Origin of the sequence: Qipengyuania vesicularis (assembly GCF_019711415.1) — a bacterium.
Lineage (GTDB): Bacteria > Pseudomonadota > Alphaproteobacteria > Sphingomonadales > Sphingomonadaceae > Qipengyuania > Qipengyuania vesicularis.
Window position 1 is genome coordinate 280,061 of record NZ_JAIGNJ010000003.1, and the last position, 113,480, is coordinate 393,540.

104 protein-coding genes and 1 tRNA gene (1 of these 105 cut by a window edge) are annotated in these 113,480 nt (G+C 63.4%); 52 read left to right on the plus strand and 53 right to left on the minus strand.

Features of this window, described 5'->3' with window-relative positions:
* Window positions 1-35 precede the first annotated feature (35 nt).
* Window positions 36-674 carry a hypothetical protein gene (locus tag K3146_RS10215; protein WP_221546182.1) on the plus strand — a complete coding sequence of 213 codons (639 nt, stop codon included), beginning with the start codon at window positions 36-38 and terminating at the stop codon, window positions 672-674.
* A gap of 1 nt (window position 675) precedes the next feature.
* Here the strand turns inward: K3146_RS10215 and K3146_RS10220 are convergent, their stop codons facing one another.
* Together K3146_RS10220 and K3146_RS10225 are read right to left on the minus strand one after the other, a co-directional pair.
* Window positions 676-1,218 carry a DUF4440 domain-containing protein gene (locus tag K3146_RS10220; RefSeq protein WP_221546183.1) on the minus strand — a complete coding sequence of 181 codons (543 nt, stop codon included), beginning with the start codon at window positions 1,216-1,218 and terminating at the stop codon, window positions 676-678.
* A gap of 55 nt (window positions 1,219-1,273) precedes the next feature.
* Window positions 1,274-2,200, minus strand: coding sequence for a sulfotransferase domain-containing protein (locus K3146_RS10225; RefSeq protein ID WP_221546184.1), 927 nt, complete (start codon window positions 2,198-2,200; stop codon window positions 1,274-1,276).
* A gap of 197 nt (window positions 2,201-2,397) precedes the next feature.
* Here K3146_RS10225 and K3146_RS10230 point away from each other — a divergent pair, with 197 nt between their 5' ends.
* On the plus strand, window positions 2,398-2,832 hold the full coding sequence (locus tag K3146_RS10230) for a DUF4870 family protein (protein ID WP_247711195.1): 435 nt from the start codon (window positions 2,398-2,400) through the stop codon (window positions 2,830-2,832).
* Here the strand turns inward: K3146_RS10230 and K3146_RS10235 are convergent.
* Entirely contained in the window at window positions 2,829-3,077 is a 249-nt protein-coding gene (locus tag K3146_RS10235; RefSeq protein ID WP_221546185.1) for an HP1242/YdcH family protein, read from the minus strand. The genes K3146_RS10230 and K3146_RS10235 overlap by 4 nt on opposite strands.
* Window positions 3,078-3,258: 181 nt before the next feature.
* Here K3146_RS10235 and K3146_RS10240 point away from each other — a divergent pair, with 181 nt between their 5' ends.
* Window positions 3,259-3,768 (plus strand): hypothetical protein, encoded by a 510-nt coding sequence (locus K3146_RS10240; protein WP_221546186.1) that lies wholly within the window; start codon window positions 3,259-3,261, stop codon window positions 3,766-3,768.
* A gap of 3 nt (window positions 3,769-3,771) precedes the next feature.
* Here K3146_RS10240 and K3146_RS10245 read toward each other — a convergent pair whose 3' ends face one another.
* Entirely contained in the window at window positions 3,772-4,476 is a 705-nt protein-coding gene (locus tag K3146_RS10245; RefSeq protein WP_221546187.1) for a DUF6891 domain-containing protein, read from the minus strand.
* A 105-nt stretch (window positions 4,477-4,581) separates the two neighbouring features.
* Between K3146_RS10245 and K3146_RS10250 the strand changes: the two genes are divergently transcribed.
* From K3146_RS10250 to K3146_RS13650, 3 genes are all read left to right on the plus strand, one after another.
* Entirely contained in the window at window positions 4,582-5,082 is a 501-nt protein-coding gene (locus K3146_RS10250; protein ID WP_221546188.1) for a thermonuclease family protein, read from the plus strand.
* Window positions 5,083-5,130: 48 nt separating this feature from the next.
* On the plus strand, window positions 5,131-5,532 hold the full coding sequence (locus K3146_RS10255; protein WP_221546189.1) for a hypothetical protein: 402 nt from the start codon (window positions 5,131-5,133) through the stop codon (window positions 5,530-5,532).
* A 152-nt stretch (window positions 5,533-5,684) separates the two neighbouring features.
* Window positions 5,685-5,780, plus strand: a complete 96-nt coding sequence (locus K3146_RS13650; RefSeq protein WP_425594598.1) for an SEC-C metal-binding domain-containing protein — start codon at window positions 5,685-5,687, stop codon at window positions 5,778-5,780.
* Between the two features lie 61 nt (window positions 5,781-5,841).
* Here the strand turns inward: K3146_RS13650 and K3146_RS10265 are convergent, their stop codons facing one another.
* On the minus strand, window positions 5,842-7,284 hold the full coding sequence (locus K3146_RS10265) for a P-loop ATPase, Sll1717 family (protein WP_221546191.1): 1,443 nt from the start codon (window positions 7,282-7,284) through the stop codon (window positions 5,842-5,844).
* Entirely contained in the window at window positions 7,284-8,342 is a 1,059-nt protein-coding gene (locus K3146_RS10270; protein ID WP_221546192.1) for a ribonucleotide-diphosphate reductase subunit beta, read from the minus strand. Before K3146_RS10270 ends, K3146_RS10265 begins: the two co-directional genes overlap by 1 nt.
* Before the next feature lie 244 nt (window positions 8,343-8,586).
* Here K3146_RS10270 and K3146_RS10275 point away from each other — a divergent pair, with 244 nt between their 5' ends.
* Both K3146_RS10275 and K3146_RS10280 read left to right on the plus strand, forming a co-directional pair.
* Window positions 8,587-11,184, plus strand: coding sequence for an AMP-binding protein (locus K3146_RS10275; RefSeq protein ID WP_221546193.1), 2,598 nt, complete (start codon window positions 8,587-8,589; stop codon window positions 11,182-11,184).
* Between the two features lie 117 nt (window positions 11,185-11,301).
* The gene (locus K3146_RS10280) at window positions 11,302-11,592 is read left to right on the plus strand and encodes a hypothetical protein (RefSeq protein ID WP_221546194.1); all 291 of its coding nucleotides are present in this window, start codon (window positions 11,302-11,304) and stop codon (window positions 11,590-11,592) included.
* Window positions 11,593-11,735: 143 nt separating this feature from the next.
* On the opposite strand, the gene K3146_RS10285 is transcribed toward K3146_RS10280, so the two are convergent.
* Window positions 11,736-12,239 (minus strand): hypothetical protein, encoded by a 504-nt coding sequence (locus K3146_RS10285; RefSeq protein ID WP_221546195.1) that lies wholly within the window; start codon window positions 12,237-12,239, stop codon window positions 11,736-11,738.
* A 143-nt stretch (window positions 12,240-12,382) separates the two neighbouring features.
* Here K3146_RS10285 and K3146_RS10290 point away from each other — a divergent pair, with 143 nt between their 5' ends.
* Both K3146_RS10290 and K3146_RS10295 read left to right on the plus strand, forming a co-directional pair.
* Entirely contained in the window at window positions 12,383-12,628 is a 246-nt protein-coding gene (locus K3146_RS10290; protein WP_221546196.1) for a DUF2171 domain-containing protein, read from the plus strand.
* A 136-nt stretch (window positions 12,629-12,764) separates the two neighbouring features.
* Entirely contained in the window at window positions 12,765-13,961 is a 1,197-nt protein-coding gene (locus K3146_RS10295; RefSeq protein WP_221546197.1) for a GGDEF domain-containing protein, read from the plus strand.
* 18 nt (window positions 13,962-13,979) lie between these two features.
* Here K3146_RS10295 and K3146_RS10300 read toward each other — a convergent pair whose 3' ends face one another.
* From K3146_RS10300 to K3146_RS10310, 3 genes are all read right to left on the minus strand, one after another.
* Window positions 13,980-15,002, minus strand: a complete 1,023-nt coding sequence (locus K3146_RS10300) for a glycosyltransferase family 2 protein (RefSeq protein WP_221546198.1) — start codon at window positions 15,000-15,002, stop codon at window positions 13,980-13,982.
* Between the two features lie 162 nt (window positions 15,003-15,164).
* Complete coding sequence (locus K3146_RS10305) at window positions 15,165-15,446, minus strand: hypothetical protein (RefSeq protein ID WP_221546199.1); 282 nt, start codon at window positions 15,444-15,446, stop codon at window positions 15,165-15,167.
* A 56-nt stretch (window positions 15,447-15,502) separates the two neighbouring features.
* Window positions 15,503-17,536 carry a ribonucleoside-diphosphate reductase subunit alpha gene (locus tag K3146_RS10310; protein ID WP_221546200.1) on the minus strand — a complete coding sequence of 678 codons (2,034 nt, stop codon included), beginning with the start codon at window positions 17,534-17,536 and terminating at the stop codon, window positions 15,503-15,505.
* Window positions 17,537-18,023: 487 nt separating this feature from the next.
* On the opposite strand from K3146_RS10310, the gene K3146_RS10315 reads away from it, so the two are divergent.
* Window positions 18,024-18,614, plus strand: a complete 591-nt coding sequence (locus K3146_RS10315) for an HD domain-containing protein (protein WP_221546201.1) — start codon at window positions 18,024-18,026, stop codon at window positions 18,612-18,614.
* Here the strand turns inward: K3146_RS10315 and K3146_RS10320 are convergent.
* The gene (locus tag K3146_RS10320) at window positions 18,611-19,501 is read right to left on the minus strand and encodes an alpha/beta fold hydrolase (protein ID WP_345724213.1); all 891 of its coding nucleotides are present in this window, start codon (window positions 19,499-19,501) and stop codon (window positions 18,611-18,613) included. The genes K3146_RS10315 and K3146_RS10320 overlap by 4 nt on opposite strands.
* 188 nt (window positions 19,502-19,689) lie before the next feature.
* Here K3146_RS10320 and K3146_RS10325 point away from each other — a divergent pair, with 188 nt between their 5' ends.
* Window positions 19,690-20,004 (plus strand): PilZ domain-containing protein, encoded by a 315-nt coding sequence (locus K3146_RS10325; protein WP_221546202.1) that lies wholly within the window; start codon window positions 19,690-19,692, stop codon window positions 20,002-20,004.
* A gap of 120 nt (window positions 20,005-20,124) precedes the next feature.
* The gene (locus tag K3146_RS10330; RefSeq protein WP_221546203.1) at window positions 20,125-20,499 is read left to right on the plus strand and encodes a PilZ domain-containing protein; all 375 of its coding nucleotides are present in this window, start codon (window positions 20,125-20,127) and stop codon (window positions 20,497-20,499) included.
* Window positions 20,500-20,511: 12 nt separating this feature from the next.
* On the opposite strand, the gene nadB is transcribed toward K3146_RS10330, so the two are convergent.
* The gene (gene nadB, locus K3146_RS10335; RefSeq protein WP_221546204.1) at window positions 20,512-22,098 is read right to left on the minus strand and encodes an L-aspartate oxidase; all 1,587 of its coding nucleotides are present in this window, start codon (window positions 22,096-22,098) and stop codon (window positions 20,512-20,514) included.
* A 133-nt stretch (window positions 22,099-22,231) separates the two neighbouring features.
* On the opposite strand from nadB, the gene K3146_RS10340 reads away from it, so the two are divergent.
* Window positions 22,232-22,420 carry a hypothetical protein gene (locus K3146_RS10340; protein ID WP_221546205.1) on the plus strand — a complete coding sequence of 63 codons (189 nt, stop codon included), beginning with the start codon at window positions 22,232-22,234 and terminating at the stop codon, window positions 22,418-22,420.
* A 23-nt stretch (window positions 22,421-22,443) separates the two neighbouring features.
* Here K3146_RS10340 and K3146_RS10345 read toward each other — a convergent pair whose 3' ends face one another.
* Window positions 22,444-23,382 (minus strand): ABC transporter ATP-binding protein, encoded by a 939-nt coding sequence (locus K3146_RS10345; RefSeq protein ID WP_221546206.1) that lies wholly within the window; start codon window positions 23,380-23,382, stop codon window positions 22,444-22,446.
* Window positions 23,383-23,436: 54 nt separating this feature from the next.
* Between K3146_RS10345 and K3146_RS10350 the strand changes: the two genes are divergently transcribed.
* The 5 genes from K3146_RS10350 (at window position 23,437) to K3146_RS10370 (ending at window position 26,822) form a co-directional block, all read left to right on the plus strand.
* Entirely contained in the window at window positions 23,437-23,697 is a 261-nt protein-coding gene (locus K3146_RS10350) for a zinc-finger domain-containing protein (RefSeq protein WP_221546207.1), read from the plus strand.
* A 160-nt stretch (window positions 23,698-23,857) separates the two neighbouring features.
* A complete protein-coding gene (tldD, locus tag K3146_RS10355; protein ID WP_221546208.1) occupies window positions 23,858-25,285 on the plus strand; it encodes a metalloprotease TldD in 1,428 nt (475 codons plus the stop codon).
* Window positions 25,286-25,442: 157 nt separating this feature from the next.
* Window positions 25,443-25,787 (plus strand): CPBP family glutamic-type intramembrane protease, encoded by a 345-nt coding sequence (locus K3146_RS10360; protein WP_221546209.1) that lies wholly within the window; start codon window positions 25,443-25,445, stop codon window positions 25,785-25,787.
* Between the two features lie 59 nt (window positions 25,788-25,846).
* Window positions 25,847-26,260 (plus strand): hypothetical protein, encoded by a 414-nt coding sequence (locus K3146_RS10365; RefSeq protein WP_247711196.1) that lies wholly within the window; start codon window positions 25,847-25,849, stop codon window positions 26,258-26,260.
* A gap of 10 nt (window positions 26,261-26,270) precedes the next feature.
* The gene (locus tag K3146_RS10370) at window positions 26,271-26,822 is read left to right on the plus strand and encodes a DUF924 family protein (protein ID WP_345724218.1); all 552 of its coding nucleotides are present in this window, start codon (window positions 26,271-26,273) and stop codon (window positions 26,820-26,822) included.
* Here the strand turns inward: K3146_RS10370 and K3146_RS10375 are convergent.
* From K3146_RS10375 to K3146_RS10435, 13 genes are all read right to left on the minus strand, one after another.
* Window positions 26,812-27,462, minus strand: a complete 651-nt coding sequence (locus K3146_RS10375; protein ID WP_221546210.1) for an endonuclease III domain-containing protein — start codon at window positions 27,460-27,462, stop codon at window positions 26,812-26,814. The two genes, K3146_RS10370 and K3146_RS10375, sit on opposite strands and share 11 nt — an antisense overlap.
* A gap of 6 nt (window positions 27,463-27,468) precedes the next feature.
* A complete protein-coding gene (locus K3146_RS10380) occupies window positions 27,469-28,182 on the minus strand; it encodes an endonuclease III domain-containing protein (RefSeq protein WP_221546211.1) in 714 nt (237 codons plus the stop codon).
* A gap of 8 nt (window positions 28,183-28,190) precedes the next feature.
* Window positions 28,191-29,069 carry a hypothetical protein gene (locus K3146_RS10385; protein ID WP_221546212.1) on the minus strand — a complete coding sequence of 293 codons (879 nt, stop codon included), beginning with the start codon at window positions 29,067-29,069 and terminating at the stop codon, window positions 28,191-28,193.
* Between the two features lie 56 nt (window positions 29,070-29,125).
* Entirely contained in the window at window positions 29,126-30,064 is a 939-nt protein-coding gene (locus K3146_RS10390; protein ID WP_221546213.1) for a serine hydrolase domain-containing protein, read from the minus strand.
* An 8-nt stretch (window positions 30,065-30,072) separates the two neighbouring features.
* Window positions 30,073-31,647 carry a glutamine-hydrolyzing GMP synthase gene (gene guaA, locus K3146_RS10395; protein WP_221546214.1) on the minus strand — a complete coding sequence of 525 codons (1,575 nt, stop codon included), beginning with the start codon at window positions 31,645-31,647 and terminating at the stop codon, window positions 30,073-30,075.
* A gap of 107 nt (window positions 31,648-31,754) precedes the next feature.
* Entirely contained in the window at window positions 31,755-32,090 is a 336-nt protein-coding gene (locus tag K3146_RS10400; RefSeq protein WP_221546215.1) for a hypothetical protein, read from the minus strand.
* A gap of 111 nt (window positions 32,091-32,201) precedes the next feature.
* Window positions 32,202-34,247, minus strand: coding sequence for a toll/interleukin-1 receptor domain-containing protein (locus K3146_RS10405; RefSeq protein ID WP_221546216.1), 2,046 nt, complete (start codon window positions 34,245-34,247; stop codon window positions 32,202-32,204).
* A 132-nt stretch (window positions 34,248-34,379) separates the two neighbouring features.
* On the minus strand, window positions 34,380-34,934 hold the full coding sequence (locus K3146_RS10410; RefSeq protein WP_221546217.1) for a hypothetical protein: 555 nt from the start codon (window positions 34,932-34,934) through the stop codon (window positions 34,380-34,382).
* Between the two features lie 29 nt (window positions 34,935-34,963).
* Window positions 34,964-36,991, minus strand: a complete 2,028-nt coding sequence (locus K3146_RS10415; RefSeq protein ID WP_221546218.1) for a toll/interleukin-1 receptor domain-containing protein — start codon at window positions 36,989-36,991, stop codon at window positions 34,964-34,966.
* 626 nt (window positions 36,992-37,617) lie between these two features.
* Entirely contained in the window at window positions 37,618-39,159 is a 1,542-nt protein-coding gene (locus K3146_RS10420) for a class I adenylate-forming enzyme family protein (protein ID WP_221546219.1), read from the minus strand.
* 27 nt (window positions 39,160-39,186) lie between these two features.
* The gene (locus K3146_RS10425) at window positions 39,187-39,633 is read right to left on the minus strand and encodes a MarR family winged helix-turn-helix transcriptional regulator (protein WP_221546220.1); all 447 of its coding nucleotides are present in this window, start codon (window positions 39,631-39,633) and stop codon (window positions 39,187-39,189) included.
* Complete coding sequence (locus tag K3146_RS10430) at window positions 39,630-40,757, minus strand: Acg family FMN-binding oxidoreductase (protein WP_221546221.1); 1,128 nt, start codon at window positions 40,755-40,757, stop codon at window positions 39,630-39,632. The genes K3146_RS10425 and K3146_RS10430 overlap by 4 nt, the downstream gene beginning before the upstream one ends.
* 81 nt (window positions 40,758-40,838) lie before the next feature.
* Window positions 40,839-42,224 carry an L-serine ammonia-lyase gene (locus K3146_RS10435; RefSeq protein WP_221546222.1) on the minus strand — a complete coding sequence of 462 codons (1,386 nt, stop codon included), beginning with the start codon at window positions 42,222-42,224 and terminating at the stop codon, window positions 40,839-40,841.
* Between the two features lie 95 nt (window positions 42,225-42,319).
* Between K3146_RS10435 and K3146_RS10440 the strand changes: the two genes are divergently transcribed.
* From K3146_RS10440 to K3146_RS10450, 3 genes are read left to right on the plus strand one after another with little or no spacing between them, the layout of a single operon-like run.
* On the plus strand, window positions 42,320-43,108 hold the full coding sequence (locus tag K3146_RS10440) for a PIG-L deacetylase family protein (protein ID WP_221546223.1): 789 nt from the start codon (window positions 42,320-42,322) through the stop codon (window positions 43,106-43,108).
* 56 nt (window positions 43,109-43,164) lie between these two features.
* Window positions 43,165-45,696: a DNA topoisomerase (ATP-hydrolyzing) subunit B gene (gene gyrB / locus K3146_RS10445; protein WP_221546224.1), complete on the plus strand. Its 2,532-nt coding sequence runs from the start codon at window positions 43,165-43,167 to the stop codon at window positions 45,694-45,696.
* A gap of 22 nt (window positions 45,697-45,718) precedes the next feature.
* Window positions 45,719-46,786 (plus strand): AI-2E family transporter, encoded by a 1,068-nt coding sequence (locus tag K3146_RS10450; protein WP_221546225.1) that lies wholly within the window; start codon window positions 45,719-45,721, stop codon window positions 46,784-46,786.
* Here the strand turns inward: K3146_RS10450 and putA are convergent.
* The 3 genes from putA to mtnP all read right to left on the minus strand — a co-directional run bounded on the left by putA (window position 46,783) and on the right by mtnP (window position 52,374).
* Window positions 46,783-49,920: a bifunctional proline dehydrogenase/L-glutamate gamma-semialdehyde dehydrogenase PutA gene (gene putA, locus K3146_RS10455; RefSeq protein ID WP_221546226.1), complete on the minus strand. Its 3,138-nt coding sequence runs from the start codon at window positions 49,918-49,920 to the stop codon at window positions 46,783-46,785. The genes K3146_RS10450 and putA overlap by 4 nt on opposite strands.
* Before the next feature lie 97 nt (window positions 49,921-50,017).
* The gene (gene glpD / locus K3146_RS10460) at window positions 50,018-51,505 is read right to left on the minus strand and encodes a glycerol-3-phosphate dehydrogenase (RefSeq protein WP_221546227.1); all 1,488 of its coding nucleotides are present in this window, start codon (window positions 51,503-51,505) and stop codon (window positions 50,018-50,020) included.
* Window positions 51,502-52,374, minus strand: coding sequence for an S-methyl-5'-thioadenosine phosphorylase (gene mtnP, locus K3146_RS10465; protein WP_221546228.1), 873 nt, complete (start codon window positions 52,372-52,374; stop codon window positions 51,502-51,504). Before mtnP ends, glpD begins: the two co-directional genes overlap by 4 nt.
* Before the next feature lie 223 nt (window positions 52,375-52,597).
* Between mtnP and K3146_RS10470 the strand changes: the two genes are divergently transcribed.
* A complete protein-coding gene (locus tag K3146_RS10470; RefSeq protein ID WP_221546229.1) occupies window positions 52,598-55,372 on the plus strand; it encodes a phosphoenolpyruvate carboxylase in 2,775 nt (924 codons plus the stop codon).
* Window positions 55,373-55,375: 3 nt separating this feature from the next.
* Here K3146_RS10470 and K3146_RS10475 read toward each other — a convergent pair whose 3' ends face one another.
* Window positions 55,376-56,983 carry a hypothetical protein gene (locus K3146_RS10475; protein WP_221546230.1) on the minus strand — a complete coding sequence of 536 codons (1,608 nt, stop codon included), beginning with the start codon at window positions 56,981-56,983 and terminating at the stop codon, window positions 55,376-55,378.
* A gap of 104 nt (window positions 56,984-57,087) precedes the next feature.
* Here K3146_RS10475 and K3146_RS10480 point away from each other — a divergent pair, with 104 nt between their 5' ends.
* A complete protein-coding gene (locus K3146_RS10480; RefSeq protein ID WP_221546231.1) occupies window positions 57,088-58,449 on the plus strand; it encodes a patatin-like phospholipase family protein in 1,362 nt (453 codons plus the stop codon).
* Between the two features lie 3 nt (window positions 58,450-58,452).
* Here K3146_RS10480 and K3146_RS10485 read toward each other — a convergent pair whose 3' ends face one another.
* The 3 genes from K3146_RS10485 to K3146_RS10495 all read right to left on the minus strand — a co-directional run bounded on the left by K3146_RS10485 (window position 58,453) and on the right by K3146_RS10495 (window position 61,060).
* Window positions 58,453-59,793, minus strand: a complete 1,341-nt coding sequence (locus tag K3146_RS10485; protein ID WP_221546232.1) for a bacteriophage N4 adsorption protein A — start codon at window positions 59,791-59,793, stop codon at window positions 58,453-58,455.
* A 103-nt stretch (window positions 59,794-59,896) separates the two neighbouring features.
* Window positions 59,897-59,983 (minus strand) — tRNA-Leu (locus K3146_RS10490).
* Window positions 59,984-60,100: 117 nt separating this feature from the next.
* Entirely contained in the window at window positions 60,101-61,060 is a 960-nt protein-coding gene (locus K3146_RS10495) for a zinc-ribbon domain-containing protein (RefSeq protein ID WP_247711197.1), read from the minus strand.
* Between the two features lie 119 nt (window positions 61,061-61,179).
* On the opposite strand from K3146_RS10495, the gene ftsE reads away from it, so the two are divergent.
* Genes ftsE through K3146_RS10515 form a run of 4 tightly spaced genes read left to right on the plus strand, consistent with a single transcriptional unit; the run spans window position 61,180 to window position 64,103 of the window.
* On the plus strand, window positions 61,180-61,914 hold the full coding sequence (gene ftsE / locus K3146_RS10500; protein WP_221546233.1) for a cell division ATP-binding protein FtsE: 735 nt from the start codon (window positions 61,180-61,182) through the stop codon (window positions 61,912-61,914).
* On the plus strand, window positions 61,911-62,843 hold the full coding sequence (locus tag K3146_RS10505; protein ID WP_221546234.1) for a cell division protein FtsX: 933 nt from the start codon (window positions 61,911-61,913) through the stop codon (window positions 62,841-62,843). The genes ftsE and K3146_RS10505 overlap by 4 nt, the downstream gene beginning before the upstream one ends.
* Window positions 62,840-63,439, plus strand: a complete 600-nt coding sequence (locus K3146_RS10510; RefSeq protein WP_221546235.1) for a YdcF family protein — start codon at window positions 62,840-62,842, stop codon at window positions 63,437-63,439. The genes K3146_RS10505 and K3146_RS10510 overlap by 4 nt, the downstream gene beginning before the upstream one ends.
* Window positions 63,423-64,103 carry a lysophospholipid acyltransferase family protein gene (locus tag K3146_RS10515; protein ID WP_221546236.1) on the plus strand — a complete coding sequence of 227 codons (681 nt, stop codon included), beginning with the start codon at window positions 63,423-63,425 and terminating at the stop codon, window positions 64,101-64,103. The genes K3146_RS10510 and K3146_RS10515 overlap by 17 nt, the downstream gene beginning before the upstream one ends.
* A 2-nt stretch (window positions 64,104-64,105) precedes the next feature.
* On the opposite strand, the gene K3146_RS10520 is transcribed toward K3146_RS10515, so the two are convergent.
* Window positions 64,106-65,011, minus strand: a complete 906-nt coding sequence (locus K3146_RS10520) for a prephenate/arogenate dehydrogenase family protein (RefSeq protein ID WP_221546237.1) — start codon at window positions 65,009-65,011, stop codon at window positions 64,106-64,108.
* A complete protein-coding gene (gene hisC / locus K3146_RS10525; protein WP_221546238.1) occupies window positions 65,008-66,111 on the minus strand; it encodes a histidinol-phosphate transaminase in 1,104 nt (367 codons plus the stop codon). The genes K3146_RS10520 and hisC overlap by 4 nt, the downstream gene beginning before the upstream one ends.
* 130 nt (window positions 66,112-66,241) lie before the next feature.
* Here hisC and metX point away from each other — a divergent pair, with 130 nt between their 5' ends.
* Together metX and metW are read left to right on the plus strand one after the other, a co-directional pair.
* Window positions 66,242-67,333, plus strand: coding sequence for a homoserine O-acetyltransferase MetX (gene metX, locus K3146_RS10530; protein ID WP_221546239.1), 1,092 nt, complete (start codon window positions 66,242-66,244; stop codon window positions 67,331-67,333).
* A complete protein-coding gene (gene metW, locus K3146_RS10535) occupies window positions 67,333-67,944 on the plus strand; it encodes a methionine biosynthesis protein MetW (RefSeq protein WP_221546240.1) in 612 nt (203 codons plus the stop codon). Before metX ends, metW begins: the two co-directional genes overlap by 1 nt.
* On the opposite strand, the gene K3146_RS10540 is transcribed toward metW, so the two are convergent.
* From K3146_RS10540 to K3146_RS10555, 4 genes are read right to left on the minus strand one after another with little or no spacing between them, the layout of a single operon-like run.
* On the minus strand, window positions 67,934-68,545 hold the full coding sequence (locus tag K3146_RS10540; RefSeq protein WP_221546241.1) for a DUF4126 domain-containing protein: 612 nt from the start codon (window positions 68,543-68,545) through the stop codon (window positions 67,934-67,936). The two genes, metW and K3146_RS10540, sit on opposite strands and share 11 nt — an antisense overlap.
* Before the next feature lie 36 nt (window positions 68,546-68,581).
* Window positions 68,582-69,535, minus strand: a complete 954-nt coding sequence (locus K3146_RS10545) for a DUF5996 family protein (RefSeq protein WP_221546242.1) — start codon at window positions 69,533-69,535, stop codon at window positions 68,582-68,584.
* A 17-nt stretch (window positions 69,536-69,552) separates the two neighbouring features.
* Window positions 69,553-70,731 carry an acetyl-CoA C-acyltransferase gene (locus tag K3146_RS10550; RefSeq protein ID WP_221546243.1) on the minus strand — a complete coding sequence of 393 codons (1,179 nt, stop codon included), beginning with the start codon at window positions 70,729-70,731 and terminating at the stop codon, window positions 69,553-69,555.
* A gap of 56 nt (window positions 70,732-70,787) precedes the next feature.
* Window positions 70,788-71,237, minus strand: coding sequence for a MaoC family dehydratase (locus K3146_RS10555; protein WP_221546244.1), 450 nt, complete (start codon window positions 71,235-71,237; stop codon window positions 70,788-70,790).
* 240 nt (window positions 71,238-71,477) lie between these two features.
* Between K3146_RS10555 and K3146_RS10560 the strand changes: the two genes are divergently transcribed.
* The 3 genes from K3146_RS10560 to K3146_RS10570 all read left to right on the plus strand — a co-directional run bounded on the left by K3146_RS10560 (window position 71,478) and on the right by K3146_RS10570 (window position 78,964).
* Window positions 71,478-72,608 carry a hypothetical protein gene (locus K3146_RS10560; protein ID WP_221546245.1) on the plus strand — a complete coding sequence of 377 codons (1,131 nt, stop codon included), beginning with the start codon at window positions 71,478-71,480 and terminating at the stop codon, window positions 72,606-72,608.
* Window positions 72,609-72,854: 246 nt separating this feature from the next.
* The gene (gltB, locus tag K3146_RS10565; RefSeq protein ID WP_221546246.1) at window positions 72,855-77,516 is read left to right on the plus strand and encodes a glutamate synthase large subunit; all 4,662 of its coding nucleotides are present in this window, start codon (window positions 72,855-72,857) and stop codon (window positions 77,514-77,516) included.
* Window positions 77,517-77,527: 11 nt separating this feature from the next.
* The gene (locus tag K3146_RS10570; RefSeq protein WP_221546247.1) at window positions 77,528-78,964 is read left to right on the plus strand and encodes a glutamate synthase subunit beta; all 1,437 of its coding nucleotides are present in this window, start codon (window positions 77,528-77,530) and stop codon (window positions 78,962-78,964) included.
* A 10-nt stretch (window positions 78,965-78,974) separates the two neighbouring features.
* On the opposite strand, the gene K3146_RS10575 is transcribed toward K3146_RS10570, so the two are convergent.
* From K3146_RS10575 to K3146_RS10585, 3 genes are all read right to left on the minus strand, one after another.
* Window positions 78,975-80,468 (minus strand): serine hydrolase domain-containing protein, encoded by a 1,494-nt coding sequence (locus tag K3146_RS10575; protein ID WP_221546248.1) that lies wholly within the window; start codon window positions 80,466-80,468, stop codon window positions 78,975-78,977.
* A gap of 76 nt (window positions 80,469-80,544) precedes the next feature.
* Window positions 80,545-80,871 carry a TraR/DksA family transcriptional regulator gene (locus tag K3146_RS10580; protein WP_221546249.1) on the minus strand — a complete coding sequence of 109 codons (327 nt, stop codon included), beginning with the start codon at window positions 80,869-80,871 and terminating at the stop codon, window positions 80,545-80,547.
* Window positions 80,872-80,889: 18 nt separating this feature from the next.
* Window positions 80,890-81,621, minus strand: coding sequence for a hypothetical protein (locus K3146_RS10585; RefSeq protein WP_221546250.1), 732 nt, complete (start codon window positions 81,619-81,621; stop codon window positions 80,890-80,892).
* 167 nt (window positions 81,622-81,788) lie between these two features.
* Here K3146_RS10585 and K3146_RS10590 point away from each other — a divergent pair, with 167 nt between their 5' ends.
* The gene (locus K3146_RS10590) at window positions 81,789-82,472 is read left to right on the plus strand and encodes a class I SAM-dependent methyltransferase (protein ID WP_221546251.1); all 684 of its coding nucleotides are present in this window, start codon (window positions 81,789-81,791) and stop codon (window positions 82,470-82,472) included.
* Here K3146_RS10590 and ung read toward each other — a convergent pair.
* Window positions 82,469-83,149 carry a uracil-DNA glycosylase gene (gene ung, locus K3146_RS10595; RefSeq protein ID WP_221546252.1) on the minus strand — a complete coding sequence of 227 codons (681 nt, stop codon included), beginning with the start codon at window positions 83,147-83,149 and terminating at the stop codon, window positions 82,469-82,471. The two genes, K3146_RS10590 and ung, sit on opposite strands and share 4 nt — an antisense overlap.
* Window positions 83,150-83,230: 81 nt before the next feature.
* Between ung and K3146_RS10600 the strand changes: the two genes are divergently transcribed.
* The 4 genes from K3146_RS10600 to K3146_RS10615 are packed head-to-tail and all read left to right on the plus strand — an operon-like array spanning window position 83,231 to window position 86,246.
* The gene (locus K3146_RS10600; protein ID WP_221546253.1) at window positions 83,231-83,854 is read left to right on the plus strand and encodes a ribonuclease D; all 624 of its coding nucleotides are present in this window, start codon (window positions 83,231-83,233) and stop codon (window positions 83,852-83,854) included.
* Window positions 83,855-83,872: 18 nt separating this feature from the next.
* The gene (lptC, locus tag K3146_RS10605; RefSeq protein WP_221546254.1) at window positions 83,873-84,541 is read left to right on the plus strand and encodes an LPS export ABC transporter periplasmic protein LptC; all 669 of its coding nucleotides are present in this window, start codon (window positions 83,873-83,875) and stop codon (window positions 84,539-84,541) included.
* Window positions 84,541-85,092, plus strand: a complete 552-nt coding sequence (locus K3146_RS10610) for an LptA/OstA family protein (RefSeq protein WP_221546255.1) — start codon at window positions 84,541-84,543, stop codon at window positions 85,090-85,092. The genes lptC and K3146_RS10610 overlap by 1 nt, the downstream gene beginning before the upstream one ends.
* Complete coding sequence (locus K3146_RS10615; RefSeq protein WP_221546256.1) at window positions 85,092-86,246, plus strand: nucleotidyltransferase family protein; 1,155 nt, start codon at window positions 85,092-85,094, stop codon at window positions 86,244-86,246. The genes K3146_RS10610 and K3146_RS10615 overlap by 1 nt, the downstream gene beginning before the upstream one ends.
* On the opposite strand, the gene holA is transcribed toward K3146_RS10615, so the two are convergent.
* The 4 genes from holA to K3146_RS10635 are packed head-to-tail and all read right to left on the minus strand — an operon-like array spanning window position 86,243 to window position 90,789.
* Window positions 86,243-87,286: a DNA polymerase III subunit delta gene (gene holA / locus K3146_RS10620; protein WP_221546257.1), complete on the minus strand. Its 1,044-nt coding sequence runs from the start codon at window positions 87,284-87,286 to the stop codon at window positions 86,243-86,245. The genes K3146_RS10615 and holA overlap by 4 nt on opposite strands.
* Window positions 87,283-87,768 carry an LPS assembly lipoprotein LptE gene (lptE, locus tag K3146_RS10625; RefSeq protein WP_221546258.1) on the minus strand — a complete coding sequence of 162 codons (486 nt, stop codon included), beginning with the start codon at window positions 87,766-87,768 and terminating at the stop codon, window positions 87,283-87,285. The genes holA and lptE overlap by 4 nt, the downstream gene beginning before the upstream one ends.
* Complete coding sequence (gene leuS, locus K3146_RS10630; protein WP_221546259.1) at window positions 87,768-90,281, minus strand: leucine--tRNA ligase; 2,514 nt, start codon at window positions 90,279-90,281, stop codon at window positions 87,768-87,770. The genes lptE and leuS overlap by 1 nt, the downstream gene beginning before the upstream one ends.
* A gap of 58 nt (window positions 90,282-90,339) precedes the next feature.
* Window positions 90,340-90,789 (minus strand): DUF3576 domain-containing protein, encoded by a 450-nt coding sequence (locus K3146_RS10635; protein ID WP_221546260.1) that lies wholly within the window; start codon window positions 90,787-90,789, stop codon window positions 90,340-90,342.
* Between the two features lie 332 nt (window positions 90,790-91,121).
* Here K3146_RS10635 and K3146_RS10640 point away from each other — a divergent pair, with 332 nt between their 5' ends.
* From K3146_RS10640 to K3146_RS10650, 3 genes are all read left to right on the plus strand, one after another.
* Complete coding sequence (locus K3146_RS10640) at window positions 91,122-91,889, plus strand: hypothetical protein (RefSeq protein ID WP_221546261.1); 768 nt, start codon at window positions 91,122-91,124, stop codon at window positions 91,887-91,889.
* Between the two features lie 133 nt (window positions 91,890-92,022).
* A complete protein-coding gene (phbB, locus tag K3146_RS10645; RefSeq protein WP_221546262.1) occupies window positions 92,023-92,748 on the plus strand; it encodes an acetoacetyl-CoA reductase in 726 nt (241 codons plus the stop codon).
* A 37-nt stretch (window positions 92,749-92,785) separates the two neighbouring features.
* Window positions 92,786-93,073, plus strand: a complete 288-nt coding sequence (locus tag K3146_RS10650; RefSeq protein ID WP_221546263.1) for a ribbon-helix-helix domain-containing protein — start codon at window positions 92,786-92,788, stop codon at window positions 93,071-93,073.
* A gap of 9 nt (window positions 93,074-93,082) precedes the next feature.
* On the opposite strand, the gene K3146_RS10655 is transcribed toward K3146_RS10650, so the two are convergent.
* The gene (locus K3146_RS10655; RefSeq protein ID WP_221546264.1) at window positions 93,083-93,307 is read right to left on the minus strand and encodes a hypothetical protein; all 225 of its coding nucleotides are present in this window, start codon (window positions 93,305-93,307) and stop codon (window positions 93,083-93,085) included.
* A 74-nt stretch (window positions 93,308-93,381) separates the two neighbouring features.
* Entirely contained in the window at window positions 93,382-94,665 is a 1,284-nt protein-coding gene (gene murA / locus K3146_RS10660; protein ID WP_221546265.1) for a UDP-N-acetylglucosamine 1-carboxyvinyltransferase, read from the minus strand.
* A gap of 127 nt (window positions 94,666-94,792) precedes the next feature.
* Here murA and galU point away from each other — a divergent pair, with 127 nt between their 5' ends.
* Window positions 94,793-95,680: a UTP--glucose-1-phosphate uridylyltransferase GalU gene (gene galU / locus K3146_RS10665; protein WP_221546266.1), complete on the plus strand. Its 888-nt coding sequence runs from the start codon at window positions 94,793-94,795 to the stop codon at window positions 95,678-95,680.
* A gap of 72 nt (window positions 95,681-95,752) precedes the next feature.
* Here the strand turns inward: galU and K3146_RS10670 are convergent, their stop codons facing one another.
* Window positions 95,753-97,444, minus strand: coding sequence for a M28 family metallopeptidase (locus tag K3146_RS10670; protein ID WP_221546267.1), 1,692 nt, complete (start codon window positions 97,442-97,444; stop codon window positions 95,753-95,755).
* A gap of 105 nt (window positions 97,445-97,549) precedes the next feature.
* Here K3146_RS10670 and K3146_RS10675 point away from each other — a divergent pair, with 105 nt between their 5' ends.
* From K3146_RS10675 to K3146_RS13575, 10 genes are all read left to right on the plus strand, one after another.
* On the plus strand, window positions 97,550-100,219 hold the full coding sequence (locus K3146_RS10675) for a bifunctional [glutamine synthetase] adenylyltransferase/[glutamine synthetase]-adenylyl-L-tyrosine phosphorylase (RefSeq protein ID WP_221546513.1): 2,670 nt from the start codon (window positions 97,550-97,552) through the stop codon (window positions 100,217-100,219).
* Window positions 100,219-100,689, plus strand: a complete 471-nt coding sequence (locus tag K3146_RS10680; RefSeq protein WP_221546268.1) for a peroxiredoxin — start codon at window positions 100,219-100,221, stop codon at window positions 100,687-100,689. Before K3146_RS10675 ends, K3146_RS10680 begins: the two co-directional genes overlap by 1 nt.
* Window positions 100,686-101,474: a ferritin-like domain-containing protein gene (locus K3146_RS10685; protein WP_221546269.1), complete on the plus strand. Its 789-nt coding sequence runs from the start codon at window positions 100,686-100,688 to the stop codon at window positions 101,472-101,474. The genes K3146_RS10680 and K3146_RS10685 overlap by 4 nt, the downstream gene beginning before the upstream one ends.
* Window positions 101,475-101,615: 141 nt before the next feature.
* On the plus strand, window positions 101,616-102,323 hold the full coding sequence (locus K3146_RS10690) for a M23 family metallopeptidase (RefSeq protein ID WP_221546270.1): 708 nt from the start codon (window positions 101,616-101,618) through the stop codon (window positions 102,321-102,323).
* Window positions 102,324-102,480: 157 nt separating this feature from the next.
* Window positions 102,481-104,028: an acyl-CoA synthetase gene (locus tag K3146_RS10695; protein WP_221546271.1), complete on the plus strand. Its 1,548-nt coding sequence runs from the start codon at window positions 102,481-102,483 to the stop codon at window positions 104,026-104,028.
* Complete coding sequence (locus K3146_RS10700; protein ID WP_221546272.1) at window positions 104,028-105,326, plus strand: cytochrome P450; 1,299 nt, start codon at window positions 104,028-104,030, stop codon at window positions 105,324-105,326. The genes K3146_RS10695 and K3146_RS10700 overlap by 1 nt, the downstream gene beginning before the upstream one ends.
* A 187-nt stretch (window positions 105,327-105,513) precedes the next feature.
* Entirely contained in the window at window positions 105,514-106,155 is a 642-nt protein-coding gene (locus K3146_RS10705; RefSeq protein WP_221546273.1) for a YqiJ family protein, read from the plus strand.
* Between the two features lie 9 nt (window positions 106,156-106,164).
* Window positions 106,165-107,913: a flotillin family protein gene (locus tag K3146_RS10710; RefSeq protein ID WP_221546274.1), complete on the plus strand. Its 1,749-nt coding sequence runs from the start codon at window positions 106,165-106,167 to the stop codon at window positions 107,911-107,913.
* A gap of 86 nt (window positions 107,914-107,999) precedes the next feature.
* Window positions 108,000-109,004 (plus strand): agmatine deiminase family protein, encoded by a 1,005-nt coding sequence (locus K3146_RS10715; RefSeq protein ID WP_221546275.1) that lies wholly within the window; start codon window positions 108,000-108,002, stop codon window positions 109,002-109,004.
* A gap of 35 nt (window positions 109,005-109,039) precedes the next feature.
* Window positions 109,040-109,168 carry a hypothetical protein gene (locus tag K3146_RS13575; protein ID WP_282098494.1) on the plus strand — a complete coding sequence of 43 codons (129 nt, stop codon included), beginning with the start codon at window positions 109,040-109,042 and terminating at the stop codon, window positions 109,166-109,168.
* Between the two features lie 4 nt (window positions 109,169-109,172).
* Here the strand turns inward: K3146_RS13575 and K3146_RS10720 are convergent, their stop codons facing one another.
* From K3146_RS10720 to K3146_RS10730, 3 genes are all read right to left on the minus strand, one after another.
* On the minus strand, window positions 109,173-109,919 hold the full coding sequence (locus tag K3146_RS10720) for a sulfite exporter TauE/SafE family protein (protein ID WP_221546276.1): 747 nt from the start codon (window positions 109,917-109,919) through the stop codon (window positions 109,173-109,175).
* A 9-nt stretch (window positions 109,920-109,928) separates the two neighbouring features.
* The gene (thrS, locus tag K3146_RS10725; protein ID WP_221546277.1) at window positions 109,929-111,947 is read right to left on the minus strand and encodes a threonine--tRNA ligase; all 2,019 of its coding nucleotides are present in this window, start codon (window positions 111,945-111,947) and stop codon (window positions 109,929-109,931) included.
* A 240-nt stretch (window positions 111,948-112,187) separates the two neighbouring features.
* Window positions 112,188-113,480, minus strand: the 3' portion of a protein-coding gene (locus K3146_RS10730) for an alkaline phosphatase D family protein (protein WP_221546278.1). The gene runs 381 nt beyond the window's last position; the window shows 1,293 of its 1,674 coding nt (coding positions 382-1,674); its start codon lies off the right edge, out of view; it ends in the stop codon at window positions 112,188-112,190.

The following is a 113,480-nucleotide window of genomic DNA, read 5'->3' on the forward strand; positions in this document are numbered from 1 at the left end:
TCCCGCAGCTACTTTAATGACTACAGTGCGCGGCCATGAGACAGTCTCTCTTGCTCGCTCCGCTTGCCCTCGCAGGCTGCGCCTCCACTCCCGATGTGGCCCAGCTCCCGCCCAGCCAGGAGGCTTTCTGGGACGCGCTCCAAAGCCATTGCGGCAAGGCCTACCAAGGCTCTCTGGCGAGCAGCGACGCGCGCGATGCGGACTGGCAAGGCCGCGCAATGATCGCGCATTGGGCCGAGTGCAGCGAGACGCGCGTCGCGATTGCCTTCCATGTAGAGACGGAGATGGAGTATGCGGTCGGTGAAGCCGTCTGGGACCGCAGCCGCACCTGGCTCGTCACCCGCACCGCCGAGGGCCTGCGCCTCAAGCACGATCACCGCCACGAGGATGGCGAGGAAGATGCGGTCACGCAGTATGGCGGCGACACGCTCTCAGCCGGCACGGCACGGGTTCAGGACTTCCCGGTCGATGCCTTTTCTATCGCCATGTTCGAGCGTGAGGGGCTCGATGCGTCGCTGACAAATGTCTGGCGGGTAGAGGTGGATCCGGCAGGTTCGAGCGGCGCGCCCTTTGCCTACCAGCTCACCCGGCGCAACGACCCCACCCGCCTGTTCCGTGTCGAATTCGATGCAAGCGAGCCGGTTCCGGCACCGCCACCTGCCTGGGGTTGGTAGGCTAGTCCTTCTCAAGACCTTCTGGCGGATAGGCGGGCGCAGGACCGTGATCGATACTCAGGCTTTCCAATAGCCGGAAGCGCTCCTCGTCCGGCATCCATTGCCAGATGTGGAGATAGCGACCGCCGCCGGTCTGGACCCAGCCGATGTCCTGTCCGCGCCATTCCAGGAAGGTGTGATGCGCCTCTTCCAGCGCGCCCCAGCTGCCCAGCTTCTTGATTGTCCGGCTTCCCGGGACGAGCAGGCGACGGTTCTTGTAACCTTCCGCATCGCCGCCCGGTGCGCGACGCGCGCATTGCTTGCGGGCGCTTTGAATCATCTGATCGGCACTGCTTGCGGGCAGGCCCCCAAGATCGTGGATCATCCGGTAATCCGGGTGCAACAGATCGGCGACCGCATCTGGATCGCAGCCTTCGAAGAAGCCCCAGAACAACTGCGCATCGTTGGCTTCGATCCGCTCGACCATCTCTTCCCCGGTCGGCATGGCGGCAGATCCGGCAAGAGGGGCAGCTTGCGCAAGGATTAAGGCAGCCAGTGTTTTCATGATCTTATCTCTCGTCCTACGGTGTATTGCCTACATAGGACACGACGAGATCGCGTCAACCTCCCCGACTCATTCGCGCGTCGATCTCCTCCGCCAGCGAAGCGTAATCCTTGTGACCGGTGACTGGCTCGACCCGCTCGGCCCACATGTGGTCTATCGCCTCGACGACCGACGATGGCAGGACCTTGCTGTCGCTGCCCTTGGCCTGGACCTTGGAAGAATCGCTGGCCGCCGGAATGCCGAGATGCTCCTCCATCGCGTTGCATACCATCGCATCATCGAAGCGATCCTTGTGCGCGACCATAAACTCGCGCGAGGCGCAGTGCGCCACCATGGCCACCTGTTTCTCGTCGACATCGATGCCCAGGAAGCCGGCCACCTTGCGGATCATCGCCGGCTGGTTCTTCGCTGCCCAGCGATAGGTGACGAGCAGTGTGTCCGGTTCTTCGCGACGCGCATACCAGCTCAGCAAATGCGTAAAGTAGTCGCAGCCGCCCGGACCGCCGCCCAGCCAGAAAGGCATGAAGTCCTCGAGCGAGATCGACCCATGTTCCATGTGCCAGCCGTCGAAGAACCGATAGAGCGAGACATAGGTCTCATGCGGATCGCGCAGGGTCACGATGTAGCGCGAGCCCGACGGCAGGCGCTCATATTCGCGATGGCTCTTGAAACCGCGAGGCTGTGCCCGCTGCGGCACATTGACGTGGAAGTCGAGCAGGGTTGCCGTATCCTCCCACGGGGTCATCCGGCTGATGTCGTCGAAATCCATGTCGGTTTCGCCGGTCGCCGCCACCATGCGCAGCTGGTGGAACATCTGCTGGGTCATGGTCGTGCCGCTCTTGGCCCAGCTGGTGATGAAGACATCATCCGGTTCGGAGTCGATCCCGTGATGTGGCTGAAGCTCGGTCACTTCCGCCATCGCGCCGAAGTTTATCCCGGCTTCCTCCACGGTCCGCGCGCGGCGGCCAAGCCCAAGCACCATGTTCCCCTCCCCCGAAATGAGGCGACCCGGCGCATGCGAGAATAGCAAGCCTACGTCGAACAGGGAAGCGGCGCTCCGTGCACGCACGAAACCGACAGGTGACTACATCCCGGCGATAGCGCAGGCGCTTGTAAGATTTGGCTTTCCGTCGCGGAGAAGGTATCGTCACGGGCGGTATTCCTAGGGGAGGGCACAGAATGAGCGACGACACCCGCAATCTCGAAGGCGACCGCGTGCGGATGGGCAGCGAACCTGCGCGCTTCGGTGACCGCCCGCCGCCGCAGCGAGGCGGTGACAATGGCTTCGACCTCAATCGCCCGACGATCGTCAACCTACTCTATCTCGCCAGCTTCCTCACCGGCATCACCGGCCTCGTCGGCATCGTGCTCGCCCATGTCTGGCAGGACGATCGCGAGAACGAGGCGTGGATGGAATCGCACCTGACCTATCTCATCCGCACCTTCTGGATCGGCTTTCTCGCCAGCATCGTGGCCTTCGTCCTCAGCGTGATCCTGATCGGCTTGCTGCTGTTCCCGGTGATCGCCATTTGGTTCGGCGCGCGCAGCGTGGTGAGCCTGATGAAGGCCCAAAAACGCGAGCCGATGCCCGACCCCAAGACGCTGCTGATCTAGGCGCGCGCCTGCGCCACGATGGCGGTGATCTCGTCGAGCAGGGCGAGGCGCTGCTTCTTGAGCGTCTCGAACCGCTCGTCGCTGGCCGCCTCGGTCTCGGCCTCGATCCGGTGCACCTGGCGGTTCACCTCGTGATATTCGTCGGCTAGCCGCGCGTAATGCGCATCCTCCTGCTTGAGACGCGTCACCAGGTCGCGATCGCGCGCGAAGATGGTCGTCAGTTCATTGGGCGTATGCTGCGACATGAGGCTGGTCCTTTTGCTGTCTGTTGCTGAACGGGATAGCGCGACTGGTCCGGCCCGGCTTTGCGCCAGATCAAAAACCGAGCACGCCAGATCGCGGAGTTCGGCGAGGCTTTCCCCGGGCGCACGGGGGGTTGCGCGCTTTGCGCTAGGCTCAAGGCGCGGAGGCGGATAGCCTGATTGCATGAGCCGGATCACCGCCCCGCCCCTGCCGGATGACAGCCTGCTTGCCCGCCACCGCGGGCCTGAATGCTATCGCGACGCCTTCCGCGTGGAGGTGCAGGGCGATGTCTCGCTGGCCCAGTTCATCACCGCATTCTTCGGCAGCGGTGCATTCCGGCCCGAGCGCACGGCGCTTCGCCTGATCGGGCGTGGGGCAGGACAGGCGGAGATCGCCGCGCTCGCCGATGGCCACGCGAATCGCTTCGCCGCGTGGGAGCTCGAGGCGCGCGAAGAGAACGAGCTGCTGATGCACGACTTTCTCGACAAGACCTGCTGCTGGCTGGCCGTGTCCCCCGGTGGAGAGGCACCCGATCTTGCGGCAGGCCTTCCCCGCCCGGGAGCCGGACGAACCTATCTCTGGTTCGGCACAGGCGTGCGCGATTTCGAGGGGCCGATCATCAGCCGGCTGCGCGAGGCGCACCGCTGGTATGCATGCTGGCTGCTGGCGGGCGCGGCGAGGCGCCTCGGCTGAGCCTCAGGCCGCGTAGGCGCTGCGGCGTTTCCAGTCGAGCGGGACGCCGATCTTCATGCCCCAGCTGCCGTTCCAGTCGGTCGGCAGGTCGTGTGCCTTGAGCTCCGCGACGATCTCGCGCGCAATGCCGAGCGCTGGACCCTCGCCTTCCTCGCAGGCACCGTAGCTGAGATAGACCCCGCCGCCTTCGACCGCGCTTTCGGTGTCCTGCCAGTGGAAGAAGGTGTAGCCGCGCGCGGCGCCGCCCGCTTCGGTCACTGCCTCGATCTCGTCCCAGATCTCGGCTGAACCGCAGGTGCTGCAGCAGGTGAAGTGTTCGCGCGAGACGATGCCCTTCGCTTCCAGCGCGGTGAAGGCGGCGTGGAGTCGGTCGTAATCGGTGACCTCGGGCCAGTCGGCCTGCAGCGCGCGGTGTTCGGCGACGAGATCGGGCCACAGGTTGAGCGCAAGCGCGCGCAGGGCCGCCTCGTCCTCATGCTCGTCCAGGAAAATGTCGACCGCACCGTCGATGATATAGTCCTCGTCCTCGTAACCTGCCGCGATCTCCCGCCGCAGGTGCCCGCGGATCTCGTCTGCCAGTTCGGGTGCGACCGGTCCGGGAGATGCCTTTTCCTCCCCCTCGCGGACGAAGGGCCCGGGGGCATCGATCCGGGGCGTCCCCTCTTCCCTGTCCGAACCGCCGAACAGCCAGTTCCAGATCGACGACATGCGACACTCTCCTTGCGACAACCATGGTCGACCCTAGCGCTTGCGGAGGGGATTTCCAGCAGCGCAAGCTCGACCATCCGCAGCAATCGCGCCAAAGGTTTGAGCATGGGTAAACGAGCAAGCTTCGGCCGGCGGCGCGCGAACTGGCGCAGGAGGGCGGCGAAGGTCGCGCTGCCGCTGCTGGTCCTTGCGCTCGCGCTGGCATGGTGGGCCTATGGCGACCGGCTGGGCCCCGCACCCGAGCTCGCCCAGGTCGACATGCGCTTCGGGATTTGCGGAGAGCGTGGCGGCGCGGCCTGCGTGATCGACGGCGACACCGTGGCGATCGGCCAGCGCCGCGTACGCCTGACCGGCTATGACGCGCCCGAACTCGACGGCGCCTGCGAGGCCGAGCGCACAAAGGCCCGCGAGGCACAGCGCGCCCTCCACCGCTGGATCGCCCGCGGAAGTTTCAGCTGGACCGGCGGCGAAGAGCCCCCACGCGACCGCTACGGCCGCGAGCTACGCGAAGCACGGCGGGACGATGAGATGCTGGCGGACTATATGATTGGTTTAGGGCTGGCCGAGGGCAGCGGTTGGGGCACGGTGCGGCGGGAGTGGTGTTGATGCATCGGGTGCGAGACAGGCTGGCGCGATTGCGATAGCCTTGCACCCATGAACAGCCTGCGCGCCGGTACGGCCTATTGGGCCATGGTCTTTGCCCTTGGCTTCGTGCTCGGGACTGTGCGCGTGCTGTGGGGTGCGGAGGCAATCGGCGAGACCGCGTTCATCCTGATCGAGCTGCCGGTGATGCTCGCTGCCAGCACCCTTGCTGCGCGCTGGCTGCTGCGTCGGTTCGCCATCGACACCGCGGGCGAGGCGCTCGCCATGGGCGCTCTCGCTTTCGCGCTGCTGATCCTGGCCGAACTGGCGCTGGCGACAGGACTGTCCGGCATGACCGCCCGCGAATGGCTGATGGAGGCGTGGCAGGTGCCGGGGATTTACGGGACGCTGGGGCAGATCCTCTTCGGGTTGATCCCATCGCTGCTGATTGTCGCAAGGCGAGCGACGCGCTAACGGGCCCGCCCCCACACAAGAGGAGGCGACAATGACCCAATATCGTGACTACGACGCGCTCCCGTCCTTTCGAGCGGACCTCGAAACGGCGTAAGGGCTTCCCGAGCGAGACGCGCGTGAAGCGCGGACATCGGACCATCAAGAATGGCGAAGTGGAACTGCTCGAGAAACTCGGGCGGAACGACCCGTGCCCCTGCGGTTCGGGGAAGAGATTTCAAACGCTGCTGCCTGAAGTCGGGCCGCTATGACGGCGCCGAACGGCGGGACTATTGGCGGTGATGATGGCGGGCGGGGATGGTTGGCGATACTCTAGGACTGACGCTCTTCTCGGAGCTTTGCAAATTCCTTCAGGCCAGGATGGACCTTCAACCGACTAGCGCCGTTGTCCCAGCCCGCCTGTGGATCCGTATACTGAAAGACCCAGCCGCTACCACCCTTACCAATGCCTCGACGATAACCGATCACGGAAAAACGATACAAGATTTCCAACGCTTCTTCGCCGTCGTAGTCATTTTTCTTTGACCGCCGTTGCTCGTAAGCTTCCAAGAAATCGTTCTTCGGGAAGGTGATTGTCACCAATTCAGAGAACACTCTGATTGCATCCGTCCACTTTTCCCAGTGGGGCCCGAGCTCATCGTCGAGCTCCTGCTTCAAATAACGGGAATATGGCTCTCGGGCCAATTGGATGTCGTCATTGTCGAACGTGTCAGCCTCGGCCTCTCGATCAAGGCTTATTGCCAAGGCACAGTTGAGAAACTGGATTACATCTCGCGGTCGCAAGAAAGTTCGAGCGATGATGTGATTCCATTTGGGTTGCGAGCCCCTCATCACATCGCCATTATCCAGATCTTTCCAACTAAATTTTGCACCCAGCTTCGCCTTGATGCGCTCGTTGACGAGGGCCAGCAGGGAGTCACTGTCCCATTCGAGATCCACGGCGGCAGTTTGAGAGATTTTATTTTTATCTGAGAAGCGAAATTCATCCCAGATATCCGTTCTAAGGTAGGCGACTGGAATTATTTTCGTCTCGAAACCAGCCATTCGTCTTATAGAACGACAGGCAAGCACCAAACCGATTATCATTCGTTCGTGTGTTTCGTTTATTTCGGAGAGGCCTTGATCCAGCTCATCAAAGTGGATCAAAATCTTGGAGTGCCCGATTTGGCTGCCTATCGTGAATGCTGCATCCAGCAAGATATCGGTCAGGGCATCTACCTCATGTGCAAGATCTCCCTTCTCCGTCTCTAATTCCACACCACCAAGGGCATTACCCATTATGCTTGGCTGAAATGAAGCTTTTGAAAGCTTTAATCGTGGCGGACGAAGGATGTTGGGCAGAGTGGGTCTCGTGCCGCCGTAATTGTCTTGAAGAAAAGTATTAGCAGCCCGCTGGCTGTCCGTAATAATGCGCTTTGACGCCTCTAGGAGCATCGATAGAGCTTTGACCGCTATTAGATAGCGCCACGACGAAACATACGATTCAATCTCAGAAGCACCAGAATTTCGACGCCGCTCATGCAGCGCCCACGGATAATCGCGCAGGCTCAGCGATGCCGAAAGATAATCACCCTTCGGTTCTTCAAAATACTTAGCGATCGCCGTTTTGCCAGATCCTTTCCGGCCCAGTACGATCAAGGCATCGCCCGCCTCTACACGGCCCACCGCTTCGGTTTTTAAGAAGTAGCTTAGGACTGCATCGTCATCCTCGGCTGCTACATCACCGAATGTCCCTATCTCGGCGTGAAGTCCCATTACTCCGCCGCCACAGCCCCTTCGCCCTCGCCGAACAGGCCCGGGCCGTCGGTCTCGGCCTCTTCCTCGTTCGCGGCCTTGGCTTTCTGGCGCTTGTCGAAGCTCGACCACACGTCGTTCCAATTGCCCTTGGTCGCGCCCTTGGAATATTCGGTCGCGCGGGTTTCGAAGAAGTTGGCGTGCTCCACACCGTTGAGCAGCGGGGCGAGCCAGGGGAGCGGGTGGTCGTCGACCATGTAGATCGGGTCGAGATTCAGCTGACCCAGGCGCCAGTCAGCGATGTAGCGGATGTACTTCTTGATATCCTTCGCCGTCATGCCGGACACGGGGCCCATTTCGAAGGCGAGGTCGATGAAGTTGTCTTCCAGACGCACCGTCTTCTGGCAGATGTCGATGATGTCTTCCTTGACCGCCTTGGTCAGGCAGTCGCGCTCGCGCACGAACTCGTGGAACATGCGGATGATGCCTTCGCAGTGCAGGCTTTCGTCGCGCACCGACCAGCTGACGATTTGCCCCATGCCCTTCATCTTGTTGAAGCGCGGGAAGTTCATCAGCATGGCGAAACTGGCGAAGAGCTGCATGCCTTCGGTGAAGGCGCCGAACATGGCGAGCGTCCGGGCAATGTCTTCATCGTTGTCGACGCCGAACTGCTGCATGTAATTGTGCTTGTCGGCCATCTCCTCGTAATCGAGGAAGGCGCTGTACTCGCTTTCGGGCATGCCGATGGTGTCGAGCAGGTGCGAGTACGCCGCGATGTGCACCGTCTCCATGTTGGAGAAGGCGGTGAGCATCATCTTGACCTCGGTCGGCTTGAACACGCGGCCGTATTTGTCGTGGTAGCAATCCTGCACCTCGACATCGGCCTGGGTGAAGAAACGGAAGATCTGCGTGAGCAGGTTGCGCTCGTGCTCGGTCAGCTTCTGCGCCCAGTCGCGGCAGTCTTCGCCCAGCGGAACTTCTTCCGGCATCCAGTGGATCTGCTGCTGACGCTTCCAGAATTCATAGGCCCAGGGGTATTCGAAGGGCTTGTAGGTCTTGCGGGCTTCGAGCAACGACATCTTGTGTTCTCCGGCGAGTCAGCGTGAGCAGACTATATAGGGAATCACAGCGGCGATTCGAAGGCAAGGGGGAATGATTCGGCGGGGATAAGCTGCGGGTAAGTCGGGATTGCCGTGGCTCGCCGGCATCAGTTTGGGACAGATTGCGCAAGGCGATTGGTCAAGCCCATGCCAAACGTCTAGGAAATCGGTCCGTGGCCCTTGCTGGCCGCAGTGTGCATGCACGGATAGGACGACGCTGACCTTGCCTGATCGTATCGTATCGAGCGCTGCCGGTGGAAGCCTCGCGCTCCGCGACAACACTTGGATCGGTGCCGACAAGGTGAGCGGGCTGGAATTCCTCCGGCTGGCACAGCTAGCGTGGGACGAACGCGCGGTGCTGATGATCGGCAAGGCACCCTCTGCCGGGATCGAGCCCGAGGAATGGCACACGCCCGCGCCCGGTGGCGGCTGGTGGGATGCCGGCTTCACCCCGGACGATGCAGAGGCGCTGGCGCAGGTCTCTACCACATCGGGCACGACCGGAGAGCCAAAGGCGATCGCTATTTCCCGCCGCGCGGTGAGCGACACGGTCGCCCGGCTGGTCGAGCATATGGAGCTCGACAGTTCCCTGCGCGAATATGTCGGCGTGCCGGTGACCTTCAGTTTCGGCCTTGCGCGCACCCGCGCAGCAGGCGCCGTGGGCGGCTCTGTCTATCTCCCTGAAAACGGGTTCCGTCCGGACGAGATCGCGCGGATGCTGGCAGCGGGCGAGATCAATGCGCTGAGCGCGGTGCCGACCATGCTGCGCACGCTGATCGCCAATCCCGAACTGGTAGCGAGCGCGGGCGACAAGCTGCGCTGGCTCGAGATCGGCAGCCAGTACATGTCTGGCGAGGAGAAGCGGGCCATCCGCGATCTCTTCCCCAATGCGGTGATCCTCCAGCACTATGGCCTCACCGAAGCCTCGCGTTCCACATTCCTGCGTATCGACAAGGTGAGCGATGCCGAGCTCGAGAGCGTCGGCAGAGCGGTGGGCGATGGCGAGGTACGGATCGACGGCGAAGGGCACATCGCCGTGCGCGGGTCACACCTCGCCAGCGGCATCCTCCGCGACGGCGCGCTGCAGCCGCTTGTCGGAGAAGATGGCTGGCTGACCACTTCCGACCTCGGCGAAATCCGCGATGGTGCGGTCTTCTATTCGGGCCGCAGCGACGATGTCGCCAATATCGGCGGTATCAAGGTTTCTGCCGAACATTTCGAACGCGGCGTGGCGCGACGGCTCGGTACACCACTCTTCGGCGCGGCCTGCGTGATGGAGGACAGCCAGCGCGGTCAGAAGCTGGGCGTTGCCATCCTGCCCGCGGCGCCCGAGATCTGGCGCGAGGCGCTGGCGGCAGAGGCGGCGGAAGCGGGCCTCGCGATGGCGGACCTCGCCGCAGTCGAATTGGATGAACTACCCCGCACAGGCACAGGCAAGGTCCAGCGCAATGTGCTCGCAGAGATCATCGCCGAGCAGGCCACTGCCCGACGCGAGATCCGCGCGGATGGCCCCGAAGAAGAACTGAGCGAGGAAGAAGAGCGCATCGCGGCCATCTGGCGCGATGTCCTCAACGTCCCCTCCGTCCGGCGGCACGATACCTTCTTCGACCTCGGCGGGGATTCGCTCTCGGCCATCTCGGTGATGCTACGGATGGAACAGGCGGGGATTCCCGAGGGCCTGAGCCAGCAGATTTTCGAGGGCCGCAGCATTGCAGAGATCGCCGCCGGCACGGGCGAACCCGGCGCAGTGCGTCCGCCGTCGCTCCAGTCGATCTCGGCCAATGCGATCAACTTTACCCGCGGCATCCTCGTCCTGATCGTGATCGGGGCGCACTGGGGCCCGTTTCTCTGGACCAAGGCTGGCCGGGCAGGCGAGATTTTCGCCGAATGGAGCTGGCCGCTCTTCCGCTTCGGCACCCCGGGTTTTGCGATGGTCTTTGGCCTCGGTCTCGGCTTCTTCTGGTCCCAGACCGCGCGCGACGATCCGGCGCGGCTGAAGCAGCGGATCCGGATCAGCCTTCTGGTCGTGGGATTGGGTTTCGCGCTGATCGCCTCGATCAAGGCCTTGCAGGTGACGCTCGCGGGCGAGGCGCTCGGCCCGGACTGGCCCGACAGGTTCTTTTACGACGTTCTGCTATTCTACGTCCTTGCGGTGGCGTCGCTCTATCCCCTGTTGCGCCTGGTCGTGAAATCCCGCCAGCCGGTGGTTGCTGCGCTGGTCGGAATGGCGCTGGCGTTCCTCGCGTTCGAACTGCTCAACCCGCTCGCCGACATCGATGTGCACGGCTTTGCCAAGCTTGCCATCACCATGCTCACCGCCGGATATGGCTATCCGCGCATGATGGGTTTCGTGCTCGCCGGCCTTGCTGCCGGGCTCTGGATCAAGGCGCATAGCGACGATCCGCGTTTGGGCGTGACGACGGCTCTTGCAGGTCTCGCCCTTGTCCTTGGCGGAATTGTCCTTTCCTTCCTGCTCGGCATCGAGGAACGCTGGTTCATCGGACCGCCGAGCGGTGCCGCGATCGTCTCTTACGTCGGAGCGATGCTGTTGCTGTTCGCTGCTGCCCATGGCTGGCAGCGGCGACTGGGCGGCCACCTCAACCTTGCATTTCGGGTAACTGTGCTGCTGGGCATGCTCTCGCTCCCGGCATACGTCCTCCATGGTGCCGCCTTCCCCATGCGCGAACTCCTTGGGAATGCGGGCCTGCCGACTGCCCTGGGGGTTGGAATCCCGGTATTCCTCGTCATGGGACTGCTCGCGATTGCGCTGCGCAAGGCCTATCTCACCTACTACGGGACGCGAGCTGCGCGGTCTGCCTAGGCGGGCAGTTGCGAAACCCAGTGAGCGCCCAGGCTGAGGGCAGTGCCCTCTTGCATGCGACGAGCCGCGGAACATGCGTGCGGTCTGATCCGTTGATTGTGTAAAGGAGATTTTCACATGGGTGACTACGCACCGGAAGACCAACGCGCCGTCCACAATGACAATGATGCCACCTGGCGCGAGCAGGAAGAGGGCGCTCAGGACGACAGCGCGAGAGCGCAGCCCGGCTATGGCAACGCACGAAACGCCGAAGGCCAGATGGACCAGGATGTCGCCACCAGCTCGCTGGGCGACCGACCTCTCGCACAGGGCAGCAAGGCTTCCGCCATTGCGCAGCCCGGCGAGATTTCCAGCCGCCCCGACGAGCGCGCTGCCGCCGATGCCGACCGGCCTCTGGGCGAAAGCTAAGACCAGTTTCACAGTACGGGGCTAAGCGGATTTGTCCGGTTTTCCCCTTTTGCGGGCAAGTCTCGCAACCCCGGCGCCCCGCCCCTCAAAAGGCGGGGCGTCATACGTCTGGCGTCCTGCATTCGGGCGTTCCGCAGGAGTCTCTAAGGCTGCATTACCTGCGTGATGTAAAATATGAGCCCGATCGAAACCACGAGGGCAAATGCGAGCCCGATCTTCGCTTCGCGCGGATAGACAGTCGGCCCGGGAGCTTCACCCTCCTGTTCTTCCTCCCCGATGCGCCCCCTGTTCTGGGCAAAGAGGACCGCCGCAGCGACTGCCGCAGGGGCCAGTGCGAGATCTTCGGCGCTCACGACATCGACCAGCACCACGGGCAGCGCGAGCTGGAGCGTCATCTGTAAGGATACGGACAGAACCCGCAGGATATCGAAGCGGTCCGGCTCTTCGTTCTGGTGCCATTGCAGGTCGCGAAGTTCCTCCGGATGGGCACCTCCTTCGCAGCGAAGCAACCGATCGATGCGCCACTGCCAATAGGAATACCGGATGTGCGGCCAGCTCTCGAGGGTCAGCGCGAAGATGAACGCCGCGAGCAGCCAGCCCCAGCTCCAGCCGCTGATCCCGTCGAAAAGTGTGAGAAATTCCCCCATGGCAATTCGTCTATCCGGCCCATTTCATTCTGGCCATTCCTCACTGAATCCCCAACCCGTGCACCAGCCTCGACGAAGCGTGGACCGATAACCGATGCCGCCCGTTGGTAAGGTATAAGCAACGCAAAACAAAAGGGTTTTACATGTTTGAGAAGCTACGCATCAAGGAACACATGGAAGTCACCAATTGTAACGGAGAACATGTCGGCACGGTCGACGCCGTACAGGATGACGCCATCAAGCTGACCAAGTCGGACAGCGCAGACGACATGCACCATTTCCTCTCGCTCGACGATGTCGAGAAGATCGATGACAATCGTGTCTATCTGAAGGAAGGCGCACGCATCCCCGAAGGCCTCGGCAACAAGGCCGTCATGGAAGACGCCTAAGATTTCCGACCGGATTTGATCCGGTATCGAACAGCCCCGCTGCCCCATCTCGGGCGGCGGGGCTTTTCTTGTGTGCCCTGCACCGCGGAAAAGCGAGATTGATAAACCCTCGCATTGTCATAAAGTGGTCGCGATAATGGAGCGGGCGCGAAACAGGACCGTTCCCGGTCATGCCGGGATCATGGACTGGTGGCGGTGGAAACCGACCCCCTGCCCTGTGCACCTGCGCGACAAGCTGAAAGCTGTCATCGAGGATCGCCAGTATCGCGAGGCGCGGTTCCTTACCCGGCTTGGAATGGCGGCCGCGGTCCTCTCACTGATGGTCGATGTCATCACTATGCCGGACCTTGTCGGCCAGATCGCACTGGTTCGGCTGGGGAGCGTCATCCCGGTGCAGATTGCCGCGCTTGCAATGCCGCGGAGCCAGCTGGGCTGGCAGAAATTCCTCATGGGCCTTTCGCTCAGCCTGTTCTGCCTCAGCCTCGTCTACGCGAGTTCGCTGGCCCCTGCTCCTGCAGACGCGTTCCTCGCCATGGGTCTTGTCATGATGCTCGGCATTGCGGTTCCGCTCCTGCCCCTGAAGGCATGGGAGCTTGCGCTGTTCGTGATCGGGACGCTGCTGATGGCCGGCCTGCTGATGCTGTTACTGAATGCGCAACCCGCTTTCCTGCAGATCTACTTCGTCATCCTTTGCCTTTCTTCCGGCGGAGCGATGGTGCTCGCCCGGCGAGTCCGATGGCTCGACCGGAACACGGCTCTCATGGCGATCCAGGCCCAGGAGCACGCGGCCGATCTCGAAAGCAGCAATGCACGGCTGACCCAATTGTCGATGCAGGATCCGCTTACCAATCTGGCCAACCGTCGTTGGGCCGAAGTCGCCTTTGCCAGCAACTATGCGGTCACGCCGGAGGAGGCGCCCGGCTACACTGCATTGCTGCTCCTCGATCTCGACCATTTCAAGGCGTTCAATGACAGCTGGGGCCATGACATCGGCGATCGCTGCCTCGTCGCCGTCGCCGAAGTCATGCGCCATACGACTAGCACCCATGGAGGCCTGGCCGCCCGGTTCGGCGGCGAGGAGTTCGTTGTCCTCATGCGGGTCGGATCGATCTCGGATGCCCTGCGCATCGCCGAGGACCTGCGCGTAGGGGTGGAACGGATCGAGATTGAAAGCGAAGCGATGGGCCGGACGGTCAGCTGCACGACCAGCATCGGCGTAGCCGTCCACGAGGCTGCCAGCCCGCCGTCGCTATCTGACATGCTCAAGCGAGCGGACGCGGCGCTCTACGAAGCCAAGGATGCGGGACGTAATCGTTTCAAGCTGGCTGCCTGACTCGCAATGTAGTGACAGTTACCAGTAGGTGCTGGCAGATCGGCTTCGGATGACCTGGTTTGCCCGCAAGACCGAGGGCAGGGATGCGGCAAATGCCAGCACGCGGATCGGGAGGGTCGTTGCCCACGTCCAGCGCGACTGGTTCCTCCTGCGCACAAGGCGCGAGAACACGAGTTCATTCGGCACGACCCAGCCCTTGTCGCCGACGCGGCTGGTAACGACATCGTCGACCCATTGGGGATCGGTCTCGTTCTTTTGGCGAATCCACTCGCCGGCATGCGTTCCCAATCCGAGCGCCTGGAAGTGCTCGATAAGCCAGCGGTTGATGAGGGTACCAACCATCATGCGTTGTTCGTGATGGAAGAAGCCCCGGATCGATTCCGCGGCATAGAAATGGGTCGGTATCTCGGGCTGCCGGACGTTCTCGATCGGACCGGGCAGCGTGAATCCCTCGGTGGTTACAATGGCGTTGAGGAAACCGTCCTCCCCGGGAAGGTCGTTCGGCAACCATATCTCCCGCAGCACCTCCGCCCGCGCGACGTAGCATGAGCCGTTGATGACATTGGTATAGCCCGTCTGCTGCGATGCTGCGAGCGACAGCCGTTCGACGACGTTCTGCTGCTTTTTGCGCACGGTGTCCTTGATGGGCTTTCCGCTGACGACCGAGACGTCGGGGTCGGCAAGAAGGATGGCCAACAGGTCTTCGAGGACATGGTCGTGCGCCAGTTCGATATCGCCATCGAGGAATACGAGGAGTTCGTTGGACGGATCGCTGAGCTCGTGCACCGCCGTATTCCAGCTCCGGCTCTTGCCGCCTTGCTTCAGCTCCTCGACCCGGAATGTAATGCCGTCCATGGCCCTGAAGATCGGGCGCGATTGCTGGGCGACCTCTGCGGTGTTGTCGGTGCAGCCGTTCGGGACGACGAGGATCTCTATCGCATGGTCGCGGCCAAGGAGGCTTTGGCGCGAGAGCGAGGTAAGGCACTGCGTGATCCGCGCTGCCTCATCCTTGCACAGGATTATTACCCCTATTCGCGACACTGATTCGAAGACCCCTGCCCTGTTTGGTCAACGGCTATCCTATCCATGAATGCCTAATGCTTTACAACCACGAAGCAAATTCGGGCGCGTCGCCTCGCTCGATTTGTTGGGAAATAGAAAAGCCGGCCGCCTAACATATTCGGTCGGCATCGAATTTCGGGCTTATTGACCATCGCTGTTTCGGGCACTCCGGCCCCGGACCAGCACCGCCTTCCGCAAAGCCCGCTCCAGCCAGATTGCAGTGAACAGGGGAAGATATGCCATCCAGCCTAGAAGGAGCCAGCCGCGCGGACCTTCTGCAAGCGAACAGCTGACCATCTCGGCAAAGCGCGCACGGCGACCGATGCTTGGCTCTGCATGGCACGTGACATCGACCGCCAGCCATTGCTGGAGCTGGCCAATTCCGAAGTACCAGACCAGCGCTAACCCCGCGAAAACAGCCAACGCCGCCCAGCTGACCCTCAGGGTGAGCGGAGCGGCGCCGGAAGCTTTGTCAGGATTTACTGGCAGGCGAGGCATTCCTCGTAATCGGTCTGCTCTGCAGCCAGTTCATACTTCGCCGCATCGGCCGTGTTGTCGGCTTCCACGCCGCCGGCGAAACCGGCGCGCTGCACCGACTTCGAGCGGAGGTAGTAGAGCGACTTGATGCCCTTCTCCCAGGCCTGGAAGTGCAGCATCATCAGGTCCCACTTGTCGACGTCTGCCGGGATGAACAGGTTCAGCGACTGCGCCTGATCGATATAAGGTGCGCGGTCGGCCGCGAATTCGAGCAGCCAGCGCTGGTCGATCTCGAAGCTGGTCTTGAAGGTCGCCTTTTCTTCCGGCGTCAGGAAGTCGAGGTGCTGGACGCTGCCGCCCTTCTCGAGGATCGAATTCCAGATCGCGGTCGAATTCTTGCTCTTCTTGTCGAGCAGCTTTTCCAGATACGGGTTCTTCACGATGAAGCTGCCCGAGAGGGTCTTGTGCGTGTAGATGTTCGCCGGGATCGGCTCGATGCACGCACTGGTGCCGCCGCAGATGATGCTGATCGAGGCAGTCGGTGCGATCGCCATCTTGCAGCTGAAACGCTCCATCGCGCCCATCTCTTCGGCATCGGGGCATGCGCCCCGTTCTTTCGCGAGCATCATGGATGCTTCCGAAGCCTTGCCCTGGATGTGCTTGAACATCTTCAGGTTCCAGACCTTGGCCATCGGGCTTTCGAAACCGATGCCCTTCTGCTGGAGGAAGGAGTGGAAGCCCATCACGCCGAGGCCGACCGAGCGTTCGCGCATCGCAGAATACTTCGCGCGGGCCATCTCGTCGGGTGCGCGGTCGATATAGTCCTGCAGCACGTTGTCGAGGAAGCGCATGATGTCTTCGATGAACTGCTTTTCCGTGTTCCACTCGTCCCACTTCTCGATGTTGAGCGAGGACAGGCAGCACACGGCCGTGCGGTCGTTGCCGAGGTGGTCGATGCCGGTCGGCAGGGTGATTTCGGCGCACAGGTTCGAGGTCGATACCTTGAGGCCGAGTTCGCGGTGATGCTTGGGCATCATGCGGTTCACCGTGTCGGAGAACACGATATAGGGTTCGCCCGTGGCGAGGCGGGTTTCGACCAGCTTCTGGAACAGCGAGCGTGCATCGACCGTCTTGCGGACCGATCCGTCCTTCGGGCTGACGAGATCGAACTCCTCGCCATTGCGCACCGCTTCCATGAAGGCATCGGTGACGAGCACGCCGTGATGCAGGTTCAATGCCTTGCGGTTGAAGTCGCCCGAAGGCTTACGGATCTCGAGGAACTCCTCGATCTCCGGGTGTGTGACGTCGATGTAGCAGGCGGCCGAACCGCGGCGCAGCGAACCCTGCGAGATCGCGAGGGTCAGCGAGTCCATCACGCGCACGAAAGGAATGATGCCGCTGGTCTTGCCGTTGAGGCCGACCGGCTCGCCGATACCGCGGACATTGCCCCAATAGGTGCCGATGCCGCCGCCCTTTGACGCGAGCCACACGTTCTCGTTCCAGGTGCCCACGATACCATCGAGGCTGTCGGAAACCGAATTGAGGTAGCAGCTGATCGGCAGGCCGCGCGTCGTGCCGCCGTTCGAGAGAACGGGCGTCGCCGGCATGAACCACAGCTTCGAGATATAGTCGTAGAGACGCTGCGCATGGTCGGCATCGTCGGCGAAATAATCGGCGACGCGCGCGAACAGGTCCTGATAGGTTTCGCCGGGCAGTAGGTAACGGTCTTCGAGCGTTTCCTTGCCGAATTCGGTCAGCAGGTCGTTGCGGCTGTCGTCCGTCTTCACGTCGAAGCGGCGATCGAGCACCTTCTTGCTGTCGTCGGCCTTGGCGGCAGCCTTGGCGACTTCGGCCATGGCACCGGCCATGGCTTCGCCGGCCTTCGCAGCGACCAGGTCTTCGCTACCCTTGTCCTCGCTTTCCATGCTCACCGCCTTCTTGGCCTTCTTCGGTTCTGCGGGTGCGGTGTCTTCGACAGTGTCCTGAGTGTCCAGATCCAGTCCCATCGCCGCTTCGTCTCCGCTCTTGAAATCCATCGCTACCCCGCCGTTCTGTGTGTGCCCGCGGCGGGTCCTGCGCTCCCCGCCTGTTCGCATTGTGTTCGAGTCGGCGAGTTCCCGTCCCGCCTAGCATCGAAAGCCGTGGGAAGAGTACGAAAACTTATCCAGTTTTCTCCACAGACCGGGGCCGAAAACCTCCGCACTCCCATATGGGGAGTCGAAGCAAAATCGCTAGGTCTTGTAGGTACCCCCAGGCAACCGACCACTAGATACTGAATCAGACACGATTCCGGCGCAAGAGGGATAACGCAATTTTAACCGCCGATTTGGCTGTGGCGGCGGGTGTATGGGATTGGTGCAACGCAGCGACGCGTGGACAAAGCTGGCTTTGCGGAATCGCAAGCCCAAAAATGCATTCGGTGAAAAAATTTTGCGGGCAAAAATTGTGCTGCCGACTTGTGAATCAATCGAATCGGGGGCTGCAATTTTGTTGCCCGTTGGCGCCGGGCGCAGCTAACATCGCATGATGTTCGAGACGGTCCCGACCGATGTATTGGGCGATCTGAAGCATCGCCACGGCGAGCCCCAGCGCTACTATCACGACTGGTCGCATGTAGAGGCACTATGCAGTCACCTGGAGGCTGCGGGCGCGCGCGTCCGCAACCGGGAGGCAGTGCTCTACGCAATCCTGTTTCACGATGCGGTCTATGACCCCCGCGCCAAGGACAACGAGCGGCAGAGCGCAGCGCTGTTCCGCGCTGCCGACCTCCCGATCGACCCGGCCACGCGCAAACTCGCGGAGGCCATGATCCTCGCGACGGAAGGGCACATCATGCCGGACATCGCTGGCGACGATGGCTCGGACATCGCGCATTTTCTCGACATGGACCTTGGCATCCTCGGCGCAAGCGAAGAGCGCTTCGACATTTACGAGGACCAGATCCGCCGCGAATACAGCCATGTTCCGGACGAAGCCTTCCGCAAGGGCCGCGCAGCCGTGCTCGAAAGCTTCGCCGGCCGCGAAAGACTCTATTTCAGCGAATGGGGACGAGACCGGTTCGAAGAGCGAGCCCGCCGAAATCTTGCACGCTCGCTGGAACGGCTGCGCGCCTAGCCTGCCGACGCGCTGGCATGGCCCGCAATTTCGCCGGCCAGCTCGTCTACCAGATCCAGCGGCAAGTCATGGCCCCATCCCGGGATCGTCTTGAGTTTCGCTCCGGCGATGCAATCCGCCGTGTCGTGACCGCCTTCGCAGGGCACCAGCGGATCGTCCTCTCCGTGCAGGACGAGGGTTGGAACCTGGATACCGCGGAGCATGTCGCGGCGGTCACCGTCGGCAACGATCGCCGAGAGGTGCCGCGTGGGCCCTTCGGGATAAAAGCTGCGGCGCACGTTGACCCGCGTCCTTTCTCGCAGGCGCTCTTCGGGTGAGGGATAGCCCGGCGAACCGATCGTGCGTGCAAGCATGATGCCATGATCGACCAACACTTCCTCATCCGCGCTCTTGGGACGCTTGACGAGCGCCTGCAGCGCCTCCTTGCGCGCAGGGGGTAGCTTCGGATTGCCCGTGGTCGAGAAGATCTGCGTGAAGCTGAGGCACCGCTCGGGATATTTCGCGGCGACGTGCTGGGCGATCATCCCGCCCATGCTGGCACCGACGATATGTGCCCTGTCGATCTCCAGAGCATCGAGCAGCCCGATTCCGTCGGCCGCCATGTCCGCCAGCGTGTAGGGTACGCTGGGTGTGAGGCCGATCTTGGAAAGCAGCGTCATCTTGATCAGGCCGGGCGCCTTCACGCCATGGAACTTGTGGCTGAGCCCGATGTCGCGATTGTCGTAGCGAATGACGCGAAAGCCGCGCCCGGCGAGTTCCTCCACCAGCTCTTCGGGCCACAAGGTCAGCTGCGCACCGAAGCCCATGATCAGCAGCATCGCAGGATGCGAAGGATCGCCATGTTCCTCGTAATGGATGTCGATCCCGTTTGCTGTCACCTTCGGCACGCGCCTCTCCTCTCATCCGATGATTGGAGGTGTAACTGGCACCAATACCCTGCCCTTGTCCATCGGATCGCTCTCGCAACTGAATTTATAGTAAACGAAAAGTAAATATCCACACTGTATTGTCGCCCGTATACAATTCATCGTGGAGAAGGGTTTGTAATATATAGAGGTGGGTGAAAGGGGTCGCCGTGTACACCGAACGTCGAAATGAAGACCGCCGGGATTCCAAGGAGAGCGTGCGCTTCGAATTGTGCGGGCAGCTACACTTTGGGACCATGCGCAACCTCTCGCAGGCCGGATGCATGATCGAATCCCCGGGGATCGAGGCGGAAATCGGCGCACGATGCGAAATCCGGCTTATTCCCGGCTACGTCGCGAGCGGGCGGATTGCCTGGCAATTGGGAGAAGCGATCGGGATTTCGTTCCACCTGCCGATCCCCATCGGCCTTGTGCGAGAATATTCCCTCGATGACTGGCCGATGCGCGCGGAAAACATCCAGTAGAGCGCGGCAGCCTGGCATCGGCGATGAATAAGTAATTGTTCCGCTTCGCAAATATTCAGATGTAATAGTTGTTAAACTGTTTTCGCTATTGTCTGAGATGCGAACTGGTCGGAGGTCGATATGGACCAAAGAAAATCGGAACGGCTTGATGTCGAAGGCACGATCCTGTGCCTCGTCGGCGGCCGCATTTCTGAGGACCGACTGGCCGATCTTTCACTCTCGGGATGCCGCCTGCTTGGGGTCGACCACAAGATTTCAGAGGGAACCGAGCTCGACCTGACGCTTCTTGCCGGTGTCACCGCCAAAGGCGTGGTCCGCTGGTCGCGCAATGGCAGCGTCGGTATCGAGTTCGGCGAGGAACTCAGCACGGCTACACTGCGGTATTTCACGCTGGACCGGTCCGGCCAGCTCGTCATCGACAACACGCTAGATACGTTCGGCCGCAAATTGCCGCCGCTGCAGAAACTCGATCCCGAGGACGAATTGCTGCCCTGAGTAAGCTCAGCCTTAGGGAACCAGCAGCGTATCGCGCGCCACCGGATCGGTTTCCGGATAGTCGAGGATGAAATGAAGCCCACGACTTTCGTGACGCTTCAACGCACTCTTCACGATCAGGTCGGCGCATTCGATCAGGTTTCTCAGTTCGATCAGGTCGGTGGTCACGCGGAAGTGGCCGTAGTAATCCTCCACCTCGCCGCGCAGCATGCGGATCCGGTGCGCGGCGCGCTCAAGTCGCTTGGTGGTGCGCACGATGCCGACGTAATTCCACATGAAGCGGCGAATCTCGGTCCAGTTCTGCTTGATGACGACCTCTTCATCGGAATCGGTCACACGGCTTTCGTCCCACGGAAGGATCGCGGGCGGATCGTCGAGCTTGTCCCAGCATTCGAGAATGTCCCTCGCCGCAGCCTCTCCGAAAACGAAGCATTCGAGCAGTGAATTGGACGCAAGGCGGTTGGCGCCGTGGAGGCCGCTTTCAGTCACCTCGCCCGCGGCCCATAGTCCCGGCAGGTCGGTCTTCGCATCGAGCCCGATCTTCACCCCGCCGCAGGTGTAATGCTGCGCCGGCACGACCGGGATCGGCCCCTTGGTCATGTCGATCCCGAGGCCCATCAGCTTCTCATGGATGGTTGGGAAATGCTGCTTCACGAATTCGGGTGGCTCGTGGCTGATGTCGAGATGGACATAGTCGAGGCCGTAGCGCTTGATCTGGTCGTCATTCGCACGCGCCACAATATCGCGCGGGGCAAGCTCCATCCGCTCGGCATCGTATTGCGCCATGTAGCGTTCGCCGGTGACGGGGTTGAACAAGCGCCCGCCTTCGCCGCGCACCGCCTCCGTGATGAGGAAGTTCTTGACCTCGAGATTGTAGAGGCAGGTTGGGTGGAACTGCATCATCTCCATGTTCGAGACTCGCGCGCCAGCACGCCAGGCCATGGCGATCCCATCACCGGTTGCACCGCGAGGGGCGGTGGAGAAGAGATAGACGCGGCCCGCACCGCCCGCCGCGAGCACGGTGGCCCGCGCAACATGGCTCACCACCTTCCCGCTGTCTTCGTCCAGAGCGTAAGCGCCCCAGACCCTGCCTGAACCCGAATACTCTTCCTGGTTGCGACCCGTAATAAGGTCGATGCAGCTCTGGTGCGGCAGCAGGGTGATGTTCGGATTTTCTTCCGCCGCCTTGAGCAGCGCAGCCTGCACCGCCCATCCGGTCGCATCGTTCACATGGACGATCCGGCGATGCGAATGGCCGCCCTCCCGCGTGAGGTGGAGGTCACCTTCCTCACGGTTGAAGGGCACACCCAGTTCGCACAGCCGGTCGATCGCTTCCGGAGCACGCTCGATGACGAATTCGACCGTCTCCAGATCGTTGAGCCCGCCGCCAGCCACCATCGTGTCGCGAATGTGATTCTCGAAAGTGTCGCCAGCATCTAGAACAGCCGCGATCCCGCCCTGTGCCCAGGCAGTGGAGCCGCTCGTCAGCTTGCCCTTGGCGAGCACGAGCACCTTCTTGCTCTGCGCGAGTTCGAGCGCCGCGGTCAGCCCGGCGGCACCCGATCCGATGACGAGAACGTCGTAGGTCTGGTCAGTCATGCGGGCGTCATGGCGCGCCAAACGACACGCGGCAAGCGGAGAACGATTCGCCGAAAACACGGTTAACGTGTAATAATCTCGGAAATAGGGACGCGAATCGACAGGGACTCGGGGCTTTGGAGGGTCGATAACAATGAAAATGGGTCTGCTTGCTTGCGCCTTCGGGCGTCACTCGGTCGACTACGCGAACATGCGCAAGGCCGGTGGCTCGCACGTCTGTAAATGTCGCAATTGCAAGACACCGATGGAAGAAGTCGAGCCGCATGTCTGGGACGTGCTGCGCGTGAAGGATGCAGGCCTAGGCCCGCGCCATTTCAGCTGACTTCTTGACAGAGCCGGCGCGGCTCAGCCCGCGCCGGTCAACTGCACGAACACGTCTTCCAGATCTGCCTCGCGGGTGGTGACGTCGTCGATCCCGTAGCCATGTGACTGCACCAGCGCGAGGACCTGTCCCGCGCTCGCCTTGTCGCGGTCATAGGTAATGTCGAGGCGGCGCGTATCGACCACCTCGGCCTTGAGGAAGGCCTCCTCCATGATCGGTCCGCCAAGGTCCTTGTCGACGCTGACCGAGACGATCTTCTCGCGCGCCATGCCGACCAGTTCGCCGGTCGGCTTGTTGGCGATAAGTTCGCCATGGTTGATGATCGCGATGCGGTCGCACAGCTGCTCCGCCTCTTCGAGGTAATGTGTGGTAAGCACCACGGTCACGCCCTCGCTGTTCAGCTCCTGCACCAGTTCCCATAGCTGGCGGCGCAGCTCCACATCCACGCCCGCGGTCGGCTCGTCGAGCACGAGGATGGGCGGCGAGTGCACCATGGCCTTGGCGATCAGCAACCGCCGCTTCATCCCGCCTGAGAGCGTGCGGGCATAGGCATTGCGCTTGTCCGAAAGGTGGACGGCGGCAAGCAGTTCCTCGCTCCGGCGATCCCCCTTGCCGATGCCGTAGAAGCCGCCCTGGTTTTCCAGCACCTCGAAGGGCGTGAAGAAGGGATCGAAGACAATTTCTTGCGGCACGATGCCGATCGAGCGCTTGGCGTTGCGCGGCTGCTCGTCGATGTCGAAGCCCCAGATTTCGGCATTGCCCGAGGTCTTGCGCACGAGGCCTGCGAGGATGTTGATGATCGTCGACTTGCCCGCACCATTGGGCCCGAGGAGGCCGAATACACCGCCCTGCGGCACATCGAAGCTAACGCCTTTGAGCGCCAGCTTGCCCTCGTCGCCCGGCCCGCTGGGGGCATAGCGTTTGACGAGATTGTCGATCCGGATCGCAGGAGGCGTGGTCATGCCGGTCACCTATCCTCTTGAGCGCCGTGGTCAAACCCATTATCGGCGTGCCCCATGAGTCTGCCTCCTCCCGAAGTGTCCAAGGTCACCACTCCTCGCGTGTGGTGCGATGGCGCGACCGATATCCGCACCGGCAAGAACTATCGCGCCGCCGCGCTCGGCCACCCCAAGGTCTATCTGCAGATCGACGAGCATGGCTATGTCGATTGCGGCTATTGCGACCGGCGTTTCGTGCTGGAAGGCGGCCCTGCGGACGGCGTGGACCAGTCGACCCTGATGGATATTTCCGAAGGCGGCGATCCCGGTCATCGCTAACTCCGCCCAGTATTTCGTCATCGCGAGCGGCGCAGCCGCGCGGCGATCCATCACGCATCGCCTGCTGAGGCACATGATCGATGGATTGCCGCGTCGCCTTAGGCTCCTCGCAATGACGAGATAGGGTGACGTTGCCCCATTTCGTGCCTATCTCAGGCGCATGACCGCACCGACCACCGATCCGCTTTCGCTCGTTTACGGCAACAATCTCTCGCCCGAAGAAGCGCAGTCGCTCACCCGCAAGCTGCTGACCCGCTGCGACGATGGCGAGCTCTACCTCCAGTTCATCGCCTCCGAAGCTTTCGGTTTCGACGACGGCCGATTGAAGACGGCCGACTATTCGCGCGACTCCGGTTTCGGCCTGCGCGGCGTTTCGGGCGAAACCACCGGCTTTGCCCATGCGAACGAGATCAGTGCTGCAGCGATCAGCCGCGCGGGCGAAACGCTGAAGCTGCTCGATGCGACACAAAGCCCGCTCGCAGCACCTCCCGAGCGGACCAATCGCCATCTCTATACCGACGCTTGCCCGCTCGACCTCGTGCCCTTCGAGGAGAAGGTCGCGCTGCTGGAAAAGATCGATGCAGTGGCCCGCGCGAAAGATCCCCGCGTGGCGCAGGTTTCGGCCAGCCTCCTGGCCAATTGGAGCGTGGTCGAGATCGTCCGGCCCGATGGCTATACCGCGCGCGACATTCGCCCGCTTGTGCGTCTCAACATCCAGGTCGTCGCCGAACAGAACGGGCGGCGCGAGACCGGCTTTTTCGGCATGGGTGGCCGCTATCTCTACGACCGCCTGTTCGACGAGGGCGCCTGGATGCGGGCGATCGACGAGGCGGTGCGCCAGGCGCTGGTCAATCTCGACAGCGTGGCCGCACCCGCGGGCGAGCAGACCGTACTGCTGGGTCCCGGCTGGCCGGGCGTGCTGCTGCACGAGGCAGTCGGCCACGGGCTGGAAGGCGATTTCAACCGCAAGGGCACGAGCGTCTTTTCGGGCCGGATCGGCGAACGCGTCGCCGCGCCCGGTGTCACCGTAGTGGACGATGGCAACATGGCCGAACGCCGCGGCTCGCTCAGCATCGACGACGAAGGCACGCCGACGCGCGAGACGGTCCTCATCGAAGACGGTATCCTCAAGGGCTACATGCAGGATCGCCTCAATGCCCGCCTCATGGGTGTCGAGCCGACCGGCAATGGTCGGCGCGAAAGCTACCAGCACGCCCCCATGCCGCGCATGACCAACACCTTCATGCGCAGCGGCGAGGACGATCCCGAGGAACTGCTGAGCCGCATGGACGACGGCATCTACGCCACCAGCTTCGGCGGCGGACAGGTCGACATCACCAGCGGCAAGTTCGTCTTCGCCTGTACCGAGGCCTATAAGGTCGAGAAGGGCAAGATCGTGCATCCCATTAAGGGCGCGACGCTGATCGGGGATGGCCCGAGCGTGCTCACAAGGGTGAAGGGTATCGGCAACGACATGGCGCTGGACGAGGGCGTCGGCATTTGCGGCAAGGGCGGCCAAAGCGTGCCCGCCGGCGTGGGCCAGCCAACCCTTCTGATCGACGGGATCACGGTCGGCGGCACGGGCTAAGAACGTGTTTCCAAGCGGACCGGTCGGACCTCTCCTGAGGTGGCCCGCACGAAAGCAGTGGCGCAACTGCAAGTGGATCGCCGCCCTAGGAGCTGTCGGCATTTCGGTTGTTGTCTGGCAGAGCCGGATCGTCGGCTTCGATCCTGAAGCCATAGACGTGACAGAGTTGACAATCCTCGCCACAATATTTGTCGTCCCGGCACTCGGCGAAGAGCTTCTCTTCAGATGGGCGCTCTTTCCGCGCCAGGGTGTCAGGCACCGCTGGCTGCTCGTAACGCTTTCAGTCGCGCTGTTCGTGTTGTGGCACCCGCTCCAAGCATGGACCGGTCTTGGCCCGGTATGGAGCGAGCTGTTCCTCCACCCCGCCTTCCTCGCATGCGTCGCTATCTTGGGAGTCACGCTGGCAGCGCTCAGGGATGCGAGCAGTTCCCTATGGCCTCCGATCTTTTTTCACTGGGCAGTAGTAGCGGCATGGAAGCTGCTGTTCGGCGGCCCATTCTGAGCGTCAGCGTGCATTCAGATCGTGTTTGATATATATTCTCCTTCAATAGGAGACTCGCCATGATCAAACGCATTGCCTTGTCGGCCGCTGCTATCGGCCTCCTCGCCGCCCCTGCCGTGCAGGCCGACGAGACCACCGAGATGACCAAGGGCGAGAAAAAGCTGGCCAAGATGCTCGAGGGGCGCGTGGCGGGCGAGCCGGAAAGCTGCATTACAACCTTCGGGTCGCGCGCGATCACGCGGATCGAAGATACAGCGCTGGTTTACAAGAGCGGCGACACGCTCTGGGTGAATTACACCAAGACGCCAGATGCGATCGACGATGACGACTACATGCTGATCCGGCGCTTCAGCGGCTCGCAATTGTGCAAGACCGACCAGATCGAGTTGCGCGACCGCTTCGGCAACTTCTTCAGCGGTGTGATCTTCCTCGACGATTTCGTGCCCTATCGCCTTGCAGAGGCCGAAGGCTGACCGACACAAGGTGAGCGCCGCAACACGCCCATGTGCGCGGGAAATCCTGCGCACATGGTTCCATGAACTCGACAGCAGCGACTGGTACGGTGGCGGCGAAGCCGTCGACAAGCTGCTGCGCGATCGATACGCGGCGCTCCTCCCCATGCTCGGCCAGCGCCCGGCCAGCGATTTCCTCGGCGATCGCAAGACAGCCCTCGCGGCCATACTCCTGTTCGACCAGTTCACTCGCAATATCCATCGCGGCAGCGCGCGAACCTTCGCCTACGACCCGCTCGCGCGGGCGATCACCCGTGGCGTGATCGGCAGGCTATGGCTGCCCTTGTACGACCGGCGCGAGCGTCAGTTCGCCCTGATGCCGCTGATGCATAGCGAAAAAGTCGGCGATCAGCGGCTCTCACTCGACCTATTCGCCGAACACGCTCCGGACGCCCTCTCCTTCGCCCGGTCGCATTGGCGGATGGTAGCCCGTTTCGGCCGCTTTCCTCATCGTAACCGTCTGCTTGGCCGCACAACGACCGACGCCGAACAACGCGCGATCGATGCCGGTTTCAGCTGGTGATGGCAGGATAGGCCTCGCAAAGCTGCGAGACGGGACAAGTATCGCATCTCGGGCCGCGCGAGATGCACACGCGCTTGCCGAACTGGATAAGCCAGAAATGGCCATCGGCGAGCGCCCATTCCGGTGAGCGTTCCTCCAGCTGCTGCGCGGTCCTGTCCGCGGTCTTGGCATCGGTCAGCCCGATCCGGTTGCAGACGCGGTGGACATGCGTATCGACCGCAATCACATCCTTCCCGAAGGTGAAGCTCAGGACGATATCGGCGCATTTGCGGCCTATCCCGGGCAGCCTCATCAGCCCCTCGCGGGTATCGGGCACCACGCCGTCATGCTCCGCCAGCAGCGCCTCGCAAAACCGGCGGATGGACCGCGTCTTGATATTGTAAAGGCCGCAGGGCTTGATCGCAGCAGCGATATCCCGGTCGACGAGCGCCAGCATGTCTTCGGGCGTCGTGGCGAGCGCGAAGAGGGCACGCGCGGCTTTCGCGGTGTTGCGATCGAGCGATTGCGCGGAGAGCATGCAGGAGATGCACGACCGGAACGCGTCGGGCTGGCCTTTCGGCCCCTTCGCATCCGACGTGCGGCCCGGCATTGCGCGCGAGAGGATACGGAAGACGTCTTCGACCTGGTGCTCGTCAAGCATGGCGGGTCAGCGCTTGCCGACGCGCTCGGTTCCGGTCTTGCACAGCGAGAGTGCCAAGCACTCCACACAAGCGGGCGCGGCAGGCCGGCAGGAAGTCTGGCCCAGTTTTTTCATCAGCAGGTGGTGCTCGTCGAAGTCCGCCCCGCCCCATTCCTCGGGCATGACCGGCATGATCGCTTCGAAGGCGCGGTCGGTGCTGGCCTTGGACGGAACCAGACCCATTCGCTGGAGTATCCGCGTGTGATGCCCGTCCAGCACGATGGCGCGGCGATCGAGAGTGCTCGCATTCATCACCCCGGCGGCAATCTTGCGTCCTATCCCGGGCAATTGCTCGAGCCAGCGCATGGCCTCGAGCGTCTCCATCCCTGCAAGGTGAGAAAGGTCCACCGAACCACGACGCTCGACCAGCGCGGTGAGGCTGGATTTAAGGCGCTCGGCAGCGATGTTTGGATAGGTCTGCGTCGCGAGTTCGGCCTGCAATTCCGTCAGCGGCGCCTCCGCCACCGCTTCCCACGATCCATAGCGTCTCAGCAACCGGTCGGTAGCGGCATTGGATACTTCGGACCTGGTCCGGGCCCCGATCACACCCTGGACCAACACCCATTCCGGCCGCCGCCATTCCGCCGCCGCCCGCTCGATCCGTCCGAAACGCTGGACGAGCAGGGCCTGTAGCCGCCGCAGCGTCTCAGAGCGCGGATCAGGGCCGAGGGGAAGCTGCATGCGGAAAGCTAGTTGTTCGCAAACCGCTCTACGAAATCGCCCACCCCTTCCATGTCGTCGAAGCCGAAGATGTAGGCGATCTCGACCGTATCCGAGAAGTCGAGCCCGCCGGCCGCGACTGCGGGATTCACATAGGCGGCCTTGGGATTGTGATGATCGGACAGGCGCTTCGCCTCTGCCCAGATCGGCCCGACGAGCGGGTCGGCGAGCAGCGCCGCCCAGTGCGAGCCGTCCTCCGTATTGAAGGCGGGCGAGCCATTGTCAGGGAAATTCCCGTCCTGCACCCGATGATAGCGGGTGTTGTAGACGACGGTCTGCATGGCCTCCTTGCTGGACATGCTCTCGTTCCAATAGCTGTGCTGGACGACATGGACGCTCATCCACATCGCGCGCGGCAGCTTTTCTACCGCGGCGGCCGTGACATCGGATTGGCCAGCCTCAGCGACCCACACGCGGCCACCTGCGGCAATGGTATCCTCCATCCGCTCGGCTAGCGTGGCGATGGTCTGCGCGCGCGCTCCGTGTGCGTCGAGCCACTGGTCGCCGAATGCGAGGTCGAAGAGCCTCGGCGCGACGAGGAACTCGCCACCCTGCGATCCATAAGCCCCGGAGGTGGCGATATAGTCCACGCAGGCAAAGTCGGGATGCTTTAGAACCGAGCCAAGCCCAGCGACAGCCTGGAGATCGTCGACATCGGGCTTGCTGTCATAATTCGCGACGAGCAGGTCGAGCGAGGTGTCGAAGAGGCCGATTGTCCCGGTATTCGTGCATTCGCGACCGGACTTGGAGAAGGCCAGCGGCGTGCCAACCTCCCAGCTCGCGCAGCCTGCCAACCCTATTGAAGCGCTGATCGCAAGGGATTTGATGAGAACTGATATTCTGGGCATTCTTCCTCCGCTTCGAGGAAGATACGTCCGAGGCGGGGCAAGAGTGCCCGAGAAATTCACTCGCTCGGATACCTCGCCAGCCATTCCGAACGGGCTTGTTGGATCGGCTCGTTTTCGCCACTAGCCGTCATGGCTGCAAATCCGGCGTCGTGAACGGGATCGTAGACCACCAGCGATTTGTAAGCGCCATTGCTGCCGGTTTGCCAGCTGAGAACTGGCGAGTTGCGGATCGCTCGGAAACGTCCCCCCAAGCTATAGGACTCCTCGCTGGTGGTAATGGCGGTCAGCGCACTCACGCTGCGCGGCGATAATCCGCCTTGATGCGGAAAGCGGGCCAGCGCCAGCAGGTCGACCGGAGTAGTCGCCAGTCCCCCGGCACACCGCAAGAAGCTGGGCAAAGGTCTCCCTGCCTCGCTGGGGGTAACCAGAATGCGATCGTCCGAAGCTCCGATTACCCAGCTCGATCCCATCCCCGCCGGAAGCAGGACCAGCTCCGGCAGTGCTTGAGTGAGGGGACGCCCGCTGACTTTTTCCAGGATGGCCTGCACGATAATCCAATTTACGAGATCATAGGACCATCTCGAACCCGGCTCGACAGGCGAAAGCTCGCTCGCAAAAGCCAGCACTCCATCTTCGGCGCTATCGACTCTTGATACCTCTTCGGGGGCGCTCCGCAGACGTGGCAAGAGGCCGTCGGCAATGCCACTCCTGTTCGCCAGCACATCGCGCAAGCGAACTGAAGCGACAGCGCTTTCCCTGAGCTGGGGGAGTATGCTCCCGATCGGGTCGTCGAGATCGAGCAGGCCCTTGTCGGTCAGGCGCAGGATGGCAATCGTGCAGGCAAATTTCGAGATCGAGCCCGCCTCATAGGCGGCACCGGGAAGTTCGGAACTGAGAGATACCCTCCCCGAAGTGAGCTCCGCAAATGAGAATTCGGAAGCGGTCGCGGGGACCGCGCTTGCGGCCAATGCAAGCGCGAACAGAGAACGAAACATCCGGGGACCTATTCCCACTCGATCGTGCCGGGCGGCTTCGAGGTATAGTCGTAAACCACACGGTTGATGCCCTTCACCTCGTTGATGATTCGCGTGGCCACGCGGCTGAGGAAGGCGGCGTCGAAGGGGTAGATGTCGGCGGTCATGCCGTCGGTGCTGGTAACGGCGCGCAGGGCGCAGACGCTGTCATAGGTGCGCCCGTCGCCCATCACGCCGACGGTCTTGACCGGCAGCAGGACGGCGAAGGCCTGCCAGATCGCGTCGTAGAGGCCGGCGTTGCGGATTTCCTCGAGATAGATGGCGTCGGCCTTGCGCAGGATGTCGCAGCGTTCCTTGGTGACCTCGCCCGGGATGCGAATTGCTAGGCCGGGTCCGGGGAAGGGATGGCGGCCGACGAAGACGTCGGGGAGGCCGAGTTCGCGGCCGAGATCGCGCACTTCGTCCTTGAACAGTTCGCGCAGCGGCTCGACCAGCTCCATGTTCATGCGCTCGGGCAGGCCGCCCACATTGTGGTGGCTCTTGATCGTGACCGAGGGCCCGCCGGTGAAGCTGACGCTTTCGATGACGTCGGGATAGAGCGTGCCTTGCGCGAGGAAATCCGCGCCGCCGATCTTCTTCGCCTCGGCTTCGAACAAATCGATGAAGGCGCCACCGATGAACTTGCGCTTCTTTTCGGGGTCGGTCTGACCTTCGAGGCCGCCGAGGAACATGTCCTCCGCATTCACATGGACGAGCGGGATATTGTAATGGTCGCGAAACAGGGTGACGACCTGTTCGGCCTCGTTCATCCGCATGAGGCCGTGATCGACGAAGACGCAGGTCAGCTGGTCGCCGATGGCCTCGTGGATGAGGACCGCGGCAACCGCGCTGTCGACGCCGCCCGACAGGCCGCAGATGACCTTACCGTCACCCACCTGCGCGCGGATTTCCTCGATCTTGGTCTTGCGGAACTCGGCCATCGTCCAGTCGCCCTTGAGGCCGCAGACATGGCGTACGAAATTGGCGAGCAGCTTGCCGCCGTCGGGCGTATGGACCACTTCGGGGTGGAACTGCGTGCCGTAATAGCGGCGCTCGTCGTCGGCGATCAGCGCGAAGGGCGCGCCGGGGCTGGTGGCGACGATGCGGAAGCCTTCCGCGATGCGGGTGACCTTGTCGCCATGGCTCATCCACACCTGGTGCGTCTCACCCGGCTTCCAGAGGCCGTCGAACAGCACGCATTCCTCGGTCACTTCGCAAAAAGCGCGGCCGAACTCTCCGCCTTCACCGGTTTCGTGACCGGGACGAACCTCGCCGCCCAATTGCTCGGTCATGACCTGCTGGCCATAACAGATGCCGAGGATCGGGACCTTGCTTTCGAAGATCACCTCGGGCGCGCGCGGACTGTCGCGGTCGGGCACGCTGGCCGGGCTGCCGGACAAGATCACGCCCTTTGGCCTGAGGCGATGAAATGCCTCTTCCGCCTGGGTGAAAGGGGCGATCTCCGAGTAGACACCGGCTTCGCGCACGCGGCGTGCGATGAGCTGGGTTACCTGGCTGCCGAAATCGACGATGAGGATGGAATCGGGGAGGTGCGCGCTGTCCATGCGGGCGGCGTTAGAATTGCCGGGCCACACTGTCCAGCCACGCGCACATGCTCCCAACACCCACGCGCCGACGCATCACCGGCGCGCGGGTATTTGGTCATTGCATCTCAGCCGTTGACGCGGTCGCGGATGACGGGATCCCAGACCATGGGATTCTGCTGGCCGGCCCTGGTGAACCGCAGCTGGTACTTGTGCTCGGGGATCCGGCCGCGGTCTTGCTCACTATCGTACACCTGGAGTTCGGAGCCCGAAGTGCGGGTGATGGTGAAGTCGGTGGGGTTCGTTATGATAATCGGCCGATCCTCGTCGAACACCCATCCATGCCCGCTATTGTCCTGCAGCGTGAAGACGATGTTGTTGCTTGTGTCGGGCGTCACCGGGTCCGGCGATGCCGAGACATCGTCATTGGCATCGATCGTTATCGTGCAAGCTCCATCTGTCATTTCGAATTCCTTCCTTCACATTTCAATGCGCGGCGGAATGCCACTTCGGCCCGTCCCCTGATTGCTTCAGGTGTTGCTCCTTTGGTCTGCTCTTGCTGTTATTCCTTGGTTTCAGCTCCTCGTGCCGAGCATGTCATCGATAATGGGATCGATCCCGAGCTTCCTCAGACGCTGGCGGATCGCTTCTGCATCCCCAGTCCGACCCATTCGCTCTGCCGCTGCAGCCCGCAGTGCAAGCGAGCGCACGTCGACCCTCTCGCCCTCGGCATCTGGATAGGAAAATGCCTTGGAGAAGGATTCCCGCGCCGCTTGTCGATCGCCTTCGCGTTGCGCTGCCAGCCCGGCGAGGAGGTAAGAAGCCACATGGAGCCATTCGTGTTCGGGGTTCGCGCGGTCCAAGCGCGAGAGCCATCGGTTGGACAAGGCGCGCAGGGCAGCGGGGCGGGAATCGAGCTGGTCGGTGAGCGCGCGGTACATGGCGAGCTCGCCCGGACTGGTCACATTCCAGTCGTGATTCTTAGGATCTCGTTCCTGCAGCGACGCCTGCAGTTCCTCCGCCCTTGAATACAGGTCTCTTGCAAGTTTCGCATTGCCATCGGACCAGGCGATCAGCGCGCGATCGCGCAATGCGCCGCGAGCCAGTTCCTTGACCAGAGTGTCTTCGGGATCGGCAGCGATCTGCTCCTCGGATTCGCGGATCGCCTCCTCCAGGATCCGGTCGGCATCCCGCTTGCGGCCTTTCAGGGCGAGGATCCTTCCCAGGCTGCTTATCGCATACATCCGCGCGCGGCGCGCTTCGTTGTGCCCTGGTTCCTCGGCGATGATCCGATCGTAGATCTCGATCTCTGCCCTTCGGGTTTCCTCGGCTTTCTCGACTTCTCCAAGAAGCACCTGGGTGGTCGATATCCAGGAATGTGCCTCGCCGAACTCCTTGCGTCTGGCGCTCGGATTGCCTTCGGCGCGAGCGACGGCGCCGGTCATGTCCTTGCTCCGTTCAAAGAGATCCAGAGCGCTGCGCAGCTTGCCTTCCTCGAAATCCATCGTTCCGAGATTGCTCAGCGAATAGGCTTCTTCCATCTGCCATTCGAGATTGTTGCGGTCCATCGCAGCCAGCCTGGAGGAGATGTCGGCATAGCGCTCCATCGCCGAACGCGCCTCTTCCATCTTGCCGTGTTGCCAGGCGACGTAGCCGACCCAGAACAGGCTTTGACCGTGATTGAACAGGCGTTCGGGATCGTCCGGCTTGCGCGCCAGCAATTCTTCCGTCGTACGCGCGGCCTGCTGGAAAGCGGGGAGCGCGCCTTCGTTGTCGCCGCGCAGGTTCTGGACCTCGGCGACCAGCTGCACGGCTCTCACACGCCGCCCCAGTTCGCTCGCCGACAGGTCTTCCAGCTTCTGCCGGGCATAATAGTCCATCGCCCGGTTCCCGACCCCGTCGAGGAGGTCGAGCCGCCCGACCGGCTCCAGCTGCTGGCGCAGGTCGGTGAGCATGTATTCGATCAGCCCGTCGGCCTCTGCCCGCTGCTCGCGCGCATCGTTGCGCTGATCGATGGCGAAGAGGGCAAGTCCTGATGTGCCGACCATGCCCACCACCGAGGCGGCAGCCACGAGTGCGAGGCGTCGCTGCCTTCGCGCCGCATCGCGCTGGACCAGCCCGTCGAGGTCGACGCCGGCAAGGCCGGCAACGAGCTTGAGCTTGCCGAGCTTGCGGCCGTCCGCATGTCGCCGGAGGTCTGCCGCAATCGGCTCTGCCGCTTCGTCGGTCGGTTCGCCATTCTCGTAGCGCTGGAGGAGAGGGGCGGGGAAATTGCCCGGGGGATCACCCTCGACGATGACCGGGAAGACCGCATGATCGCCGTTGATCCGCTTGTAGAGGTCGACCTCGCGCGCGATCCAGGGTGACTGTGCTGCGGCAGGCGAGCACAGGACGATCAGCGCGTCGCTGCATCGGATCGCCTGCTCGATGGCCTCACCGAGGCTGTCCGCCGCGGGGAGTTCTTCCCGGTCCTTGAATATCGGGTGCAGCCGGGCGGGCTTGCCCTCGGCCACGGCCTTGGGCGGCAGCCTGTAGGTTTCCAGCGCAGAATGCAGCCAGTTCGCGATCCGCTTGTCACGGTGCGAATAACTGATGAATGCCCTGTATCGCCGATCGGCCAAGCTTGTCTCTCCGAATGCGACCTCGGAAAACGACTCGGCAACCCCTTCTCGTTGCGAAAGAATGTCGCAAACTCGCCTTTGCCGCAACTTTGTTCGCCAGGACGGCCCTAGGCGAAGTCGTTCGCGGGCCCGTCAGCTGTTGGCGTTGGTGCCGGGAGGTGGGGCGCCAATCGGCTTGTGGCGAGGCTTGCCGGGAGCCATGCGCGGCTTGATGGTCTTGTTGATGATCTTCGGATCTTCGATCAGCAAGGCGCCGCCCCCGATCTCGAGATGGACCACGAAAGAGTATTTGTATCTCTTGTCGAGGTCGTTCCTGTCCTTGAGGGTCAGCGAGCGCTTCGCAGGCCCGTCGGGCACGGTGATGTCGTGGTCTCCGTCGGGCGGGGCCTTGTCGCCCTCGCCAGGCTCGCTGTCTTCTCCGGGCAAGACCCAGATGCTGTCGTTGTGAGGCGTGCAGTAATACGCTTCATAAAGCGCATCATCGATCTCCACCGCGTCGGAGACCCAGTTGAATGTTATCGCAAGATCATCGGGCGCCTTGAACGCGTCGATGTTCCCGTTCTTCTTCACATAGATCTCCTCCAGCGGCTCGACCTGCTGGAAGTGGAATTTGCCCTTGTAGGTAGGATGGTTCTTCCTCTTCTTCACCTTCGTCACCGAGACGTTCACTGTGACATTGGTCGTCATTTTCCTCTCCTCTATTAGCGGTTTCGCGATCAGCTGAGGGGCAGCCGATCATCGTACGAGGGGTCGATCTTCAGCTCTGCCAGCCTGCCCCTCAGCTGGCTTGCAAGCGCGGTCTGGCCAATGCGCTGGGCGGCAACCGCCCTGAGCGAAGTGGCCCCGATACTGTCGGTCTCGATGGAAATGGCGCGGGCGTAGGCGGCCGCCGACCCTGCCCGGTCGCTTTCCCGCGCAAGGGCTGTCCCGTGGAGGAAATGGGCCGCCACGATCAGCAGCTGATGCCTTTCACGATTGGGGTCGAGCAGGCCGAGCCACTTGGCAGCCAGCCGCTTCATTCGCGCCGGCGCCATGGCATTCCTGTCGGTGAGCGCACGGGTCAGTTCGAGCGAGGCACGTGTGTCGATTGCCCAATCCTGGTTTTCCGGGTCCCGTGCCGTGAGGTCGGCGAGCAATTGCTCGACCCGTTCGAAATCCTCGGTGGCGCGACGGTCGAGACCCCGCCTCCAGTAATGGCGCGCCCTTTCGGCGTAGACCGTGATGGCCATTTCGGTGGTGACCGTATCGTTCGGGTCCCGTTCGCGCAGGAGGCGGGCGAGCCGGGCGGCATCATCGAATGCCATGCGCGCTTCACGGTCTCGCCCGAACAGAGACATCAGCCAGCCCAGACGACCCTTGGCAAACAGGGCGGCCTGCTGCGCCTCGCTATTGCCGGGGTCTTCCGCGAGCACCTCGTCGTAGAGAGCGATCTCCTCGCGGCGCGTCTTGGCCGAGCCCTCGAAGTCGAACAGTTCCTGGCGCGTTGTGGCGACCCAGCTGAGGCCCAGCCCGAGCTCGACCAGCAGGTTCGCCGGACGGCCCTCTTCTTCCGCCACGCGGCGGGCGATCGCGACGCTCTTCTCGAACAGCGGCAGGGCGTCCTCGTGCCTTCCCTCATCTCCTGCCAACGTGCCGAGGTTGGAAAGGGCATAGGATTCCTCCAGCTGCCAATCGAGATTGGTCGGATCCATCGCCGTGAGCCGCGATGAAATGCGTGCATATTCCTCCAGCGCGGTCCGGGCGGTTTCGTTCTCGCCGCGCTGCCAGGCGATGTAGCCGACCCAGAATTCGCTCTGGCCATGCGCGAAGAGGGCATCGGGATCGTCGGGATTGCGGGCGAGGAGTTCGCCGGTCGTGCGCGCCGCTTCGCGGAATGCAGGGAGCGCCTGCTCGTTGTCGCCGCGGCGATTGTGCATTTCGGCGACCAGTTGGACCGCGCGGGAGCGGCGCGCGAGTTCGTCGGTCGTGAGGTCTTCGAGGCGCTGGCCTGCGTAATAGTCCATGGCCCGTTCGCCGACTGTGTCGAGCAGGTCCAGCCGGCCGACCGGTTCCAGCTCCTCGCGCAGGTCGGTGAGCATGAATTCAATGAGGCCGTTGGCCTCACCGCGCTCGGCCCGTGCGGTGTCGCGCTGCTGGATCGCATAGAGAGCAAGGCCGAGCGCAAAGACCATGCCGATGAAGAAGACCCCGGCAATGATCGCCATCCGGCGATGGCGTTCCTGTCCGTGGCGGTCGACCAGCTCGTCGAGCGGGACGCCGGTGAGGCCCGCGACCAGCTTCTGCACGCCCAGCTTGCGCCCGTCTTCATCGGGCCTGAGATCGGCCGCGATCGGTTCGGCGAGTTCCTCCGTCGGCGTGCCGTCCTCATAGTGGACCAGCAGCGGCGGCGGCATGTTGTAGGGTGGATCGCCATCGACCACTGCGGGATAGACGCGCGCATCGCCGTTGAGGCGCTTGAACAGGTCGATCTCCTTCGCGATCCAGGGCGAGATCGCCGCATTGGGCGAACACAGGACTATGAGCGCGTCGCTGTTTGCCAGCGCCGCCTCCAGCTCGGCGCCGAGATTATCGGAGGCAGGCAACTCCTCGCGGTCCTTGAAGATCGGGCGGATCCCACTGCGGAAATCTGGCAGGTCGATCCCTGCCGGCAGCCTGTAATTCTCAAGCTGGCGGTGCAGCCACTCCGCGATCCGCTTGTCGCGATGCGAATAGCTGAGGAATGCCTTGTAGCGCCGTGCAGCCAAGCTCCTTCTCCGTTTGCGACCACGGAAACGACTCGGCAACCCACTGTTTTTCGGCAAGGTTGTAGCACAGATGCATAGCGCGCAACCGCCTCCCCCGGAGAGAGAGCGCCAAGAGGCCATGCCTCACTTGCGCAGAACGCAACAAAGCCTGACCTTTTCTCACTTTAGTTCAGTGATTGGCAACATTATTACAAGCCTCACAGCCGACGCGGGATGTCCCTCCCAATCTACTCCCCGCCGGCAACGAGATGGCGACAGTCCCTCCTCCAAGCGAGCCTGTCGTCGCCTTCCTCCGGGCCAGCGGCCCAGCAATGCTGATCCTGCGACTCTCCTGACGCAGGTGGCGGCTCCCCCGGAGGCGATATGGCAGCGAGTAGAGACGCGGCCGCCGACACCTCCTCTCCCCTCCCCCTAGTGTCGGGGTCGCGTCTCGAACCGCCGCCGAGCGCGTGTAACCTTCGCAAAGCTACGCGCGTATCTTCTTGCGCAAACACGTAAGGAACCTCTCATGAGCACACTCTTTGGCCGGATGGCCGTTCTCATCTTCGCGACTGGCCTTTCGGGCATGATGCTGTCGCCGGCATTCGTCTGATCCCATTCGCGATCGATACCCGGCAGGCCGAGGCCTAGCCGGGCATCCCAAGCCGCGCAGCCTCTTCGCGGAGCTCGCTCTTGAGCAGCTTCCCGATATGGCTGCGCGGCATTTCCATTATGGGCGCAAGCGCAGCTAGCCGCTGGGTCTTGCCGAGCCGCGCATTGACCGCATCGCGCACCTCTTCCGCTTCGCGCCCGCCTTCGGCCAGCCGCACGAAGCCGACCGGCGTCTCGCCCCACTGGCGCGACGGCATTCCGATCACGGCAGCTTCGAGTACATCCTCCTCTTCGAGCAAGGCATTTTCCAGGTCGACCGGATAGATGTTGAATCCGCCCGAGATGATCATGTCCTTGGCGCGGCCGACCAGTTCGACGAAGCCCTCTTCGTCCACCCGCCCGATATCGCCCATGCGCTGCCACACGTCGCCCGTTGCGGGATCGGTCCAGTACCCCTCGCGGGTCTGTTCGGGCCGGTTCTTGTAGCCGCTCATCATCGTATGGCTGCGGCCGATGAGGTTGCCCGGTGTACCGGGTTCGACCGGGCGATCCTCGTCGTCGAGCACCCTCAGTTCGCTACCCGGCGCAGGCCTGCCCACCGTGTGGAGCTTGTCGGGGAATTTATGCGCTTCGAGCAGACAGACGACGCCCCCCTCGGTCATCGAATAGATCTCGATCAGCGCGCCCGGCATGCGGGCAAGAACCTCGCGCTTGAGCTCGGCCGAGAAAGGTGCGGAAGTGCAATATTTGAGCACCAGCGAAGAGAGGTCGAACTCCTCGAAGCGCGGCTCGTCCATCAGGCGCTGGTATTGGACCGGGACCAGCATGGTGATGGTGCTGCGGTCGGATTGCGCGTGGTCGAGCCAGCGCATGCAATCGAACTTGCCCATCACCCGCACCGTGCCGCCCGCAAGCAGCGCGGGCAGGAAGGCGACCATCGTGGTGTTCGAATAGAGCGGGGTCGAGGCAAGGGTGCGCACCTCCAGCCGAGCCTCGAGCCAGCTCGCCGCCGTAACCGCGAATTGCCGCCAGCGCATCTGATGAGAATGAACGATGCCCTTGGGCGTACCGGTCGTGCCCGAGGAGTAGATGATATTGAACGGGTCGGAGGGCTGGTGCTCGACCGCGGGAGCCGTGGTTCCCTCAGGCGCCATCCACTCATCCAGTTCCTCGTCGAGCACGATGCGGGTCAGGCCGGGGAAGCAATCCTCGCCCAGTTCGGCAAGCTTCGCCCGGTCGATGAAGATATGCGCCGCCCCCGAATCCTGTGCCATGCCCGCGAGCTGGTCGGCGCTGGCGCTGGTCGTGAGCGGAGCAGCCACGCCGCCCGCCCGCACGGCTGCGAGGAACACCAAGGCGTAGGCCACGCTGGAATAGCCAAGGATTGCGACCGACTGGCCGCGCTCCAGCCCATCTTCGAGCAGGCGGGCAGCGACGCGCTCCACCCGGTCACCGAGCTCGGCCCAGCTGATCTCACCACCGTCATCGCGCATCGCGATCCGGTCGGGCTGGCTCTCAGCCCAATTCGCCAGAATCTGCGGGAACGAGCCGAATGCGGCCTGCAAATTCTCAAGCATGCGCGTGCTCTCCCCTTGCGCGATAATTCAGTCGCGCATGTGGTCGAGGATTTCACGCAGCCGCGTCAAGCGCGGAAGCAATTCTTCGAGCAGATCCTCGGGCACCTGCGACTGGAGTTCGGCCAGCGGCTCGCCAAGCCGGGCGATACATTCTTCGCGCATGGCGCGGCCCTTCGAGGTGATCGAGACCCGCTTGCCGCGCCCATCCTCGGGATCGGGCTTGATCGACACGAAGCCGCCGCGTTCGAGCCGTGCGAGCGTGTTGCTCATGGTCGGGCGGCTGACCTGGAAGGCACTCGCGAGCTGGGCGGGCGTCCGCCACTCGTGGCCCAACCGCACAAAGTGGTTGAGGATACCGAATTGCGCATTGGTCATTGCGCCGGGCAGCGCCTGCGTTGCCGCGTGGGTGGCAAGCTGGTCGATGATCCCGATTTCGTTGAACACGCGAAAGGCAAGCGGGTCTTCCGATGTCATGCAATATGGCTCTCAAGCGGCCAACGCGGCGTCGGCCCGGTCTCGGGGCCATAACCCACTCGCGCGAGCATTTGCACCCGTTCGCCTGCCCCGACCCCCAATAGCTCGTGGACGCGGGCGAACATCGGCTGGACCGCACGATATTCCTGCAGGCTCTGGCTCATCGGATGCATGCCGAGGCCAAGCGCGGTTGCCTGGAGATTTGCCCGAACATACTGGCGCCCGGCCTCCAGCTGGTCCTCGCGCGAGTTGCTCAATGTAGCGATCCAGATCAGCGCGGGGATCGAACCATAGGTTGCGCGCATCATTTCAAGCCCCTGCTGGAAGCCCGTGCTGTCCGTATCGGCGAGAGCCTCGCGATTGACCATGCCGGCAAGCTTGCCCGCTTCGATGATCGGCCCGTAGAGCTCGATCCCGTCGGGATTGGCATCGACTTCCCGATGCCCGATCCGCATCAGTTCGACGCTTTCCATATTCGCGGCATGAGTGGTCATCTCGGTCTCGATGGCTGTGACGATTTCGTCGCGGAGGACCGACACTCGTTCCGGGTCGTTCGTGTAACCACCCCCTGCCGCAACGATCTGCGACAGGTCGGTATCGGCGACTGCACGCGACAGGTCGTATTCTTCCTTGTTCGAACGTCGCCTGACAATCTGTCCGAACAGCGGATCGCGCGCGGCCCCATTCTCGACGAATCGCAGCGCCGCGACCGGCCGGGCATCGAGCACGGCATCGTCGGACCCGTGGGGGAAGGGATCGATCTCCATCGCCACGCCGCGTTCTTCGGCAGCGATCCGGGCAGTCTCCAGAAAGGTGCCGAAACCAATCGTCGTCTGCCGATCGAAGGGGTCGGTAACGGGCAGACGGCGGTCGAGATCGCAGGTGATAATCGCTTCGTCCTCTCCGACCAGCCGGATAACCCACGGCTGGCGATTATGCGGATTGGGAGCGAGGATTGCGTGCCGGAAGGCGTCGAGACGAATATCGGTTGGCGGAGTGGGGTCCAGATCCCACGGTTCGAATGCCGTAGTCGGCAGCCGGGTGACCCGCCAGGCCCCACCCGCGGCGACAAGCGCCAACCCGCCAAAACCTGCCGCCAGCACCGTCCTGCGCGAAACACCCACACTCGCTCTCCTTTTAGTTAGTTATCTAACTATATACAGAGATCCCTATCGTCAAGATCGCATAGAGGGAGGGTCAGCCAGTCAGCATTCGATGACGTTGACCGCCAGTCCGCCCTGCGAGGTTTCCTTGTACTTGCTGCTCATGTCGAGCCCGGTCTGGCGCATGGTCTCGATCACCTGGTCGAGGCTGACTGTGCTCTCCGCCCCTGTGCGGTGGAGCGCGAGCCGTGCGGCATTGACCGCCTTTACCGCACCGATGGCATTGCGCTCGATACACGGCACCTGCACCAGACCGCCAACCGGATCGCAGGTCAGGCCAAGATTGTGCTCCATCCCGATCTCCGCCGCGCTGGCGACCTGTGCCGGGGTCGCGCCCCAAAGCGCGGCGAGCCCGCCCGCCGCCATCGAACAGGCCACACCGACTTCGCCCTGGCATCCCATTTCCGCGCCCGAAATGCTCGCGCGCTGCTTGTAGAGAAGGCCGATCGCGCCCGCCGTCAGCAGGAACGTCCTGCGGCTGTCGCGGCAAGGCTGCTCGTCATTGGTAACGCAGTAGAAGCGGATGACCGCAGGGATGATCCCCGCCGCCCCATTGGTGGGGGCGGTGACCACCCGGCCGCCCGCAGCATTCTCCTCATTCACCGCCATGGCATAGCAATTGAGCCAGTCGAACAATTGCTCGCGCTCGTTCGATTGCGGGTTGGCGGAAAGCTTGTCCCACAAGTCGGGCGCGCGTCGTTCGACCTTAAGGCCGCCGGGAAGGATACCGCGCTGCGTGAGCCCGCGCTCGATGCACTGGTCCATCGCCTGCGCCACGCGGTCGATCCCGGCGAGTGTCTTCTCGCGCGGGCGGAAGGCATCCTCATTGGCGAGTACCAGCTCTGCAATCGACATGCCGGTCGCCTCACAGCTGGCGAGCAACTCCCCGGCTGAACCGAAATCGAACGGAGCAAGCGCGCCGGTGTTGATCCGGTCGCCCTTGGGCTTGCGCTTCAGCTGCGCTTCCGATGCCACGAAACCGCCGCCGGTCGAATAATAGGTCCGCTCAGCAAGCTTCACCCCTTCGCCATCGAAGGCGGCAAGCGTCATTCCATTGGGGTGGAGGTCGGGAATGATGTGTCCGGCAAGCTCGATGTCCGAGGCAGGGTCGAAGGCAAGCGGACGCTTGCCGCATAGCTGCAGATGCTTCTCTTTGCGCACGGCTTCGAGGGCCCGTGCCGCCTCATCCGGGCAGCTCGTGTCGGGCGCGAAGCCCATCAGGCCTAGGATCGTCGCGTCGACGGTGCCGTGTCCGATGCCCGTCAGCGCCAGCGACCCCTGCAGTTCGACCGCAAGACGGCAGACCTGATCCAGCTTTCCTGACTTCGCCAAGGATCGCACGAATGTCCGCGCTATTCGCATCGGCCCCACCGTATGCGAGGAAGAGGGACCGATCCCGATCCGGAAGATGTCGAGCACCGAAAGCATAGCCTCCTCATTGCCATATCTGGTTGCAATTGTAATCGGAAATTGCTGTTGATTTGCCCCCGCCCGGCCCTAGGGTCATGCCAAGGGAGATCGCCATGAAGCGAATGATGGCCGTGGCTTTGGCATGCGTTGCGGCGAGCGCATTGGCGCAGGAGGCTCCGCAAGAGCAGCCGCGCAGGGTGCTCGCAATCTTCGCCCATCCCGATGACGAGATTTTCATAGCTCCCGCCCTGGCCAATGCGGCGCGGCAGGGGGACGAGATCATGCTCGTTCTGGCCACGAGCGGTGACAGGGGGCCCGGCGTCTCCGCTTTTGAGCCGGGAGAAGAGCTGGCCGAAGCGCGCCGCGAGGAGGCCCGCTGCTCTGCCACGGCGCTCGGGCTCGCAGGCACGACCTTCCTCGATTACGGCGATGGCACGCTGGGCGAGATGCCGCGCGCTGCGGAAAGTCCGGCGCGCCTGCTCACTGCCGATCTGACCGAACTCATCAAAGACTGGCAGCCCGACCTCGTCGTCACCTGGGGTCCCGACGGCGGCTATGGCCATGGCGATCACCGGATGGTGCACGCGCTTGTCACGCAGGTGGTACAGTCCATGGCAGAAGGCCGGCCCGCGCTGGTCTATCCCGGTATACCCAAGGGTACCTTGCCGCCAATCCCGCAGATGCAGGACTGGGCGGAAACCGATCCTGCGCTGCTGCCGATCCGTCACGAATATGGCGACGCGGACCTGGCCGCCTCACGAGCGGCAATCGACTGTCACGCAACACAATTCGACGAGGCATCGCGCGCGCAGATCGCAGACCTTTTCCACGCGACGATCTGGCAAGGCGCAGTGCATTTCCGTGCCGCATTTCCGGCCTCGCCCCGGGCAGTGGAAAAATAGCGCGCGAACTGGCCTGAAAGCTTGGGATTCCCCCCTTCAGAGCCTATATGCTTGGCATGGACGAGAACACCCCAGAACAGGGCGCAGAAGCGCCGAAGAAGAACGCTTACGACTCCGATTCCATCAAGGTCCTGAAGGGCCTCGATGCAGTCAGAAAACGCCCCGGCATGTATATCGGCGATACCGACGATGGGTCGGGCCTCCACCACATGGTGTTCGAGGTGTCGGACAACGCCATCGACGAAGCTTTGGCCGGTCACTGCGACCTCGTACTGATCGAACTCAACGCCGATGGCTCGGTCAGCGTCGAGGACAATGGCCGCGGCATCCCCGTCGACATGCACAAGGAAGAAGGCGTGTCTGCCGCAGAGGTCATCATGACCCAGCTGCACGCGGGCGGTAAGTTCGAGAACACCAGCGACGACAACGCCTACAAGGTGTCCGGCGGCCTGCACGGCGTGGGTGTCTCGGTCGTCAATGCGCTCTCCGAATGGCTCGAACTCACCATCTGGCGCGACGGCAAGGAGCACTGGATGCGCTTCGAGCATGGCGATGCGGTCGAAAGCCTGCGCGTCTTGGGCGATGCTCCGCCGGTTGCCTCCAACGGAGACGAAAACGGCCTCAAGAAGGGCACGCGCGTTACCTTCATGGCGAGCGACGAGACCTTCAAGAACGTCACCGAGTTCGATTTCGACCGCCTCGAGCACCGCTACCGCGAGCTGGCCTTCCTCAATTCGGGCGTGCGCATCCTGCTGCGCGACAACCGCCCGGAAGAGCCGCTCGAACACGATCTCTATTACGAGGGCGGCATCGCGGCCTTCGTGAAATATCTCGACCGCAACAAGCAGGCGCTGGTGTCCGACCCGATCGCCGTGTCTGCGGAGAAGGACGGCATCGGGATCGATGTCGCCCTCGAATGGAACGACAGCTATTACGAGAACGTCCTCACCTTCACCAACAACATCCCCCAGCGCGACGGCGGCACGCATTTGGCCGCTTTCCGAGCCGCGCTGACGCGTACGCTCAATAACTATGCGACCAATTCGGGGCTGATGAAGAAAGAGAAGGTCTCGCTTTCGGGTGAAGACATGCGCGAAGGCCTCACCGCCATCGTCTCGGTCAAGCTGCCCGATCCCAAGTTCTCTTCGCAGACCAAGGACAAGCTGGTCAGCTCCGAAGTCCGCCAGCCCTTGGAAAGCCTGATGGGCGAGAAGATGGGCGAATGGCTGGAAGAAAACCCCAACGAAGCCAAGGCGATCATCCAGAAGATCATCGACGCCGCCGCCGCCCGCGAAGCTGCGCGCCGCGCGCGCGAGATGAGCCGCAAGGGCGCGATGAGCATTGCCTCGCTCCCCGGCAAGCTCAGCGACTGCCGCGAGCGCGATGCGTCCAAGGCCGAACTCTTCCTGGTCGAGGGTGATTCTGCAGGCGGCTCGGCGAAGAACGGCCGCGACAGCCAGTATCAGGCAATCCTTCCGCTGAAGGGCAAGATCCTCAATGTCGAGCGTGCGCGTTTCGACCGGATCATCTCTTCCAAGGAAGTCGGCACCCTGATCCAGGCGATGGGCACGGGTCTGCGCGACGAATTCGACCTTGAGAAGCTGCGTTATCACAAGGTCGTGATCATGACCGACGCCGACGTCGACGGTGCGCATATCCGCACGCTTCTGCTGACCTTCTTCCACCGCCAGATGCCGGAAATCGTTAAGGCCGGGCACCTCTACATCGCGCAGCCGCCGCTTTATAAGGTCGTGCGCGGTAAGTCGGAGGTCTATCTCAAGGACCAGGCCGCGTTTGATCGTTACCTGATCGATGCCGGCCTTCAGGGCCGCATCCTCGAAACCGCCGGCGGTGCGCGCGCATCGGGCGAGCTCGAGGCGCTGGTCCAGCACGCGCTCAGCGTACACAACCACATGAACTACGTGCCGCGCAAATATAACGCGCAGATCATCGAAGCGATGGCGCTGGCAGGTGCACTCGATCCGGCGGGCGGCGACCGTTCAGCAGCACTTTCCAAGGCTGCAGCACAGCTCCAGATGGGCGATCCGGAAGCCCAGTGGTCCGCCGAAATGGGCGAGGATGGCCATGTCCGCTTCCACCGCGTCTGGCGCGGCGTTACCGACGTGCATGAGATCGAAGGCCGCTTCCTCGAAAGCGCCGAGGCGCGCAAGCTGCACCGTGTCACGCAAGAAAATGCCGAAGTCTACGCTTCGCCTGTTCGCCTCATCCGCGGCAGCGAGGAAGACGCCGAAGAGCAAGTCGAAAGCGACGATGTAGAAGAGGCGGAAGACAACACGCCGGTCGTCGGCGACGATGCGCTGATCCTGCCGACCCAATTGGTCGATGCGGTGATGGCCGCGGGCCGCAAGGGGCTGAAGGTCAGCCGCTTCAAGGGCCTGGGCGAAATGGACGCAGAGCAGCTGTGGGAGACCACGCTCGATCCGGAAAACCGCGCCCTGCTTCAGGTGAAGGTCGAAGATGCCGACGTAACCGACGAGATCTTCACCCGCCTGATGGGCGACGTGGTCGAACCGCGCCGCGAATTCATCCAGGAGAACGCGCTCAACGTCGCCAATCTCGACGTCTGATCACACTGCAAGGGGGCAAGCGATGGATGACACCGGCAAGCTGCGTATCGAGCACGGCGGGTTTCTGCTCTTCCTTGCGCTGGTCAGCATTGCGGCCTTGCTTGTGGTGCTGCCCTTTTGGGGGCCACTACTGTGGGCGACGCTCGCCGCGATCCTGTTCCAGCCGCTATACGGCTGGTTCCTCAAGCGGCGCCCGGGCAAGGAATCGCAAGCGGCAGGCCTGACCCTGCTCGTCATCTTCATCGCGGTGATCATCCCGGCCATGTGGATCGGCAGCCGCGTAGTTGCCGAGGCGGCGCGGCTGGTGCTCGCCTTCCGCGAAGGGCGGATCGACGTCGCCATGTATTTCGAGCAGGTCTTTTCCGCATTGCCGGCGGGTCTTCAGGCCAACCTCGACGAAAGCGGGTTCGGCAATTTCGGCGAGCTGCTCCAGCGCGCACAGGAATTTCTGCAGGCCAGCCTCGGCCTGATTGCGCAGCAGGCGATCGCCATTGGCGGCAGCGTGTTCGGCTTCGTGCTGGCCTTCGCCATCGGGCTTTACGTCAGTTTCTTCCTGATCCGCGACGGCCGCGCGATCGGGGAAACGGTGCTCAAGGCTCTGCCGATGGACCGCAGCGTGGCGGATCGCCTCGCCGAACGGTTCCTCGGTATCGTGCGCGCGACGATCAAGGGATCGGTGGTCGTGGGCCTCGTCCAAGGCGCATTGGGCGCGGTCACCTTCTGGATTGTCGGCATTCCTTCCGTGCTGCTGCTCGGGGTCATCATGGCGATCGCCTCGCTCCTGCCCGCGCTTGGCCCCGCCATCGTCTGGGGGCCCGCAGCCATCTACCTGCTCGCTACCGGAGCGATCTGGGAGGGCGTGGTGGTGCTCGTTTCCGGCGTGGCGCTGATCGGCATGGCAGACAATGTCCTGCGCCCGATCCTCGTCGGCCGTGACACGGGCATCCCCGACTGGCTCATTCTCGTGACAACGCTGGGCGGCATCGCGCTGATGGGCCTGTCCGGCATCGTCGTCGGCCCGCTGGTGGCAGGCTTGTTCCTTGCCGGTTGGGGCATCCTCGCCGAGCAGCGCGAGAAAGCTGCCGCCTAACTTGCCAGCAGGCTCGCGTTGCCGCCCGCAGCCGTCGTGTCGATACAGACGACGCGCTCGGTCGCGAAGCGCGCGACATAATGCGGACCGCCCGCTTTCGGGCCCGTCCCTGATAGCCCCTCGCCGCCGAAGGGCTGGCTTTCGACCACGGCACCGATCTGGTTGCGATTGACATAGAAATTGCCGACCCGCGCCCGCGCCTCGACGAATTCGCGCATGTCGTCATTGCGACTATGGAGGCCGAGCGTGAGGCCATAACCGGTGGCGTTGATCTCATCGACCACTCGCCCGATTTCGGATGCCTTGTACTTCACGACGTGGAGCACCGGCCCGAAGTTCTCACGCTTGAGGTCGAGGATTGAATCAAGCTCGATGATCGTCGGGGCAACATAACAGCCCTTCGACGAGCCGCGATGGAGCTTGCGACGCCACACCTGCGCTCCACCCGTCTTGCGGCGCGCAACATGGCGTTCGAGTGCGGCCTTGGCATCAGGATCGATGACAGGGCCGACGTCGGTCGGAAGCTGTTCCGGGTCGCCGATCGTCAGCGCCTCGAATGCGCCGCGGATCATGCGCATCATCTCGTCATAGACATCTTCCTGGATGTGCAGGACGCGCAGCGCCGAACAGCGCTGGCCCGCGCTCTGGAATGCGCTGGCGACGACATCGCGCGTGACCTGTTCGGGCAGAGCAGTGCTATCGACGATCATGGCGTTCTGGCCGCCGGTCTCTGCAATGAAGGTCGCGATCGGGCCATCGCGCATGGCGAGGCTGCGGTTGATCGCCTGCGCCGTCTGGGTCGAGCCGGTGAAAGCCACCCCCGCGATGCGCGGATCGGAAGTGATCATCTCGCCCACATCGCCCGCGCCGGGGAGTAGCTGGAACACCTCTTCGGGAATACCTGCCTTGTGACACAGCTCGACCGCGAGGGCTGCGATCAGCGGCGTCTGCTCGGCGGGCTTGGCCACGACCGTATTGCCCGCGGCGAGTGCAGCAGCGGGTGGGCCGATGAAGATGGCGAGCGGGAAGTTCCACGGACTGATGCAGGCGAACACGCCCCGCCCGTTCAGGCTCAGGCGGTTTTCTTCCCCGGTAGGTCCGGGAAGCGCGAACGATCCTTCGCACAGGCGCCGGGCCTCGCCCGCGTAGAAGCGCAGGAAATCGACCGCCTCGCGCAGTTCGAGAACCGCGTCCTGAAGCGTCTTTCCGGCCTCGCGCTGGCACAGCGAGAGGAATTCGTCGGTGTGCTCTTCGAACAAATCGGCCGCCGCTTCGAGCAGGAGCGCGCGCTTGGCGCCTCCGAGCGCATTCCAGCCAGGCTGGATCTCTTCGGCACGCGAGATCGCTTCCTCGACCTCGAAATCGAGGCTGTCGCGGCGCGTTCCGACCTGCGCCGTCAAATCGTGCGGCTTGTTGATCGGAGCCGTCTCGCCTTCCGCGCCCGACATGAACGACGGCTCGGCGCGCCACTGCTTCGCTTCCAGAGCTTCGAGGCGCTCGAGCAGGGGTTCGCGCACGAGCGGATCGCTGAGATCGATGCCTGCAGAGTTCACCCTGTCGGGGAAGATATCGGTCGGCAGCGGGATCGCCGGATTGCGATGGGGTTCGAGCGCGCGCATGTCGGCGATGGGGCAAGTAACCAGCTCTTCCACCGGGACCTCGGCATCGGCCATGCGATTGACGAAGCTGGAGTTGGCCCCGTTTTCAAGCAGGCGGCGCACGAGATAGGCGAGCAGGTCCTTATGCGTGCCGGTGGGCGCGTAGATGCGCACATTGGTCCGCGAATTTCCCTCGGCCTGCGCGAGCGCGTCGTACACGTCCTCGCCCATGCCGTGGAGGCGCTGGAACTCGAAAGGTTTTGAACCAGCCAGCACCTTCACCGCGCCGATCGTATAGGCATTGTGCGTGGCGAAGGCGGGGTAGATCGCATCGTCGCAGGCGAAGAGCTTTTCCGCGCAGGCGAGGTAGCTGACATCGGTGCCGAGCTTGCGCGTGAAAACGGGATAATCGGTAAAGCCGCCAACCTGGCTGAGCTTGATCTCGGTGTCCCAATAGGCGCCCTTCACCAGCCGGACGAAGAACTTGCGATCGTATTTGCGGGCCAGCCGTGCGATCCAGTCGCACATCGGCAGGCCGCGTTTCTGATAGGCCTGGATCGCAAGGCCGAAGCCTTCCCACTGGCTGCCATCTTCGCGGGTGAAGAGGCTGTCGTCACGCGCCAGTGCCTCGATGATGTCCATCGACAGCTCGAGCCGGTCGGCTTCCTCGGCATCGATGGTGAAATGGATATTCGCATCGCGCGCCTTGGCGGCGAGATCGCGCAGCACGGGCAGCAGGTCGGTGACTGCCTTGTCGGCGTGGAAGAAGGTGTATTTCGGATGGAGCGCGGAGAGTTTCACCGAAATGCCGGGGCTGGTCGAAACCTTGCCCGAGGCCTCTCGCGCCAGCCGGTCGATCGCGCGCTCATAGGCCTGCCGATAGCGTTCGGCATCCTCATAGGTCATCGCCGCTTCGCCAAGCATGTCGAAGCTATGCGTCAGCCCCTTCGCGCGCTCGGGCGCGGCACGCTTGACCGATTCATTGATCGTGCGGCCATAGACGAACTGCCCACCGAGGATGCGCATGGCCTGCAAGGTCGCCTTGCGGATCACGGGTTCGCCAAGGCGGTTGACCGTGCGCTTCAGCGTCTTGCCCATGCCGCGCTGTGCTTCTTCGGGCCGTTCGAGCACTTCGCCGGTCAGCATCAGCGAAAAGGTGGCGGCATTGACGAAGGTGGAGGAGCTTTCGCCCATATGCTCCGCCCAGTCGATATCGCCGATCTTGTCGCGGATCAGCGCATCGGCGGTCGGCGCATCGGGTACGCGCAGCAAGGCTTCGGCAAGGCACATCAGCGCCACGCCTTCTTCGGTCGCGAGGCCATATTGCTGCAAGAAAGCATCGATCCCGCTCGCCTTCTGGCGGCGCGCGCCTTCGATCAGCCGCGTGGCCAGTTTCGCCGCCTCGCCGTGCAGTTTTTCCGCCCCCGATGCCTGCGCCATGCGATGGGCGACGCAGGCGTTTTCCTCCGCGCGATAGGCTTCGCGCAGGTTCTGGCGGGAGATAGGGGTGAGACGGACTGGATCGTGCAGGGCCATGCGACTCCGGATAATTGGCGTTACCAAGGCTGCGCACTTGGACCCGACGCACTGCCCTTTCAAGCTTTGTGAATTCCGCGCCGGGGCGCAGCGTTCGTCAGGCGCGATCGGCGAACCAACGCTCGAGCACCTGATGCGCTTCCTGCGGCAGGTGGAGCCCGAGCTTGCTGCGCCTCCACAGCACGTCATCGGCGCTGCGGGCGAATTCCTCTGTCACGAGATACTCGACTTCCGCCTCGTAAAGATCGCCGCCGAAGCACCGCCCCATGTCGCCAAGCGAGCGCGCAGTACCCAGCACATCGTCCACACGCGTTCCATAGGCGCGGCAGAGCCGGAGCAGGAGCTCGGGGGGTAGCCAGTCGAACCGGTTGGAGGCTTCCCACAGGAAGCGCGCAAAATCGGCGTCCTCGATGTCGCCGCCGGGCAGCGGAGCCGCGGCAGTCCAGGCCTCGCCCGGAATGTCCATGTGCCGCGAAAGCTTGGCGAGCGCGTGCTCTGCCAGCTTGCGATAGGTGGTGATCTTGCCGCCATAGATCGACAGGATTGGCGCACCGCCTTCGCTGTCGATCTCGAACACATAGTCGCGCGTGACGGTGGAATTGCTTGCCGCCTTGTCCTCGTAGAGCGGGCGCACGCCGGCATAGGTGTGGACGATATCCTCTTCGGTCACGCCGCTCTTCAGATATTGGGTGACTGCCTTGCGCAAGTAGCTGCGCTCCTCCGCCGTGATCTCCACCCGGTCGAGATCGCCTTCATAGAGCAGGTCGGTCGTGCCGATCAGCGTGAAATCGCGTTCATAGGGGATGGCGAAGACAATCCGGTTGTCGGCCTGCTGGAAGATATAAGCGTGGTCGCCGGCATAGGCGCGCGGCACGATAATATGGCTGCCCTTGACCAGCCGCAGGTGCGCAGGCGTTCCCTGCCCCAGCGCCGTACTGGCAACGCGGTCGACCCATGGGCCGGCGGCGTTGACGACTGCCCTTGCCGCAACGACGCGCTCGCCCTGCCCGTCGCGCAGGGTCGCGAGCCAGTGATCGCCGTGCCGCGCAAGCCCGATGCATTCGGTGCGCGTGGAGATCGTTGCCCCGCGCAGTTTCGCATCCATCGCGGTGAGGACCACCAGGCGCGAATCCTCCACCCAGCAATCGGAATATTCGAAGCCCGCAGTCAAATGGTCCTGCAGGATCGCGCGATGCGGCGCGACCTGGAGGCTGACCTTCTTCGAGCCGGGCAGCGTCTTGCGTCCGCCCAGCCGGTCGTAGATCGCGAGCCCCACGCGCAGCATCCATTTCGGCCGCATGCTTGGTTCATGGGGCAGGACGAAGCGCAGCGGCCAGATGATATGCGGCGCATTGGCGAGCAGCACCTCGCGCTCGCGCAGGGACTCGCCCACCAGCCGGAACTCGAATTGCTCGAGATAGCGCAGCCCCCCATGGACCAGCTTGGTGCTGGCCGAGGAGGTGTGCGAGGCAAGATCGTCCTTTTCGACCAGCTGCACGCTCAGGCCGCGCCCGGCCGCGTCGCGAGCGATCCCGGCGCCATTGATGCCGCCACCAATGACGAGAAGGTCGAGAGTATCGGTCATTCGACGCGGAACAGGCGCCCAGCCACCGCGTCGAGCTTGGACATCAATTCGCGGTCATGCTTGTCAGGCGCTGTCAGCACGCTGTCGTCCAGGGCCCGGTCGATCGGCGATGGGGTGCGCTTCTTGGGTAGGCCCTTACAGAATTTCTCGACCGTCTTGACCGCCAGCTCCGAGTTCTTGCCCATCTGTTCGATGATTTCGGCCACGTCTACGGCAGCCTCCTGCTCGCGCCAGCTGTCCCAATCGGTGACCATTGCGAGCAACGCGTAGGGCAGTTCCGCCTCGCGCGCGAGCTTGGCTTCGGGCATGCCGGTCATGCCGATCACCTCCGCGCCCCAATGCCGGTAGAGCTTGCTTTCTGCCCGGGTCGAAAACTGCGGGCCTTCCATGGCGAGATAGGTCGCGCCCTGCGTCACTTCTCCGCCAGCACGTTCGACGGACTTGGCCGCAAACTTCGACAACCGCTCGCACACCGGATCGCCCATCGACACATGCGCCACGAAGCCATTGTCGAAGAAGGTGGAGGGACGTCCCTTGGTATTGTCGATGAACTGGTCGACGCAAACGAAGCGGCCCGGCGGCAGGTCTTCCGAAAGCGAACCAACCGCGCTGATCGCCAGGATATCGGTGCAGCCAGCACGCTTGAGGGCATCGATATTGGCGCGCGCATTCACCTTTGACGGAATGACGGAATGCCCGCGCCCATGCCGCGGCAGGAATCGCACGCGTACATGGCCGATCGTCCCGCACAGGATCTTGTCCGAGGGCTTGCCCCAGGGCGAAGTGACCTCGATCCACTGGCGATCCTCTAGGGCATCCATCGCATAGAGGCCCGAGCCCCCGATAATGCCGATGGTCCATTCGCTCATATCTATGCCCCTTGATGCCCCACGCCTGCCTTGGCCCCAAGGCTGTCACCGCAGGGTTGGCGCTTTGGGTTAACGATATGGCAGGGTTGGAGAAATGCCGCCGACAAGTAAAGCACCAGCTTCGGCGCAATCCTATTCATGCTGCAATGCAGCGCGCCTGCTTGACTCCGCTGGCACTTTCCCGCGCAATTGGCCTATTGGAGAGGACAGGAGGATTTCCGACGTGCCAGAGCTGCAACCGCTTACTTTCGCAACGCTCACGCACCGGCTGCGCGAGCTGCACAAGCGGACCCAGGAAACGCCGCTCTTCAATCCGGTCTTCCAGCTCGCGCACGACCTTTCGCGCGAATTGGAAGCGGGCGAGCACACTTTGGAAGATTTCTCTGCCCTGATCGGCGAACTCGAGACACGTTCGCTCGAAGCGCGCGCGGACCGGATGTGCAACCTCGTCACCCCGCAGGACACGCAGAAGCGCATGACCGCGTTCTGCCAGGATACCGGCGGTTTCGAGGCCTTTCGCGAGCATTGGTCGCACCCGCAGCTACACGTCGTTTTCACTGCGCACCCGACATTCCTGCTGGCCCCTGCACAGACCGAGATCGTCGCCGAGGCAGCTGCCGGAGGCAAGGCGGTTGCGCCGGTCGACCCGCAACGGCCCGAGATCACGCTGCAATTCGAGCACGAACGCGCGATGGCGGCGATGGCCAATGCGCAGGATGCGCGCGACGCGATCAATGCCAGCCTGTTCGGCTGCGCGGCTGGCAACTGGCCCGATCGCTGGCGCGAGCTCGAGCCTTTGCCTTTCCGCTTCGCCAGCTGGGTCGGATACGACATGGACGGGCGGACCGACATCAAGTGGTACACATCGATCGCCTTCCGCCTGTCGGAAAAGGCGCAGCGGCTCGGTCGCTATGCCGACCAGCTCGAAGCCATCGATCCGGCGCACAGCCTCCTCGCCACACTGCGCAAGGCGCAGAAGCGCACCGCAGCGAGTGCCGAGGAGTTTGCGGGCGACCTGTCCGACCATGCCGATCTTTCCGCCGCCGCCAATCGGCTGACGGCTAATGGCGACGACAAGCTGCTCAGCCTGGCGCCCGTCATCTCGCAGCTCGAGGAAGAGGCGCTTTCGGCTGACCAGGACAAGGCCGTCGCACTCAAGACGCTGGCTGCCGCCATGCGCGCCGACGGGCTGGGCATGGGCCTCATCCATTTCCGCGTGAACGCCAAGCAGCTGCACAACGCCATCCGCAGCCGCATCGAGGGCGGGGCCGATATCGATCTAGGCAGCCAGGGCGCGCTCGGTGCACTGCGCGATCTGGTCAAGAATGCCGATCCGCTGTCTGCCAATTTCGCCTCGCTTGCAGTCGAGAGCAGCACGGCCGTTCGCCAGTTCCTCGCCATGGCGCAGATCCTCAAACACGTGGATGCCGATGCGCCGATCCGCATGCTGGTGGCCGAATGCGAACAGCCCGCCACCGTGCTGTCCGCCCTCTATTTCGCCAAGCTGTTCGGGATCGAGGACAAGGTCGATGTCTCGCCGCTGTTCGAGACCGAGACCGCGCTCGAACACGGCGGGCGCTTCCTCGATGCCCTGCTGCGCGAGGACGCCTATCAGGACTATGCGCGCAAGCGCGGACGTATCGCGATCCAGACCGGCTTCTCGGACGCGGGCCGCTTCGTCGGGCAAATCCCGGCCAGCCTCGCGATCGAGCGCCTCCAGGGCCGCCTTGCAGGCGCGATGGTTGCGAACGGCCTGACCGATGTCGCGGCGCTCGTGTTCAACACCCACGGTGAAGGCATGGGTCGCGGTGCCCACCCCGCGAGCTTCAAGGACCGTCTTGAATGGCCGATGAGTCCCTGGGCGCGCCGCCGCTTCGCACGCGCCGGCATCCAGCTCGAACCCGAAGCCAGCTTCCAGGGCGGCGACGGCTATTTGTTCTTTGCAACGCCCGAGCTCGCACGCGCTACGCTCTCGACCATCGCCGAACTTGCTCCAGCGGATACCGACCCGGACGCACCGACTGATCCCTTCTACCGGCGCACCGATCTCAGCCTCGATTTCTACCGTGCGATCAAGGATCACCAGCAGGATCATCTCGCAAGCCGGACATACAGCCGCGCGGTGACGGCCTTCGGTCTCGGGCTGCTGAACACCACCGGCAGCCGGGTCTCGCGTCGCCAGTCCGATCTCAGCGCCGAGCGCGAGATGAGCCTGCGCCAGATCCGCGCCATTCCGCACAATGCCATCCTCCAGCAGCTCGGCTATCCGGTGAACATCATCGCGGGCGTCGGCAGCGCGGCGGAGAGCAATTACGAGGACATCGCCGAACTGCTGCGCGAGAGTCCGCGCGGGCGGCAGATCATGCGGCTCGTTCGCGCCTCCAATGCGCTCGCCAGCATCAAGACGGTCGCCGCCTATGGCGAGCTGTTCAATTCGGCCTATTGGGCCAGCCGCCCCTATCGCGGGACCGAAGAACATCTGGCGCGCGCCTGCGAAAACCTCGCCGAATATCTCATTACCGACGATCGCAACGGCGTATTCCGCCGCCTTGCCTCGCGCCTGCGGGTCGATGCGCTCAAGCTGCACCGCCTGTTCGAACTGGTCCCCAACGAGGACCCGCATCCCGATCGCGAGCAGCTCCGTCGCACCATCGGCGTGCTGCAATCGCTACGCCTCGCATTGTTGCAGCACATGTTCCTCAAGGCAGTGTCGGTCCCCGCCTTCAGCCGCGCCAACGACATCAGCCGGCGCGACGTGCTGGAGATGGTGTTCACCCTGCGCGTCGACGAGGCGCTGGCGCAGATGCGCCGTGCCTTCCCGGCGAGCTATCCGGTCACCGGCGATTTCGCGATGGACGAAAGCGCGCAGTATCCGCGGCAGGGCGGCGAGGGCTACGACGCGATCCGCCGCGACTTCATCGATCCCATCGAGGAAGCGCATGCCTTGAACCTCAGGATCAGCACGGCCATCGCCAATCTCTTCGGCGCGCACGGATAGGGCTTACTCGCTCTGCAGTCCCCATTGTTCGAGGGCCGGTGAGATAAAGACCCCCGCCCTATTGCCGAGCAGTGCCTTGCGCGTCGCGCGATAGGCATCCACTGCCGCATCGCCATACTGCTTGCGGATGGCCTTCGCGCCCATCTGCGCATCCTTGCCCCAATGCATGGCGAAGGGAATACCGGCCTTGTCGAGCAGGTGCTGGAGCCGCTCGGCGGCCAGATGCGCGTCGGTGCCGAGGATGAAGTTCTTCGGCAGTCCGTCGATATTGATGATCGCATTGTCGTCGAAACGCAGGAAACCCATGGTCGCCGGGCTCTTCTTGGCAAAGCGCACCGTGTAGACGAAGTCCTTGCTGAACTGGCGCACGTTATTCTCGCCCTCGGCCATTTCGCGCGCGATCCGCATGACTTCGCCAAGCCGCTCGCGCGGGACGGCGAATGCCGCGTTGTAGACGTCCACGCGGATGCCCATCAGCTTGTGCGGGTGCCATTCGGCGGTCAGCTGCGCCAGCGTGCGCGGCACCTCCGCCTCGTCGCAGGCGTCGTTCTCCTTGAAGTCGTCGAAGATCATTTGCGGCACGTCGATCAAATCGCGCAGCCGCGCCTCGATCATCTCCGCGGCCAGCGGATTGCGCGTGACGTCGATGAAGCCCTGCGCGCCCCGCTCGCGGATTGCCTCGAGCGAGGTGTGGCGTACCTGTTCGCCCAGATTGTCGGGCTTGCCGCTGCTGTCGAGATCGAACCAGATCGTCTCGAGCACCTCGTTCGCAGCGCCGTCGAAGGGATCGAAAGTGAGTTCGTAATAGCGCGGGCTGCGACCCTGGGCGACATCGCCCATGGCCTCGGCGATCCTCCCCTGCTCGACAAGCTCGAACCAGTCGCCGGGCAAGACGCGCGCACGCTTGACCAGGCCGCAGTAGAACTCGTCGACCGCCTCGATCAGATAGGCGGAAACATAGCCCATGCCGCCAAGGTGTACGCGAGCATCGGCAAAGTGTACCGGATCGCCGATATCGGCGAAGTGCTCTACCCACTCGTCCCGCAGCACCTGCTTGGCTGGATCGCTAAGCCAGACCGACTTTTCGTTCCCGGTCGAAAGCTGGATGCCGTGTACATGTGTTTCGCAGCCGCTCTCCTCCCAGGTGGAACCATGCGAGCCGGTCCCTACAAGGCCGGCGACACTCTGCCCCTTGTGCGATCCCGCTGTCCGCAGCGAGAGGTCACGGCCTGCCCTGCCGAGCCATTCCATCAGCGTGTGGATCTTGGTCCCGCCGGTGACCATGACATAGCGGTGTCGGCCCTCGACACCGTCGCGGAATGCCTCCTCCGGTACAGGCCAGATGCCCGTATCGCCTTCGCTATCCAGGTGGGTCGACAGATTATGGTAGAGATCGCTCTGCGACCAGCCCGATCCGGTCACGCAGAGCTCGCGATCCTTGCCCGCCTCATCGGTGATGAAGGCGCCCAATGCCTTGCCACGTTCGGCAAGGATGCCCGCGAGATCGCCCGTCCCATCCTCGAGAATTTGCGCCCGGCGGCGATGGAATTTCATCACCGAGCGATGCTCGTTCATCCACGGTCCGCCGAACTCGCGTTCGATCTTCGTCATCGGCCAAATCCCCCAAGCCCCGGAAATGTCGTCGGTCTCCAATAGGCGAAAAGCGGCAAATGCTATAGGCCGGAAACGACGGATGGGAATTCTGGGGGGAAGCCATGCTGCAAGTCATCCTGATCGCGCTGGCCACGATCATAGTCATTGCCGCGATAGTCTGGTTCCTGCGCAAGCGGCTCAACTGGGGCCCGCAGAAGATCCATGCTCCGCATTTTTCCGACCATATCCATGTCGCGCCGGCGAGCCGCTTCATCGCCGATATTCAGCGCGATGCGAAGGTCGACCACTTTGGCCCGCGCCGGGACCCGATGGCCTGGGAGTTGCGCCGCATGGTCAAGCGCGCGGCTGCCCCGGGCGGCAAGACCGTCCTCAAGACGAGCGCGCTCGAGGCCGCGAGATCGGACAATGAGAAGGTCCTGATGCTTTCGGGCGGTGGGCAATGGGGGGCCTATGGCGCTGGGCTGTTCAGGGCGCTCCACGACGCCAGTCCCGATGCGCTTGCGATGACCAACGTCAAGGTCATCACCGGGATCTCCACCGGATCGCTGCAAACCCTGCTGCTTATGGTGGCGCTCGACGGGAACGCCAATCCGCAGACGCGGCGCTATGCGATGGAGCGGCTCGAATGGGGCTATTCTCCCAAGCGGGAAAGCGACGTGGTGGACAACCGGGGCATGATCCAGATGCTGCTGCGCGGTGCGCAGGCAGGCACGGCCCCGCTGCGCAGGCGCATCCGCGACGCGATCTACGAGAACGGCAGCGCGCAGATCCTTGATGCCATCCGCAACAGCTCGATCGAAGGCTACATCGGCTTCGTCGAGGCCAATTGCGGGCACTTCCACTATGCCGACGTGCGCGAGCTCGCACGCACCGCACCCGACAATGAGGCCGCGGTGGAGGCGCTGACCGCCGCGGCCATGGCATCTTCCGCCATGCCGGTCTTCCACCAGCAATTGCGCGTCACCGGGCTCAAGCAGGGTGACCGTTCACTTTATGATGGTGGCGTACGGCGCTCGGTATTCTTCGAGCGCGCGATGGAAGAGATGCAGGAGGAGATCAAAAAGCAGGCGGGCGATCCCGCCGATGCCAATCCTCCGGGGAATGAGCAGGCCAAGGTCGCGCCCGACTTCTTCGTGGTGCGCAACGGCCCGACCGTGCGCGACCTGGCCCCCCAACTCGATGCGAGCGACGGTCCGCTCGGCAATGGCAAGCGCGGCTACGACTTGCTGGTCAATGAAAGCGAGATCGGCGCGATCGCAAACCTGCGCCTGCTCAATCCGCATGGCACGATCTGGGTGACGACCGCCGATGGCTGGGACGATTTCGACTGCCAGTGCGAGGATGGCGACTGCAGCAAGGATGACGAGATGTTCAAGCCGGGCTTCATGGCCTGCCTGCGCGATCTTGGCCGTCACAAGGTCCAGCGCAACGGCGGTCCCTGGTGGGAGATGAGCAAGCTTTAGAAATCAGCGGCTGAGGGATATGCTGGCCAGCACGCCGCCCGCGCTGACGTCGCCCGCGATCCGCTCGCGCAGCTGGACATCGAAATCGACCCAGCCGCGATGGGCAACCGTATCCGTCTCATCGAAATGGAAGCGGATCGACAGGCCAGCACCCGCGCCGAGTGATCCTTCCTCGATCCGGCCCGTATCTATGTCAGCTCTCGCTACGGCATAAGGGGTCAGCGACATGCCGTCTCCGATGGAGAATGCCCGACCATAGCGGGCCTCGGCGATCCCGTAGGTTACCTCGTTCTCGAACAGATATGAGACGTCGGAATAGACATGGAGATAGCTCCAGTTGCTGCGACCCAGTTCCGGCTCGACACCCTCGCTCGCTGAGAATGCGCCGCGCAGTGACCAGTCTTCGAGGCCCTGCGCGTCGAGACCGACCAGCCGGCTACCCTCGATGTTGAGATTGACCTTCGAGAAGGGCTTGTAGCGCGCCCCGACCCAGCCCTGCATTGCATTCCCGATAATAGCGTCGTCGCCGAGAAACTCGGAATGAAACGCGCGCACGAACAGGTTGAACGGCCGTCCATTGCGCCAGCCGCCGATCCGGCGCGAGAATTCGAGGCCCGACTGGAGCACCTCCTGATCGCCCAGTGGCGCGATCCCGTCAGGTCGCCCCGAGGAGCTGTAACTGGCCTGCCCGGCGATGGCCCAGCGCCGCCGCAACTCGCGAACCTCGCGACGGATATGTTCGCGCTGCGCTTCATCGAGGGGCTCCGGCTCGGATTCATCGAGCGCAAGGCCTGTTGCGAACAGGGTTGTCGCGCGATCATCCATACCGCGCCGCTTCGCGCTATAGGCCGCGTCCAGCGCCGGTTGCCGCGTGAAGCTAGCGTGCAGGTTCTTGTCATCGAGAATACGCTGGGCCGTTGCATCGTCCCCTGTGGCAATCGCGACCATCGCCCAGTCGAGCGAGTGGTCGATATCGAGACCTGGGTCCGCATCCGCCTGCGCAAGCACCGCTCGCGCCTCTTCGACCAGGCCTGCACCGACGAGGGACAGCGTCTGAGCCCGCAAGTAGTAGCCTCGCTTTTCCGGATCTGTTTCGAACTTCGCTGCATGGGAAAACGCGTCGGCTGCATCGCGATTCTGTCCGAGCCTCGCCCGCGCCTCGGCGGCGAGCGCCCACCAGTTGGGATTCTCGGGATCACTCGCCAATGCAGCTTCCGCGCCCCGCGCCGCCTCGACATAGCGACCATCTTCGTAAGCCCCAAACGCGTCGTCCTGCACTTCTCGCGCCCACACAGACGTACTCGTGGCCATCGCCAGCGCGAGACCCCACGCAACCTTGCGCATCTATTGCGACCCCTCCCGTTTGCACAGGAGCGTGGCCCAAGCATGCGCGATGCGCAAGTGGTTGATTCGATGATGTTTGATGCAGTTTCCGGTAGGGGACTGTTGGTGCGGTCGAGAAGACTCGAACTTCCACGGCCTTGCGGCCACAACGACCTCAACGTTGCGCGTCTACCAGTTCCGCCACGACCGCACACAGTCTGCATCGGAAGCGAATCTCGATAAGGAGATCGGCTGCTCCCGCCGGTAGGAGCGCGCCCCTAGCAGCGAGCCATGAACGCGGCAAGCACCAATTTTTTAGGCACGCGGATTAGAGCGGGGCCCAGCCCACATCGGCATAGACCGCATTGCGCGGCACATCGGTGCGGACCTCGTCGATCGGCACGGTTTCGCCCGGGGCGATCGTCGGCTGCGGCGGCTGGACCACCCAGCTGTAGACCTGGTCCTCGCGCTCGTTGAGCATGACGATAAGCACCGGGGGAAGCCGCCGCGTCTCGCGCGAATTATTCGTCACCTCGACCCTTGCGGTGAACATCCAGGTGTCGTTTTCGAGCTGGCGCCAGCGCTGCGTATCCTGCGGGAAGGCGAGAGAGAGGTCAGGCGGCACGGCGCCAAAGAGCGGCTTTTCGACCGGCCACCAATTGGGCGTTCCGTAACGCTGGATTGCAAAGATGCCGCCCACGGCCAGGAGCGCGAAGATCGCCGCAGCCCAGGTCCAGATCTTGAGCCAGTTGCGACGAGGCCGGAACGGCGGGGAATGGTCGAAGCTGGATACGAGGTCGTCCTCGTGTACCTCGCCGTCGAAATTGGGTTCCGCCTGCGGGACTGGCTGCTCATCGAAGGACGGCGGACGCGTCTCGTCGAAGTCCGGTGCCCGCTCGCGTGGCGTCTCATCCCCATCCGCGGAAGGCGGGACGATCGAGCGACGACGTCCGGGGATGGCCGGGGCCTCCGGCGCGTTTTCCTCAGGAGCCCCTGCAAATCCTTCGGCTGCCTGCGGCTCAGCGTAGTCCTGCTCGACGGGAGGAGGCGGTGGTGGCGGAGGAGGAGGAGGTGGCGCTGGCGGCGGCGGAGAGGCAGCGGCTTCGCTCGCGACGACGCCCTCTGCGCTTGCCCCGTCCTGGAACCACGAGTGCTTGCACTTGGCGCAGCGTACCGTCCGCCCATCGACACCGATGGCGTTGTCGGGGACGACATAGCGCGTGCTGCAGGCCGGACAGGCGATAATCATGGTGAAAGCTGGCTTACCCAGCCACACGAATCTCGACAAGCGGCGTAGCTGTGCGCGAAAGGCTGGGACCACTTTTTTCCCCAGCGAAGGCCCGTTATAGGCGCAAATCGTACGATGGCGTCAGCATTTCCCTTCGAAACCACCCCGGTCCGGGCCAAATGAGCGCGCCCGAACAGGAGATCGTGCAGTTCGACAATGTCGGCCTGCGCTATGGAACCGAGCGCGAAGTGCTGTCGAACGTCTCCTTCTCGCTGTTCTCCAGCCGCTTCTACTTTCTCACCGGTGCGAGCGGTGCGGGCAAGACCTCGCTGCTCAAGCTGCTCTACCTCGCCCAGCGCCCTTCGCGTGGTGCGATCCGCATGTTCGGTCGCGACGTCATCACGCTGCCGCGCGACAAGCTGCCCGCCTATCGCCGCCGGATGGGTGTGGTGTTCCAGGATTTCCGCCTCGTCGATCACCTTTCTGCGTTCGACAATATCGCATTGCCACTGCGCGTCTCGGGAGTGCGGGAAGCGGATCTGCGCGAACCCGTATCCGACATGCTCGAATGGGTCGGCCTCGCCCATCGCGCCGAGGCTCGCCCAGCAACGCTTTCGGGCGGCGAGCAGCAGCGTGTTGCCATTGCCCGGGCCGTGATCGGGCGGCCGGAAATTCTCATCGCCGACGAACCGACCGGAAACGTCGACCCCGAAATGGCGGTCAAACTTCTGCGGCTGTTCGAGGCGCTCAACCGTCTCGGCACGACGGTGGTGGTGGCAACGCACGACATCCAGCTGCTACGCAAGGTGCCCGACAGCATGATCATGCGGTTGTCGAAAGGCATGCTGTCCGATCCGACGGGCGCGCTCAAATATCCGCCGCGGCGCGAATCCGGTGCTGGAGGCAATACGTGAAGCGCCCTCCGACAATCGGACGCGCCGTCGATCGCGGGCTCGCGCCTTTCCGCGGTCGCCGCGCTGCCCGGCTCCTGCCGCAGACGCGCCTTGGCGGGCCGATGCCCTGGGTCATCGCGATCATGGTCGCTCTGACCGTGGTCGCGGCAAGCGGCGCCCTGTCGCTGTCGAATATGGTCTCCACCGCGCGCGGCGAACTGGCCGGCACCGCGACCGTCCAGGTGGTCGAGCCCGATCCCGAGCTGCGGCAGGAACAGGTGGAGGCAGTCGGCGACGTGCTCGGGCGCGATCCCGCAGTGGCCGGTTTTCGCATAGTGCCGCAGGAAGATATTGCCGAGCTTCTCGAACCGTGGCTCGGATCGGGCGAGGAGATCGAAGGCGTTCCGATTCCCGCGCTGATCGATGTCGAGATGCGCAAGGCCGACGATGGCGAAGCACTCGCCCGGATTGAGAATGCCTTGCGCGAAATTGCGCCACGCGCCCGCATCGACGCGCAATCGGTCTGGCTGGCCCCCGTGCTTTCCGCCCTCTCTGCGCTGAAAATCACCGCATTGGCGCTCATCGCGATGCTCGCTTTCGTGGGCGCAGCTGCGGTCTGGCTGGCAGCCCGCAACGCCCTGGGCGGCAATCGCGACACGATCGAGATCGTCCATCTGCTCGGGGGTAGCGATGACCAGATCGCGCGTATCTTCCAGCGCTCCATCCTGCTCGACGCGGCGGTCGGTGGCGTACTGGGGCTTGTTATTGGCGTGGCGGCGATGAGCTTTCTCGGCAGCCAGTTTGCCGCCCTTCAGTCCGGGATGGTTGCGGGAGGGTCACTGCTTGCGGTGGATTGGGTGCTGATCCTGCTCGTCCCACTTTTCGCGATTGCAATTGCCGTCTACACCGCCCGCATGACCGTGCTTTCATCCTTGCGGAAAACGCTGTGATCCTGCGCCTGCTTGCCGCCATCTTCCTGGTCTACGCTTTCGGCTTCATCGGTTTCGCGATGACGCTGCCGGGCCCGGCTGCGAAGACCACGACCGACGCGGTGATCGTGCTTACCGGCGGGCCCGGCCGCATCGCGCGCGGGCTCGAAGTGGTCGAGCAGGGCCTCGCGCGGGAAATGTTCGTCTCCGGCGTCGACCCGGAGGTCAAACCTGCCGAATTCGCCGAAGAATTCGAGGTGTCCCGCCGCATGATGAATTGCTGCGTCACGCTGGGCTACCTCGCGGTCGATACGCGAAGCAATGCCGGCGAAGTGGCGCAGTGGATGAAGGAGAAGGAATTCGACTCCGCTCGTCTGGTCACCACAAACTGGCACATGGCGCGGGCCTATTCGGAAGTGGCGAGCTCGCTGCCGGAAGGCACGACCCTGATACGCGACGCTGTGGGGGCGCATCCCGACCTTGCAACGCTGTTCCTCGAATATAACAAGTTGTTGGCCTCCGAGGTCTCGCAGGGCGTGCCGGACAATCAGGCCGATGGAGAGGCTGAGGCGTCAGCCGAAGAAATGCCGGACCAGATGGATGCTCCTGCTTCGTAACCTCCTGTTCTATCCGCTTTTCTATCTCGGCTCCTTCCTGATCACGGCGGCGTCGCTCGCCAGCGCGCCCTTCTCGCTCGCAGCTTTCCGCAGACGGGTTCGCGATTGGGGCCGGTGGCAGCGCTGGTGCCTGAAACATTTTATCGGCGCAGACCTGGTCATCGAGGGTAAGCCACAGGAAGAACCGGTTCTCTACGCCATAAAACACGAGAGTTTCTTCGAGGCGATCGATGCCCCGGCGCTGCTCGGCGCGCCCTCGGTCTTCGCGAAGAAGGAGCTTTTCGCGATACCCGGCTGGGGCCACGCGGCGCTTGCTTACGGGCTGATCCCGGTTGCGCGTGACCAAGGCGCCAGGATGCTCATGGCGATGATCCGAAGCGCGAAGAGGATGGTGGCGGATGGTCGCCCTCTGGTCATCTTCCCCGAAGGAACGCGCGTGCCGCACGGGGAACGACGGCCGCTGCAGGCCGGCTTTGCAGGCCTCTACAAGATGCTTGGCCTGCCGGTCGTGCCCGTCGCCGTGCGCAGCGGGCCGGTCTACCATCACTGGCTCAAGCGGCCCGGCACGATCACCTACCGGTTCGGGGAACCGATCCCGCCTGGCCTGCCGCGTGCCGAGGTCGAGCAGCGCGTAGTCGACGAAATCAACGCGCTCAATTCGTAGCGCTAGTGATCCTTCCGCCCGAAGTCAGGGCGATTGTCGTCCTGTCCTTCTTCGATCACCTCGCGGCGAATGGCGCGGGTACGCGTGAAGAGATCGAACAGCTTATCGCCATCGCCCGTACGGATCGCGCGCTGGAGTGCCGTGAGGTCCTCGGTAAACCGCCCCAGCACCTCGAGCACTGCCTCGCGATTGGTCAGGAAGACATCGCGCCACATGGTCGGATCGGAGGCGGCAATACGGGTGAAATCGCGAAAACCGCCGGCGGAATATTTGATGACTTCGCTGCGGGTCACATCCTCAAGGTCCGACGCTGTGCCGACGATGGTGTAGGCAATCAGGTGCGGCAGATGGCTGGTCACGGCGAGGACGAGGTCGTGATGCGCGGCATCCATTACCTCGACCTTTGCGCCGAGCGCTTCCCAGAAGGCGGAAAGGCGTGAAACCGCCTCGCGGTCGGCGTCTTCGGCAGGCGTCAGGATACACCAGCGATGGCGGAACAGTTCGGCGAAGCCCGCATCGGGTCCGCTCTTCTCGGTCCCGGCCACGGGATGCGCCGGAATGACCTGCGCGCCGGGCAGCGCCTTGGCCAAAGCCCGTGCGACATGCGCCTTCGAGGAGCCGACATCGCTTACTATCGCACCCTCGGGCAGGCTCGAGGCGATGGCATGGCCCGCCTCTTCCATCGCACCCACGGGTACGCAGAGGATCACCAGATCTGCTTCGGCAACCGCCTCCCCGGCAGTCTCGTATACACGCCCCACGAGGCCGCGTCCGGCTGCCCGCTCGCGCGTCTCGGGATCGTGATCCCAGCCGCTGGTAGCGACGTGAGGCAGTGTCTCTTGCACCCCGAGGCCCACGGAGCCGCCTATCAGGCCCAGCCCGATGATCGCGACATGCGAAATGGTCATCCGGCGCGCTCTGCCGCTTGTCTTAGAATGGCTGCGATGTCGTCCATCTGCTCTGCCGTGCCGATCGTTATCCGCAGGCCATGCGGCAGTCCCTGACCGGGCAGGTGGCGCACGGCATAGCCCCCGTCAGCCAGCGCGCCCAACGCCGCCTCGGCCGTAAGCTTTCCCTCGAACAGGACCAGCAGGAAATTCGCCTTGCTCGGAACGGCGCGCAAGCCGTGGTTGCCCATGCCCGCAATGGTTTCGGAAAAGCGCGCAAGCTCGCGGTTGTTGGCCTCTCGTGACTTGGCAACGAAATCCTGGTCGCCGAGGCCGGCAATCGCCGCTCTCTGGCCTGAATTCGTAACGTTAAAGGGCCCGCGAATGCGGTTGAGCGCATCGACGAGATGCGGCGCACCGGTCGCCCAGCCGATCCGCTCGCCCGCAAGCCCGTAGATCTTGGAAAAGGTCCGCGTGACGAGGACATTGTCGTGCGCCTCGGCCAGCGCCAACGCTCCATCATCCTCGCCCGCTTCGAGATATTCGCCATAGGCCTGGTCGACGACCAAGAGGACATCCGACGGCAATCCGGCGTGCAGCCGCTCAATCTCCGCGCGAGGAAGGAAGGTGCCTGTCGGATTGTTGGGATTGGCGAGGAAGACGACGCGGGTGTTGTCCGTCACCGCGCCGAGCAACTGGTCAACGTCGGTGGCATAATCGACATCGGGGGCCTCGACGGGCGTCGCCCCGCAGCGCCGCGCTGCAATCTCGTAGACCACGAAAGAGAAGCGCGCGTAGAGCACCTCGTCGCCCGGTCCGGCGAAGCCTTGCGCCGCCAGGTTGAGCAACTCGTCGGAGCCCGTGCCGCAGACGATCCGCGCAGGATCGATCCCGTGAACTTCGCCTATCTTGGCGCGAAGGGCGTTGGCGTCGGGATCGGGATAGCGCGCGGGTCCTGCAGGCTCGGCCAGGGCAGCCAGCGCGGCCTCGCTGCAGCCGAGAGGGTTCTCGTTCGCAGAGAGCTTGACCAGCTCGCGCCCGTCTGCCCCCTTGCTCTTGCCGGGGACATAGGCGTGGATCTTTTCGATCCAGGGTTTCATCTGGGGAGCTTGCTTTGACATCTGCGCTTCGTCGCATGAAAGAAATACGGCCCTTCGACAAGCTCAGGGCGAACGGATAGAGAGCACACTCCTAAACCCGTTCGTGCTGAGCCTGTCGAAGCACTGTTTTTTCTTTTGGACAAAGATTGGTTTGAGCGCGACCTCCCGGACAATCGAATTGCCCAACCCGCTCGCCCTCGATGGCGGGGGTGAGCTTGCGCAGGCGCGACTGGCCTACGAAACCTATGGCGAGCTCAACGACAACCGCTCCAACGCCATCCTGTTGTGCCACGCGCTGACCGGTGACCAATATGTCGCCTCCACCCACCCGGTGACGGGCAAGCCTGGATGGTGGGAACGCATGGTCGGCCCCGGAAAGCCGATAGACACCGACCGCTTCCACGTCATCTGCGCGAATGTAATCGGCAGCTGCATGGGCTCGTCCGGCCCGGCCAGCGAAGCGCCCGACGGCACGCCCTATGCGATGCGCTTCCCGGTGATCACGATCCGCGACATGGTCCGTGCGCAGGTCGCACTCCTGGACGAACTGGGGATCGAGAAGGTCCACGCCGTCGTCGGCGGGTCGATGGGCGGGATGCAGGCGCTGAGCCTTGCCGCCAACTGGCCTGAGCGCGCTGCCCGCGTGCTCGTGATTGCCTCGACCAGCCGCCATTCGGCGCAGAATATCGCCTTCCACGAGCTTGGGCGGCAGGCGGTGATGGCCGATCCGAATTGGGCCCAGGGCAACTATTACGCCACCGAGCTGCAGCCGGATAACGGCCTCGCGGTGGCGCGCATGGCGGCGCATATCACCTATCTGTCCGAAGAGGCGTTGACCGAGAAATTCGGCCGCAACTTGCAGGACCGTGACGCGAAGAGCTTCGGCTTCGATGCCGATTTCCAGGTCGAAAGCTACCTGCGCTACCAGGGCAGCGGCTTCACGCAGCGTTTCGATGCCAACAGCTATCTCTATATCACCCGGGCGATGGATTATTTCGACCTGGCCGAAGAGCATGGTGGCAAGCTGGCCGATGCCTTCGCGGGGACCGAGGCCCGCTTCTGCCTTGTCAGCTTCGACAGCGACTGGCTATATCCCACATCGGAGAGCCGTCATGTGGTGCGCGCTCTTAACGCGGCGGGCGCGGCGGTAAGCTTCGTCGAACTGTCGGCCCCGCATGGCCACGACAGCTTCCTGCTCGACGTGCCCGCGCTCGACCGCGTCGTGAAGGGGTTTCTCGGGTAATGCGCTTGTACACCCCCGCCACGAATTACGGCCTTAGGCCGGACCTCGCGGTCATCGCGAAGAGCATCGAGACCGAGTCTCGCGTCCTTGATATCGGATGCGGTGATGGCGCGTTGATGGATGTGCTCGTGGAAAACCGCAGATGCGATGCGCGGGGCATGGAAATCGACGGTGCCTGCGTCGAGCGCTGTGTGGCGCAGGGGCTGTCGGTTGTGCAGGGCGATGCCAATCGCGACCTTGCCGATTATCCCGACAAGGGCTTCGATTACACGGTCCTCAGCCAGACTTTGCAGACGGCAACGCGACCGGACGAGATGCTAGACCAGCTGCTGAGGGTGGGCAGGCAGGCCTTCGTCAGCTTCCCGAATTTTGCCCACTGGCGTACGCGGGCGGCGCTGATGTTCGGTGGCAAGATGCCGGTGACGCGTGCGATTCCCGTGAGCTGGTACGAAACGCCCAATATCCACCACGTGACGGTGAAGGACTTTCGCGAACTGGCCCAGGAAAAGGGCGCGAAGATCGAGCGGGAATGGTTCTTCAGCAGCGGGCTGCCGGTGACGGCAGGAACCAACTGGCGCGCCGAATTCGCGGTCTTCCAGCTCAGCCGCTAGCAGGCGGCTGCGGCTCCTTGCCGGCCCCGAAGAAACTGCGCACGAGCCGCCGGGCCAGCCAGATCAGCCAGATCACGAAGGCGAGCAGCGCGAGCGCGATCACGCCCGCGATCACCGGATACTCATAGGCAAGGTAGAGCAGCCCCACTGTAGCCACATCCTCGACAGTCGAGACCGCCATATTGCTCACCGGCTCAGGGCTGGCATTGACCACGCCGCGCGCGCCGGCCTTGCCGGCATGCGCGGTAAGCGCCGCGCCGCCACCGAGCAGGAAGGCCACGACCTGCGTTGCCGGATCGGCCGGATCGATGATGGCGAGTGCCAGCAGCGCCCCACCGATGGGCCGAACGAAGGTATGGATCGCGTCCCACGCGCTATCGAGCCACATCACCTTGTCGGCGAAGAACTCGGCGATAGCGGCCACGGCAGCGATGCCCATGACCCACGGATTCGCCAGCACGTCGAGGCTCTGCAAATGCTCGGGGATCGGAATGGCATCGAGCCGCATCGCGAGGCCCGTCGCGAATATGCTGAGATAGAGCCGCCAGCCCGCCAGCAGGCTCACGCTTCCGGCAATCCCGATGATTTCCATGATACCCATGGCGCGAAGATGCGCCGATACAGGGCGTTAGGCAAGTCAGCCCGTCCGCTGCGCCTCCACGTCATAGGGCTCTCCGTAGGCACCGCGCGGGATTTCCAGCGCCTCGCGATCCCAGCCGCCGCGATCGGCAACCGCGGCATAAGTGCTTTCGAGGAACTGCATGAGAGCGCCCTCCGGGTCCTCCGCCTCGCGGACGGCGGCGTAGGGAAGGATGAATTCGCCGAGGCTGTCCAGCCAATAGGCGGCATCGGGTGCGACCTCGGCCTCGCCGAAACCTTCTGGCGTGGGATAGCCATAGGCATAGAAGGCCGCTTCATCGACGCCGCCGCCGCCAAGCCAGAAACCGGCGCTGGCGACTTCGTGGCTATAGGCTTCGCGCGTCACGCGGTCGGGCAGGTTGGGAAATCCGCCCGGATGCAGCGGCGCCTCTCGGCCGGAAAAGCGGGTGACGGCGAGGTCAAAGCTGCCCCAGAACAAATGGCTGGGGCTCGACTTGCCGACGAAGCCCGAGCGAAAGCGCTCGAAGACGCGGTTGGCGTCTGAGAATGCGCGGTGAATGCGGGTCAGTGCGGCCTCGTCCCACGCGCGTTCGGCCGTGTCCTCGCGGAAGGGAATGGCCTCTTCGACCTCGTTGGGCGCACCCGCGATGGAGGTCGTTACTCCGGCGTGTGAGAGTAACTCTGAAAGCTGTTTGTGAAATCGCGCGACCGTCTGGCCGGTGACTTCGAAACCGTCGGCAAAGCCGGTCGATGTCTCTATAGCGACGGCGCTCGAAAGGCAGTCGAAGATGACTTCCGCCTCGCCGCCAGGCATTTCGACCGGATAGGTGCGGAAGCCGCGGGGCACGACACGCAAGGCAAGGTGCCAGCTATGGTTGCACCATGGCAGGGCGCGGGTGGGCAGTTTGCCCAGCACCTGGACATAGGCGTGCAGGCTCTCGATGACCGGGCGGTCGGCCTCGTAATCGAGTTTGGGCCACCGCTCGGTCATCGAAAATTCCTTTCAGCTTAGAAAATCTCGAACAGGCCCGCTGCGCCCATGCCGCCGCCGACGCACATGGTGACGACGCCGTACTTCGCCTTGCGGCGCTGGCCTTCGCGCAGGATGTGACCGACGCAGCGTGCGCCGGTCATGCCGTAGGGATGGCCGATCGAGATCGAGCCGCCGTTGACGTTGAGCTTGTCGTTGTCGATGCCCAGCTTGTCGCGACAGTAGAGTACCTGCACGGCGAAGGCTTCGTTCAGCTCCCACAGGTCGATGTCTTCGATCTTCATGTCGAAGCGTTCGAGCAGCTTGGGGATGGCGAAGATCGGGCCAATCCCCATTTCGTCGGGCTCGGTACCGGCAACCGCCATGCCGATGTAACGGCCGAGCGGGTTGAGGCCGCGCTTTTCAGCTTCCTTGGCTTCCATCACCACGACCGCTGCCGAACCGTCAGAAAGCTGGCTGGCGTTACCCGCCGTGATCGTGGTACCCGGACCCATGACGGGCTGGAGCGAGGCGAGGCCTTCGAGCGTGGTCGAGGGGCGGTTGCCTTCGTCCTTGGCGATCGTCACGTCCTCGTCGGTGATCTCACCCGTTTCCTTGTTCTGCACCTTATGCTTGGTGCTGACCGAGACGATCTCGTCGTCGAACAGGCCCGCCTCCTGCGCGGCGGCAGTGCGCTGCTGGCTCTGGAGCGCGTATTCGTCCTGCGCTTCGCGGCTGATGCCGTAGCGCTGGGCGACGGTTTCGGCGGTCTGAAGCATGGGCATATAGATGGCGCCGTGCATCGCGATCAGTTCCGGATCGGGCATCACGCGCATTTCCTTAGTCTGCACGAGGCTGATCGATTCCTGGCCGCCAGCAGCGACGATCTGCATGCGGTCGGTAATGACCTGCTTGGCCGCGGTGGCGATGGTCATCAGGCCCGAGGAGCACTGGCGATCGATGGTCATGCCCGAAACGCCGATCGGGCAACCGGCGCGCAGCGCGACCTGGCGGGCGAGGTTGCCGGCCTGTGCGCCCTGCTGAAGCGCGGCGCCCCACAGCACATCGTCGACTTCGCCGGCATCGATGCCGGCACGCTCGATCGCGGGCTTCAGCGCATAGGAGCCGAGCGTAGCGCCCGGGGTCGAATTGAAGGCGCCCTTGTAGGCCTTGCCCATACCGGTACGGGCGGTGGAAACGATGACTGCGTCACGCATGGGGTATTCCTTGAATTGCTAGAACTGTCTGATCCTCCGGGGGAGGAGAGGGGAAATCAGACGAAGTACATGGTCATCCATTCGCAGATCAGCGCGGGCTTGTCCTCGCCTTCGATCTCGATGGTGATTTCCATGGTCTGCTGCCACTGGCCGGGACGCTTCTCGATCATTTCGAGCAGTTTCCAGCGGCCGCGGATTTTCTTGCCCGAGCGAACGGGGTTGATGAAACGCGTCTTGTTGCCGCCGTAGTTCACGGCCATCTTGATGCCGTCGACGCGCGGGACATCGCTGTTCGCGGTGAGGTAGGGGATCATCGACAGGGTCAGGAAGCCGTGGGCGATGGTGCCGCCGAACGGCGTCATCTTAGCAGCTTCTTCATTGATATGGATGAACTGGTGGTCACCGGTGGCATCGGCGAACTGGTTGATCCGTTCCTGCGTCATCTCGACCCATTCGCTGGTGCCGACCTGTTCGCCTACCTTGGCTGCTACGTCCTGGGGGCTCATTGCTCGCTCTCCTCGAAGATACTGGGATACGCGACTCCGGTCGCGTGTGCGGGCGGAGTCATGGCGCAAGGAAGAGGGCCGCGCAACCGCCGGAAAACTGCCGTTACGGCATGGCGGGCGGACCGATTGTGAAAGTTGCCACTCGCCGCGAGAAGGGCCATAATTATTGGGAAGTTAACCAAGTGGGGCCTAGCGCTTCGCATCGGACCTCCCCGCGGGTTCGAAACGGACAGGAACCGAATGAGCGACAGCTTCGACACACCGGGCATCATTGGCCGCAGCTGGTTCAGGCCGGCCGTTGCGGCATGGTTCGGCGTGCTTGCGGCAGCCGGGATGTGGTTCATGCCGCCATCGGTGCATGCCACAATCATGCAAACAACGGGTCTTGCGCAGCTGTCCCCGCTCTTCGCACCGCCAGTATCCAACGCCGGGGTTCTGCTCGTCTGTTCCATTGCAGCTATTGTCGGCGCACTGCTGGGGTTCCTGATCGCAAGGAGCTTTGCCAGGATCGCCGCGCCGCGCGCCTTCGCCCCCGGCTTCGAGTTCCATGACGAGAGCTCGTGGGAGGATGGCAGGCAATCGGAAGAAGAAGAACCGTTTCGCCGCCGCCGTGTGTTCTCGGCGCGCGAGGACATCGGTGAAGAAGGCATCGCCATTAGCGCACCGGTCGACGAGGACGGCAGCTACGAAGACGAATTTTCGATCGAGGATGTGCCCCCTGTCACGCCCGAAGAAGACTTCGATGCAGTCTATGCCGAGATGGAACCGGACTATGTGCCGGCAAGTGAGCAGGACCCGGTGGTCGAGGACTATGACCCGGTAGAGCTCGAAAACGAGCCGGTCGTCGAAGAGGCCGAGTTCGTCGAGGTGGATGACGCCGAATACGAGCCTGCTCCTGCCGATGAGCCGGAACCGGTGCGCTTGTCGGGAGCCGATTGGTCGGAGCCCGAGCAAACGCTCGATACCGAAGATGTCGCCACCCCCGAGGTTCCTTTGGGCGACATGAGCCTCGATGCTTTGCTGGACCGTCTGGAAGGAGCGCTAGAGGCACACAAGTCGATGGTCGCGACGAGCGAGGAGGCTTCCGAGCAGGCACCACCTCGAACAGTGCCGATGGCGCGCGAGACCGCCGAGCTGGAAGACGAAGCGGACGAGAGCGGACTACCCGAGGCTTCGGATGACGATCCCGTTATCGCCTTCCTTCGCCGCGAAGCCCGGCGTCGCATGCCGCAAAAGGCGGCGAATGAGGAACTTCCCGAATCCGAACCCGAGCCTGAGCCGAAATCCTCCGCAAGACCATCTCAGGCCGAGGCGTACGCCGCCTTGAGGAGTGCGCTTGACCGCCTTGGCCAGTCGGGAGGCCGCGAATAGAGCACCATCCGGCGACTCCGGATACGAATTCGTTATGCTGCAATGCGGCATCAATCGGGAATTCTTGGCTCGCGTGAAATTTTGCTTCACTGCCGAGCCATTGCCAATCCGCAATCTTGCCTTCAAAGAGGCTCTTCGCGACATTTTGCAGGCGCGCTTGGGTTGCGCTGCACAAATTCGCCCGCTTCGGTGAGGGCTGCCCCGCTGCCCTGACGGAAACGGGCCAGTTGGAGGACGCTTCGGCGAATGCACGGTACCGCTTCTCTCGCACCTGATAATCAGGGCCTCTACGATTCGCGCAACGAACACGATGCCTGCGGCGTCGGCATGGTCGCGCATATCAAGGGTGAGAAAAGCCACGCGATTATCGAACAGGCGCTCACGATCCTCGCCAATCTCGACCATCGCGGCGCAGTGGGTGCGGACCCGCTGCTGGGCGATGGTGCCGGCATCCTGATCCAGACGCCCGATCCGCTCATCCGCAAATGGGCCGAGACCGAAGGCCACGAACTGCCTGGCGAAGGCGATTACGCGATCGCCATGTGTTTCCTTCCCCAAGAGGATGAAGCCCGCACCTTCGTAGAGAAGCAGCTCGAACGTTTCTCCGAGAAGGAGGGCCAGCGCGTCGTCGGCTGGCGCGACGTGCCGACCACGCTCGATGGGCTGGGCGATGCCGTGATCGCCTCCATGCCCGTGATCCGCCAGTGCGTGATCGCCCGCGGCCAGAACTGCCTCGATCGCGATGCCTTCGAGCGCAAGCTGGTCGTCATCCGCAAGCAGACACTGAACCCGCTCGCCGCGCTCGAGGAGAAGCACGGCATCCCGGGCCTCAGCCGCGCCTATATCCCGAGCTTTTCCAGCCGCACCGTGGTCTACAAAGGCCTGCTTCTGGCGAACCAAGTCGGCAGCTTCTACGACGATCTGCGCGATCCCGATTGTGTGAGTGCGCTCGGTCTCGTGCACCAGCGGTTCAGCACCAATACCTTCCCCAGCTGGCGGCTCGCCCACCCCTATCGCTTCATGGCGCACAATGGCGAGATCAACACGGTCCGCGGCAATGTGAACTGGATGGAAGCACGCCGCCGCACAATGGAAAGCGAGCTGCTGGGCGCCGACCTCGACAAGATGTGGCCGCTGATCCCGCATGGCCAGTCGGACACGGCCTGCCTCGACAATGCACTCGAGCTGCTGCTGACCGGCGGTTACAGCCTCGCGCATTCGATGATGATGCTCATGCCGGAAGCCTGGGCGAAGAACGAGCAGATGGAACCCGCGCGCCGCGCATTCTACGAATACCATGCCGCGCTGATGGAGCCATGGGATGGCCCTGCTGCCGTGTGCTTCACCGATGGTCGTCAGATCGGCGCATGCCTCGACCGCAACGGCCTGCGCCCTGCTCGCTGGTGCACGACCAAGGACGACCTCGTCGTGCTCGCTTCGGAAAGCGGTGTGCTGCCGTTTGCTGAGGAAGACATCACCCGCAAGTGGCGTCTCCAGCCGGGTAAGATGCTGCTGATCGACCTTGAAGAAGGCCGCATCGTCGAAGACGAGGAACTCAAAGCCGATCTCGCCGCTGCCGAACCTTACGAGGCATGGCTGGAAAGGGCGCAGTACAAGCTTGAGGACCTCGATCATATCGATCCCGAGCTGTCAGAGATTCCGCAGAGCGAACTTGCGCTCCTGAAGCGCCAGCAGGCCTTCGGATACACGCAGGAAGATCTCTCGCGCTTCCTCGAGCCCATGGCGGCCACGGGCGAGGATCCGATCGGTTCGATGGGCACCGACACGCCGATCGCCGTGCTCTCGGAGAAGAGCCGCCTGCTCTACGACTATTTCAAGCAGAACTTCGCGCAGGTAACCAACCCGCCGATCGACCCGATCCGCGAGGAGCTGGTCATGAGCCTGCTCTCGATGATCGGTCCGCGCCCGAATCTGTTGGGGCGCGATGGCGGCACGCACAAACGCCTCGAGGTTAAGCAACCGATCCTTACCAACTCGGATCTGGCCAAGATCCGTTCGGTCGAGGTGGCACTCGATGGTGCATTCCGTACCGCCACAATCGATATCACCTGGGATGCCGGCACGGGTGCCGACGGCCTCGCCATGGCGCTCAAGGAAATGTGCTGGGCCGCGACCGAGGCGGTCCTCGGCGATGCCAATATCCTCATCCTGTCGGACCGCAATCAGGGGCCGGAGCGGATTGCCATGCCCGCGCTGCTTGCCACCGCGGCCGTCCACCACCAGCTTGTCCGCCAGGGCCTGCGCATGCAAACCGGCCTCGTCATCGAAACCGGCGAAGCGCGCGAGGTGCATCATTTCTGCGCTCTCGCGGGCTATGGCGCGGAAGGCATCAACCCCTACCTCGCTCTCGAAACACTGGAAGATCTACGCGCGCGAAAGCTGCCGGATCTCGATCCTGCGGAAGTCCAGCAGAACTATGTGAAGGGCGTCGGCAAGGGCATTCTCAAGGTCATGTCCAAGATGGGCATCTCGACCTACCAGTCCTATTGCGGCGCGCAGATCTTCGATGCGGTCGGCCTTTCGAGCGATTTCATCGAAACCTATTTTAAGGGCACCGCGACCACCATCGAAGGCATCGGCCTCCAGGAGGTCGCACGCGAAACGGTGAAGCGCCACGCGCAGGCTTTTGGCGACAGCCCCTTGTACAAGGGCATGCTCGATGTGGGCGGCATCTACCAATATCGCATCCGCGGCGAGGACCATGCCTGGACCCCGCAGAATATTGCCAGCCTGCAGCATGCAGTGCGCGGCAATAATCCGAAGAACTACGAGGAATTCGCGGCCTCAATCAACGAGCAGTCCGAACGCCTTCTGACGATCCGCGGGCTGATGGAGCTGAAGAAGGCAGAACGCCCGCTCGAGCTTTCCGAAGTCGAACCGGCAAGCGAAATCGTGAAGCGTTTCAGCACTGGCGCGATGAGCTTCGGCTCGATCAGCCACGAGGCGCATTCGACGCTCGCCATCGCAATGAACCGTCTCGGCGGCCGCTCGAACACGGGCGAGGGCGGCGAGGAGCCCGAACGTTTCAAGCCGCTCGACAATGGCGATTCGATGCGCAGCCGGATCAAGCAGGTGGCTTCAGGCCGCTTCGGCGTGACAGCCGAGTATCTCGTGAACTCCGACGACATCCAGATCAAGATGGCGCAGGGCGCAAAGCCCGGCGAAGGGGGCCAGCTACCCGGCCACAAGGTCGACAAGCGTATCGGCAAGGTGCGCCATTCGACCCCGGGCGTGGGCCTGATCTCGCCGCCGCCGCACCACGACATTTACTCGATCGAGGATCTCGCGCAGCTGATCCACGATTTGAAGAACGTCCAGCCCGAGGCGCGGATATCGGTGAAGCTGGTATCCGAAGTCGGTGTCGGCACGGTGGCCGCAGGCGTGTCCAAGTCAAAGGCCGATCATCTTACGATCTCGGGATATGAAGGCGGCACGGGCGCAAGCCCGCTGACCAGCCTCACCCATGCCGGGAGCCCGTGGGAAATCGGCCTTGCCGAGACGCAGCAGACGCTGCTCCTCAACGATTTGCGCAGCCGTATCGCGGTCCAGGTCGACGGCGGACTACGTACCGGACGCGATGTCGCTATCGGCGCGCTGCTGGGTGCGGACGAGTTCGGCTTTGCCACTGCCCCGCTGATTGCGGCGGGCTGCATCATGATGAGGAAGTGCCACCTCAACACTTGCCCGGTTGGCGTGGCGACACAGGACCCGGTGCTGCGCAAGCGGTTCACCGGTATGCCCGAACACGTCATCAACTACTTCTTCTTCGTGGCCGAGGAATTGCGCCAGATCATGGCCGAGATGGGCTTCCGCACCGTCGAGGAGATGGTCGGCCGCGTCGACAAGATCGACATGCGCCGCGTCACTCGCCACTGGAAGGCGCATGGCGTGGACCTGGCGCGCATCCTGCACGAGGTCCCGCTCGATGAGGGCAAGGCGCTCTACCATACGGAGACGCAGGATCACGGGCTCGCTGCGGCGATGGATGTCGAGCTGATCGAGGCCTGCAAGCCGGCCATCGAAAGCGGGCAGGCCGTCCAGGTTTCGCGCACCATCCGCAATGTGAACCGCACCGTAGGCACCATGCTTTCCGGCAGGATCGCCGAGGCGCATGGTCATGCCGGCCTGCCGCGGGACACGATCCGCATCGACCTGACGGGCGTAGCCGGACAAAGCTTCGGTGCATGGCTGGCGCATGGTGTGACGATGAGCCTGACCGGCGATGCCAACGACTATGTCGGCAAGGGTCTTTCGGGCGGGCGCATCGCAGTTCGTCCGCCGGAAAACATCGGCCGCGAACCGACCGACAACATCATTGTCGGCAACACGGTGCTCTATGGCGCGATTGCGGGCGAAGCCTATTTCGCCGGCGTTGCTGGCGAGCGTTTTGCCGTCCGCAATTCTGGAGCGGTTGCCGTGGTCGAGGGCACGGGAGACCACGCGCTCGAGTACATGACCGGCGGCGTAGTCTGCATCCTCGGCAAGACCGGGCGCAATGTGGCGGCCGGCATGAGCGGCGGCATCGCCTATGTCTACGACCCCGAGGGCGAGTTCGAGAAGCTCGTCAATCACGCGCAGGTCAATGTTCTGGACCTGAAGCCGGGCGATGGCGAAGGCGCGGAGAAGAGCTGGGGCAAGCCGCAGCAACGCGCCGTCAATGTCGACAATCCGGGCATGGGCGATCCGCTTTACCACGATGCCGAGCGGCTGAAGGTGCTGGTCGAACGCCACCACCTCCACACCGGATCGGCACGCGCCAAGGCGCTGCTCGATGACTGGGCGAATGAACTGAAAAACTTCCGCAAGGTGATGCCGCGTGATTACGCGCGCGCTCTCAAGACGCTCGAAGACGAGCGCGAGGAAGCGGCCATGGAAGCGGCGGAATAAGGGTCTAGGATATGGGCAAGGAAACCGGCTTTCTCGAATACGAGCGCGAGGATCGCACCTACACCGATCCGAAAGAGCGGCTGAAGAACTACAAGGAATTCGTGGTCCCGCACGACCCCGAGGCGCTGCGCAAGCAGGCGGCGCGGTGCATGAACTGCGGCATTCCTTACTGTCACAACGGCTGTCCGGTGAACAACATTATCCCGGACTGGAACCACCTCGTCTATGAAGACGATTGGAAGAACGCGCTCGAGGTCCTGCACTCGACGAACAACTTCCCCGAGTTCACCGGTCGCGTCTGCCCCGCACCGTGCGAGGCGGCATGCACGCTCAACATCGTCGATGCGCCAGTGACGATCAAAAGCATTGAATGCGCGATCATCGACAAGGGCTTCAAGGAAGGCTGGGTCAAGCCCGAGCCTGCAGCCAAACCGACCGGCAAATCGGTCGCAGTCATCGGCAGCGGCCCCGCTGGCCTTGCTGCAGCGCAGCAGCTCGCCCGCGCAGGCCATGCGGTGACCGTGTTCGAGAAGTCGGACCGGATCGGCGGATTGCTTCGTTACGGCATTCCCGACTTCAAGATGGAGAAGCACCTCATCAACCGCCGCGCGGTGCAGATGGAGGCCGAGGGTGTGCAGTTTCGCACTTCGAGCGAAGTCGGCGTCGAAGTGAGCTTCGACGCGCTCAAGGAGAATTTCGACGCGGTGGTCCTCGCCGGAGGCGCGGAAGAAGCGCGCATGCTCGACATTCCCGGTTCCGAGCTTGCCGGCGTGCGGCTGGCGATGGAATTCCTCACCCAGCAGAACAAGCGCAATGCAGGTGACGACGAAGTGCGCGCTGCTCCGCGCGGCTCGCTCACCGCGACCGGCAAGCATGTGATCGTCATCGGTGGCGGCGACACCGGCAGCGACTGCGTAGGCACGAGCAACCGCCAGGGCGCGGCCAGCGTGACCCAGCTCGAAATCATGCCCAAGCCGCCCGAACACGAGGACAAGGCACTGACCTGGCCCGATTGGCCGGTGAAACTGCGCACCTCGTCGAGCCACGAGGAAGGCGTCGACCGCGACTGGGCCGTGCTGACCAAGCGCGTGGTCGAAGAGAACGGCGATGTCGCCGGGCTCGAATGCGTGCGGATCGAATGGGTCGATGGCAAGATCAAGGAAGTGGAAGGCAGCGAATTCACTCTGAAGGCCGACCTCATCCTCCTCGCCATGGGCTTCACCGGCCCCAAGCGCCGCGGCCTATTGGACCGCGCTGGCGTGGAATTGGACGCACGCGGCAATGTCGCCGCCGACACGCAATGGTACCTCACCAGCGAACCCAACGTCTTCGCCTGCGGCGATATGCGCCGCGGCCAGAGCCTGGTCGTCTGGGCCATCCGCGAAGGCCGCCAATGCGCACGCGCGGTGGACGAGGCGTTGATGGGGGTTAGCGAACTGCCGCGTTAGTCTGCTGCGATCACAATCCCCTAACCCGCGGGCTGCGGTTGCCGTGCCGCACCAATGCGACCACTTCGCCTGAAGCATTGCGCTCGAAAGTCACGATTTCGCGTTCCTGGCCCTTGTCGGTAATGATCTGGAAGCGATCCCCGCCGAGCGGTTTTGCACGCCACATGCGCGCGCCCGGTTCATCGGCGTTGGGCGAAAGCCATGTCAGCCCGCCGGCCCATGGCACGAGGTAAAACCCCGTACTCCACGGCTGACTGTCATAGAAGCCGGTGTAATCAGCGAGCGACATATCCTCGCCCTCGGGTGCATCGAAGTCCTTCGCATCCATGCGCGACTTCATCAGCCCGCCAATGCCCATGGCGAAGTCCGAAGGGTTATCCATCGCGTTCATCGCCACCGCGATGCCAACCTCCTGCTCGGGCACGGTCATAAGGCTGCTGCGATAGCCAGGGCAACTTCCGCCATGGCCGACCGTGGTCATGCCGTCCTGGTTGCGGACCGCAAAGCCGAGGCCCCAGGTGGTCTCCCAATCGGGCGTGATATAATGCACGCGCTGCATCTCGCGCAGGGTCGAAGCGCGCAGCACCTCTTCCTCGCCTGATTTGGCAAGGCGGAACATCCAGCTGGCAAAGCGCGCAAGGTCATTCACGCTCGAGCTGAAGCCGGCTGCCGGCGTGATCCCGGCCGGGTCGAACAGCTTGACCGCGGGCCGCGTACCATCGGGCTTCAGCGCGCCCCAGCCGACGGCGAGCTGGCCGTCGTAAAGATCGCGCGGCATGCCCGGCCTGGTGTCATCGAGGCCGAGGGGTTCGAGGATTTCGGCAGTCACATAGTCGCCGAACGGCTGTCCGCTGACCGCTTCCACCGTTTCCCCCACCAGCGTGAGGCCGAGGTTCGAATACTGAAAGGTCGTCGACGCGGGATAGAGCGGGGATTGCCCGCTGATCCGTTCGCGGATTTGCGCCTGAGTGGGGAAAGGGAAATCGGGACCGGTCCAATAGGGATGATCGGATTCGCGCGGGAGCCCGGCAGAATGGGTCAGCAGGCCGCGCAAGGTCACGGGCACGCTTTCGCGATCGTCGGGCTGCAGCTGAGCCCAGGGCAGGTAATCGGTCACCGGAGCGTCCAGCCGCACCTTGTCGGCTTCCCACTGCTGCATGAGCGCGACAGAGGTGAACAGCTTGGAGATCGAGCAGATCGAATAGAGCGTATCGGGCGTTGCCGCGCGGCTCATGGCGCGGTCGCTATGGCCGAAGCCCTTAGCCCAGACCGTCCGGTCCCCCTGTGCCACCGCAACCGAAAGGCCCGGGATCTTGCGGAACTGGCGCTGGCCCTCGATCCACAATTCGGCCGCGCGCATGGCCTCGCCCATCGCAGCGGCCTGCTTGGCCTGTTCCTCCGCAGAAGGCGCTTCGCTATTTGCGTGGTCATCTCCGCCCGAAATCGCCGGAACCGCCATCGCGATCGCCGCCAGAGCCGCACTTGTCTTGAACAAAGCCCGCATAACCGTCCTCCCTGTTTTGTGACACTTCATGGCACGGGGCGCGGAAATCGCAAAACTGGTGGTATCGCAGCGCTTGTTACCCCGCACACTCCACACACTTTGCCACGCTTGGGTCATGCGCCAGCCGTTTCTCGGCGATCTCATTCCCGCAGGCGGTGCACCAGCCCCATTCGCCCTCGTCGACCCGTGCCAGCGCCGCTTCGATCCGTGCGCGTTCGGCCACGCGTCGCCGCGCGGTAGCCTGCGCCATCGCCTGCTGCTGAAGCGCATCCATCCGGCTGAGGCGGCCTACGCTGTCCTGTTGCAACTCTACCACCTCGCGCGCATCCGCATTGGCCGCGTCTCCGGCATCGAGCGCCGCGCGGCGGGCCAGCAGGCGATCACGGGCTTCGTCCTCCGTCATCCCAACCGCACCTCCGGTCTATTCCTCGACATTGCGCTGGTAGGTGTTCTGGAAGTAGTCCTGAAGGACTTCGGTCTGCCCTCCCGACGCGAGGATGAGATCCTCGTCGAGAATATCGACCCGGAATCTCCAACCCTCGGGAAGGGCGAGCCTGCTCCCGAGATCGTCCAGTCTTTCGATCGTCTGATCGGGATCGACGGCCCTCGTTGCCGACTGCATGGTATAGACCTTCCCTTCCGGATTGATCAGTCGATAGACCTTCGACCCTGCGAGATAGGTATAGACCGTATCGCGATCGACAGTGGTCGGGCGATAGGGCTCGCGGTTGAGCAAGTCCCAGACCGACAGGCTGACGAAAGCGGGAATCAGGAATTCGTGACCACCCAACTTTCGCTTGGGCACGACGCGTGTGCTCTCGATCCTATCGAGCACCCAGTAGCGGCGCCCGTTGGGAATGACGAAGCTCGCCCCGGTCTCCTCCTTGATCGCATCCAGATCGAGCGCGTCGAATTCCTCGTCGGTCAGGACATCATTGAGATCGTTGTAGACGATCACCTTGACATCGAACCAGGAACGATAGGCGAGCAGGACCTCGTTATAGGGGATGGGCCTGCCGCTATAGCCGCCCGGCGTGCTGGCCTGCCCGAACTCGGGATAGGGGATGTCGTCTTCGGGCACGCCGCGCAGGAGATAGAGTCCTCCTGCAAGGATGAGGCACGCGGCGAACATCGCGGCCAGGCGACGCCTCATGCCATGCCTGCTGTCGAAACGCGCATCTCATTTCCCCTCATGCGAACCGAACCTTCAGACTTGTGCGCCAGAATGTCCAGAACCCGCGGGAAAAGGAGCGAATCGCATCTTCCGCAAGCACCGCAATCGGGCTAAGGCCTGCGGGTCATTTTCAGGGACTTCACGACTTGGCTACCGTCGAAAAACAGAACCATCACATCGATCTCGACTTCATGCAGAAGATCAAGAGCCTGCCGTATCATGCGGTGACGGCGCGGATGGCGGAAAAATATTCGCAACCGGGCGACCAGCTGCTCGACGTGGGAACCGGGGCAGGAAGCATTCCCGCGCTCTACCCGCAGGACCGGCTGATCGACGTGGCCGATGCCTACCAGTCGTGCCTCGACACGGCTTCCAAGCGTGCCAAGGTACGCAACACCTACCTGCTCGACGAAACCGATTTCGATATCGAGAAGCTGCCGCAAAACAACTACACCGTGGTCACCATGTCGCATGTGCTCGAGCATTTGCGTGATCCGGTAGGTGCGATTTCCAAGGTGATGAACCTGGTGAAGCCCGGTGGCCACCTGGTCCTCGCCGTACCCAATCCGGTGCGCCCGCTGGTGATCGCATCGGCGCTACTGAGGCGCGACTATGTCAACCGCGGTCACATCGTCGCCTGGGACCGCTCGCACTTCATCAACATGCTCGAACGCATCCTCGAACTCGACGTGGTCGAGTATCCGACCGACTTCGTCCAGCTTGTTCCGGAGAAGGGCGGCAAATGGCTCCGCGGCTTCGAGAAATGGCTCGCCAAGCCGTTCCCGCATCTCAGCTATTCGAATATGGCGGTGATCCGCAAGCCTGCCTAGAGGCTCCAGTCGATCGCACCGCGACCGTTCTCGGTCAAGAATGCGTTCGCGCGGCTGAACGGTTTCGAGCCGAAGAAACCGCGATGCGCCGAGAGCGGGCTCGGATGCGGGCTTTCGATAATGTGGTGCCGGCCATCGCGCAGCCCCGCGATCCTCTTGGCCTTGGCTTGCGCATGACTTCCCCAGAGGATGAAGACGCTGGGCACCTCCCGCGCCGCCACCGCAGCGACACAGGCATCGGTTACCAAATCCCAGCCTCGTCCGGCATGGCTGCCTGCCTGACCCGCCCCTACCGTTAGAGTGTTGTTCAGCAGAAGGACCCCCTGCCGCGCCCATGATGACAGGTCGCCATGCGATGGGCGGGGGATGGCAAGATCGGCCTCCAGCTCCTTGTAGATATTCACGAGGCTGGGCGGCACTTTCACACCTTCGGGCACGGCAAAGCACAGTCCCATCGCCTGTCCCGGTCCGTGGTAGGGATCCTGCCCCAGGATGACGACCTTGACCTCTTCCAGTGGCGTCAGCTCGAGCGCCTTCAACCGGGTCCCGCGCGGAGGGTAGACAAGCTTGCCCGCAGCCTCCTCCGCGCGCAGCCAACCACCCAGCCGCCGCGCCTCTTCGCCTGTCAGCACCGGGTCAAGGACGGGCTTCCAGCTTGTCGGGACTTGTTCGCTCATGACGCTCACCTTGCGCCTCGTATCGGCCGGGGACCAGTGGCCCCTTCCCTCCTATCCCCATTCCGCCTAAGGCGAGCCCCTATGGCAGTGCATTTCCACGAAGAAGACCTCCCAGAAGGCGTGCTCGCCGATGGCCCGGTGGCCGTCGATACCGAAACCATGGGCCTCGTCACGATCCGCGACCGGCTGTGCCTCGTGCAGATCAGCGATGGCAATGGCGACGAACATCTCGTCCGCTTCGGACCGGACAGTGACTACGATGCACCCAACCTCAAGGCTGTGCTGGGCGACCCGGAGCGCCTCAAACTGTTCCACTTCGCGCGGTTCGACCTCGCAGCGATCGAATATTACCTCGGGGTGACTGCAGCGCCCTGCTATTGCACCAAAATCGCCAGCAAGCTGGTGCGCACCTATACCGACCGCCACGGCCTCAAGAACCTCGTCGAGGAACTGCTCGGCGAAAGCATGTCCAAGGTCCAGCAGAGCAGCGACTGGGGCGGCCCCGTTCTCAACGATGCCCAACGGGACTACGCCGCCAGCGACGTTCGCTTCCTGCACCGGATGAAGGAAGAGCTCGATCGCAGGCTGGAACGCGAAGGTCGCACGGAACTGGCGCAGGCCTGTTTCGATTTCCTTCCTGCACGCGCGCATCTCGACATTCTCGGCTGGGACGATCACGACATCTTCAGCCACGCGTCAGCCTGACAGGAGCATTAGGCCACCATGGTATTCCGCAAGCGCAGGATCGAAACGCAGGAGGCGAAGCAATTGCGCTCGCGCCGCCAGCATTTCGCGGCGCCCGGCGGAAGCCATGACAAGCTCGTCGGCTTTCTTGCGCGCGCGCTGCCGATGGCGGTGGGAGTGGTCGCGGCGCTGATGATCATCACGCCGCTTTCCCCGCGTGGCGAGATCAGCTTCCTGCTCGACCGCAATGAAGTGGCGGTCATCACCGAGCGTTTGCGCGTCGATAACGCGCTTTACCGCGGCCAGGACCGGCAGGGGCGCCCCTTCTCGCTGACAGCGGGCGAAGCGGTCCAGAAATCCAGCGCCGAGGGGATCGTGCGGATGGACGATCTCGTTGCACGCATGCTGATGGCCGATGGCCCGGCAAGGGTCGAGGCATCGGGTGGCCAATACGACATCAACGCCGAGGTGGTTTCGGTGACCGGGACCATGCGCATGGAGGCAGCCGATGGCTATCGCATGCGCGCGAGCGGCGTATCGCTCGACCTCAAGGACAAAACGCTCGAAGGAGCCGGCGGGGTCGAAGGCGCGATCCCTGCAGGGACTTTCAGCGCGAACCGGCTCGATGCGGATTTGACCGAGCGCAGGATCACACTATCGGGCAATGCGCAGCTGCGCATGGAGCCCGGCAAATTGAGGATGCCGTGATGAAAAAGCACCTTCCCACCATGGCCAGGAGCGCTCTTTTCGGCTTCGCCCTTACTGCGGCGGCGCTGGGCGGTATCCAACTTTCCGCGCAAGCCATTGCCGGGCACAATTCGAACGCCCCGGTTTCCTACGCCGCCGACCGGATCGAGTTGCAGGACAATCAGAACCGCGTGGTCCTCTCGGGCAATGTGCGGATCACCCAGGCCGGGCTCAATCTCAATGCCGCGCGCACAATCGTGAACTATTCCGACGCTGGCACTTTGCGGATACAGCGGATCATGGCCACGGGGGGCGTCAACGTGACGCGCGGTAACGAACGCGCCAGCGGCGATACGGCGGTCTACGACTTCAACCGTCGCGTCATCACCATGGCCGGGAATGTCCGCCTCAACCGTGGCGGCGACACGCTCAATGGCGGGCGGCTCGTGATCGATCTTGCCAGCGGCGTGTCGAGCATCGACGGCCGTTCCAGCGGATCCTCCTCGGTCACCGGCGAAGGAAACACCTCAGGTGGCCGCGTCAGCGGGACCTTCTCCGTCCCCGAGAACTGATGGACGACGCCCGGTTCGGGCGGGCGCTGCTGGCGCTATGCGGGCATCGCGCGCGCGAGTTGCAAGCGCTGTCACCGGGCGAGTGGAGAGAGCTTGGGCATCTCGCCGATATGCTCTTGCTCGAACCAATTCTGCATTGGCGCGATACTCGCGGCGAACTCGGCAGGGTCGCGGAGGACCTTCGGGGCAAGTGGGCTGAAGCCTACCGAGAAAATGCAATAAGGGTGCTCGCCCAGCGCCGCGCCCTCCTCAAGGCGGTGACAGCATTGGGCGAGGCAGGCATTGGGGCGGTGGCACTGAAAGGCTCCGCGCTCGCCTGGACGGTTTACCCGGCACCGGCGGCGCGGGCGATGCGCGATATCGACCTGCTCGTCGACGAAACGGCTGCCCCGGAGGCGTACCTTACGTTACAAGACGCGGGCTGGGCGGGTCCGCAGCAGTCGCCGGATATGCTGGCGGATTTCTCTGCGGAGCACACCCATTTGCCGCCGCTGCTCTCGGCCGAAAAGATCGTGTGCGAAGTCCACTCGCACGTCTGGCTCAGGCCTCCGCTGCCCGGCGCTTCCATGCCCCTGTCTGATGGCAGGCGCATGCTGTCGAACGCCCGCTATGATGAGAAGCTGGGCGCGGCAGTTCCTTCGCGCGAAGACATGCTCGCGCACCTCGTGGTCCATGCCGTGAACGCACATCTGCTCAATGTCGGACCGATGGCGCTGATCGATGTCGACTTGCTGTGCGCTAAGAAGCCGATCGATTGGCCCGCATTTTGGGATCGCGCAAGAGAAGAGCGGTTCGATCGCCCTGCCGCGCTGTTGTTCGCACTTGTCGACCGCTGGCGCAGGCCAGACTTTCTCGAGCAATCGGGCTGCCCCCACACTGTCGCAAGCGAACTCCTCGACGAGACGGAGCTGTTGCTCGTCCAGACCCCCGAGCAGCTCAAAGACGTCAGCGCGATCGCATCGCTGCGTCGGGGAAGGACAGGCGGGCGGATTGTCCAGCACCCGCTCGAAAGGGCCGAAAATCCTGTCCGCGCAGGCACGCGCATACGGCAGCTTGCAGGCCGCGCCACCTCGGTTGCGGGAAGCCTGCTCTCCGGAAAGTCACGGCGTGCCGGCCTCGCCACAGCGCGACTTCAGAGGTGGATCGAGACCTAGCGGCGGCCTGCGCCAGCGACCCGGGCGATTCCCGTCAGCCCCTGCGCCAACAGCAGTTCGGAAGACTGGCTGTTGGTCAGCAGCTCGCGGTGGAGTTCGGTGAGGCGCAGCGTCAACCGGTCGAGCTTCGGCCCGCGCCAACGCTGGAGCTGTTCGGCAATCTCGCGCTCTTCCTTCCAGAAGATGCCCAGCCGCGCCTTCTCGCCCTTATCGAGATCCTGATAGCGCCGATTGCCAAGCGCGGCAGAAATCCGCGCCAGTTGTGCCGCACGCCGCTCCACCGCCAACAGCGTGCCGACGGGATTGAGACCGATCTGCTTCATCCGCGCAATCTCGGTCGCGACCTTCGCGCCCTGCCCAGCCAGGACGGCGTTTACGAGGCTGGCAAAACCATCCTCTTCGCTTGCCGCGCCGATGGCATCGAGGTGCTCCATCGTGGCGGGCCGAGGCGACTGCGGGCTGGCGTCGAGATAAGTGGCGAGCTTGGTCACTTCGCTCTGGGCCAGGCGCACGTCCAGGTTGGCATTGCGTGCAATCCGCTCCGCCACAGCGCCATCGAGCTTCAGTCCGGCCGCATCGCCCATGGCACGGACGCTCTGCGTGACCGAGCGCAGGTCGGGGGGGTAGAACATCGCCACCACCGCATCCTTGCGCTTCTCGAGCAGCTTCGCGGTGCGCGACTTGTCGGTAGCCGACGTAGCCACAACGATGACCGGGCATGCCTCGCCCGCCCCCATGTCACCCGTTTCGAGAAGGGTCTTCAGCGCTTCGTGGGCCTCGTCGCCGACCACGCGCGACCAGATGTGGCGCTTGTCGCCGAAGAGCGAAGTCGAACGCGCTTCGTCGCCCAGTTTCGCCGGATCGCTGCGCAGGTCCGCTCCGGGGATTTCCACGCGTTCGCCCGGCTCGGGCAGCATTGCGGCAAGGTCGTTTGCGGCAGCGCTCGCGCCCGCTTCATCCTGCCCGCAGAAGAAAAATACCGTGCAGCTTTCCGCAGCGCTGCGCGCTTTGGCAGCGAAGTCGCGGCTAGTTAGCTTCACTTGGCGCGAAGCGTCAGGGCGACGCGCGTGACGATCCGGTCGGCAATTTCGCGGGAGAGATTTTCGAGCGCGGTATTTTCGGCCGCGATGGTGGCATATTCGCTCGAGACCACATCGATACCGGCATCGGTGCCTTCAGTTGCGTCGAGCAGGATTTCGCCGGTCGACGCATCGACCAGCTGGTATCGCGCGCGCAGCGTACGGCGTTCACGGCTGACGGTATCATCTGCCAGCACGGCGAGACCTTCGAGGCTATCGTCGAGCCGCACGTCGAGGCGGTAGCGGAATTCACTCACCCCTGCCGCGCCGAGCTTGTCGTTCAGCGCATTGCGCACAAGCCAACCAGCCTTGCCCGGAATGGGTGGGACGTCGATCGCGGCGAGCCCCTGCGCCACCGAGCCGCTGCCGCCACCCGCATACATGGGCTGCAGCGAGCAACCGACGAGGGCGAGCGAGGCAGTGAGGGCGACGAGACTCCGCATCAGGTGACGATATTCACCAATCTGTCTGGCACGACAATGACCTTGCGGATTTCTGCACCGTCGAGTGAGCGCTGAACCTTCTCGCTCGCCAGTGCCATGGCTTCGAGATCTTCTTTCGAAGCACCCTTGGGCGCGGTCAGCGTATCGCGCAGCTTGCCCTTGTGCTGGACCGCGATGGTGACTTCGTCCTCGACCAGAAGCGCAGGATCGACTTCGGGCCATGCAGCGTCTGCGACCATGCCGCTTTCCCCGAGACCAGCCCAGGCCTCTTCGGCGAGGTGCGGCATCATCGGCGCGACGAGCTGGACTAGGCTGCGGATTGCGTGGCTGCGGCTGGACGAGGGCTCAGCCTTCTCGGTCGCACCGGTCAGTTCGTAGATCCGGGCAACTGCCTTGTTGAAGCCCAGCGCCTCGATATCCTCGGCAACGGCGGCGATGGTCTGATGCGTCTTGCGGGCGAGCGCCTTGTCCTCGCCCTCGGCTCCGGCATCATAGGCAGCAAACAGGCGCCACAGACGGTGGACGAAGCGCGAGCAACCCTCGATCCCCGCCTCGGACCACGGCAGGTCGCGTTCGGGTGGGCTATCGGACAGCATGAACCAGCGCACCGCGTCGGCACCATAGGTGTCGACGATCGTGTCGGGGTCGACGACGTTCTTCTTCGACTTCGACATCTTGATCACGCGGCCAATCTCGACCTCGCCGCCATCGGAGGTTAGCAGGGCGCGCTCGGCTTCGCGGCTGATCTCGTCGGGCGCATAATAGACTGTCTTGCCGCCCTCGCGACGCGAGTAGGTCTCATGCGTCACCATGCCTTGCGTGAACAGCGATGCGAAGGGCTCCTTCACCTCGATCTGGCCCATGTGCGCGAGCGCGCGGGTCCAGAAGCGGGCGTAGAGCAGGTGCAGGATGGCGTGCTCGATGCCGCCGATATATTGCTCGACCGGGAGCCACTTGGCGACCTCTTCGGCGTCGAAGGGCTTGTCATCGGGCTGGCTGGCGAAGCGCAGGAAGTACCAGCTCGAGTCCACGAAAGTGTCGAGCGTGTCGGTCTCGCGCTCAGCCTTGCCGCCGCATTTAGGGCAATCGACATGCTTCCACGTCGCATGGCGCAGCAGCGGGTTCCCCGGGGTCTGGAAATCGACGTCCTCGGGCAGCGTGATCGGGAGGCTGTCCTTGGGCGCGGGAACGACGCCGCAGGCATCGCAGTGGATGAAGGGAATGGGCGTGCCCCAGTAACGCTGGCGCGAAACGCCCCAGTCTCGCAGGCGCCAGACGGTCTTGCCTTCGCCCCGGCCCTGGTCCTCGATCCGGCGGATGATCTCGCGCTTGGCGTCCTCGACTTCCATGCCGTCGAGGAAGTCGGAATTGACGATCACGCCGTCACCTGCCTCGGCTTCGCCGTCGAAAGGCTTGCCCGCATCCTCGACACTCGGAGCGACGACACGCGGGATCGGGAGGCCGTATTTGGTCGCGAACTCGTAATCGCGCTGGTCGTGGCCCGGCACTGCCATGATGGCGCCGGTGCCGTAATCCATCAGCACGAAGTTCGCGATGTAGACCGGCAGGTCCGCCCCGGTGAACGGGTGCTTGGCGGTGATGCCAGTGTCGAAACCGAGCTTCTCTGCAGTCTCCAGTTCGGCAGCGGTGGTGCCGCCCTTCTTGCACTCGGCAATGAAGGCGCGCGCCTCGTCGCTATCGAGCGCTTGCGCTACCGGGTGATCGGCAGCGACCGCAACGAAGCTCGCCCCGAAAATCGTGTCGGGACGCGTAGTGTAGACCGGCAGTTTCTCGCCGTTCGACAGGTCGAAGCTGAACTCCAGCCCCTTGGACTTTCCGATCCAGTTTTCCTGCATCAGGCGGACCTTGTCGGGCCAGTTCTCGAGACTGCCGAGCCCTTCGAGCAGTTCCTCGGCGAAATCGGTGATCTTGAGGAACCACTGGTTGAGCTTGCGCTTCTCGACTTCCGCGCCGCTGCGCCAGCCCTTGCCGTCGATGACCTGCTCGTTGGCGAGCACGGTCATGTCGACCGGGTCCCAGTTGACCTCGCTTTCCTTGCGATAGACGAGGCCGGCTTCATAGAGGTCGATGAAGAGCGCCTGCTCGTGACCGTAATAATCGGGCTCGCAGGTCGCCAGCTCGCGGCTCCAGTCGAGTGCGAAGCCGAGGCGTTTGAGCTGCGCCTTCATGTGTTCGATATTGTCGCGGGTCCAGCCACCCGGGTGCACGCCCTTCTCCATCGCGGCGTTTTCTGCCGGCATGCCGAAAGCGTCCCAGCCCATCGGGTGCAGGACCTCGTGCCCGGTCGCCTTCTTGTAGCGCGCCAGCACGTCGCCCATTGTGTAGTTGCGCACGTGGCCGATATGGATGCGCCCGCTGGGATAGGGGAACATCTCGAGCACGTAGCTCTTGGGCTTGTTCGAATTGCTGTCGGCGCGGAAGGTCTGCGCCTGTTCCCAGGCGGCCTGCCAGCGCGAGTCGGCACTTGCCGGATCGAAACGGGTATCACTCATGGTCACGCCTGTAAGGATTTCAGGCACGAATGGAACCCGCTTCGCGCGGGTTCGGCGCCTAGTCTGCGATGGCCTGGCGGCGAAGCTCGCGAGCCTTGGTCAGGATGATGTCTTCCAGCTTCTGGACCGTGGCGGCCTGCACCGGGGCATCGACCCAGCTTCCGTCCTGGTTGACCTGGCGGTTGGCGGCGACGCGCAGGGCATCGGCACGCAGGTCAGTGTCGAGGATCGCGATGGTCATTTTTACCCGCTCGCCCGGATTGCTGGGATTGGCGTACCAATCGGTGACGATCACGCCGCCATTGCTGTCGGCCTGCAGCAGCGGAGCGAAGCTGACGGCTTCGAGCGAGGCGCGCCAGAGGTAGGAATTCACCCCGATCGTCGAAACCTGCGCTGCAGCAAGATCTGCACGCGGGCGACTGTTGCCACCGCATGCCGCAAGGCCGATGCTGGCCACGCCGAGCAGGGCGATGGCGGCTGGACGGCGAAGATTACGGAATGCGGTCATGAAGGGTCCTGTCGATCCTGAAACTGTCGTGCTGCGGCTCTATAGAGGCTGGGCGCAAAGGGGCAAGCGTTGGCTTTTGCGACACCATCCCGGAATACCTAGACAGCCCCCGGCGCGTGAACCGGCGCTTAATCGTGGTTCGGCTTGTGTGCATCGGGCAACACTTGCATTCGCATCGCCTTTGGACCCTGTGGAAAAGCTGGAAATAGCTGCGCGCAAGGCCTACGTTCCAATCCTGATCGGAGTCGTTTGGCGTCGCCGTTCGGGAACCATTAAGCGGGGGTGCCCTTGAATAGGCACTCACATTGTCATTTCGAGGTGCAGAGGAAACGATGGGCAAGATGATCGGCAACAGGGGCAAGGGACGGTTTACGCCGGCCATGCTGGCTGTGGCTGGCCTCGCCCTTGCGGTGCCCGGCGTCGGCCTGGCGGTATCTTCCGCCCCCGACAGCATGAGGTCGACCGCTTCCTCCGAATTCCTCACCTTCACGCCGGCCGGCGCAGATCCGGAGCTTGCGCAGAAAGTCGCCTCGCTCGTCGGCGAAGACGCGCTGCGTTTCACGCCCGCCAGCAAGCCGACGCCGCAGCGTGAGCGGACGGTTAATTTCGCAGTTCGCGTCGATGCGGCAACCGCGCGTACGCTCTCGGGCCGCAACACGCTCGAACCGCTGACAAAGGGTAGCCCGGTCGAAGCCGCGCTGCCCGTCGCGCCCACGCGCTACAACCTCGGGATAGCCCGCGGTTACCAGAGCTTCGCCCAGCCGACCCGCAGCGTTTCCGCCGCGGCGGTGGCCGAAGGTCTGAAAGATATCGCCATGCCCGACCTGTCGAGCTTCGACAGCAAGGAAGACGATGGCAAGCCCAGCCGCTTCCAGTCGCGCATCGCGCTCGAGCGCCAGGGCAATGCCGGCAGCTCGCCGCTCACGCTCGAAGGTGCCGGTTCGCAGCGCGTCGATCTCGGTGGTTCCTACCGTCTCAGCCGCAATCTCGATGTGACCGCTGGCGTCCGCATCAAGCAGGATCGCGACCGACTCGGTCCGTTGACCGATGGCATGGAAGACGATCAGGCCGTCTACGTCGGAACGCAGATCCGGTTCTGATCCGGTCCCGCGCGGGCCAATCTCCAAAGAATACGATTGAGCGGATGATCCGAATGCCGGATTGTCTTTACGCCTGCGCATCCGCGTGCGTAAGACAGGCCTAACGCTACGGAAAAGCCGCAGGAGAGTATGCATGGGACGTGTTGCTATCGTAACCGGGGGAACCCGCGGAATTGGTCGCGCAATCTGTGAGCGCCTGCGCGACGAGCGCGGTTGCACGGTGATCGCCAACTATGCGGGTAATGACGAGGCAGCGAAGAAGTTCACCGAGGAAACGGGAATCGCGACGGTTAAGTTCGACGTCGGCGACTACGATGCGGTGCAATCCGCCTGCAAGCAGGTCGAAGACGAGCACGGCGCGATCGATATCGTCGTGAACAATGCAGGTATCACGCGCGACGGCACGCTCCTGAAGATGAGCTATGAAGACTGGGATGCAGTCATGCGCACCAATCTCGGCGGCTGCTTCAACATGGCCAAGGCAACCTTCGCAGGCATGAAGGAGCGCGGCTGGGGCCGGATCGTCAACATCGGCTCGATCAACGGGCAGGCGGGCCAGTACGGCCAAGTGAACTATGCCGCAGCCAAGAGCGGCATCCACGGTTTCACCAAGGCGCTCGCGCAGGAAGGCGCGCGCTTCGGCATCACCGTCAACGCCATCGCGCCGGGCTATATCGACACCGACATGGTCGCCGCAGTGCCCGAACCGGTGCTGGAGAAGATCGTCGCCAAGATCCCTGTCGGCCGCCTCGGCAAGGCCAGCGAGATCGCCCGCGGCGTCAGCTTCCTGTGCTCCGAACACGCCGAATTCGTGACCGGTTCGACCATGAGCATAAATGGCGGCCAACATATGTATTGATAATGCGGGGGTGGTTTTTCGCCGCTAGGGGCAGCGCATGAACACTCCATACCACCCACCCGTCAAATATTCGGTTCGCATCGATGGGCACCGGACTTCCGTCAGTCTCGAGCCCGTTTTCTGGAACCTGCTGCGGGCTGCTGCAGCCCGGCGCGGCATTGCCGTCAATACGCTTGTTGCCAGCATCGATGCCGAACGCATCCGCAGTGAAACGCCGCCGGGACTTGCCGGGGCCATCAGGGTCTGGCTGGCAACGCACGAGCTTGTCGCCAGGCATGAAAAGGGCGACGGAATCGCTTCCGCCGCCCTTGCCAAGGTCGGTTAGGCTTTAGCCCTAGTATTTCGCAGTGGCATCGCTGGCCGGATAGGTCTCGTCGAGCGCTTCATCGGTCGAACTCATCCGGTCATGTGTGGCGGTCGATTCCGATCCGGCATTGCGGAAATTGCCCTCGGGTTCCCCGTTGGCAAAGGCGACGCCATTCTTGTCGGCGCGGTTCTTTTCATAGGTGCGATAGCCGAGGTAGCCGAGCGCTCCGAGAGCTGCGAGCTTGAGGATCATTGTGACTTCCCTTTCGAATTAAGAACCTACGACCAAACAACGGTCATCAGCATCGAAAGGTCCGGAGCCCTGCCCTAATCGTCGCCAACCCGTTCGATATCCGCGCCGACAAGCTGGAGCTTCTCCTCCAGCCGTTCGTATCCGCGATCGAGGTGATAGAGGCGGCGCACGGTGGTCTCGCCCTTGGCGGCCAGGCCGGCGATGACAAGGCTCATCGAAGCGCGCAGGTCCGTCGCCATCACTTCGGCACCGGTCAGCTCGACCGGGCCGCGCACGACAGCGGTTCGACCGGTCGTCTCGATATCCGCGCCCATGCGCGCGAGTTCGGGCACGTGCATGAAGCGATTCTCGAAAATCGTTTCCTTCAGCACGCTGGTGCCTTCGGCCTTGCACAACAGGCTCATCAGCTGCGCCTGCATGTCGGTCGCGAGACCCGGGAAGGGTGCAGTGGTCAGATTGTGCGCCTTCAGCTTGCCGTTTGCGGCAACCCTTACGCCTTCCTTCACGGTCTCAACCTCGACCCCGATGTTGCGCAGCGCGTGGAGGGTCGAGCCCATGTCGCCCGCATCGGCACCCTTTAGCAAAACCTCGCCGCCCGTAATCGCTGCGGCGCAAGCATAGGAGCCTGCTTCGATCCGGTCGGGCATGACGCGGTATGTCGCACCGTGAAGGCTCTTCACCCCGTGAATCGTGAGCTCGGAATTGCCGATCCCCTCGATCTCGGCACCCATCGCTACGAGCAGGTTGCACAGGTCGACGATTTCGGGTTCGCGCGCAGCGTTGATGAGCTTGCTGGTGCCGTTGCAGAGGACCGCCGCCATCAGCGCATTTTCGGTCGCGCCAACCGAAACCACCGGGAAGTCGAATTCGCCGCCGGGCAGGCCACCGTCGGGCGCGACCGCCTTCACATAACCTTGCGCCAGCTCGATATGCGCGCCGAATGCTTCGAGCGCCTTGAGGTGCAGGTCGATCGGACGGTTACCGATCGCGCAGCCGCCCGGGAGCGAAACGGTTGCCTCGCCCGTGCGAGCAAGCAGCGGGCCGAGCACGAGGATCGAAGCGCGCATCTTGCGCACGAGATCGTAGGGCGCCACCGAACTGGTGATGCGCATCGCCTCGAGCGTCACATTGCGGCCGAATTCCTCCGGACGTTTGCCGGGTATGGTGTGGCTCACCCCGAACTGCGTCATCAAATGCTGGAAACCATCGATATCGGCGAGCCGCGGCAGGTTGCGCAGCGTGACCGCCTCTTCGGTCAGCAGGGCGCAGGGAATGAGCGTCAGCGCCGCATTCTTCGCCCCGGAAATGGGGATCGTGCCGGAAAGGCGATTGCCGCCGCGAATGAGAAGTTTGTCCATGGGCCCCTGCCTTTAACCGTCCCGGATGCGCTGGCAAGCGTCATGCGCGTGTCACCGCTTGCATCCATGGCTCCATCAATCCGCGAAAGATTGACCTGTTCCCCCCTTCGACTTACCCCGCTCGGCCATGACTCAGCACAAACCGATCAAGAAAGCCGTATTCCCCGTTGCGGGTCTCGGCACGCGCTTCCTGCCCGCCACCAAGGCGATCCCGAAGGAACTGCTGCCCGTGGTCGACCGACCGCTGATCCAGTATGCGGTCGACGAGGCGCGTGAGGCGGGGATCGAGCAAATCATCTTCGTCACCGGTCGCGGGAAGACCGCGATCGTCGAGCATTTCGATGTTGCCTTCGAGCTCGAGACCACGATGAGCGAACGCGGCAAGGACATGAGCGTGCTCGATCCGACCCGCGCTACCCCGGGCGACATCATCACCGTGCGCCAGCAGGTCCCGATGGGCCTCGGCCACGCGATCTGGTGCGCGCGCGCAATCGTGGGCGACGAGCCCTTCGCGATCCTGCTGCCCGACGAATTGATGATCGCCAACAAGGGTGGCACCGGCTGCATGAAGCAGATGGTCGAGGCCTATAACGAGGTCGGCGGAAACCTGATCTCGGTGCTCGAAGTGCCGCAGGAAGAAGTGTCGAGCTACGGCGTGATCGCACCCGGCGAGACCAAGTCGGATACGCTGACCGAGGTCACTGGTCTGGTCGAAAAACCGCCGGTAGCCGAAGCCCCGTCGAACAAGATCATCTCGGGCCGTTACATCCTCCAGCCCGAAGTCATGCGCACGCTCGAAGGCCAAGAGAAGGGCGCAGGCGGCGAAATCCAGCTAACCGATGCCATGGCCAAGATGATCGGCAACCAGCCATTCCACGCGGTGACCTTCGAGGGCAATCGCTATGACTGTGGCAGCAAGACCGGCTTCGTCGAAGCGACGCTGGCGCTGGCGCTGGAGCGTGAAGATATGGGCGCCGAAGTGCGCCAGATTGCGGAGCGCCTGCTCGCGCGCTGATCTCTACGCCACAGAAAAAGGGCCGGTCCGCCGCGAGGGTGGACCGGCCCTTTTTGTTTGGCGATGCCGGGATCAGCAGCCGGTTTCAGCTGCGGCGCAGGTCTCGTCGCGCGTGGCCTTGAACTCGTCGCCCTCGTTCCAGTTGGGCCAGCTTGTGCTCATGCCCATCATCCTGCCGAGGCGATAGAATAGCTGGAGGTCGGCCATCACGCCCGACCAGTCCCAGTTCGGATCGTATTCGTCCTTGGGCCCATGGTAGCGATTGTCGCGGTAGTCCTTGGCCACCGCTGCCCCCGCCTCGGTGCCACCATCGACGAGATCCTCGCCGCCATCGACATAGAGCATGGGCACGCCGCGCTTGGCGAAGGCGAAGTGGTCGCTGCGGTAATAATAACCGGCTTCCGGATTGGGATTTGGCGTGGATACACGGCCATCGGCGGTGAGCGCAGCTTCGAGGAACTGGTCGAGCTGCGACTTGCCCGGCCCGACCACCACGACATCCTTGCTAGGCCCGGCGATCAGGAAGGCATCCATGTTGATCCCGCCGACCGTCTGGTCGAGCGGGAAGACCGGGTTGGCGGCATAGTAATCCGCGCCAAGCAGGCCCGATTCCTCCGCCGTCACCGCTAGGAACACCTGGCTGCGGCGGGTCGGTCCAGCCTTCACATGCGCTTCGGCGAGCGCAACCAGCGCGGCCGTGCCGGTCGCATTGTCGACAGCGCCGTTGCAAATGTCGTCGCCATCTGGCGCAGGCGTGCAGCGGCCGAGGTGGTCCCAGTGCGCGGTGTGGATGACATACTCATCGGGCGCTTCGCTGCCGCGCAGCACGCCGATGACGTTCTGCGATTCGAACGTGCGGATATCGTTGGAGAAGCTCGTCGAAGCGGTCAGGCCGAGCGAGACGGGTTTGAAGCCCTTCTTCTTGGCAGCGGCCATGAGACTTGCCGGATCCTGGCCGGCAGCTTCGAGGATGCGCTTGCCGACTTCGTTGGTCACCCAACCATTCATGACGGTGAGCGCCGGGGCATTGGCGCCGCGCTGGGCGTAGGCCTGCGGGCCCGACCAGCTGCTTTCGACGACATTCCAGCCATAGGAAGCCGGCTCCGTGTCGTGGATGATCAGCGCACCGGCCGCACCCTGGCGGGCGGCTTCTTCGTACTTGTAGGTCCAGCGGCCGTAATAGGTCATCGCCTTGCCGTTGAACGGACCTTCGAGGCTCTCGGTGCCGAAATCGGCATCGTTGACGAGGATCACGGCGGTCTTGCCGGTCATGTCCACGCCTTCATAGTCGTTCCAGTCACGCTCGGGTGCGTTGATGCCGTAGCCGACAAAGACGAGTTCGCTATCTTCGAGGCTGGTCTCGGCATCCTCGCGATAGGTTACGCCAACCCAGTCGGTGGAATAGTCGAAGCTCATCTCCTCATCGCCCCCTGCGATCGTCAGCGGGGCGAAATCGCGACCGGTGATCTCGACCAGCGGCACGCGCTGCACCCAGCTGCCATTGTTGCCCGGCTCAAGGCCCGCCGCTTCGAAACGTTCAGTCAGCAGGGCGACGGTAAGCTCCTCGCCCTTCCTGCCCGGCATCCGGCCTTCGAACTCGTCCGAAGACAGGCGCTCGGTAATCGACTTCATCGTCTCTTCGGAGATGTCTCCGCTGGCGACTTCGGGAATATCGAGGCCGCCGGCACCGGCGCCCTCTTCGATGTTGGTGTTGCAGGCGGCGAGCAACAAGGCCGATGCCGCGGCAAGACTTGTACGGATCATGGGGGGCAACCTCTCGAATGCTGTTTGATCGGCGCGTGTGTTGCCGGAGCGAGGGCGCTTGCGCAAGCTTGCGCCGCCGCGCGTGCTTGGGCAGAGCCGCGAATGATGGACGCAAACTGGACCGATGCGATCGAGCGGGCGCGCAGTCACGCGCCCTTTCTCGCGCGCGGGCTGGAGCGACTCCCCGATCTGGCCGGCCTGCTCGAAGAGGGCGAAGGCGAAGCGGCGCTTCATCTGGCGAAGGACGCAGGTGGAGGCATTGCGGATACAGGCCTTGCTCTCCGGCGCGAGAAGCGGGCGCTTGGCCTCGTCCTTGCGATTGGCGATCTTGCTGGTGCTTTCGATCTTGAAAAGGTCATGCGCGAGTTGTCGCTGTTCGCAGATCGAGCTTTGCACTCGGCCATCGCCGCAGCCATTTCCCGGCGTGTCGAAGGTGCAGAACCGCGGGGGATGATCGGCCTGGCGCTCGGCAAGCACGGCGCGGGCGAGCTTAATTATTCCTCCGACATCGATCCGATACTCCTTTACGATCCGGGCAGCCTGCCCCGCCGCGACCGCGACGAGCCGGGAGAAGCGGCCCAGCGTTACGCCCGCGAGGTGGTGCGGATGCTGTCGGAAGTCACCTCCGACGGCTACGTGTTCCGCGTCGATCTGCGTCTGCGCCCAGCGAGCGAAGTCAGCCCGCTGGCCATCCCGCTCGACGCGGCAATCACGCATTACGAGAGTTCGGCGCTGGCGTGGGAACGTGCGGCCTTCATCAGGGCGCGCGCCTGCGCCGGCGACATTGCGGCAGGCGAGGCTTTTCTCGACCACATCCGGCCCTTCGTCTGGCGACGCAGCCTCGATTTCGGCGCCATCGACGAGGTTCGCCGCCTCACCCACCGTATCCGCGACAAGCAGAGCGGGCCGCGCGAACCGGCCCCGGGCTACAATGTCAAGCTGGGCCGAGGCGGCATCCGCGAGATCGAGTTCTTCGCGCAGACGCACCAGCTGATCCACGGCGGACGCGATCCTTCCTTGCGGCACAAACAAACCCGCGCGGCCCTCGATGCCTTGGCCAAGACCGGAAGGATTGCGGAGGAAGACGCGGCGGCACTCGGCGAAAGCTACGACGCACTCCGGCGGATCGAACACCGCTTGCAGATGGTCGGCGACCAGCAGACCCACACGCTGCCCTCGGGCGAAGCGCTCGACAATGTCGCGCGGCTCGATGGATTCGCCGATGGCGCAAGCTGGCTCGCGCATATCGCCGCGACTACGGCGCCGGTTGCAGAGCGCTATGACGCCCTGCTCGCGGAAGACGAGATTTCTGTCCCCTCCGACAGCCCGCATGTCGCAGCGCCCAAGGCAGCCACCGAGCTCGATCCCGAACTTGCAGAGCGCGTGCGGGGTTGGACCGACGGTCGCTATCCCCCTCTGCGCAGTTCTGCCGCGCTTTCGGCATTCGAGGCGATCCGCCCAAAGCTGCTTCGATCGATAGCCGCCTCCCAGGATCCGGAGCGCGCAGTAGCTCGATGGGAAAGCCTGCTGTCCCGGATGACGAGCGCCATCAATCTCTTCCGCCTTCTCGAAGCGCGGCCGGGACTGCTGCAATTGCTTGCCGATTGCCTCACCCTTGCCCCGCCGCTTGCCGATGCGATCGCACGTCGACCCGAACTGGTGGATGCGCTGATCGATCGCAGCGCGCTCGACTTGCCCGGCACCCGCGACGAGCTGGCCGCAGCCATTCGCCGCGGCGAGCGGGGGGACACCTATGAGGACCGGCTCGACCGCATACGCATCGTTACGGGCGAGACCCGCTTTGCCCTCGGCGTTCAGGTCATGGAGGCCACGCATGATCCGCTCGATATCGCCGCTGCCCTTTCGCGCGTGGCCGAAGCTGCGCTCGAATGCGCGCAGGAGGCGGCGGAGGAAGAGTTCGCGCGCAAGCACGGGCGGATAGATGGAGGCGAGCTGCTGGTGCTGGGTCTCGGACGCCTCGGCGGCGGCGCGCTCACCTATGCCTCCGACCTCGACATCGTCTATCTCTTCAGCGGCAGTCCAGAGGCGGAAAGCGATGGCGAGCGTCCGCTTGGGGCGACGCTCTACTTCAACCGCCTCGCGCAGCGTGTGAGCGCTGCGCTTTCGGTTCCGACTGCGGAAGGTGCGCTCTATGAAGTGGACACGCGACTTCGCCCACAGGGCACGCAGGGCCCGCTAGCCGTCAGCCTCGAGAGTTTCGAGCGCTACCAGCGCGAGGATGCCTGGACCTGGGAGCACATGGCGCTCACCCGCGCGCGGGTCCTGACGGGCAGTGAGGATGGCCGCAATGCGGTCGATGCTGTGCTGTCCGATGTCCTTCGCCGCGAGCGTGACGAGGAAGAACTGCTGGCCGACCTGCTCAAAATGCGGAATGAGATGGCAGCGCACAAACCGGCGAAGGGCCCGCTCGACGCCAAGCTTCTTCGCGGCGGGCTGGTCGACATCGAATTCCTTGTCCACTTCCTCCAGCTGCGCGACCGCAAGGGGCAGACACCAAGCATTCGGTCCGCCCTCGCGGAATTGCCGGAGCTCGAGGAACTGACTGGGGCTCACGACTTGATGACGCGGCTGCTGGTCGGTACGCGCCTCCTCGCGCCAGACCTGGCCATTCCCGGCGACGGTCCGCGCGCCATCCTTGCGCGCCTGTGCGAGGCGGACGATTTCGAAGCCCTGCTCGACCGCCTTGCCGCTTCCAGGCGCGACGTTGTGAGCAAATGGCAGAACATTTTCGGCGAAACACTGGAGCTGGACTGATGAGCACATATTCCGAGGGCGATGTCTTCCCCGATTTCTCAATGGAAACGCCCGATGGCGGCACGAAGACCAAGGCCGACCTGGCTGGCAGGAAGGCGGTGATCTTTTTCTACCCAAAGGACAATACGCCCGGCTGCACGACCGAGGCGAAGGACTTCTCCGCGCTCAAGCCCGACTTCGAGAAGGCTGGCACCGCACTGCTCGGCGTGAGCAAGGATTCGCCGAAGAAGCATCAGAACTTCATCGCCAAGCACGACCTCACCGTGGATCTCGCCACCGATGCCGAAGAGAACGGACTTTCGGATGAACTCGGCGTTTGGGGGGAGAAAAAGAACTACGGCCGCACCTATATGGGCATGATCCGCTCGACCTACCTGCTCGGGGAAGACGGCACGATCCTGCGTGTCTGGCCCAAGGTCCGCGTAAAAGGTCACGCAGAGGAAGTGCTGGAGGCTGCGCGCTCCGCATGACTTCGGTCGCCCGCGCCATCCGCCATGCCCTGCTGACGGGCGACAAGACCGCCAAGGTCTTTGCCGCCCGCAAGGTGGCACGCGAGTGGCGGCTGGGCAGGCTGGATTTCGTGTTCGATTGCGCAATGCCGGATCGCCCGGAATGGCCGGAGACGCTCGAGCTGCGCTTGCCGCGCGACATGCCTCGGCGCGGCAAGGGTGGATCTGAAAGGGGCCGCATCGCACTATGGCATGCGCTCGCGCATATCGAGTTCGTCGCCATCGATCTCGCGCTCGACATGGCGGGGCGATTCGGCGAATCGATGGGCCAAGCCTTTGTTTCCGATTTCCTTTCTGTCGCCGCGGACGAGGCAATGCACTTCGCGCTGATCGAGCGAATACTCGGCTCACTCGATTCGCACTACGGAGCGTTGCCTGCGCACGACGGGCTGTGGAGCGCCGCCCAGGACACCGCGCATGACGTCGCCGCGCGGCTGGCGATCGTGCCCATGGTCCTCGAGGCGCGCGGACTCGACGTTACTCCGGCAACGCTGGAAAGGGTGCGCGCGCAAGGTGATGAAAAAGGCGCGAAAATTCTCAAACGAATCCTTGACGACGAAATCCGCCATGTTGCCTTCGGAGCCAAGCATTTCCGCGAGATTTGCGCGCGTCGCGGCGAGAACCCGCCGAAATCATGGCGAAATTTGGTCAAGACGCATTTTTCAGGGGGCCTGAAGCCGCCGTTCAACGACTCGGCGCGTTCCGCAGCCGGTCTGTCCCGCGATTTCTACGCCGGTATTGCTTAGTTAACCTTCAGAGCCATAACCCATACTCACGAAATGCCGGGGGGTTCCGGCGGTTTTTGGGACAACGTTCGATCGGGCCGGGACGCCCTGTCGACAAAAGAAAGAAGGGCGCGTCACGGCGCGTCCGATGGACGGGTTAGCATGATCACCAAGCGTATCTCGCTTGCATTCACCATGGTTGCTGCCGGATTGAGCGTCGCTGCCGCTCCGGCGCATGCCGAGAATGGCGAAGAAGCCGGAGCAGAGCTTGCCGCGGTAGCGGTAGAAGGCGTGATCGACGTATCGAAGGTTGCAGGCCCGGCGTCTGCGGAAGCCGACGAACAGTTCACCCAGCTCTTTGCTACCTGGGAAAATCCGCAGCAGCCGGTCGCTGCTGCACGCCCGCAGGTTTCGGTTCCGTCGCGCATGCCGCTCGAACATGCACGGCTGACCAGCGATTACGGCATGCGCACCCACCCGGTGCTCAAGCGCCGCCTCGGCCACAAGGGTATCGACCTTGCCGCGCCGACCGGCACGCCGATTTACGCAACGGCCGACGGCTATGTCTCTAAGGCAGAGCGCTATTCGAGCTACGGCAACTATGTCTCGATCGAACACGGTGCACGCATCCAGACGCGTTATGCGCACATGTCGCGCATTGCCGTCGAGGACGGGACCTGGGTCAAGAAGGGCGATCTGATCGGCTATGTCGGTTCGACCGGTCGTTCCACCGGCCCGCACCTGCATTACGAAGTCCGCATCGACGGAGAAGCCGTGAATCCGATGCCCTACATGGTCGAATCGGAAGCGCAGCGTGCATTCGCCCTTGCCATTGGTGAAGGCGGCCAGGGCGGCAACGACGAAGAATAAGCCCCGGGCAACAGCCTTTCGGGAGCGCAAAAGAGGCGGCGGGTCGCACCCGGCCGCCTTTTTTCTTGCCCAAGCCGCTCTGGCAGTTACGTTTCTCATCGAAACCGGACGAGTCCCGCACATGAGGATCGCCGGTGCGAGAGAGAGGTAACAGCCGATGCATCCCATCACGCACGCCCAGGCGCGCCCCGACCATCCCGCCATCATCATGTCCGGCACCGGCGAGGTGATGACCTATGGCCAGATGGATCACTATGCCAATCGCTTCGCGCAGCTCCTGAGATCGAAGGGGCTGCAGCGCGGAGATCATTTCGGCGTCCTGATGGAGAACAATATCCATTACTTGCCGCTTGTGTGGGGATCGCAGCGCGCAGGCACGATGATGGTACCGGTCGCGACCCGGCTTACCGCGCCCGAGATCTGCTATATCCTCAAGGACGCCGGGGTGAAGCTGCTGATTACCAGCCGCAATTTCGATGACCGCATCGAAGAGATCCGTTCAGATTGCAGCGGGATGGAATTGCTGGTGCTTGGCGGCGAGGGCGAAGAAGACCTCGTCGAAGCGCTTTCCGCGCAGTCTTCCGAACCGATCGCCGACCAGGCTCCGGGCCAGTACATGCTCTATTCCAGCGGCACGACCGGAGCGCCCAAGGGCGTGCGGCCAGCGCCGCCCGAGGATGATGACATCCTCGCCGTAAACCCGTTGGTTGGCCTTGCGATCATGGGAGCCGGCATGCCTGCCGACGGAAGCATGGTCTACCTCTCACCCGCTCCCCTCTATCACGCCGCCCCGCTGGGCTGGTGCACGACGGCACACCGGCTTGGCGGAACAGTGGTGGTGATGGAGAAATTCGACCCCGTCCATGCGCTCGAGACGATCGAACGTTACCGCGTGACCGACAGCCAATGGGTGCCGACCCACTTCGTGCGCATGCTCAAGCTCGATCCGGAAGAGCGGGAAGGCCACGACCTTTCCAGCCACCAGCGTGCGCTTCATGCAGCCGCACCCTGCCCGGTCCCGATCAAGCGGGAGATGATCGAATGGTGGGGGCCGATCATCAACGAATACTACGCTGGCTCCGAAGGCATCGGCATGACGCTGATCAAGGCCGAGGACTGGCTCACCCATCCCGGCAGCGTCGGCAAGGCCATTCACGGCACGCTGCATGTCTGCGGGCCCGATGGCGAGGAGCTGCCCCCAGGCGAGGACGGACTGCTGTTCTTCGAGAACGTCAATATCCCGACCTATCACAACGATCCCGACAAGACCGCCGATGCCATGCATCCCAAGGGCTGGATGACGCTGGGCGATATCGGCCACGTCGATGAGGATGGCTTCCTCTATCTCACCGACCGCAAAAGCCACATGATCATTTCCGGCGGTGTGAATATTTACCCGCAGGAGATCGAGAACCTCCTCGTTACGCACGACAAGGTGATGGACGCCGCGGTGATCGGCGCGCCCTGCCCGGATTTCGGCGAGAAAGTTGTCGCCGTGGTCCAGCCGATGGACATGGCAGATGCCGGGGAGGACCTGGAAGCGGAGTTGCGCGATTTCCTCGCGCCCAGCCTTTCCAAGATCAAGATGCCCAAGCTGTTCGACTTCCGTCCCGAGCTGCCACGCGAGGCGAATGGCAAGCTCTACAAGCGCGAGCTGCGCGACGAATACCTGCGCAAGGCCGAGGAAGAAACGGAGCAGGCGTGATGGCGACGCAGGACAGGCCCCGGCTCGATCCCGAAACCGCCTATGAGGTGATATCGCCAGAGAGCTATGCCGCCTGGGACCCGCTGCTCGACACGTTCGACCGCCTGCGTGAGGAGAGCCCTGTCGCCTGGGTGGAAGATGTCGAGCAGCGCCACCCGCCCTTCTGGCTTGTCACGCGCTATGATGATGTGATGCGCATTTCGAAGGACAATGCGACCTTCCTCAACAATCCGCAGACCGTGGTATTCAGCCTCACCGAGGGGATCGAGTTCGCGAAGAAAATGACCGGCGGCAGTCCGCACATGGTGGCGAGCCTCGTCACCTTCGATGCGCCGATCCACATGAAATACCGCAAGCTGACGCAGGAATGGTTCATGCCAAAGAACCTGCATCGGCTCGAAGGGGAAATCCGCGAACTTGCGCACAAGACCGTGGATCGGCTGATCGATGCGGGCGGGGAGGCGGACTTCTGCAAGCTCGTCTCGCAGCCCTACCCTTTGCATGTCGTGATGCAGATTCTCGGTGTGCCTGAAGAGGAGGAGCCCCGCATGCTGATGCTCACGCAGCAGATGTTCGGCGGGCAGGACGAAGACCTCAACCAGTCGGGTATGAAAGACCTGCCGCCCGAGGCGATCACGCAGCTGGTTGCGGGCGCAGTCGCCGATTTCGAGGCCTACTTTGCCAAGCTGACGGCTGAGAAGCGAGCGAACCCGACCGATGATGTCGCCAGCACGATCGCCAACGCAACGGTCGATGGAGAGCCGCTTAACGACCGCGACATGATGGGTTACTACATCATCGTCGCTGCTGCCGGCCATGACACGACGAGCGCGAGCACGGCAGGGGCGATGCTAGCGCTGGCGCGGGATCCGGAGCAATGGGCAAGGGTGCGGGCCGATCGCTCACTGCTGCCCGGTATTGTCGAAGAGGCGATCCGCTGGACCAGCCCCGTTCAGCACTTCATGCGCACGGCGGCCGAGGACACCGAGGTTGGCGGGCAGAAAATCGCCAAGGGCGACTGGCTGATGATCAATTATGTTGCCGCCAATCACGACCCTGCCCAGTTCGAAAACCCGCGCAAGTTCGATGCGAGCCGCAGTCCCAACCGCCACCTCGCCTTCGGGGCAGGCGCGCACCAGTGCCTCGGCCTGCACCTTGCCCGGCTGGAAATGCGCATTCTGTTCGAAACGCTGCTCGATCGGATCGAAAGCGTCGAACTGGCAGGCGAGCCGGCCCGCTCGAAGTCGACGTTTGTCGGCGGGCTAAAGACCCTGCCGCTGAGCATCCGTCCTGCGTGAAGTCGAAATACGGATAGCCCAAGTCAAACCCCCGCAAATGCGGGAAAAATCGTACAACAGCCTTCCGATTTTCCTACCCAAATCCCCGCCTTTCTGCTAGGTGAATGGCATGGATAAAACAGTAGGACGATCCGCTTTCGGTAGTGGCCGGGAGTGAGTCTTCCTGCGCACAAGAAAGGGGGAAATCATGACATTGCTAGAGCCGCACAACATGCCGTTTGCGGCCGCGCTCGTCATAATGCTGGTCCTCGCTGTCATCCAGCTCATCGGAGTCGCCGATTTCGGTGACGCCGATGTGGACCTGGACGCAGACGGCGACGGATTGCCCGATGCGGGAATGTTCGACGGGCTGCTAACGCTGCTCGGCATCGGACGCGTTCCGCTGACGATCTGGCTGGCGCTGTTCCTGTTCCTGTTCGCGGGCATAGGCCTGTCGATCCAGGAGCTCGCGACAAGCCTCACGGGCAGCCCGCTCTACAGCTGGCTTGCCGCAGTGATCGCCGGTGTCGCGGCTCTCCCCGTGACGGGCGTCTTCGCCCGGCCGCTGGGCCGCATCCTGCCCAAGGACCACACGACCGCTGTCAGCACCGAAACCCTTGTCGGCCGCCGAGCCACGATCAGCATCGGGGTGGCACGCGCCGGATCGCCCGCTCGGGCGCGAGTGAAAGACGTGCACGGCCAGACCCACCGGGTGATGGTCGAACCGCACGAGGCGACATCCGAACTCCACGAGGGTGACGAGGTCCTGCTCGTCCGCCGCGAGGGCAACCAATTCTACGCGACCGCGCTCGCCGAGCGCCGCCTGTCGCCAACACAAGTCAATCAATAAGGAGGAGCAATGGACAGTCTATTTGGAACATCACTGGTCATGATCGGAGGCGGGACTCTTCTCGCCATCATAATCATCACCTTCCTGCTGAAGATGTATCGCCGTGCGTCGAAGGAAATCGCCTTCGTGCGGACCGGCGTGGGCGGCGAAAAGGTCGTAATGAACGGGGGCGCGTTGGTGCTGCCGGTCTTCCACGAAACCATGCCGGTCAACATGAACACGCTGGTGCTCTCGGTCGTCCGCCGCGACGGCGAGGCGCTGATCACGCTCGACCGCTTGCGGATCGATGTGAAGGCTGAGTTCTACGTCCGCGTAAAGCCCGACAGCGAAGCCATCGCCATGGCCGCACAGACGCTGGGCCAGCGCACCATGCAGCCGGAAATGCTGAAGGATCTGGTCGAAGGCAAGTTCGTCGACGCGCTGCGCTCGGTCGCTGCCGGTATGACGATGAACGAGCTGCACGAACAGCGTGCCGACTTCGTCCAGAAGGTGCAGCAGGTCTCGTCCAACGACCTCGCCATGAACGGTCTGGAACTGGAATCGGTCTCGCTGACCGGTCTCGACCAGACAAGCATCGAGCACTTCAACGCCAACAACGCCTTCGACGCCGAAGGTCTGACCAAGCTGACCGAGCAGATCGAGGCGCGCAAGAAACTGCGCAACGACATCGAGCAGGACACGCGTGTGCAAATGGAGACGAAGAACCTCGAGGCGGACGCCAAGAGCTTCGAAATCGGGCGCGACAAGGAATACGCCCGCCTCCAGCAGGAGCGCGAGGTGGAAATCCGCCGCGCCGCGCAGGCTTCGGAAATCGCCCGCGAACAGGCAGAGCGCAGCCGCGAGGCCGACGCTGCCCGGATCGAGGCGAAGAAGCAGGTCGATGCGCAGCAGATCGAAGCCGACCGTCTCGTCGAAGAGGCGCGGATCGACCAGCAGCGTGCGCTCGAAATCGCTCGCCAGGAGCAGCAGATCGCGGTCCAGAACAAGAGCCGCGAGGAAAGCCAGGCCAAGGCAGAGGCTGACGAAGCCCGCGCCAAGGCGGTTGCCGCCGAGGAGCAGGTCTCGACCAGCCGAGAAACCGAGATCGCCGAGCGTCAGAAGCGCATCGAGCTGATCGAGGCTTCAAAGCAGGCAGAGCGCGACGCGATCAGCGTCCGCGTGGAAGCCGAGGCCGAGAAGGACGCAGCCACCAACCGCGCCGAAGCTCTGCGCCTCGAAGCGCAGGGTGAGGCCGAGGCCGAGAAGCTGCGTGCCGAAGCTGCACGCGTCCGCTTCGAAGTCGAGGCAGCCGGTCAGAAGGCGATCAACGAGGCAGCGAACATCCTCTCCTCGGACCAGATCAGCCTGCAGACCAAGATGGCGCTGCTCAAGGTCCTGCCCGAACTGGTCAGGGAAAGCGCCAAGCCGATGGAAGCGATCGAGAGCATCAAGATCGTCCAGGTCGACGGGCTCACCAATGGCGGCGGCAAGTCGTCAGGCGGTGCAGCCAGTGTCGGCGGCGGATCCGGCAACCTCGCGACCGATGCGGTCAGCGCAGCGCTCGCCTACCGTGCGCAGGCTCCGGTGCTCGACGGGCTGATGAAGGAACTGGGCCTCGACGGCTCGAGCCTCAATAGCCTCGTCAAGGGACCAGCCGAGCAGACCGGCGGTTTCGAGGTAGAGGACGATGCCGACGAGGAAGCCGCCCCAATGGCGCTTCCGGCAAACGGCAAGGCGAAAGACACCAAACAGTCCGGGGGCGAAAACGCCGACGCCTGACCTCGGGCCCGACAACGAAGGAAGGGGGCGCTGATGCGTCCCCTTTTTTCTTGCACGTGGTGGCTGACGCAGCCTAACCGCCCTGCATGAGCGAGAAAGCCCGTTGGACCATGCCTCCCGAGTGGGCGCCGCAGGACTGGATCTGGATCGGTTTCCCGCACGATGCCGACGAATGGCCCGAGGTTCTCCCGGCAGCGCAGGAGCAGATTGCAGCCTTCGCCAATGCCGTCGCGGAAAGCGGGCAAGAAGTACGCCTCCTGGTCCGCAATGCGAATAACGAACAGCGCGCGCGCGATCTCGTCAGCGGTGCAGTCACGCTAGAGCGTCGGGCCTATGGCGATGTCTGGCTCCGCGACACAGGGCCTCTGGTTCTGACCGATGTCACGGGTCACCGCATGGCAGCCCGCTTCGGCTTCAACGGCTGGGGCGGAAAGTATCTCATGGATGGCGATCAGACAGTCGGAGCCGAACTCGCCGAGGATGCGGGGCTACCTTTGGAGATTGCCGACTGGATCCTTGAGGGCGGAGCCATCGATGGTGATGGGACCGGTCTTGTAGCGACAACCGAGCAATGCCTGCTCAATCCGAATCGCAATCCGCAGCTCACCCGTGAAGAGATCGAAGAACGCCTGAAAGCCGACCTTGGCTTCAATCGCGTGTTGTGGCTCGGTGATGGACTGATCAACGACCACACCGATGGGCATGTCGACAATCTCGCTCGCTTCGTGGGCGCGAATACGCTCGCCCTGCCGCGCGCCACCGGAAACGACGATCCCAACGCCGCGATCTATGCCGATGCCAAGGCCCGCGCCGAAGCGATGGGCGTAGCGGTCAAGGAAATTCCCTCCCCCGGCCTCGTGACGAGCGGCGACCGGATCGAACCGGCCAGCTATGCCAACTTCGCCATCACCAGCCATCTGGTTGTGGTGCCGACATTCGGTAGCCCCCATGACGAAGACGGTGTCGCCGCGATTGCCGATCTGTTTCCCGATCGCGCCACCATTGGGCTGCGCGGTGATGCTGTGCTCGCCGGCGGAGGCGGGTTCCATTGTGCCAGCCAGCAAATGCCTGCGGCCCGCGCCCGCATTTAACCTTTCGTTAGGGATTGGGGCGGAGAATAGGCGCCATGACCAAGGCTATCGCTCTCGCCCGCACGCATGTGCCCGAACTCCCGCTGGGGGAATGGCTGCGCGCCGGCCTCGTAAGCGGATGCGGCCTTGCGCTCGTGCTGGCTGGGCCCTTCCTGCCTTACTGAGCCTTCAGGCCACGGCCTTCCACAAGGCCGCTGCAGCAGCACCGCCCAGGACTACCCCTACGCAGATCCGCCAGGTGCGGTCCTCGATACGTCCCGAAGCGCGATTGCCGAGCACGTTGCCCAGCAGCACGGCCGGAAACAACAGGACCGCCAGCAGCGGCAGCGTCCAGTCGAGCACGCCGAGCGCCGCGCCGCTTGCAAGGCCCGTGGTCGACGCGCAGGTGAATATCAGCAGCATCGATGCCTTTGCCATCTCCCGCGGGATATCGCGCCCGACATAATATGGCACGACCGGGGGGCCGGGCATGCCCGCATAGCCGGTCATCAACCCGCTGAGGACACCGACCCCGCCAGTCGTTGCCGGATGATGGCCGGGCTTGCTGCGTCGCGGCAACAGGATGGCCGCGAAGGCCGAGATCGCGATCATCGCGATCACGATCCGTGCGAGGTTTGGCGAGGTGATGCTGAGTAGGTAGAGACCAACGGGCGTGGTCAGGACGACAAGCGCAATGATCGTCCACGCCGATCTTTCCGCCCCTCTCACCAGCCGGCGAATCTCGGACATTCCGATAAACAGCGAGAGGAAGTTGGTCAGCAGGACCGCCTCGATCGGGGTGAGAGCAAGCGCCAGGATCGGCACGATCAGGATCGCCATGCCGAAACCAGTCAGCCCGCGCACGAAAGCAGATCCGAAAGCCGCCAGCACCGCGGCGGCAATCGGAAATAATCCGTAGTCGGCGAGCAGATCCACTGCTCTGTCTTAGTCTTCGCGAAGGTCCGGCGGGGTCGCCTCGGCCTTGAGCATTGCGATCGCTTCGTCGAGCGGCATCACCTTCTGGTGCTGCTGGCCGAGTGTGCGGACCGCGACCGTGCCCTCTTCTGCCTCGCGATTGCCGACCACCAGCAGGTGCGGGACCTTGGCGTGGCTGTGTTCGCGCACCTTGTAGTTGATCTTCTCGTTCCTCAGGTCGCTCGCCACGCGGATGCCGGCGGCCTCCAGCTTGGCGACCGCTTCCTTCGCATAATCGTCCGCGTCCGACACGATTGTCGCGACCACCGCCTGCGTCGGGGCAAGCCACACGGGCATGCGACCGGCGTAGTGCTCGATCAGGATGCCGATGAAGCGTTCGTAACTGCCGAAGATCGCGCGGTGGAGCATGACCGGGCGATGCTTCTCGCCATCCTCGCCGACATAGCTTGCGTCGAGACGGTCGGGCAGCACGCGGTCGCCCTGGATCGTGCCGACCTGCCAGGTGCGGCCGATGGCATCCGTGAGGTGCCATTCCAGCTTGGGTGCGTAGAACGCGCCTTCTCCCGGCAGTTCTTCCCAGCCGAACTCCTCGTTCATCATGCCCGCCTCGGCCACGGCGTCGCGCAGTTCCTGCTCGGCCTTGTCCCAATCGGCATCGCTGCCGAGCCGCTTTTCGGGGCGTAGCGCCAGCTTGATCGCGAAGGTGAAGCCGAAATCCTTGTAGACGCTTTCCGCCAGCTTGCAGAAGGCGCGCACTTCCTCGACGACCTGGCCTTCTGTGCAGAAGATATGCGCATCATCCTGCGTGAACTGGCGCACGCGCATGAGGCCATGGAGCGCGCCATGCGGTTCGTTGCGGTGGCAGCAGCCCATCTCGCCCAGCCGGATGGGCAGGTCGCGATAGGACGTGATGCCCTGCTTGAAAACCAGCACGTGCGCCGGGCAGTTCATCGGCTTGATCGCCATCCAGTCGGCATCGTCCGCCACTTTTGGATGGGCCGAGGCTGCGCCGCTATCGTCCACATCGGGCACGATATCGGGGACCGCGAACATGTTCTCGGCATACTTCCCCCAGTGACCCGAAGCGGTCCACTGGCGCACGTCCATCAGCTGCGGCGTCTTGATCTCGCGATAGCCCGCGCCGTCCATCTTGCGGCGCATATAGGCTTCGAGCTCGCGCCAGATGCGATAGCCATTGGGATGCCAGAAGACGCTGCCATGCGCCTCTTCCTGCAAGTGGAAGAGGTCCATTTCGCGGCCAAGCTTGCGGTGGTCGCGCTTGGCGGCTTCTTCGAGACGCGTGAGATGCGCGTTCAATTGCTTCTTGTTGAGCCAGCCCGTGCCGTAGATGCGCGTCAGCTGCGCGTTCTTCTGGTCGCCGCGCCAGTATGCCCCGGCGACACGCATCAGCTTGAAGGCCTGCGGATCGAGCTTACCCGTCGAGGCAAGGTGCGGGCCGCGGCACATGTCGAGCCAGTCTTCACCCGACCAGTAGACCGTGAGTTCTTCGTCCTCGGGCAGTTCCTTGGCCCATTCGGCCTTGAAGACCTCGCCCTCGGCTTCCCACTTGTCGATCAGTTGCTGGCGGCTCCAGACCTCGCGGCGCAGCGGCTTGTCGGCCTTGATGATGCGGCGCATCTCTTCCTCGATCGCGGGAAGATCGTCCATGCTGAACGGCTCGCGCGTGTCGGGCGCCTTCACATCGTAATAGAAACCGTCGTCGGTCGCCGGACCGAAAGTGATCTGCGTGCCGGGGAAGAGCGACTGGACGGCCTCGGCCAGCACATGTGCGAAATCGTGGCGCGCGAGTTCGAGCGCGTCTTCTTCGTCGCGGCTCGTCACCAGCGCCAATTCAGCGTCGCCTTCGAAGGGGCGGTTGATATCGCGCAATTCACCGTCGACGCGCGCGGCAATCGCAGCCTTGGCGAGGCCGGGCCCGATCGCGGCGGCGACATCGGCGGGCGTGCTGCCCTTTTCCATTTCGCGCACCGAACCATCGGGCAGGCTGATCTTGAGAAGTTCCGTCATCGTCTCATCCGTTATGTTGCGCGCGCCATGACACAAACGGCCACGCGCTTGAAGCGGCGTTTTGGGAGAAATTCGCGATTTCGGGAGGAACGCCAGCCACCCGAAACCGGGTGGCGGTACGCCGCGTCAGCCCGCGACTACCCGCCCCCGGTTGCCCGAGGTGGTGGTAGTAGTCGTGGTGAAGCGCGTATGCGTCATGCGAGGTCAGATAGCGGCGGTGGGTTAATTTCTCAACCCGCCCTATCCAGCCATGTCCAGCCGCCGCGATCCTGCCAAGGTTGAGATGCGGTTGGTCGCGACTACGCCCGCGCCTTTCTCGCGAACGCTTGCGAGGAAGCGATATTCGCTGGTCGCACGCGTGGGAGTCAGTTCGACTGCCATATAGCCGCGCTGCGATGCGTCCATCCACTTGAGTTCCGGATTGCGCTGGACGAGCGCGCCCGCAATCTGCTGCGGCGGGACGGGAGCGAGATAGCCCTCGAGACCCGGTGAGGCGACTGACTGGCCGCCAAACTCCACGCCCACAGCCTCGCCGCCATGTGCAAGGTCGAAGGCCCAGGCATTATGCGTGTCGCCAGCTAGGCTGATCAGGTTCGCATCCGCCGCCAGCGCCGCTTCGAACAGGCGCTCCCGGGCAGCAGGATAACCGTCCCAGGCATCCATGTTGAGCGGGAGTTCCGCCCGGCTCGCCAATGCGCCCGCGACGACCCTTTCGCGAATGTAGGATGGCAGTCCTTCGGGCAAAGTGTCCGTGATCGAGGTCGCCGAGGCGAGCTTGCCCATCAGCACCTGCTGGACGAGGACCTGCCAGACCTTTCCGCCCGTCTTCGACCTGTTCAGGCCATTCGCCAGCCATGCCTGCTGGTCCATCCCCAACACCTCGCGTGACGGGTCGACATAATCGCCGTCGCGGAACGCGGTGAGCCTCGAAATCGCCTCTTCAGGAGAGAAAATGCTGCGCAGCAAAGTATTGTAATCGAATTGTTTTGCGCGATGGGAGAGACGGGTCTCCAGACGGAACAATGTTGCAAGATCGCCCACCTCATAGCTTGCCCATGGATCGTCCGAGACCGGCATCCATTCTCGATAGGCCTTCATCGCGGCGGCCTTGCGAACGGACCACTCACCCTCGCTTTCAGGCTGGTGATTTTGTGCGCCGTCGGACCAGCTGTCGTTGGACGATTCGTGATCGTCCCAACCGGCAATCATCGGATAAAGCTGGTGCAGGCGCCGCAGGTCTGAGTCGGTCCGGTACATGGCGTAGCGCGCGCGATAATCCGCCAGCGCGATCACTTCCGATTGAGGGTCCAGCTTTGGGCGACCGGGCAGGGTTTCGCTGTCTCCGGGATATGTCCCCTGAGGATACTCGTAAAAGTAGTCGCCCAGGTGCAGGGCACAGTCGAATTCGTTCGCCTCGGCAGCATGGCGATAGGCGTTGAACCACCCGAAGCCGAAATTCGAGCAGGAGAAGACTGCCATCTTCCAGCTTTGGGTTGGCCCCTGGGGCAAGGTGCGCGTGCGTCCGAGATCGGA

What these genes read in the sequence shown, in the direction of transcription:
- K3146_RS10575 (WP_221546248.1), bottom strand. Translation starts at nt 80,468, where the DNA reads ATGCGGGCTTTGTTCAAGACAAGTGCGGCTCTGGCGGCGATCGCGATG.
- K3146_RS10295 (WP_221546197.1), top strand. Translation starts at nt 12,765, where the DNA reads ATGGAGCGGGCGCGAAACAGGACCGTTCCCGGTCATGCCGGGATCATG.
- murA (WP_221546265.1), bottom strand. Translation starts at nt 94,665, where the DNA reads ATGGACAAACTTCTCATTCGCGGCGGCAATCGCCTTTCCGGCACGATC.
- hisC (WP_221546238.1), bottom strand. Translation starts at nt 66,111, where the DNA reads ATGTCAAAGCAAGCTCCCCAGATGAAACCCTGGATCGAAAAGATCCAC.
- K3146_RS10560 (WP_221546245.1), top strand. Translation starts at nt 71,478, where the DNA reads ATGAGCGACAGCTTCGACACACCGGGCATCATTGGCCGCAGCTGGTTC.
- glpD (WP_221546227.1), bottom strand. Translation starts at nt 51,505, where the DNA reads ATGACCGATACTCTCGACCTTCTCGTCATTGGTGGCGGCATCAATGGC.
- K3146_RS10280 (WP_221546194.1), top strand. Translation starts at nt 11,302, where the DNA reads ATGGGTGACTACGCACCGGAAGACCAACGCGCCGTCCACAATGACAAT.
- K3146_RS10365 (WP_247711196.1), top strand. Translation starts at nt 25,847, where the DNA reads ATGATCAAACGCATTGCCTTGTCGGCCGCTGCTATCGGCCTCCTCGCC.
- lptE (WP_221546258.1), bottom strand. Translation starts at nt 87,768, where the DNA reads ATGCGGAGTCTCGTCGCCCTCACTGCCTCGCTCGCCCTCGTCGGTTGC.
- K3146_RS10680 (WP_221546268.1), top strand. Translation starts at nt 100,219, where the DNA reads ATGAGCACATATTCCGAGGGCGATGTCTTCCCCGATTTCTCAATGGAA.
- gyrB (WP_221546224.1), top strand. Translation starts at nt 43,165, where the DNA reads ATGGACGAGAACACCCCAGAACAGGGCGCAGAAGCGCCGAAGAAGAAC.
- K3146_RS10705 (WP_221546273.1), top strand. Translation starts at nt 105,514, where the DNA reads ATGACATTGCTAGAGCCGCACAACATGCCGTTTGCGGCCGCGCTCGTC.
- K3146_RS10710 (WP_221546274.1), top strand. Translation starts at nt 106,165, where the DNA reads ATGGACAGTCTATTTGGAACATCACTGGTCATGATCGGAGGCGGGACT.
- K3146_RS10545 (WP_221546242.1), bottom strand. Translation starts at nt 69,535, where the DNA reads ATGACCGAGCGGTGGCCCAAACTCGATTACGAGGCCGACCGCCCGGTC.
- galU (WP_221546266.1), top strand. Translation starts at nt 94,793, where the DNA reads ATGACTCAGCACAAACCGATCAAGAAAGCCGTATTCCCCGTTGCGGGT.
- K3146_RS10250 (WP_221546188.1), top strand. Translation starts at nt 4,582, where the DNA reads ATGGGTAAACGAGCAAGCTTCGGCCGGCGGCGCGCGAACTGGCGCAGG.
- K3146_RS10225 (WP_221546184.1), bottom strand. Translation starts at nt 2,200, where the DNA reads ATGGTGCTTGGGCTTGGCCGCCGCGCGCGGACCGTGGAGGAAGCCGGG.
- K3146_RS10265 (WP_221546191.1), bottom strand. Translation starts at nt 7,284, where the DNA reads ATGGGACTTCACGCCGAGATAGGGACATTCGGTGATGTAGCAGCCGAG.
- K3146_RS10350 (WP_221546207.1), top strand. Translation starts at nt 23,437, where the DNA reads ATGAGTCTGCCTCCTCCCGAAGTGTCCAAGGTCACCACTCCTCGCGTG.
- gltB (WP_221546246.1), top strand. Translation starts at nt 72,855, where the DNA reads ATGCACGGTACCGCTTCTCTCGCACCTGATAATCAGGGCCTCTACGAT.
- K3146_RS10610 (WP_221546255.1), top strand. Translation starts at nt 84,541, where the DNA reads ATGAAAAAGCACCTTCCCACCATGGCCAGGAGCGCTCTTTTCGGCTTC.
- K3146_RS10685 (WP_221546269.1), top strand. Translation starts at nt 100,686, where the DNA reads ATGACTTCGGTCGCCCGCGCCATCCGCCATGCCCTGCTGACGGGCGAC.
- K3146_RS10230 (WP_247711195.1), top strand. Translation starts at nt 2,398, where the DNA reads ATGAGCGACGACACCCGCAATCTCGAAGGCGACCGCGTGCGGATGGGC.
- K3146_RS10385 (WP_221546212.1), bottom strand. Translation starts at nt 29,069, where the DNA reads ATGCCCAGAATATCAGTTCTCATCAAATCCCTTGCGATCAGCGCTTCA.
- K3146_RS10675 (WP_221546513.1), top strand. Translation starts at nt 97,550, where the DNA reads ATGGACGCAAACTGGACCGATGCGATCGAGCGGGCGCGCAGTCACGCG.
- thrS (WP_221546277.1), bottom strand. Translation starts at nt 111,947, where the DNA reads ATGACGGAACTTCTCAAGATCAGCCTGCCCGATGGTTCGGTGCGCGAA.
- K3146_RS10400 (WP_221546215.1), bottom strand. Translation starts at nt 32,090, where the DNA reads ATGACAGATGGAGCTTGCACGATAACGATCGATGCCAATGACGATGTC.
- guaA (WP_221546214.1), bottom strand. Translation starts at nt 31,647, where the DNA reads ATGGACAGCGCGCACCTCCCCGATTCCATCCTCATCGTCGATTTCGGC.
- K3146_RS10390 (WP_221546213.1), bottom strand. Translation starts at nt 30,064, where the DNA reads ATGTTTCGTTCTCTGTTCGCGCTTGCATTGGCCGCAAGCGCGGTCCCC.
- K3146_RS10375 (WP_221546210.1), bottom strand. Translation starts at nt 27,462, where the DNA reads ATGCTTGACGAGCACCAGGTCGAAGACGTCTTCCGTATCCTCTCGCGC.
- K3146_RS10270 (WP_221546192.1), bottom strand. Translation starts at nt 8,342, where the DNA reads ATGTCGTTGCTCGAAGCCCGCAAGACCTACAAGCCCTTCGAATACCCC.
- K3146_RS10540 (WP_221546241.1), bottom strand. Translation starts at nt 68,545, where the DNA reads ATGGGTATCATGGAAATCATCGGGATTGCCGGAAGCGTGAGCCTGCTG.
- K3146_RS10670 (WP_221546267.1), bottom strand. Translation starts at nt 97,444, where the DNA reads ATGATCCGTACAAGTCTTGCCGCGGCATCGGCCTTGTTGCTCGCCGCC.
- nadB (WP_221546204.1), bottom strand. Translation starts at nt 22,098, where the DNA reads ATGACTGACCAGACCTACGACGTTCTCGTCATCGGATCGGGTGCCGCC.
- K3146_RS10635 (WP_221546260.1), bottom strand. Translation starts at nt 90,789, where the DNA reads ATGACCGCATTCCGTAATCTTCGCCGTCCAGCCGCCATCGCCCTGCTC.
- K3146_RS10235 (WP_221546185.1), bottom strand. Translation starts at nt 3,077, where the DNA reads ATGTCGCAGCATACGCCCAATGAACTGACGACCATCTTCGCGCGCGAT.
- K3146_RS10515 (WP_221546236.1), top strand. Translation starts at nt 63,423, where the DNA reads ATGCTCCTGCTTCGTAACCTCCTGTTCTATCCGCTTTTCTATCTCGGC.
- K3146_RS10420 (WP_221546219.1), bottom strand. Translation starts at nt 39,159, where the DNA reads ATGCTTGAGAATTTGCAGGCCGCATTCGGCTCGTTCCCGCAGATTCTG.
- ftsE (WP_221546233.1), top strand. Translation starts at nt 61,180, where the DNA reads ATGAGCGCGCCCGAACAGGAGATCGTGCAGTTCGACAATGTCGGCCTG.
- K3146_RS10310 (WP_221546200.1), bottom strand. Translation starts at nt 17,536, where the DNA reads ATGGATTTCAAGAGCGGAGACGAAGCGGCGATGGGACTGGATCTGGAC.
- K3146_RS10555 (WP_221546244.1), bottom strand. Translation starts at nt 71,237, where the DNA reads ATGAGCCCCCAGGACGTAGCAGCCAAGGTAGGCGAACAGGTCGGCACC.
- K3146_RS10580 (WP_221546249.1), bottom strand. Translation starts at nt 80,871, where the DNA reads ATGACGGAGGACGAAGCCCGTGATCGCCTGCTGGCCCGCCGCGCGGCG.
- ung (WP_221546252.1), bottom strand. Translation starts at nt 83,149, where the DNA reads ATGAGCGAACAAGTCCCGACAAGCTGGAAGCCCGTCCTTGACCCGGTG.
- K3146_RS10570 (WP_221546247.1), top strand. Translation starts at nt 77,528, where the DNA reads ATGGGCAAGGAAACCGGCTTTCTCGAATACGAGCGCGAGGATCGCACC.
- K3146_RS10480 (WP_221546231.1), top strand. Translation starts at nt 57,088, where the DNA reads ATGCTGCAAGTCATCCTGATCGCGCTGGCCACGATCATAGTCATTGCC.
- K3146_RS10220 (WP_221546183.1), bottom strand. Translation starts at nt 1,218, where the DNA reads ATGAAAACACTGGCTGCCTTAATCCTTGCGCAAGCTGCCCCTCTTGCC.
- K3146_RS10700 (WP_221546272.1), top strand. Translation starts at nt 104,028, where the DNA reads ATGGCGACGCAGGACAGGCCCCGGCTCGATCCCGAAACCGCCTATGAG.
- K3146_RS10650 (WP_221546263.1), top strand. Translation starts at nt 92,786, where the DNA reads ATGAACACTCCATACCACCCACCCGTCAAATATTCGGTTCGCATCGAT.
- K3146_RS10640 (WP_221546261.1), top strand. Translation starts at nt 91,122, where the DNA reads ATGGGCAAGATGATCGGCAACAGGGGCAAGGGACGGTTTACGCCGGCC.
- K3146_RS10380 (WP_221546211.1), bottom strand. Translation starts at nt 28,182, where the DNA reads ATGCAGCTTCCCCTCGGCCCTGATCCGCGCTCTGAGACGCTGCGGCGG.
- tldD (WP_221546208.1), top strand. Translation starts at nt 23,858, where the DNA reads ATGACCGCACCGACCACCGATCCGCTTTCGCTCGTTTACGGCAACAAT.
- K3146_RS10690 (WP_221546270.1), top strand. Translation starts at nt 101,616, where the DNA reads ATGATCACCAAGCGTATCTCGCTTGCATTCACCATGGTTGCTGCCGGA.
- K3146_RS10345 (WP_221546206.1), bottom strand. Translation starts at nt 23,382, where the DNA reads ATGACCACGCCTCCTGCGATCCGGATCGACAATCTCGTCAAACGCTAT.
- lptC (WP_221546254.1), top strand. Translation starts at nt 83,873, where the DNA reads ATGGTATTCCGCAAGCGCAGGATCGAAACGCAGGAGGCGAAGCAATTG.
- K3146_RS10215 (WP_221546182.1), top strand. Translation starts at nt 36, where the DNA reads ATGAGACAGTCTCTCTTGCTCGCTCCGCTTGCCCTCGCAGGCTGCGCC.
- K3146_RS10615 (WP_221546256.1), top strand. Translation starts at nt 85,092, where the DNA reads ATGGACGACGCCCGGTTCGGGCGGGCGCTGCTGGCGCTATGCGGGCAT.
- K3146_RS13575 (WP_282098494.1), top strand. Translation starts at nt 109,040, where the DNA reads ATGACCAAGGCTATCGCTCTCGCCCGCACGCATGTGCCCGAACTCCCG.
- K3146_RS10290 (WP_221546196.1), top strand. Translation starts at nt 12,383, where the DNA reads ATGTTTGAGAAGCTACGCATCAAGGAACACATGGAAGTCACCAATTGT.
- leuS (WP_221546259.1), bottom strand. Translation starts at nt 90,281, where the DNA reads ATGAGTGATACCCGTTTCGATCCGGCAAGTGCCGACTCGCGCTGGCAG.
- K3146_RS10600 (WP_221546253.1), top strand. Translation starts at nt 83,231, where the DNA reads ATGGCAGTGCATTTCCACGAAGAAGACCTCCCAGAAGGCGTGCTCGCC.
- K3146_RS10715 (WP_221546275.1), top strand. Translation starts at nt 108,000, where the DNA reads ATGAGCGAGAAAGCCCGTTGGACCATGCCTCCCGAGTGGGCGCCGCAG.
- K3146_RS10695 (WP_221546271.1), top strand. Translation starts at nt 102,481, where the DNA reads ATGCATCCCATCACGCACGCCCAGGCGCGCCCCGACCATCCCGCCATC.
- K3146_RS10550 (WP_221546243.1), bottom strand. Translation starts at nt 70,731, where the DNA reads ATGCGTGACGCAGTCATCGTTTCCACCGCCCGTACCGGTATGGGCAAG.
- phbB (WP_221546262.1), top strand. Translation starts at nt 92,023, where the DNA reads ATGGGACGTGTTGCTATCGTAACCGGGGGAACCCGCGGAATTGGTCGC.
- K3146_RS10440 (WP_221546223.1), top strand. Translation starts at nt 42,320, where the DNA reads ATGAAGCGAATGATGGCCGTGGCTTTGGCATGCGTTGCGGCGAGCGCA.
- K3146_RS10655 (WP_221546264.1), bottom strand. Translation starts at nt 93,307, where the DNA reads ATGATCCTCAAGCTCGCAGCTCTCGGAGCGCTCGGCTACCTCGGCTAT.
- K3146_RS10435 (WP_221546222.1), bottom strand. Translation starts at nt 42,224, where the DNA reads ATGCTTTCGGTGCTCGACATCTTCCGGATCGGGATCGGTCCCTCTTCC.
- K3146_RS10340 (WP_221546205.1), top strand. Translation starts at nt 22,232, where the DNA reads ATGAAAATGGGTCTGCTTGCTTGCGCCTTCGGGCGTCACTCGGTCGAC.
- K3146_RS10330 (WP_221546203.1), top strand. Translation starts at nt 20,125, where the DNA reads ATGGACCAAAGAAAATCGGAACGGCTTGATGTCGAAGGCACGATCCTG.
- K3146_RS10585 (WP_221546250.1), bottom strand. Translation starts at nt 81,621, where the DNA reads ATGAGGCGTCGCCTGGCCGCGATGTTCGCCGCGTGCCTCATCCTTGCA.
- K3146_RS10520 (WP_221546237.1), bottom strand. Translation starts at nt 65,011, where the DNA reads ATGACCATTTCGCATGTCGCGATCATCGGGCTGGGCCTGATAGGCGGC.
- K3146_RS10425 (WP_221546220.1), bottom strand. Translation starts at nt 39,633, where the DNA reads ATGACATCGGAAGACCCGCTTGCCTTTCGCGTGTTCAACGAAATCGGG.
- K3146_RS10255 (WP_221546189.1), top strand. Translation starts at nt 5,131, where the DNA reads ATGAACAGCCTGCGCGCCGGTACGGCCTATTGGGCCATGGTCTTTGCC.
- metW (WP_221546240.1), top strand. Translation starts at nt 67,333, where the DNA reads ATGCGCTTGTACACCCCCGCCACGAATTACGGCCTTAGGCCGGACCTC.
- K3146_RS10240 (WP_221546186.1), top strand. Translation starts at nt 3,259, where the DNA reads ATGAGCCGGATCACCGCCCCGCCCCTGCCGGATGACAGCCTGCTTGCC.
- mtnP (WP_221546228.1), bottom strand. Translation starts at nt 52,374, where the DNA reads ATGAGCGAATGGACCATCGGCATTATCGGGGGCTCGGGCCTCTATGCG.
- K3146_RS10245 (WP_221546187.1), bottom strand. Translation starts at nt 4,476, where the DNA reads ATGTCGTCGATCTGGAACTGGCTGTTCGGCGGTTCGGACAGGGAAGAG.
- K3146_RS10450 (WP_221546225.1), top strand. Translation starts at nt 45,719, where the DNA reads ATGGATGACACCGGCAAGCTGCGTATCGAGCACGGCGGGTTTCTGCTC.
- K3146_RS10410 (WP_221546217.1), bottom strand. Translation starts at nt 34,934, where the DNA reads ATGACGACCAATGTCACAGTGAACGTCTCGGTGACGAAGGTGAAGAAG.
- putA (WP_221546226.1), bottom strand. Translation starts at nt 49,920, where the DNA reads ATGGCCCTGCACGATCCAGTCCGTCTCACCCCTATCTCCCGCCAGAAC.
- K3146_RS10475 (WP_221546230.1), bottom strand. Translation starts at nt 56,983, where the DNA reads ATGACGAAGATCGAACGCGAGTTCGGCGGACCGTGGATGAACGAGCAT.
- K3146_RS10315 (WP_221546201.1), top strand. Translation starts at nt 18,024, where the DNA reads ATGATGTTCGAGACGGTCCCGACCGATGTATTGGGCGATCTGAAGCAT.
- K3146_RS10285 (WP_221546195.1), bottom strand. Translation starts at nt 12,239, where the DNA reads ATGGGGGAATTTCTCACACTTTTCGACGGGATCAGCGGCTGGAGCTGG.
- K3146_RS10485 (WP_221546232.1), bottom strand. Translation starts at nt 59,793, where the DNA reads ATGCGCAAGGTTGCGTGGGGTCTCGCGCTGGCGATGGCCACGAGTACG.